The sequence below is a fragment of the Amycolatopsis sp. NPDC050768 genome (assembly GCF_040654155.1).
Lineage (GTDB): Bacteria > Actinomycetota > Actinomycetes > Mycobacteriales > Pseudonocardiaceae > Amycolatopsis.
In genome coordinates this window covers 56,178-171,520 of record NZ_JBFAHL010000012.1, presented here as the reverse complement: position 1 = coordinate 171,520, position 115,343 = coordinate 56,178, and the positions used below count along the sequence as shown (strand labels likewise).

The window sequence follows — 115,343 nt, the reverse complement described above, 5'->3', positions numbered from 1 at the left end:
TGACCTTCGCCAGCAGGTCGCGCGGGTCGTACTCGAACGTCGAGTCCTGCCGGTCGTGGTCGCGGGTCAGCGGGGCGCCGTTCTCGTTGTAGGAGTACGACGTCGTGTTCTTCACGACCGAGGCCAGCTTTTCCTCGACCTTGGTGAGCTGGTTGATCCCGTTGTAGGTCATCGCGTAGGCGTCGATCTTCGCGCCCGGGCTGGTGTCGGTGAGGCTGGCCAGGTTCCCGTTGGCGTCGTAGGCCTCGGCGAAGGTCTTGGCCTCGGTGTCGGCATCCGCGGTGTGGTCGCGGACCAGCTTCACCGAGTCGGCGGACACGGTGCCGTTGGCGGCATCGGACACGCTGACCTTGGCTTTGTTCCCCGCCGTGAGCGGGTAGGAGCCGAGGCTTACCCAGGTACCGCCGCCTGTGGTCTGGTCGACGGTCTTGGATGTCTTCGCGGTTCCGGTGTCCACGGTGTACGCGGCGTTGGTGGCAGCGCCGGCGACGCCTTGGGCGTAGCGGACGAACACCTCGTAGGTGCCATCGGCGGGCACGATCGGTGTCCAGGTGAAGCTGTTCGCGCCGGCCCCGGCGGGTGCGGTGTGGTAGTTGAATCCGGTGTATCCGCTGCCCGCCGTGGACTCCGTCCACGGGCCCACGGCCAGGGTGTTGGAGGTGTCGGTGTTGTCCACCAGCGCCACGTGGGCACCGACCGGCACACCGTCATCGGAGCGGGACTTCTGCTTGCCGTCCGGGAAGTAGTCCCAGGTCATGGTCCGGTTCGACGAGCCGCCGGCGCTGGTCAGCGTGCGACGGGTCTGCTGCCCGAGCGGGTTGTAGTCGTAGGAGGTGACGATGTCCCACGGATCGGTGGAGGTGCGGGCCAATCCGTTGTCGAAGTAGGTGTATCGGGTGATGTTGCGGACGTTCTGCCCCGCCGACGGGGGTGCGGACACCTGGGTGAGGTTGCCGACCGCGTCGTAGGTTTTGATCGTCTTGTCCGGTGTCGTGATGCTCGGGTCGTCCTTGTCGAACGGAGTGAGCTCCTCGATCGGCCGGTTCAGCTTGTCGTATACGGTCGCGGCGGCGAAGTCGTCGGGGTCGTCGGTGGTCTCGACGCCATGAGGGGTGACAGTGCGGGTCTTGTTGCCCACTTCGTCGTATTCGAATCGGGTGGTGTGGGTGACCCCGGCCTTGTACGGCACTCGGGCCTCGATGAGTTTCGCCCGTTCGTCATAGACCAGGGTCGTGACGTTGTTCTCTGCGTCGGTTTGCGCGACGGCGTTGTTGTCGCGGTCGAAGTCGACCTTGGTCACCTTGCCCTCGGCGTCGGTGGTGGTGCGCTGCCGATGGTTGCGGTCGTAGGCGAGTTTGGTCGTGAAGTCCGCCGGATCGGTGGTCGCGTTTTTGCGCGGGTCGATCACGGTCGACAGGTTGCCGACGTTGTCGTAGGCGTAGGCGATCTTGTCTCCGGCGGCGTTGGCCGTCGAGGTGAGCTGGTAGATCTCGTCGTAGGCGTAGTGCGTCACATAGTCGTTGGGGTCGGACGCCGACAGGACTCCCAGCGGCTGGGTCTCGGTCAGCAGATTGCCGACCTTGTCGTAGGTCGCGGCGCTCGTCCGCTCCGGGCCCGTCGGTGTGTCCTTCGGTGCGGTGCTCGACACGAGCTGGTCGGCCTTGTCGTAGACGGCGGTCGCGAGGGCGCCGTTGGCCGCGGTGGCTTTGGTGATGTTGTCGTTGGCGTCGTATTCGGGGGCGGGTGTCACGACGTAGTCGCCGGCGGCCTGGTCCTTCGGCACTCGCAGCTCCAGCGGGCGACCGAAGACGTCGTAGGCCGTTGTCGTGGTCTTGCCGAGCGCGTCGGTGACCGAGGTCGGGTTGCCTCGTACGTCGAGGACCATGGTCGAGGCGTTGTTCAACGCGTCGGTGGTGCGCTTGGGTGAGCCGGTCGGGTCGTAGTCGCTGAAGGTGGTGACGTTGCCGTTGGCGTCGGTGGAGGTGGTCAGCTGCCCGAACTGGTCATAGGCGTTGACCGACTGGTAGTCGTCGGGGACAGCGGTGGTGGCGACGCCCTTGGGGTCGGTGACCGTGGTCAGGTTGCCCCGGGTGTCGTAGCCGAACATCCATTTCCGGCCTTCGGGGCTGGTTTTCGATGTCAGCTCCGCCACCGCACCGTTGAGCGAGGTCTGGTAGCCCAGCACGGTCGCCGGGGTGTTGTTGGCCACCGCTTCGGCGTCGCGGATCTGCAGCGGGTAGCCGGTGTTTGGGTCATAGACCCAGGTGGAGACCGCGTTGTTGGCTTCGGTGACGGAGGTGACGTTGTGGTCGCTGTCCCAACCGAGCTGAGTGGTTTCGTTCTTGGCGTTGGTGGAGCGGGTGGGACGTCCGAAGCTGTCCATGTGGTACGTGGTGGCGTGGTTCTCGGCGTCGGTGACGGTGGTGTCGATCTCACCGCCCTGGGGGCCGTCGGGGTCGACGTAGGAGAAGGTGGTGGCGTTGCCGAGCCGGTCGGTGATGGTGTGGAGCTTCCACTTGTCTTTCGGGTCGACCGGAGCGGTGTAGTAGGCAAGGTTGGTCGGGTTGCCGCGCGGGTCGGTGATCTTGACCAGTTTGACGTTCTTGTTGCCTTGGGTGGCGTCGTAGTCGAAGTGGAATGCCTTGGGCTGCGCCGAGCCGGCGCCGTCGACCAGGTCCACCAGCAGGCCCTTGTCGCTGTAGGCGAAGGTCAGGGTTCGGCCGGAGATGTCGCGGATCGACTTCACCTGGTCGATGATCTTCGGGTTTTGCGTGTCGGCCTTGGTGTAGTAGTCCAAGGTCATCGTCTGCCGCCCGGCCGGGTCGGTGACGTAGGCGAGGAACTTGCGGGGCTGGTTGTTGGACTTGCGCAGGGTGTAGGTATAGGTCTGCTCGTTGCCGTTGCCGTTGCGGTCACGGACCGCGGTGAGCCAGCCCTCGTCGTCGAACCAGAACTCGGTGCGATCGGGCTTGGTCATCTTCCAGCGCCGAGACGGGTCTGTCCCGCCGTCTCGTTGCAGGTACAGGTGCACGCCCTTGGGGTGGTCGTAGGTCCACGCGGCAGGGTCAGCGGAGTTGTGCTTGTTCAGCAGGAACACGTGGCTCGTGCCGTCCCCATCGGGCAGGGTGACGCGGGTCGGGTAGTCCTGTCCCTGGGGGTGCAGCTCGAGCGCTACACCCAGCCGCGCGAGGCCGGCCGCGGCGACCGACCACCCGTAGCCGGTGGTCGTCGTGGTCGTGTCGAGGCTGTTGTAGGTCAGCCGCAGAAACGTCGACACGCCCCGGCCGGGGTTGGAGAAGGCATCGTAGGAGAACACGGCGTTGCCGGCGTACTGATTGACCAGCAGGTTCGAGCCGGCTCCGGTGGCCTTGCCGGAATAGGCGTAGAACTTCTCCAGCCCGATCTGATCCGAGGTGGGGTCCTCCACCGCGACGTTTTGCGGCAACGCCGGCGGCGCGCCTGCCACCGACGACATCCACGTGCCGGTGGTCTTGTCACGCAGGTCCCAGTTGACGATTTGGCCTTCGCGTTTGTTGCCCTCGGTGTTCTGCAGAGTCGTCTTCACGTTGGCCTGCACCGTGACGGTCTGCCCCGGCGCGATATCAGACGGCAGCGCGGTGTCGAGACGGTTCGTCCCGGTGACATCAGTGCCGTCGGGCAGAGTCCACCGGTAGGACAGCACCTGATCGGCGGCCTTCCAGGTGGTCGTGGTGGTGTTCGTGACGGACACCGGTACCGTCTGCTGCTCGTCGGAGACCATCCGCACCTGGGGAGTGTCCGCGGCGTAGTAGGTGAGCTCGGCGGTCGGCGCGGTGTAGGTGACAGTCAGGCTCGGGCGCAGCCGCGGCTCGGCGGCCTCACCGCTGAGCAACAGCACGCGCTGCTTCGCCGCGCCGGCCTCATCGCGCACCTTGACGAGGTAGCCGTTGTTGGAGGCAGGGGTATCCACCCACCCCTGCACGACCGCGGAGTTCTCCCAGATGTGCATCGTCGGGTCGTTGGAGATGCCCACGACGTTGTCCAGCGCGGGCCCAAAGTCCCCACCCGCGGCGGCCCATGCCGTGGCGGTCGACGCCCGCGCCCAGCTCGCTTGCGTTTCGACGAACGGTGTGGTGAGCGCGTGGGCATCGAACGTCGCGCCGCTGCCGCTGGAGTAGAAGCCCCACATGGTGAAGTCCGCGTCCACGATCCGCGCGCGCGCCGGCAGAGCAGTGTCGAGACCATCGAACCGGACGACGGCACGGGTGTTTCCGTACGTGCCGGAGTTGTTGCCCACCATCAGCCACGGCTGCCCGCCCAGGGAGTCCAGGTTGGAGCCGGACTGCGTGGACGAGAGAGTGGTGTCCGCGGCGCTGCCGGTGAACACCTGCTGGATCAGACCAGCCTTCGGCAACCGGGCGAGCTGGGTGGGACCGGGGATGAGCTGACCGTCCCGGGTCTTGGCCACCACCATGTAGTAGTAGGCGTTGCCGAACGGGTCTGCGGAATCCGCCGGCGTCGGAACCGCCGTCGTATCGGCGAAAGACGTCGCCGTGGCAGGCAGGGGTGCGATCAGGGTGTAGCGCGACGGGGTAAAGGTTTGGAACACCGTGCGATGGACCTGGAGCTCGACGATGTCGTCGTTCGGGTCGTTCGGGTTCGGGTCCACGTAGGCGGGCCAGGCCAGCTCAGCGCCCGTTGCAGTGATCTTGGAGGGCGGCTGCAGGTCGACACTCGGTCGTCCATAGGCGAGCACCAGCTTGGGACGGTTGACCGTCTCCCCGTTGTAGGCGAACTCCGCCGCTTGATACACAGCGCCGCCACGCGAGAGCGTCTCGTCGGTGGCCTTGACCATCACGCCATAGTTCGGCTGCGAACCGGACACCCAGGCCTGAGCAATGTTGCGCACGTCCAGCTCATGCCACACATTCGTCACGTTCGCCTTCTTGACGACCGTCGACAACCCGGCCTCGGCGATGGCGCCGTTGATCGAATTCCACGTGACGGTGTCCTCGATCCAGGGAGCAGTCACGCGCCGCGCCTCGACCGTCACGTCCGTCGCACCCGTGTACAGCTCGCTGTCGTAGTACAACTGCAGCTTCGCGCTGGCCAACGAGGTTCCCGCCGGCACGACCGAGGTGTCGAACTTCAGCAACGACCGTGCCCGACCCACGTTGTCCGTGCCGACAGACAAGCGGTAATCGAGGCCGTCCTTGCGATCAGGGGTATCCGACCAGATCTGCGCATCCTGACCGGTCGTCGGCGTCGGCTCGATCCGGATCGTCGGGTCGATCACGACCGGGAACTGACGTTCCTTCGCCGCCAGCCACTGGCTGTCCGCCTTCACCGTGACGACGAAGTTCCCGCCCTGCTGGGTCACCGACTGAGTGACCTTGTCGCTGAACACCTTGCCGTATGGGGACTTCGCATCATTTCTGGCGTCGGTCATGAACGGCTTCGGGATGACGAACACCGGCGGGCCGTCGACGTTCTCGTTCGCGAAGAACCCGATCGAGCCGTCCCCTTGCAGCCGGGCAGTCACCCCGCCCATCTGCAGCGTGAACCGGTACGTCGCCTCCGGCGGCGCCTTGGCGAGAACGATCGACTCCTTCACCGACTCCGGCGTCACCCGATAGGTCACATCGGCGTCGGCGAACACCGCCGGGTAGGTGACGGCCGAGCCCTCAACCTTGGGCGAGAGGGTCTTCACTCCGGTGTCCGCACCCATTGCGACACGCCGGCCCGCATACTCGAACCGGACCAGCTTGTCGCTCCGGTCACCGAAACGCGACACGAAACCGTTACGGTCACTGGCAAACCGATACCCGTCACGCGCAGACTGCCGCACCGAGGTGTCGATGTCATGCCAGCCCTGACTGTCGTGGAACGCCTCCGGTTCGGCTGACACCTCCGCCTCGAACGTTCCGTCCGACATGGCGAAAACCCGAGCGTGCGCCGACCGCCGCTCCGGCACCTCTCTCACCCGATGCGGCGGCTTCTTCGGCGCCTGCGCCACGGCGTGAACCGCCGGCGCCGCCTCGGCCCGGCCAGGCTTCGGCAGCAGGGAACCCAGCCAGTTGACAACCCCGGCGACGCCTGGCCACTGCCCGTTCGTAATCGGTCCAGCCGGCGCCCCGACCAGCACCAACGACGACAACATCAGGATGAGCAGGGCACGCGAGAATAAGCCACGCGATCGCGACGGACGCATCAGAATCCCCTCAGCACACCAGGCTCGTCGCCAACGACGACCAGCAAACCCCGACGACAGTAAGGGAAACTCACACAACCGGCATGCCGCCAAAAGATGGAAAAGCGGCTCAATGCGACACATTCCACAAAGTTAACAAACAGTAAATCGATCCCACTTTAGGATAATTGGAAATTGACGTACATTTTCAAGATGTAAGTAACTGACCAACCAATGTTGCGCGGGCCCCGCCTCAACGCAGGTCTGGTTCGCCGCTGCGCCAGGTGCCGGCGCCACTCCGCGTGCGCGGCCCTCGACGTGCCGGGGCTCATCACCGACCTCGCCCAGCGGTCGCCATGCGCGCCGCTCGGCCTCGCTGGCCAGGTGCAGCTCGGTCACGCGCTCCCCGGTGGAGCCCCGCCAACCGGGTGGTCAGTACGACCATTCCCACCCGAGCATGCCGTTCTGGAAGTAGCCGGAGCTCTGGGTCACCTGGACCTTGCCGGTGTTGTATGGCGTGGCGAACGCGATCTGCCCCGTGTAGGCGTGGCCAGGCACGTAGGTCGACGGCAGCTTTTTCGGCGTCGTCACGCACTTGTCCGTCTCGATCACTCTCGTGCCGACAGTGCCAGTGGTCGATAACGAGAACGGGTTGATCCTGCCGGGCAGGACCGTGAACGGGCTTAAGCGCTGCCCCGCGACCTTGTCGGTGTAGGTCTTCACGGTGATGTCCAGGACGACCGTGTCCCTGTTCGCCGTGCGCTGGCTGTAGGGGTCGCACTTCGGGTCCACGCTGATCTTCGTGATCCAGAAGTCGACCGCTTTGCTGCCGTCCCTGTTGGTGATTCCGACTCGTTCCCCGACTTTCTTCGCCAGGTAGGTGGCCGCCGCCCCAGGCGGGGGTGCGGCCTCCGGCGGTGTGATGGGCACGATCTCGGCATGGGCGTGGGGCGTGGTGGCGGGCGGCGCGTGGGTGGCGGGCGTCGCGTGGGTGCCGCATGCGGTCAGGCCGAACGCGGCGACCGTCGTGGCGGTGAGCAGGAGGAAGCGCTTGGACAAGTCGTAATCCCTTGGTCGAGTGTGCTGGTGGTAGCCGGGACTGCGGGCCAGACGACGGCCCGTAGCCGATCCGCATGGTCCAGGCCGTGACCCCCCGAGAACGTGACATTGGCGCGGACACGGCAACCTTTACAGATCGCTCCTGCGGAAACGCCGATCAGCCGCGTGTGTCTCGCGAACGATCGTTTCTGAGACCCGCCCCGCCGCGAGGGTCGCAGCGGCCAGCAACGCGCTGGCGGTCACCATCGAAGACATGCCGTAGGTCGAGGGAACACCATCGCCCGCATCGTCGCTGGAAGCGTGCTCACCGGCTTGCTCGGCTACGGCAGCGTGAAAATGCACCGGTGCCGGGCCCGTCGAGCCGTTCACCCGCGATGCCGGTGTGACCGCGTCAACTGCGTTTGCCGCGCCCGACGTTGTTCACAATCACCGATCGGGCCTGGACCCGCGGCGTGCTCTCTGTCTCGCGGCGATCCTGCTGACGAGCGGTTCCTGGTCGTCGGCGCCGGCAAGGCGCGGAGGTGGGGTTGGCCCTACCCCGATTCCTCCGGTCTGGCCCAGTGCCCAGCTGCCGGGCTGCTGGGAAAGTCAGCGGGAACTGAGAGGGGCAGGGATGAAGTCAGCTTTCGCCCTCCTGGCCGGATTGGCAGGCTCCGCGGCTCTGTTCTACTTTGGCACCGGGCTCGCCCCGGTTGCCGCGCTGACCTGGCTCGCGCCATTGCCGGTGCTGCTGCTCGCCCCGCGCGTGCGGCAGGCGAGCGCGCTGGGGGTGGCGTTCGGCGCGTACCTGCTCGGCACGAGCAACAGCTGGGGATTTCATTTGCATTCCCATGACGAACCGATGCTCCCGGTCGGCCTGATGATCATCTTAGGCATGTCGCTGACGTTTATGCTCGTCGTCTGTCTTTTCCGCGCGCTGGTGGTGCGTGGCCGTACTCTGCTGGCCGCAGTGGCCGCCCCCGCCGCGTGGACGGGTGTTTTGTACATCGTGTCCGTCACGAACCCGATGGGGCTGGTTGGCACCCGCGCCAACGATCAGGGCGACGTGCCGTTGGTACTGCAGACCGCGGCCATCGGTGGGATGTGGATGGTCGAGTTCCTGGTGATCTTCGTGCCCTGCGCGGTCGCGGGGCTGGCGGCACCCGGTGTGCTGAGAGGAGCCCGCCTGCGCACGGCGACCGTGGCCGTGGTGGTCGTCGTGGCCGCTCTCGGGTTCGGTGCACTGCGCCTGGCGGGCACGGGTGGCGCACCACAACGTGTTGCGGCCATCGCACCCAATCAATACTCCTGGGCGCCGCCGGTCAGCGAAGCGCTCGTAGCCGGTTATGTCCGCGAGGTCGAGAACCTGCCGGCGGGGGTGCGGACCGCGGTGCTGCCGGAAGGTGCGTTGGGCGTGGAAGGGGCTGCCCCCGCCGCGCTCATCGAGCCGATGCGCCAGGCCGCTCAGGCGCGCGACATCGACATCGTGCTCGGGTTCGTCCAGACCGAGGGGCACGCGCATGACAACTTCGCCCTGGTCTTTCCCGCGAATGGCGGGAACCCGGTGCGATACCTCAAGCAGCACGATCGCGTAAACCCGCACGGACATGATCTGATCTTCGCTCCGGGAACCCGAACAGGTATCGAGATCTGTGCCGACCTCGACTTCTCCCAGCCGAGTCGCGACTATGGCACGGCGGGCACCACGCTGCTCGCGGTTCCCGCCTCGGACAACAACGAGAACGGTTGGCAGCACAGCCGCACCGGCCTGCTGCGGGGCGTGGAGAACGGGATGCCCGTGGCATGGACGGGCCAAAATGGCTCGCTGATGATCACCGACGGCTGGGGACGGGTGCTGGCGCAAGCACACACCGGCGGGCCGGCCGCGTTCACCACCATCGTGGCTGACGTCGCAGGCCCGGCGGCGACGGCCTACAGCCGTCTCGGCGATTGGTTCGCCTGGCTCTGCCTCACCATCGCCCTCGGCGGCCTGATCGCCGCCCTGCCCATCACCGCGAAGCTCGGGCGCGCTCGCGATCATCGGCGAGGTGTTCGGTCGGCAGCTTGAGGTTGCGAGGGAGCTGGTCGGAGCGCGGAGCCGAGGTACGGGTCCCCGCAGTACCCGCCGAACCAGCAGTGATCAGTTGTCGGCGGCGGTGGTCTGCTAGGAGGTTGTGGACAGTGCCGACGGACACCGGGTTCTGCCCTGCGGATGCCGGCGACCAGCCAGCTCGCCGCGCTGTACGCGGTGGCGTTCGGCGGGTTCGTCGCGTTCAGCGTCTACTTGCCCACCTATCTGGTCACCTCGTTCGGTCTCGACCGTGGAGACGCAGCTCTGCGCACCGCCGGCTTCGTAGTGCTCGCCGTCGCGATGCGGCCGGTCGGCGGCTGGCTGTCCGACCGCGCGGATCCGGTGAAAATCCTCGTCGCGGCCTTCGTGGTGGTCGGCATCCTGGCGCTCGCCGCCGCGTTCGAACCGCCTCTGATGCCGGTCGGCACGCTGCTCTTCCTCGGCATCGCCGGTGCCCTCGGCACCGGAACCGGCGCGGTGTTCGCGCTCTTGGCGCGATTGGTCGCACCGGGCGAGGTCGATGCTGTGACCGGAGTCGTCGGTGCAGCCGGCGGCCTGGGCGGCTTCTTCCCGCCTCTGGTCATGGGCGTCGTCTTCGGCGCCACCGGCTCCTACCTGCTCGGCTTTGTGTTGCTCGCCGCGACCGCTGCCGCAGCCGCAGCCTTCACTGCGACCGTCGTCCGGCGGCGAGCTCAGTGTCCGGCCGCCGAACACGCCTCGCCGGACACACCGCCACAGACCGGGCACAGAGCATGATGGCGTAGCCGCTTCTTCCAGCTCGCCTTGGTGCTGGGGATTTCCTGGACGCATATCCATGTCGTTGCTCCGCCGGTGAGCGCGACGCGGACCCCGGCCGGCGCGTCACTTGAGCCGGTTGATGCCACATTTCATCGTCTGCCGCTGCTGGTCGATCACAGGGGCGAACGACAGTGGGCGACCGCCCTTCAATCCTTCTTGTGGCGCGGTGGGCATCCTGGTCAGCACGGAGGCGCTTCGAGTGGTTGCAGGACGTCGGTCAGCGCGCGTCGTGATGTCTGTGGCAGCGCGGCGGCGGTGAGCGGCGCCCATCCGAGGCGCAGCAGTACCTGGGGACACAGGCTTCCGGTCACGCGGGCACTGACCTCGCTACGTGTTGCCGCATTGCGCAGCGGCTGGGTGAGGGCGCAGGAGGCGAGCCCGAGCGCGGTCGCGGCGAGCAGCGCAGCGCTGGTGGCTTCGCCGGCGCGTAAGCGCGACCTTCGATCGTCACCAGGAGTGCTCAGGACGAGCAGCACGGCGTTGTCGCGTTCGGTCCGAGCAGACAGCCGCGTTCCTGCGGCGGCACCCGCGACGTCGGAGCTGAGGGCGACGACGGGTCGTGGAGTTGCACGCTCTGAAGGAGGGTCCGCCCAAGCCGTTTCGATCGCCTCGGCCAAGTGGCGCCGGGCCGCCGAGCGGGCCATCGTGAGCTGCGCGCCTTCCTTGGCCACCGTGGCCGCGAGCGTGTCGAGGTACCAGGGTGACAGGGCCGGTCCGGTGTGAGTTCGGCGATCGCTGCGCCGCTGGAGGATGGCTGCGGCCAGGGTGAGCTCGTTCGCAGTCGGATCACTCGGATGCGGAGTGACGACGGCCAGGTGGTCGGGTTGTGCTGGGTCGGGTATCCGGTCGACGTCGGTGGCCCAGCCGAGGGCTGCGAAGGCGACTCGGAGGTGGTGCAGGGCCGCGCCGCAGCTGAGCACCGTGTCGCGTTCGTCGGCGTCTGTGGTGGGGGAGTGTCGGTGCGGGTCGGCGAACAGGTGCAGTGTTCGGTACCCGATGCGCCAGGACCACGGCTGGGTGTTGCGCGCCGACGGTGCGCGGACGGCGGCGGCCACGGCGGTCTTGACCGTGACGGCGTCCGGAATTCGTCGCTCAGGCATGGCCCCCCTCACCCTCGTCTCGTTCCCTCGACTCGAGTGCACCCCGCCCGGACGGAAGAACGAAAGAGTCGAAAGACCATGCCATCGGTCACGACGGGGCTGGCGTCACGTATCGCTGGCTCGGCTGCGGAAGCCCAGGACACCGTGCTGGCTCGGGTCGGTCGTGTGGCCGGCAGGTGCGGGGCGCGGCCCCTGTCTGGGGTCCACGACGCGGCGCCTCACCCCCTGCCTGCACGCGGAGGAGGTGGCCGCCCGCGCGGGCATCTGCACCGACTACTACACCCGCTGGAACGGGCCCGTGCTCCGAAACCGACGTCGTCGGTACTGCGCGGCCTGACCCGCGCGCTGCGCCTGAAACGCGCGCTACTACAGGTCACGGGCTCGTGTTGCTCCCGTCGGGGCAGCTTTGGCGCTGTCGCCTTCGCTGGCTACGAGCAATCGGATTAGGCCCGGGTTCGTTTCCCAGAGCGCAAGGGCGTAACGGCCCTCGTCGGTCGTGCTGCTGATCTACTCGCGGTAGGTGAACGGGTAAAGGGTGCGTTCCGCTGGGGTCGCGCGCACGAGGCTGAGCCCCCTCGTGCCGGAGTAGATTCTCGGTGAATCGGCCGAGCCCGTCGCCAGAGGACGTTGTGCCGGTCTCCGTGTTGACCCGGCACCTCGTGAGTGGTCGTCCCGTGCTTTCCGGGGTCAGTCCGGGAGTTCGGCGGGTACGGCGATCACGTCGACGAGGGCGCCGTTGCGGAGGACGGTGACTTCCATCTGCCGGCCGATGGCGTCGGAGAACAGGCGTTTCTGGAGTGATTGGGCGTTGGGGAGCTGGGTGCCGTCGACGGCGAGGACCAGGTCGGCGGGCTTGAGTCCGCTGCGTGCGGCGGGGCTGTCTTCTACCACCTCGACGATGCGCAGGGCGGTGCGCTGTGCGAATCGTTCGGCTTGGGCCGGTGTCAGGGGTGCCGGGGCGGTGACCAGGCCGAGGTAGGCGCGGCGGACTCTGCCGTCGTGCATCAGTGCGTGGACGATGCGGTGGGTGGTGGCGTTGATGGGGACGGCCAGCCCGAGACCGAAGCCTGCGACGGCGGTGCTGATGCCGATGATCCGGGCGTGGCTGTCGGCCAGTGCGCCGCCGGAGTTGCCGGGGTTGAGCGCGGCGTCGGTTTGGATGACGTTTTCGATCAGCCGTGCGGCGGTGCGGGTGCGGGCCGGGATGCTGCGGCCGAGCGCGCTGACCACTCCGGCGGTGACGGTGCCGGCCAGGCCGAGAGGGTTGCCGACGGCGACGACGAGGGAGCCGACGAGAAGGTTGTCGGCGTCGCCGTATTCCGGTGGGGCGGGGATTTCCCGGTCGGCGCGGATCACGGCGATGTCGGAGAGCGGATCGCTGCCTACGACGTCGAAGCGTGCTTCGGTGCCGTCGGCGAATTCCGCGGTGCCGTGGTTGCCGCCGGAGATGACGTGGGAGTTGGTGATCAGGTGGGATTCGGTGGTCAGCACGACGGCCGACCCGGTGGACTCTCCGCTGCGGGAGCGGACGGTCAATGCCGCGACGCGCGGCGTGAGCTGCGCGGCGACGGAGGTGACGATTGCCGAGTAGGCGTCCAGTGGGTCGGGCTCCGCCTTGTCGTTGTTCATGCTCTACCAACGCGTCTCGCCGCGTGTCCGATTCCGTGGTTCACCGTCAGCGAACTGTGCCTCGCGGTCAGTGGAGGTCCGTGTCTCCTCCCCGCCGCAGCGCCGCGGGCGACACGGGCCACCGGCCTGGGTCGCCGTCCTGAGGGCCGACAGGGCCCAGCGTCGGCGATCAGACGGTGACCGGAGCATCTGCGGGCGGCCCGCGCAGTTGGGTTGTGGCGCCCTTGAACCCCGCGACGTTCTGTGCGAACAGCGTCTGGATCGCCGAGAACGTCGCCTCGACCACGCGATTGTCGGTCGGGTGTCCTTGCGTACGAACAGGCGCACGGTCGCCCCGGGCAGCACGCTGGTGTGGTCGGCGAAGCCGTCGATCGCGTGGGCGGGGCGGGGTGGGTGTTTCCCCAGCCTGGTGTGGCCTGCTGCTGGGCAACAGCGGGAGAGGTCGTCCCTGCGGTCGGCTTTGTGGTCGGCGACGGAGCCGAGGCAGGTGACGCGGTGAAGCCGGCCGTCAGCAGCAGCGCGGCCAGCATCGCGCCGCACGACACCTTGAACGCCTTCACCTGCTGCTGCGGCGGCAAGCCGAACACGATGCAGGCGATCAGGGAGGTCAGTTTCGCGATCGTCGTCCGGCGGGCCTGAAGCCGCCAGCGACCAATCGCCGAAAAGCAAAGTGATGAGTTAAACAGGTAATCCAGAAGTTAACCAGGTAAGCTATGGGCAAATTGTTAGCTCGTCGAAAAAGTTGTGGACGGGCACTGTGCTCGATCGGCGGTCGAGTTCACATGGGCAGCGGACATACCTAACGGGAATCGTCGATTTAACCGTATTGTTTGGTTCGTCGCCTTTGAATGTGACAGGTGCTCGTCTGACCCTGTTCTGATGGCATCCCGTAACCCGCTGGCCATCCCTTTACTCCGCCAGGGCAATCGCGCGTTCGGTGCGACGCCGTCTTGGGGTTGTTTAGTTCCCGGAGTCCCCTCCGAACATTTGTTCTGTGAAAGGATCGATGGTGCAAGTTCAACGACGACGGTCTGCCGCGCGCAAGCGCTGGACGATCGCTGGCTCTGCCGTGGTCATGCTCACGGTCGGCGGCGTCGCGTCCGCCGCGGTGGCCCACGTCCCGGACAACCCGTTCGGCACGAGCATGCTCGGCCAGCACGACGTGGCCGGGCGGATCCTGACGTCGGACAACCACTGGATCTCCCCGTTCGGAGCGCGTGCGGCCACGTTCTCCGCCCAATCGATCGGTAGCGCCATCAGCCCGGACGGCTCGAAGGTGGCGGTGCAGACAGGCGGCACCAACTCCGGCACGCCGTCGATCACCATCCTTGACGCCGCAAGCGGTTCGGTGCTGCAGACGTTCGGGGGCACCGGTGTCGCGGCACCGGTGTACTCGCCCGACGGCTCAGCCCTGTATGCCGCCACGACTGCCAGCGTCCTGAAGTACGCAGTCGGCTCCAACGGCATGATCACCAACCCGACCGCGCCGGCGAAGCTCGCGCTGCCGGGCGGGTCGCTGCCGTACGGGCTGACGCTGTCGGCCGACGGCGCGAAGCTGTACCTCGCGCTGAGCGGCAGCAACAAGCTCGGCGTGGTCGACACCGCCACGAACACGCTCACGGCCCAGGTGGCGGTGGGGAATGCGCCGCAGGCCGTCACGATCGCCGGGAACAAGGCGTTCGTGTCGAACCGCGGTGGCCGTACCGCCGTCGCCGGCGACACGACCAACAAGTCCGACGGCACGAACATCGTGTCCGACCCGGTGACCGGCGCTTCGGCGACAGGTACGGTCTCGGTGGTGGACCTCGCGACCAACACGGTCGTCGACACCGTCAACGTCGGTCTCCAGCCGACGTCGCTGACCCAGCACGACGGCGCCGTGTTCGTGACCAACACCAACAGCGACACCGTTTCGGTCATCGACGCGGCCACGCACAAGGTGACGCAGACCGTCAACGTGGAACCGCTGCCGGGTATTCAGGTCGGTTCGTCGCCGAACTCGATCGCGTTCACCGATGCGAAGCACATGCTGGTGAGCGTCGGCCGCGACAACGCGCTCGCGCAGTTCGAATACGACGGCCCCCGCAGACCGGTGAAGTACGAGGGCCTGATCCCGACCGATTGGTACCCCAACCAGGTGCAGTTCGACGCCAGGCTGGGCAAGGTCATCGTCAGCAACCAGCAGGGCATCGGCACCGACGGCGCTCCGCAGAGCTATGCCTACAAGGGCACGCTGACCTCCTTCGCCATGCCGGACGGCCGGCAGCTCGCCGACACGACCCGGCAGGTGTTCAGCAACAACGCCTGGGACCGCCCGGCGCAGGCGGGGAACCTGCAGTCGGACGCCAACGGTCACGGCCGGCTGACAGCGATCCCGCGGCAGCACGGTGAGACGTCGCCGATCAAGCACGTGTTCATGATCATCAAGGAGAACCGGACCTACGACCAGATCCTCGGCGACCTGGGCAAGGGCAACGGCGACCCGTCGCGGACCAGCTTCGGCGCCGCTGTCACGCCGAACGAGCACAGCATGGCGAACACGTTCACGACGTTCGACAACTTCTACGACAACGGCATGCTGTCGGCGGACGGGCACAACTGGCTGACGCAGGCCGAGCCCAACGACTACCTGGCACAGGACGCGGCCAGCGCCTGGGCCCGGAGCTACCCCTACAACGCCCGGGACGCGCTGGCCTACCAGCGCGACGGGTTCATCTGGGACGCCGCCGCACGCGCCGGCAAGTCGGCGCGCAACTACGGCGAATACGAGGCCATCGCCAGCGGAACCCCCGGCTCGTGGCAGCAGTACTACGCGGACTCGCAGATCCTCGAGGGCAAGGCCACCGGCAGCCTCCCGGTGGCGATGGACGCGTACAAGTCGTACTCCGACGTGCCGTCGAACAACGCCATCAGCAACCCGAACTTCCCTCAGTTCAACCTGGCCATCCCCGACCAGTACAAGGTCGACGTCTGGGAGCAGGACTTCAAGAAGGCCGAACAGACTGGTGATCTGCCGGCTCTGACGACCATGTCGCTGCCCAACGACCACACCGGTGGACCCGCGACCCCGCGGGCCCAGGTCGCCGACAACGACCTGGCCGTCGGCCGGATGATCTCCGACATCTCGCACAGCCGGTTCTGGAAGGATTCGGCCGTGTTCGTGTTCGAGGACGACACCCAGGCCGGCACCGACCACGTCGACGGGCACCGTGCGCCGTTCTTCATCGCCAGCCCGTACGTCAAGCGCGGCGTCGTCAACAGCGAGTACTTCACGCAGGTCAACGCGGTGAAGACGATCGAACAAATCCTCGGGATGCAGCCGCTGAACCAGGAGGACCGCGCCGCGACGCCGATGTTCAGCGCGTTCACCGACACGCCGAACGTCACGCCCTACACCACGGTGGCCAACCAAATCCCGCTCACCGAGGGCGTGAGCAACCTGATCCCGGTGACTCCGGCGTCGGGTTCCCCGTCGGCTCAGGCGAGCGTGGCGCCGGCCGCTCCCGCCGACCAGCAGCAGACGGCGGATGCCTGGGCCCAGTGGCACCAGAACGTGGCGATGCCGAAGCTGACCGGAGAACACGCTCAGGTCGACGGAGTGAACCAGCCGCAGCTGGGCCGGTACGACTGGTACACCTCGACCGGGTGGATCAAGCCGTTCCCCGGCGACAACAAGATCCTGCGGCCTGACGAGGTTCCCGGCCGCTACCTGTTCAACGACGACAACCAGTAAATAGTCTGCCGTAACTGGGTGTCGGCCGGGGCCCGCAGGTGGGCCTCGGCCGACACCTCCGCGCACAACGAGCAGTGTGCGTGACGTCCCATCTCGCGAGGCGGCGCTCGATACGGCCGCCGAGACGATCGAAGCCCGGCCCGCAAGGGAAGGGGATCGAACGCACTGTGTGCGATTCTTCTGATGAGGCGGACGAGCAGGTTCCCTCGTCGCGGTCCCATGAGGGCCGTCCGGCACATCCCCGAGCTGGCGAACCGCCTGGCCGACCGGGCCGATCCGTTGGCGCGGCAGCTGACCGGCGTGTTCCGCGAAGAGATCCCGTTCTATCGGCCGGCATCAGTCAGTGGCATCCACAGCGCCGGCACCGGTTCGGGCGGCCGATGTTGCGGTTCGTACTGGCCACCACGCGGAGCGGTGCGGCCGCGTCTTGTTCAGCCGGGAATGGGCAGGTGCGGGTATCGCTTGAGAACGTGGGGTTCGGCGCGGGGGCCGGGCCAGAGGACGACGTGGTAGGTGTCGTCGCCGTGGATTCGGTCGTCGGAGATGGTGTCGAAGCCTGTGGCGTAGGTGTGGGCGGTGTAGTTGCCGGGTGGGACGGCGGTGCGGGGAGTGGTGGGTCGGTAGTCGAGTTTGGACACGACGATGCGGCCGCTGGTGATGCGGAGGCCGGCTTCGGTGACGTGGTCCCAGCCGTCAAGGTTGTCGTCGGGCGGGGTGGTGCGGACGTCGAGGATGACGGGCAGGGTGCGGCGGCGGGCGGTGCCGACGCCGATGGCGCCGTCGGTGGCGGCGACGAGGTTGTTCATCAGGTCGGTGATGAAGGCGCGGGTGGTGTCGGGGCTGGCGGTGTCGTCTTGGACGAGGAAGCTGCCGTAGTCGGCGAACACGTCGAGCTCGACATAAGCGAGCCACGTCTCGTCGGCGCTCGTGGGTGACTGGTCGGGCATGAGGTGGACCTGGGCTCCGTCGGGTAAGTGTTGGATGGTGCGGGCGAGGGGACCTCCGGCGCGCATGGCAGGTGACGGCGTCCTTGGCGATGAGATGCCAGGCGCCGGCGAAGGCCTGGGCGCCGTGGACGTCGGGGTCGGCCAGCAGCCAGGCGGCCCAGTCGTCGAGGCTGGTTCCGATCTGGGTGCGGTCGGCGGTTTCGGGTTGGGCCGGCCGCCGGCGAGCTCGGCGACCGCGGAGATGGTGGTGCGAACCGGGCCGAGGCTGTCGTGCAGCTGCGCCGCGGCCTCGGCGACGCGCGTGCGGGTCGCCAGCACATCGTCGTCACGTTGCCGCGGTCGTAGTTGCGCGGTCGCACTGCCTGCCGCCACGCGTAGGCCGGGGCATGCTGATTGCCCTGGCCGGGATCGTTCATGCGGGAAGGGCGTCTCCGGGGAATCCGTGGCACGGGAGAACCTCGCAGCGCATCATCCCGGCTCGCACGCAGGGGTCCTTGGCCATGATCTCCGTGGCTTCTTCGGCCGGCACGGTCATGATCGCGACGCCGGCCATGGTGTCGGAGGCGACCGGGCACAGGATCGCGATCACCCCCTCAGCGCGCAGCGACACCATCCGTCGCTGGTGTTCGAGTTCGATCGCGTCCGCGCCGTCCGTGGTCCGCTCCGGACCCCACTGAAGGAGCACCAAGCTGTAGGGCTTCGCGGTCGCGGCCAGAGCCCGGATCTGTTCGTCGGTCACGGTCGTGCTCATGATGTCTCCTTACTTCTCGATGCGCTCGGCCAACGAGACGATGATTCCCTCGGGCCGCGGATGTAGGCCATCCGCCACACGCCCTCGTATTCGCCGATGCCGCCCACCAGGCCGTAGCCGTCGGCTGCGGCCTGGTCGACTGCGGCGTGCAGGTCGTGCACCTCAAAGGCGACGTTGCGCAGGCCCAGCTCGTTGGCCGGCGCGGCAGGCGAACCCGGCAGATGGTCCGGCCGTGTGAAGCTCGAGAGCTCCAAGGTCGTACCTCCGCCGGGCGGTCGCAGCATGACGATCTCGGTGCGGGCGGCGGTCATGCCGATCACCGTGTCCAGGAACTCGCCCTCGACGGCCATCTTCGGGTCGGCCTCCAGCCCGAGGCCGACGAAGAACGCGGTCACGGCGTCGAGGTCGGCGACGGTGATGCCGACATGGTCGAAGCGCCTTACGAAGGTCATGGGAGCCGATCGCGACGTCATGACCACCACCCTAACGAGGATTGAGGACTGGTGCGGGCACCTGCCACGATGTGTCCATTGGGGACGCCCGGTCGCCGTCGTTCATTCGCTCGACTCAGGTGAAACTCGCTTTGCGCGGTGGCGCGGCCACTTTGGTCGCGGGCGTGTGTGCGGAACGCGGCCTCGAAGACGCCGTCGCGACGGGCCGAACCGCCACTTCGGGGAGATCGCGGCGACCAGTTCGCTCGCGCCGACGACACGGAGGGCTCGCACGTGCACCCGCAGCCGGGGCGCCAGCTGCTCGACGGAGTCGGCCGCGGTATCGGCGGGACGCGTGCGCAGGGCTCCACTGTGGAGCAGCAGCTGGCGGAACAGGCCTTCCACCGGAGCCGATCACCCCGCGAAGACCGGCGGCGACTGTGCCTGCGGAGTCCCCACCCAGGGTGACACGGGCAGGGTCGCCACAAGCGACATACAACCGCGGCACTATGTCTGCTTTGTCGCGGTAGGCCGCTGACCTTCAGTAACACCGAGTCTGCCGAACGGACCAACGGCTGTTCCGGTTGGTTCAGACCGTCCACAAGACGTTACAAAGCCCCGGTAACGAACATCAGCCGTCCGTCGATTCAGTGATCGACATCGCCGTTGTCTCTTGAAGGATTGCTCGTGACCGAGGATGTACCGGAACTCGTGGAGACACCCATCGTCGCCGCACCACCGCGTCGCTCCCGCTGGAGTTTTCTGGCGATAGGCGCTGCGATCGGTCTCGTGGTCGGTGCGGCCGGCGTTGGCGTGCCGTGGTTCCTGAGCGCGCACGACTCCGGCGTGGTCAGCGGACTGCCGCTCAAGGCGCCAGACACGCTGGGCGGCGTCGACCGGGCAGATGTCTATCCGGTCAAGGTCAAAGACGACTACGCCCACCGCCAGTTCGCCCAGCGCAACGCCACCAACGACCGGGAGAACGGCAACCGCATTTCCGTCGCTTACGGTGCGCCGGCGCTGGTGCAGACCTACACCGCCGTGGACTTCACACACTCGTTTCAGATCACCGCGGTGCGGGCGCACGCCCCGGGACTCGCGATCCCGTACGAGGACAAGAACAGCGGCCTCGCCGGCCCCATCAACGAACTCCGCCAAGTAGGCGACGTGTCCTGCGTTCTGCACAACAACCTGGCGCCGTCCGAGCAGCTCTCGCCGGACAAGACGTCGGTCGTGGTGTGCCAACGAACGGATGCCGTCCTGACGATCCAGCTCAAGCCCCTCGGCGACGACACGAAGGAATACAACGACCCGGCGGCGTGCGCAGCGATGATCAACGAAGCGTGGGCCAAGCTGCACTGAGGGTGCCACGCATCGGCAATCGCTCGGTTACCACGGTGGTCAACGCCTCGAGCTGCTCCTCATGAACTCCAGCAGTCTTCAACGACTATCCACGCATTCGATATCTGCGGTCGGAGACGTCCGACCCACCGCGCGCCCTGCAGCTGCGATCGATCAGCATTGACCTCAGCCGCCCCTCGGGCAGCGAAAATGTTCCAATGCGCTGCGCAAGCTTGACCCGTCCCCCAGCACACCGCGGCGCCCATCAACACGTCGCTATTCCCGATTCATGATCAATATCGGTGAGAAGTGGTCGCGTTGGCGGTTCGGTGGGCGCCGATGTCAGTATCGGTCATGGCCGGTAATCCGTTGTGCTCGATTTCCTCAAAACCCGGGCTGCGGTCGCAGTGCCGATGGTGGTCGCCGTTGTGGGCCACCGACTGTCGCGGCGACTCGAGTTGTGGGAGGCCAGTGTGATGGCGGACTCAGGAGCTGATCAAGGCGCGTCGGACGGAGCGTGAGGGGTTCGTCGATGGATGCACGCGATGGCCCGGTCAGGGCGGTGGCGGGCTCAGCAGGAGGGCGACGAGGTCGCGTCGGCTGCGGACGCCGGTCTTGTCGAAGACGGCCTTGAGGTGATCTTGCACGGTGTGCGCGGAGATGTGGAGGGTCGCGGAAATCGTGCGGGTCGGGTTGCCGCGCAGTACGAGGGTGGCAACCTCGGCCTCGCGTGCGGTGAGTCCGTGCGCAGAGAGCATGAGCGGCACGGCGGCGCGGGGCTCCACGGGTTCCGCGACGACGGTGATGTGCGTGGCGTCGGGCGGCCCGGCAAGGCGGGAGGCGTGCAGGTTGAGCCAGGGTCCGGCGCGGGTGCGGACCCGGGTGCTGGGTAGCGGGCCCGCGGGGTGCCGCTCGAGGCCGCGAAGGGCCGCCGCGACGCCGTAGACGGCCACGGGCAGCGGCAGCTGGCCGGGCTCGAGCAACGAGAGCAGGTGCTCGGCCTCCGGGGTCATAGCGATCGTGCTGAGGTCGTCGGCGAGTAGCACGACTCCGGGCCGTAATGCGGGGTCGGCGGCCGGGGAGCCCGGCAGCAGCATGGTGTTGCGCAGGGCCTGGGCGATGTGTGGGGAAACGCGGGCGAGGGTGGCCGCTTCTGCCCCGGTGAAGCCAAGTTCATGGTCTTCGCGATGCAGGCACAGGTAGCCCCAGCACTGGCCACCCGCGATCAACGCGGAACGCAACTCATCGCCGAGACCGAGCGGGCGCATGATCTCGCGGTAGCGTTCGCTGGCCGGCCGGTCGCGGCGGGTCGTCGAGTCCAAGCTGGCCACCGGCCGCGCGGCGGTGGCCAGGGTGGCGAACTTGTTCACGTCGTCCCGGCCGAACTCGTTATCCAGGAACAACTGCGTCACCGTGCCGAGCGGCTCGTCCGGCCACGCGCCTGTGAACAGCAGCGTCTCCGGATCCGCCGTCGCCAGGAATGCCGCGTCGTTCGGGATCAGCCGGCGCAGCGCCCGGAGCACCTCGCGCCGCACGCCCTCGCGGTCCATGCCACCGTGACACAGCCGAAGGAGGTCCTGCTCGGCGCGGCCGGATCTCGCCATGTCCACAGTGTCACTCGCGAGCGGCGGAAATGGAAATCCCAGATCGTTGGGATGGTTTGGGTACCGGTTGGGCCAGACGATGAGCGGCATGACTACAGAACACAGCAAGCATCTTGTAGACGCGTTCATCCAGGAACTGTTCACCAAAGGCGACCTCAGCGCCGTCAATCGCTACCTGGACCCGAGTTTCGTCAACCACGACCTGCCGTTCCCGGGCGCCCCGGAGGGACCCGAGGGCATGCGCATGGCAGCCGCCATGTTCCGGCAGGCCCTGCCCGACTGGCACAGCGACCTGGACCGGCTGATCGCGGAGGGCGACATCGTGGTCGAGGCGTTCACCGCGAGCGGCACGCACCGTGGCGAGCTGATGGGTGTGCCCGGCTCCGGCAAAACCTTGACGCTGCGCGGCATCAACGTCTTCCGGATCTCGGGTGACCGGATCGTCGAGCGCTGGGGCCGGCTCGACGACCTCGGGCTTCTCCAGCAGCTCGGGCTGGCTGACGGGTAACAGACGAGGCCGAGCTGGTGAGCGGCGTTCCGAAGGCCAGACAGTTCGACAATGCGGAATGGCGCCGGGACCGCGCGGGCAGTTCGCACCGTCGGCCGAACACGTTCGGCGTGGACGCGGTCGAGGTACCGGACGAGCTGGACGTCGCCGGCGACACGCAGCGGGCGTTCGCGGCGAAGCCCGGCCGGGTGAGTATCCGTTCGGTGTAGCACGCGCTGAGCCGGATCCGTTCCCATTCGGTCACCGAGAGCGGCCCCGGCTTTGTCGGGGCCGCTCGCCGGCACGCCGTGCAGGCCGATGTTGTGGAGGGGCCGGCCTTGCGCAGCGCCGTCACGTCGTGGGCCGGCAGCCCCATCGCCTGGGCGGCTCGGCCGGCTGGCTCGCCGACCGCGCGGGAGTGCCCGCCCCGCCGCCTGCTGCGCAGATCCGTGAAGTCGGCCGGGTGACGTTCAACCTCGATGCGCTAGAGCTGAACCAGGGCAGTTGCGGTGTACCCGGGGAGCAGGCGAAGCTGGTGTCGTGGTTCCCGCAGCGGCTCGACCGAGGCTGTGGCCATCGCCATTTGATCACCATCTGACGACAGAAACTCTGCCCCGCATGCAGGAACAGGGCTTCTGACCTTCGGTTTCAGTCGGCGCGCGGTAATGGGCTGGCACTAGTGACCGCTTCCGTGTCAGGGAAGTGCGGCACATCGCTTGACCTGGCCAAACGGGCGCCATCGCAGGTCATGGGTTCGGGTTCCTCCCGTAGGGGCGGGTTCGGCGCTGTTGCCTCGGGTTGCCGTCGCCGGGGGATCGCCACGTTTTCTGGCGGGCCGGGTGGTGCACGCCATCGACGGGCTGCTCCCGCCGCGGGTAAGCCGCCGGACGTCTTCCAGACCTGCACGGCATCACCATTTCCTGGCCGGACGGAGCTCCGGCGAGCCGCACAGCCCCACTCGAATGGCCCAGCGATGCCCAATCTCCATCCAACGGCCCATTGATAGCCAAGATCGTTGAGATTTGGTCCCGGGAACTCGACCCGCCACCGCACCACCACCGCTCGGGGGGTGGTGCGGATCTCCCGTCTCCGTGATGCTGGCACTCGACGTCGAACCAGGGGAGGTGGCCGTGAAGGTCGTCATCGTCGGAGCGGGGGTCGGGGGGCTGACCGCGGCGTTGCGGCTGCACCACGAGGGCATCGAGTGCGTCGTCCACGAGCAGAGCGAGCGGATCTCCGAGCTGGGTGTCGGGATCAACGCCTTGCCTCACGCGGTCAAGGAGCTCGCCGCGCTGGGGCTGCTCGACGCGCTGGACGAAGTCGGGATCCGCACCCGCGAGCTGTTCTACACCCATCGGCTCGGGCAGGTGATCCTGCGCCGGCCGTGCGGGCTCGACGCGGGCTTCACGCTTCCCCAGTTCTGCCTGCACCGGGGCCGGCTCCAGGGCATGTTGCTACGCGCGGTCCGGGACCGGCTCGGCCCCGACGCGGTGCGGACCGGGCACCGGCTGACCGGGTTCGACCAGGATGCCCACGGCGTCCGCGCGCATTTCGCCGACCGGCGAAGCGGCACGGAGATCACGGTTCCCGGCGACATCCTGGTGGCGGCCGACGGAATCCACTCGGCCGTGCGGTCGCTGCTGTTCCCGGCGGAGGGCCCGCCCCGTTGGAACGGCGTCATGATGTGGCGCGGCGCCACAGACTGGCCGGAGTTCGACGGCGGACGATCGATGATCGTCGCCGGCGGCACCGCGGCGAAGCTGGTGATCTACCCGATCGCCCCGGGCCTGAGCACAGGCACCCGGCTCACCAACTGGGCCGTCTGCATCCGCACCGGGCAGCCCGGTGCCGCCCCGCCGGAGCGGCAGGACTGGGCCAAACCCGGCGACCGGGCCGAGCTCGCCCGCTACCTCGGACGATTCCGGTCGCCGGTGGTCGACCACGTCGCGCTGGTCGAGGCCACCGAGGAGATCTTCGAGTTCCCGATGTGCGACCGCGACCCGCTGCCCGCCTGGTCGCACGGACGCGTGACGCTGCTCGGCGACGCCGCCCACCCGATGTACCCGATGGGCTCCAACGGCGCCGGCCAGGCGATCCTCGACGCCACCAGTCTCGGCCACAACCTGGCGCGCCACGCCGATCCCGCCGAGGCGCTCGCGGCGTACCAGGCCGATCGCCTCGCGGCCACCGGCGAGATCGTGCTCCGCAACCGCCAGGGCGGGCCGGAGAACGTGATCGACGAGGTCGAACGTCGCGCTCCGGGCGGCTTTTCCCGCCTCGAAGACGTGATCGACGCGGCGACGCTCGAGGCGATCGTCACCGGCTACGCGCAGGCTTCGGGTGGCTCGCAGCAGCAGGTGAACAAGTGAGGGTTCAGGCGCCCTCCACCGAACCCGGCGGCAGGAAGTTGACATCGTGCAGCGCCGACACCCGGATGACCTCGGCCGGGTCCTCGAGGTTGTGCAGCTTGTCGAACAGTTCGGCGAGCCGCCCGGCCGGGCTCACCCAGAACAGTCCGCGGGTGATGCCTTCGCTGCGGTTGTAGTACGCGTGGGGCAGGCCCCTGGGCATCCGGACCGTGTCGCCGGGGCCCGCGGTTTCCCACGCGCCGTCGAGGTAGAGGGTGAACACGCCTTCCAGGATGTAGATGTGCTCGTCCTGCGTCGGGTGCACGTGCGGCGGGACGCCGGTTCCGGGCGGGTCGAGGGTCTCGAACGCGAAGCTCGATTCGCTCGCCGCCTTCATGGAGTAGGTGTGCCCGAGCACGTTCCACACCTTGTCGCGCATGCCCTCCTGGGCGAGCGTGATCCCCTTCGGTAGGGGACCGAGCACGATTTCCTCGCCGGTCATGACACCTCCTGGCCGATGGTTCGTCAGCTACGCACTCTGCGCCACCGCGGTCCCGATGTACAACCGCCGGAGGGATCTACCGGTCGTGCTCGGCGTCGGCCAGCCGCTCCTGCACGCGGGCGTGGCGGAACTGGTAGACGCCGCCGGCCTGCCGCAGGACACCGCGGCGGTGGGCGTCGTCGAGGAAGTGCATGAGCCGCCAGGGAAGCCGGCCGGTCGCGGCGAGCCAGAGGTGGTGGACGAAGTAGTTCCCCCAGGCGCGCGTCACCAGCACCGCCAGGCCGATGCCCCCGCCGAAACACACGCCGACCACGAACGGCAGCACCGGGTCCGTCGCCGGAGGGAACACCTGCCCACCGGCGATCGCGCCGGCGAGGCCGTAGCACACAGCGGCGACGCCACGGGCCATGAAGAACCCGAACAACGCTCCCGCCAGCCCGCCGGCGATCGCGAGCGCCAGGTCGAACCGGCCGCCCAGCACCGGCAGGAACCGCGTCTGCGCGGTGAAGGCGAACGCGATCCCGTCGAACAGCCCCCCGGACACCAGGAAGGAGACGGACAGCGCGATCGCACCGGTCCGTTCGTTGCGCAGGATCGTCGCCGGGCTCGACACCCGGCTGGCGTCGACGGGTTTCGCGAGCCAGACGTGCACCGCGAACACCACGCCGAACACGAGCGCCAGGAAGACGACCAGCCCGGGGGCCAGCGACCAGCCCAGCCCGAGCAGGACGCCCACCACCGCGCCGACCGCGAACCGGCCGGCGAACTTGCCCGCGGCGCCGGCGAAACGCAGTTCGGTGCGCAGGGGCTCCGGCGGGCGCCCGAAGCGGTGGGTCAGGTAACCGGCGCCGCCAAACGAGAGGGCGTAGATCGCGGCGAGCGCCGGCCCGTCGGACAACCAGCCGGTGGCGAGGAAGAACAGCGCGATCAGCACACCGACCAGTCCGGCCCGGGTCCCGGCGGGAACCGCCCGGTGGAGCTGCCACCAGGCCAGGTCGCGGCTGCGTGCCCGCTCGAGGTGCCGGGCCAGGAAACCCAGCCAGCGGTTCGCCTGTGCTGCCGTGTACCGCCCGGACGGGCTGGTCTTCGGGTTCCGTCCCGGCGGCTGTGGCACCTGCGCGTAGGCGTGGGGGAGGAACGAGTCGAGCAACTGCGCTTCCAGCGCCGCCGCGTCTTCCGCGGCAAGCAGCTCCGCGGGATCCTCGCCGGGGCGGCCGTAGCCGATCCGCGCGAGGTCGACCATCAACGGTGTCCGCAGCACGCGCCCCAGCGGCCCGTCGGGGTCCCGGCGCAGCCGCTCGGCCACCGGACGCCAGCGGTCGGACCCGGCGCTTTCCCGCGCGGACAGGTAGGTGATCGCCTCCTGGCGGCTGACGGGTTCGAGCCGCACCACGGTGGCCGAGCTCATCACGGTGCCGGACTCGCGCGTCACTTGCTCGTACTCGGCGGAGCGGCAGGTCAAGACCAGTGAGCGGCCCACGGCCATGGTCTGGTCCAGTGCGTCGAGCGCCGCGACGCGCAAGTCGGCCGGCATTTCGTCGAGCCCGTCGAGGACGGGGACCACGTGGCCGCCGAGGACGAGCCGGGTGGGCGCGTCGGGTCCGTACTCGCGGGCGTTGAGCAGGGCCGGGTGGTTGTCGGCGAGCCGCCCCGCCAGCCACCGGTCGAGGTGTTCGCGCCGCGGGTCCCACGAAGCCAGCGACAGCAGGACCGGTACCGGGGCGTCCGGGGCCCGGGTGCGCAACAGCTCCAGCGTCATCACCAGTGCGAGCACCGACTTTCCGGAGCCGGGATCGCCGAGCACGACCAGCTGCCGCACGGGCAGCTCCGAATAGGTCTCCGCGATGTCGTCGAGGTCGCCCCGCAGAGCCGGCTTTCCCGGCCGCGTGCCCGCCGACCACCGCAGGGTGATCGGCTGCGGCCGGTGCAGTGAACGCAGCTCGGCTTCGGCCCGCCACTGCCACGTGACGGCTTCGGCCAGCTCCGTGACCGCATGGCCGAAGTGGTGATCCGGCGGGGATTCCGGCTCGGGCTCGGGGACGGGAGTGACGGCAATCGCGGCGGTGGGCGTGGCGTCGGCCAGGATCTGCTCGTGGAGCCGGCGCAGGTCGGGGTTCGGGTCCACGCCGAGCTCGTCGGCCAGCAGCCGGCGCAGGCCGTGGAACAGCGTCGAAGCTTCGGCGTAGCGGCCTTCCTCCGCGAGCGCGCGCATCAGCAGCAGGTGGGACGATTCGCGCATCGGGTGCTCACCGCAGAACGCGCTCAGCTCGCGGACCACCTCGCCCGTTTCGCCGAGCCGCAGCTGCCATTCCGCGCAGAGCTCGACGGCGTCGGCGCGCTGTTCGTCGAGCAGCGCGGCCCGACCGGCCAGCGTGGTCGTCCGCAGCCCGTCGAGCGCCGGGCCACGCCAGAGGGCGAGCGCGCCGCGGATCTCCTCGACGGCGTCGACGAGCTTCACCTGCCCGGCGAGCCCCCGCGCGGTCGCGACGTGGCGGCGGAACCGGAGTGAGTCGAGGTCGTCGGCGTCGGTCTGCAGGCGGTACCCGGGCCCGTCGGTGACGATCACCCCGCCGGTCTCACCGAGCCGGGCCCGCAGCGCGGAAACACAGTTGCGCACCTGCTTCACCGCCGTTGTCGGTGGCTCGTCCTCCCACAGCGCGTCGATCATGCGCTCCACCGGAACGACCGAGTTGGGACTGAGCAGAAGGGCGGCGAGCGCCCGCTGCTGACGCGGGCTCACCAGGAGGACCCGGTCCCCGTACGCCCGCACTTCCAGCGTCCCGAGAATCCGGAACCTCATGCACATCCCCCCTCGGTCTCAAGGCTAGCGCCCGGCGCCCGATCCGAAACGCGCAGGTTGGAGCCGCAGATATCGAGGCGAGGACGAAACGAGGACGGCGTAGGCGACCCTGGGGTCACGGCGAACGAGGGGGAACGCCGGGGGAGACCCGGTGGCGGGCGCGTCGTTTTGGGGGTCGCGCCCACCACCGGGACCGTCGGACGGTTACCGGCCGAAGGTGTTCTTCGACGGGTGGGTAGACAACGCCGCCTGGTTGAAGGTGACTGCCACGCCGTGGCCCCGCAGCCGCGAGGCGCGCTGGTCGATCTTCCAGCCGTCGACCCGAACGCCGACGGTCCGGTGCTGGGTCTGCTCGTCGGTCAGCCGCACCCGCACGGACCTCGACTCGCGGCCCGCCAGGTTCAGGTAGTTGTCGCTGAAGGTGGCCGGGAGCACGCGTTCGCCGGTCCGGGTGTCGTACACCTGGAGGTGCACCATCAGCGCCACGGCTTCGCCGATGTTCTCGACCTCCACCGTCAGCTCGAGGCCGTCGCGCCCGTGGTCCGCGTCGGCCGTGACGGAGACGGCGGCGGCGGGGGCGTCGTCCAGGCTCGTGAATCCCGCGGGCCGGGCCGGGTTCTCGAGCCAGTAGAAGTTGCGGACCAGTTCCGCGCCGCGCGAATCCTCGAACACGAGCCGGACGAAGGCGATGTCGGAGGGCGTGCCCTTGAGCTGCTCGGCGATGCCGCCGATCACGGTGTGGTCGGACGCCGCCGCCCCGCCGACGCGCAAGGACGTGCTCGCGAACTCCGCGCCGGTCAAGTCGTAGAGAGTCGCGGCGACGGTGCCCTTCACCGCCGTCCGGGTGTGGTTGGCCACCACGACGTCGAGGGTCTGGCTGTCGAGGATCACGTTGACCCTGCGGCACGCGTGCTGCACCGCGTAGAACGACGAGTGCGCCTCGAGGTCGTGGCTGTACATCTGCCAGACGAAGCTGGGCTGCGCCGGGTTGGTCATCCACATGATGACGCCGGTGCGCGGGTACGGCTTGCCCGGCGCGGCACTGGCCATGTTCGCGGCGTGCGCCTCGTAGATCGCCTTGATGCACTCGTAGTTCATCAGCTGGGACTTGCGGGCGAAGTCCGGGAGGTTGCGCAGTTCGCCGTAGCGCTGGGCGGTGAGCTGGAGGTACCCCGCGCCGCCGCCGTTGCCGCCGTTGCCGTTGACGTCGCGATCGGCCCAGAAGTCGTCCGGGTGCTCCCACGACGCTTCGGGGAGCATCTTCTTGATGAACTCCAGCGTCGGGATCGAGTACGAGCCCACCTCATTGTGGAACGGCGGCCAGCGCGTGCCGTCGTTGAGGGAGAAGTGGGTGCTCGGCGTGACCCAGTGGTACGGCCCGCCCGAGCTGTACCCGCCGATGGGGTCCTTGCCGGTGTCGCCGGCCGAGCTGGTCAGCGAGGCGCGCTGGGGGTCCAGCTCGGCGACCAGCGCGTCCAGGCCGTCGATGAGCGGCTGCGGCGGCGGGCCTTCGTTGCCCCCGCACCACAGCAGGATCGACGGGTGGTTGCGGAACCGCACGATGCAGTCGCGGATGTTGTCCAGGTCGCGGGCGAAGTTCTCCGGCGGCGGGCCTTCGGTCGAGCAGAAGAAGTCCTGCCAGACGAGGATGCCGAACTCGTCGCACGCGTCGAAGAAATCTTCCGTGCTGCTCTGGCCGTTCCAGTTGCGGATCAGGTTGAGGTTGGCGTCGCGGTGCAGCCGCACCTGATCGCGCAGGCGTTCGCGCGGGATGCGCTTGAGTGCTTCGTCCAGGCCCCAGTTGCCGCCCATCACCATGATCGGCTGGTTGTTGACGGTGATCGCCAGGCAGTCGGCCGGCGAACCGGACGGTGACTGGATCGGCTTGGTGTACTCGATCCGCCGGACGCCGAAGTCCACCGTCCGCTCGTCGTGGACCTGACCACCGGCCTCGACGGCGATCGTCAGCCGGTAGCGGTGGGGGTCGCCGTACCCGTTGGGCCACCACAGCTTCGGGCGGCTCAACCGCAGCGCCGCGATGTCCTTCGACGTCAGCGTGACCGAGGACGCGCCGGCCGCCGCGGTCACGGTCTTTTCGAAGTCGCGACCGTCGAGGGATCCCTTCACCACCACGGTTTTCGACGTGCCGAAGGCGCTGTCGAGGCCGAGGTCGATCGTGATGTCGGCCGTGCCCAGGTCGGCCGAGAGAGTGGGGTCCACGCGCACGTCGGTCAGCCGGACCGGGCCGGTGGTGGACCAGGTGACCGGCTGCCAGATGCCGAGGTCCCGGTCGGGGATGGTGGGCAGCCAATCCCAGCCCGCCGCGCAGAAGAATGTCGGCCCGTTCTCCAAGGTGATCCCGGTTTTGCCGCCGTTGCGCCCGCCGCGGGTCACGCCGCTGGCGTAGCTCGGCAACGACGGCTGTTCGGAGTGGTCCAGCTTGCCGACGAGCACCGCGAGGTGCGCCGTGCCGTCCGCCTTCGCGACGATGTCCGTGACGTCGAAGACGCCGCGCTTGAACGCGCCCTCGACGGTGCCGACCTCGGCGCCGTCGAGCCAGATGGTGCCGAGGTAGTTGATGCCGTCGAACTGGAGCCAGAACCGCTGGCCCGGCACCAGCCGTGGCACGGGGAACGCGACCCGGTACCAGTAGCCGGTGTCCTTGAACGTGTCCGGGACCGTGTCGGTCACGATGTGGCCGTAGAGCGGATCGGGGTACTCGCCGTTCGCGATCATGCTGGTGAGCGGTGTTCCCGGCACCACGGCCGGCTTCAACCCGGCGACTTGCCGCCCGCTGGCCAGCTGCGCCCCGGTCACCGTCGTACCGTCGGCCGCCGCGAAGCTCCAGCCGCCGGTGATCTCACGCCCGTCGACGCGGAACGGATGGCCGCCCGCGGTCGCGCCGGGGACCGCACCGGCGACGCCGCTCAACCCGAACGCCCCGAGCACACCCCCACCGGCGACGGCGATTCCACCGGACAGGAAACGTCTGCGATTCACCTGGGTCACGTCGCTCCCGATGCGTTGTGTTGACAACGTTGTCAGTCGTGTTGCGAATTCCATCGTCGACAGACGGTGGTCTTCTGTCAACCGACCTTGGGAGGGTTGTGGGCGTTCGACTGGTAGTCTACGCAAACTGCCGCCGTGCAGGTGGGATTCATGCTCTGCTTGCTCGGCGGGGGCCTTTCCTGCCAGGGTAAGCGCGACATTGTTCGGGATTTCGACGCATTATCTCCGCTTGGTTTTCGTGTGGTGATCCGCGCCGATTGAGCGTGGGGGCAGGGTGTTTACGGTTACCCAAGGCCGTGTGGTGTTTCTATGGTTTCCGGTCATGATCTTGAAGATCGTCCGACAGGCCGTTGGCTTTGGCGCCGGCGAAGAGGTGCGCCGCGTGTAGTGGCCCGCGGCGGTGAAACCTCCGTGTCCGGCGCCGTGGACTGCGTGTCGTTCGCCGGATCTCCCTTATCGGACACGGGGAACCCGCCGGCGGGCCGATTTTCATGGGCGGCGCCTTCCCGATTTGCCGCCGGCGGGCGTAAAAAACGGACGTTCTCAGTGGACAGCGAAGGTCACTGCTCGGCCATCCCGGCGATGAGCGAGCCCCGGGCGGCGCGCCGGGCCGGCAGTGCCGCTGCGATCGGGGCCGCGAGCACGGCGGCGGCCAGCAGCACCGCGAGGCGGGCCCAGGGCAGCGTGAAGAGCACGGGCTCGGCGTCGGTCGAGGCCACGCGGGCGATCAGCCACGCCGAGCCGATCCCGAGCAGCAGGCCGCAGGCCGCGCCGAACACGGCGACGAACACCGACTCGGCTGCCAGTGCCGCACGCAGGCCGCCCCTCGTCAGGCCGAGAGCCCGCAGCAGGGCCGATTCGCGCGTGCGTTCGAGGACCGAGAGCGACAGCGTGTTGGCGATTCCGGCGAACGCGATCAGCACGGCGAGCGCGGTCAGCGCCCACAGCAGGTCGAGCGTGCTGCGCAACGGCGCCGACAGCTGGTCTTCCAGGTCCGCGACCGTGTTCAGCTTCGCCAGCGGAGTCGGTTCCAGCGCCCGATCCAGCGCGGTCCCGACCTGGTCGGCGTCGGCGTCCGGAGCGAGTTTCACCAGCACACTGCCGTCGTGTTCGCTGTCCGGCATCGCGATCTTCGGCAGCTCACCCAGGTCGACGAGCGCGAGGCCGAGGTCGGCGCCCGGCGCGTCGACGCTGTCGTAAACGGCCACGACCCGCAGCGACGACCCCGAAGCCGTGCGCACGGTCGCGCCCGCCGCCAGCCCGGTCTCTTCGGACAGCTGCCGGCTCACGGCCAGCTCGCCCGGGCCGAGCCGGTCGAGTGCACCGGAGACGACCACCGGCCGCAGCAGCGTGCCGAGCGAGTCGCCGCGCACGGCGGTCATGCCGTAGCCACCGAGCGAGCCGAGGTCGCCCGTGAACTCGGTGACCGACGTCGTGGCCGCGACCCCCGGCACCGCCGCGAGCGTCGCAGGCAGGGTCGCGGGCAGTCCTTGCCCGTTGACCACCGACGTCACCGTGAACTCCGCTCGCAGCTGCTCCTCCACGCCTTGGCCGCGGCCGGCCTCGACGCCCGCGGTCACCGTGGTCACGAGCGCGACGACGGCCAGCCCGATGGTCAGCGCCGCAGCGGTTGCGGCCGTCCGACGGGGGTTGCGATCGGCGTTGAGTGCCGCGAGCTTCGCCGGCTCACCCAGCACCGGAGAGGTGACGGCGCCCAGCGCTCGCACGGCGGGTCCGGCCAGCAGTGGCCCGACCGCGAGCAGCGCGCCGAGCAACGCGACCATCGCGGCGACGGCCAGCACCGCGCCGTCCTGGGCCTCCGCCGCGAGCGCGGCCACCGCCGCCCCGATTCCGGCCACGAACAGCACGGCCGCGACGATCGCTCGGGGCCGTCCCGCGCGGGCCTGACGCCCTTCGACCGGCTTTCGCAACGCCGCCACGGGCGCCACCCGCGTCGCGGCCCGAGCCGGGGGCACGGCCGCCAGCACCGTGACCAGCACGCCGACGACGAGCGCCAGCACCGCCGTCCGCGCGGTGAGCGGGACGTACACCGGCGCCCCGGGCGAGCCTGTGATCACCTGCAGTGCGGCGGCCACCCCGAGTCCGCCGAACAGGCCCACGACGGACGCCACCACCCCGACCACGGCCGCTTCGGCCAGCACCGCGCCGAAGACCTGCCGCTTCCCGGCGCCCACGCACCTCAGCAGCGCCAGCTCGTTCGCACGCTGCGCGACCAGGATGGTGAACGCGTTGGCGATCACCATCGCGGCTACGACCATCGCCAGCACGGCGAACGCGGTGAAGAACTTCGTGAGCTCCGCCGAATCGGGCGCGGTCGTGCTCAGCAGTTCGGCGCCGGCTTTGCTGCCGGTGGTCACAGAGATCCCGTTGCCACCGACCGCCTGGTCGAGGTCGGCGACGAGTTGAGACGGGGCGACCCCCTGCGCCGCCCGCACCACAATCTCGTCGAACTCCGCGCCGGGTGCCACCTGGCGCAGCCCCTCGGGTGTCAGGACCAGGTCGTCGGCCCCGATCCCGGCGTCCGTCGGCCGGCTGAAGGTGCCGACGAGCGTGTAGGCGTGTTCTTTGCCCCGCTGATCGAACAGCGTTACCTGCTGCCCGAGCGAGAAGTCTTGGGCGGTGGTTTCTTCCATCGCGAGCTCGCCGGGCTGCTGAGGGAACCGGCCACCGGCCAGGTCGAACGGCCGCAACGCGGCGTCGGCGGGCAGCGCGGTGGCGGCCGCGTCGGTCGCGTGCCCGGAGGCGTCGCGGATCGGCGCGCTCACGGTGACGCGGCCCTCCGCCGCTGCGACGCCAGGCGCTGCGCGCACCTTCGCGAGCAGCGCGTCGTCCAGGGCCGCGCCGCGGGTCTGGCTGACGACAGCGTCGACCCCGCGCAGGTGGAAGGACACCGCGTCGCGGAGCCCGGCTCCGACAGCCCCGGACAGGATGAACGAACCGGACACGAACGCCACGCCGAGGGCGATCGCGACGGCTGAGAGCAGCAGGCGCAGGGGCCGGGCCCGGACCCCCGCGGCGATGACGCGCAGCATCACGCCCCCAGGCCGGTCAGGGCGGCCAGCACGGAGTCGGCCGTCGGACGGGGAACGTGGGCGGCGACGCGACCGTCCGCCAGCAGCACGCCGTGGTCGGTGTAGGAGGCAGCGACGGGATCGTGCGTCACCATCACCACCGTCTGGCCCAGCTCGCGCACCGACGCGCGCAGGAAACCGAGCACCTCGGCACCAGAGCGCGAGTCGAGGTTGCCCGTGGGCTCGTCGGCGAACACGACCTGCGGCCGCCCGATCAGCGCCCGCGCGCACGCCACGCGCTGTTGCTGGCCGCCGGACAGTTCCCCAGGGTGGTGGCGCAGGCGTTGCCGCAGGCCGAGCGCGTCGACGACCACACGCAACCACGCCGGGTCGGGCTTGCGGCCGGCCAGGCGCAGGCCGAGCAGGATGTTCTCCTCGGCCGTCATGGTCGGCAGCAGGTTGAACGACTGGAACACGAACCCGACGTGGTCGCGGCGCAGCCGGGTGAGCGCCGAGTCGGAGAGCCCGGTGAGCTCGGTCCGTCCGATCCGGACGCTGCCGGCGTCCACGGTGTCCAGTCCGGCGAGACAATGCATCAGCGTGGATTTGCCGGAGCCCGACGGCCCGAGCACGGAGGTGAACCGCCGCGCCGGGAAGTCGAGGGTCACGTGGTCCAAGGCCCGCACCGCTGTGTCGCCGCGTCCGTGGATCTTGACGACCTGCCGCACTCCCGCTGCGACGGGACTATCCACTGTGTCTGGTTGCATCCGCTCTCTCCCCGGCCTCGTCGCGCCGCACTCGGCGCCTCGGCACGAGCTTGGCGAGGCCGTGCTGAAGCGGTCCTGAAGAACCCTGAAGATCGCTTCAGGTACCCGCGCGGGCTTCTGGGAAGATCGGGTTCATGAGGGTGCTCGTGGTCGAGGACGAGAAGCGGTTGGCCGAGACGCTGCGGTGGGGGCTCGAGGCCGACGGGTACGCCGTGGACCTCGCCCACGATGGCGAGACGGGGCTGGAATGGGGGCAGCTGCACCCGTACCAGGTGATCGTGCTGGACATCATGCTGCCGAAGCTCAACGGCTACCGGGTGTGCGCCGCGCTGCGCGAGCGCGGGGTGACGACGCCGATCCTGATGCTGACGGCCAAGAACGGCGAGTACGACGAGGCTGAGGCCCTCGACACGGGCGCAGACGACTTCCTGAGCAAACCGTTCTCCTACGTGGTGCTGACCGCCCGGCTGCGCGCGCTGGTCCGCCGCGGCCGGGCGGGCGCGGCGGCGACGCTGACGTTCGGCGACCTGGTGCTCGATCCCGCGAAACGCACGTGCCGGCGCGGCGGCACGCCGGTCACGTTGACCACGAAGGAGTTCGCCGTGCTCGAATGCCTGCTGCGCCACGACGGGCACGTGGTGGCCAAGCACGAGATCCTCGGGCAGGTGTGGGACGTCGCGTACGAGGGAGATCCGAACATCGTCGAGGTCTACGTGAGCGCGTTGCGGCGCAAGCTGGACGCGCCGTTCGGGCGGCGCACGATCGCCACCGTGCGCGGCGTGGGGTACCGGCTGGTCGCCGACGGACCCGGCGCGTCGCATGAGTAGGTGGTGGCCCGAGTCCGTGCGGCGGAGCACGGCGCTCGCGGCGGTGCTGCTCAGCGTGCTGGTGTTCGGGCTGGGCTGGTGGGGGATCCGCCAGTTCGTCGCGACGCAGCTGTCGCGCAACGCCGTGCAGGCGACCCGGGCGCAGCTCGAGCGCGTCGCCGACGCGTACCACCTGGGCGTGATCGACTCGGCGGCGCTCAACGGCGACGCGATGTTCGAGGTGGTCGCCGACGACGGCCGGGCCGTGGTCCACAGTGGCAACCTGACCCGGCTGGATCCCGCTTGGCGGCCGCTGCCGCCGGCCCCTCGCGCCGCGCCGCACGGGTGGACGACCACCACGACCGCCGCGCTGCACCCGGGCACCCACCCGCAGTGGCGCGAGTACCGCACCTACACCGTGGTGGGCACGGTCGTCGACGATGTGCCGGCCGCCCTGGTGGAACCGCTCGGCCGTGAAGGATCCACTGTGGACACCGGCTTGTCGCGTGCCGCCTCGAGCACGCACTACCGGTTGACGCTCTACCTGTTCGTGCTCCCGTGGGACACGCTCTCCACACTGACGCTGTTCGACGACACTCTCGAGGTGTTCGTGCCGCTGGCCGTGCTCCTCACGGCGCTCGTCGCTTGGTTCGCCGCCGGGCGCGCGCTGCGGCCCGTGGAGGCGATCCGCGGCGAGCTCGCCGAAGTGAGCGGCAGCCAGCTCGGCCGCCGCGTCCCGGTGCCGCGCTCGCGTGACGAGATCGCACGCCTGGCGCACACGACCAACGCCACGCTCGACCGCCTGCAGCACGCCCACGAGCAACAGGAACGATTTGTCGCCGACGCGAGCCACGAGCTGCGCAGCCCCCTGGCGAACCTGCGGACCGGCCTGGAGGTCGCCCTCGCACACCCGGAGCGCGCCGACTGGCCTGCCGTCGCCGAACGCTCGTTGCTCGACGTCCGGCGCCTGCACCGCATCACGGCCGACCTTTTACAGCTCGCCGTCGACCCCGGTCGCCTCGCGTCGGTGGAGGTCGACCTGGCGGACGTGGTGCGTGAGCAGGTCGCCGAACGTTCGGCCGCGCCCGGCCGCCCGGCAGTGCGATCCTTTGTGGACGGTCCCGCGCGAGTGCTCGGTGAACCCGTGCAACTCGAACGCCTGCTACGCAACCTCCTCGACAACGCCGTCCGCCACGCGACCTCCGCCGTGACCGTCACCGTGGGTCGCGACGGCACCTCTGTGGTGCTGGAGGTGCTCGACGACGGCCCCGGCATTCCGCCGGCCGATCGGGAACGCGTCTTCGACCGCTTCGCCCGCCTCGACGACGCCCGCACCCGCGACGCCGGTGGCTCCGGCTTGGGCCTCACGCTGGCACGGGAAATCGCCCGCCGCCACGGCGGTTCCCTGGTGGTGGCCGACTCGGAAACCGGCGCCCGCCTGGTCGCGCGACTGCCTGCGGCGGGACAGCACGTTGATTGAAACCGACCGTTGCCGCGCCGCCGGTCCGACCAAAAGGGTGGACCGGTGGCAGGCCGACCACGGCAGGAGCATCCAGGTCATTACCGCCCCGACGGATGGCCACAGTATGCCGGATAGATGAGCTGGCGGGCTTCGCCTCGGCCGGTCGGACGTGGGGCTGGCCGTGTGCCTGGCCGATGGGCGACATCGACGCGATTCCCTTCGAGGACCGCAACGCACTCGTGCAGTGTCTGCTCAACCCGGCCTGGCGCGCGCGAATCCCGGACGGGGACAAATACGTGCGGCAAGCCGTGGCGGAGTTCCGAGCGGCCATGGCCGCACACGTGTCCGATTCGTCCTCGAAGTCGGTGGTGAAGCGGCTCAACGCCGAATCTCCGTTGTTCACGTCCCTGGTCAGCCAAGTCCGCGCGAGATCCCGTCTATGAGACGCCGACCCCAGCGGGTCAAGCGGTCTGACTGCTCTCTTCTGCGGATTCGGCTGTGTTGGACTCGTGTGCTTGTCGCAGTACCGAAGCGGCCACCATGACGGCGATCACAGCGTTCTCGGGGGTGTACTGGACCGACCCGACCGCGTGTGCGGTGGCATGCCGGTTGAAGCTGCTGGGAAGGGGTTCTGTCGTTCCGTCGAAGTTGGTCAGCGCCTCGAGCACAGGCCAGTGAGTGACCGCCCACGAAAGCAGCGAGAGCGGGGCGGACTCGATCGTCTGCCGCACCTTGGCGTAGTACCTGCTCTTGACAGGTTTCTCAACCGCAGACCGGAGAAGAGTGTCCAGCAGATTCGCGCTCAGCGCGTGGGCCGCGGCGGCATGGCCGGCATCAAGGGCATCGATGGCTTGGTGAAGGAAGCCGGCGTGCTCAGCGAACGCGCCTACGTGAGTGCACGCCACGGCGGCGCGGCAATCATCCAGGAGGTCCTGTGCGTGGGCCAGGATCACGCGGCTTCGTTGTCCCTCGTCAACGGCGAGTAACTCCGAAAGGATCGCAGCGCGGGGTACCCACGTGATCGGGATACCCGCCTGTGCCAGTTCCAGCAGTGAAGGAATTTGGTCGTCGCGAAGGTCCACCCAGTTGTCTGGCGCGCCATCGCGGAGAACCTCGATGCGCAGCGTTCCGATCGACTCGAAAACCTCGCTGACCCGTTCCGTGAACGGCTTCAGCCATGCATCGAAGTTCGAGAACCGAAATTGCTGGCCGAAGTCGATCGCCGGAATGTTGATCGTCGGACCCCAGTCGACGCCTCGTGCGACCGTACGCAGCTGCTCTTGGATCTGTCGGTTCTGCTCAGCCAGGGCCTCGGCCACCGACTGCGCCGCACGCACAGCGGACGTGTTGAGCTGCAGGTTTTCAGTGATGGCACGCTGGTTTTCGCCGATGGCACGCTGGATCGCAGCGCCGATCTGCGCGGCGTCGGTGGCGGAGAATTGCGGCATCAGTCGTCGCCCTGGGGCGCCTGCGGCGGGATGGTCTGACTCCGGATTCGTGGCGTCGGGCCGGCCGTCTTCCGGGTTGTCTTCATTCGCCACCGGCAATCTCCGATCTCTACGCTCGCAAGCCCTGCTGTCGTTCACGGAAGCGTGTTCTGTGAACAATCACGAGTCGTGGCCGGCGGATGGTTCGTTACCGACCAGCCCGGACTACCCCGGTGTCGCAGGTGACCGGAGCGGAGTCGCGGCGGTCGTTGCAAGGTGCTTACGAGCGGGTTGCTGTCGGAAATCGACGTTCTCGGCCCACCCGCCGGATCGACGTGATCCCACACGGGCGCGGCCGTACGTAATTTTTGGGTAGTACTTCCGAAGCGAACCCCGAGGTCCGCGGGCCACGGTAAAGGGGTAGGAAGCACCAGCGCACGAGGAAGGAAGATCGACGGTGCGCAACACCTTGAGTGAACTTGGCGCGCTGCACCTGACCCGCCCGGGTGCCGGCGCCGCACCGGGCATGTGGGCCGCCTGGCACGAGCGCCGCGCGCTCGTGCTGGACGCCCTGGCCGCCGAAGGCAGCGCGCTGGCATCTGATGCCGCCGCTGTGGCGCACCGCAAGGCAGCCGCACTTTTGAAAGCGGCCGGCTGAACACCGCGCCAGGTTCAGTGAATCGACTGGGCGTCCGGGTCGCGGCCGTAGCCGCGCTGTTTGTGCAGGTCGGCCTGGGATTTGTGCTCGCTCAGCCCGGCACAGAACGCCGTGGGGTGGTAGTAGCGCGTGAACCACACCGACGCGTACACCAGCAGCGCGAATGACATCGAGTGGGCCTCGGCGACGCCCCAGGAGTGGAAGCCGCCGCTCGTGGCTATTTGGTGCACCTACGCGACCGCCTGGGTCACGCGAAGCACCCAGTACGGCCTCACGAGCACCACCTCCGAGAAGACCGCGCTGAACATCATGCTCGACCACGGCCCGGCCGGTGCCCTATGCGCGCCCGCATCGCCGAAGTCCGCGACTCCTTTCACGGCACCTTGCCGCTGCCCCGACTACAGCGGCGGCCGTCGCACCAGTCACGTGTGCGGTGTACGTGCTGGTGTACCTGCAGTGCACTCCTGTGCTCTCCTGGATGGTGCCCTGAGCCGGACGGCGCGGGGCCGCGTTGCCAAGGTCGACCGCACCCGGCGGCGTGAGCGGCCAGGCATTCACCACCGACGGTCCTGCCGCGCGTGAGCCGGCGAGCTCGTCGTGGTGCCCGGCTTCGGCGCTCCCGCCATGATTTCACCTGGGATTGAGCGCGGAAAGCCTGGCCTGATAGGCTTTTCGGCTTCTACTACGGCCACCGTCCGGTGCCGACAGCATCGGCGCGGTACTCGAATCCCGGGGCTGAGGCGGTGATACCCACGATGAGGGTATGCCGAGCGCATCCGGCACGGAGCTGGCGTGACGCAGGAATTCCCTGGAGGAAGCGGAGATCCTGGCGCGTCGCCGGGCTCGCGTCCGCTGTTGTCCTGATGATCGCGGGATGCACCCCGTCTGCACCGACGCCGCCGCCCGGCACGTCGGCGGCGCCGGGGACGACAACCAGTTCCGCACCGGCGCAGTCCGCGCTGAAGCCCATCAACCCGGCCGCGTTCCAGGCGACCGTGGCGGCCGCTGCCAAGGAGCTGCTGGTTCCCGGGGCCGTGGTGCTGCTGCGCACGCCGCAGGGCACCTACACGGCGGGAGTGGGTACCACGCAACTGGGCACCACCACGCCGCCCGATGCGGACACCCACTTCCGCGTCGCCTCCAACACCAAGACCATGACGTCGGCGCTGATCGTGCTCCTCGCGCAAGACGGCAAGCTCCGGTTCAGCGACCCGGTGTCGCGCTACGTCTCCGGTGTGCCCAACGGCGACAACATCACCCTGGCGCAGCTGCTGACGATGCGTAGCGGCCTGTACGACTACACACAAGCGCCCGAGCTGGCCGCGGCCCTGGACGCCGATCCGGCGAAGGTTTACACGCCTCAGGACGTGCTGGCCATCGCCTTCCGGCACCCGCCGGAGTTCCCGCCCGGCACGGCGTACCAGTACAACAACACCAACTACGCGCTGCTGGGCCTGGTGGCCGAGAAGGTCGATGGACGGCCCTTGGTCCAGCAGATGCAGCAGCGCCTGTTCGGCCCGTTCGGCCTGCGGCAGACTTCGCTGCCCGCGGCCACCGACACCTCCATCCCGGACCGCTACTCGCACGGTTACATGTACGGCGGGTCCAGGTACGCGTTCGTCGACCTGACGTACCCGCCCGACCTGCAGGCCGCCGCCCGGGCCGGAACACTCCAGCCCAACGACTACACCCGGCAGAACCCCTCGTACGCCACCGCTGCGGGGGGAGTCATCTCCACCTCGGACGACTTGGCGATGTGGATCCGGGCGCTGGTCTCGGGCAAGGTCTTCAACGCCGACTTCCAGCGGCAATGGCGAGACAGCCTGCAAGCCGAGGACCCGAACGCGCCCGACGGGCAGAAGTACGGGTACGGCATCTCCTACCAGCGCTTCGCGCCGAACGCCGCGATGTGGTACCACGGCGGTGAATGTCCCGGGTTCAATTCGTTCATGGGATACGACCCGACCAACGACGTCACGCTCATCATCTGGGCCAACTTGACCTTGGCCCCGGACGGCCGGACCACGGCGGTCGCCTTGCTGCCCACCGTCCTCAACCAGGTCTACACCGGACTGTCGCTGCCGCCTGCGCCGACCCCGACGTGAACCAGGTGATGAGGTCGGCGCCGGACGGCGGTCCGGCGCCCGCTGGTGAAACACGCGATATTGAGCTCCTCGGCCAGCTGCAGGCTGCAGGAGGAGGGGCGCGTGTAGCGACAGCACTCACGCCGAAACCATCGAGCAGTTAATAGTCGAGCCTCCCCGTAGGCCTCGCGGATGCGGTCGGCGGGTTTGTCGCAGAGGTGGTTGACGCAGCCACCGCCCGCCGACGTGGAATGCATCGCAGCCCACGAGCGTCCGGTCCACTCACGATGGCTTTCGCCCCGCTCGGCGGCAGCGGTTGGTACCTGCGCTAATCCTGACGGACACGCTGACCCGCACCCGTGCGCGGCGTGATCGAGCTGATGGCCGGCGGAGGTCACCCGGCCATGATGACCCGCCTCGTGATTCGCGGCTCGCCGTCAGGCGGCCGAGGCTATTCGGCAGGGAATGTCGGTGTTCTCATCCGTGTGGTAGCTCGCGCACACCCGGTGATAGCCGTCAGCGATCTCCAAAGCGATACCGAGGCGCAGGTCGCCGCGCACCAGCAGGATCGGCGAGAGATCCTTGTGGTCGTGGATTTTGCGCAGATCGGAACTCACGTGCGGGTTGTCGACCGGCAGCAGTGCCAGGCGCGCGGCGCGCAGGATGTCCTTGGCTTTGAAGAAGGCGGCGTTGCGGCTGTCCCGCAGCTCTTCGATGAGGTGGTCGACGAGGTCGGTGCCTGCGATCAGGGTGAGATAGGAGGCGGCGGCCGGGTAGTCGTGGTGTTGGGGTCCGTCGAGCCAGGTCACGGTGGTCATGTGTCAGGCCTTTCGATTGTCGAACGCGTCCAGAGCCGCCCCCGCGGTGTCGAAGTAGCTGTCCACGCCGATCGTTCGGGTCAGTCCGTACCGGTCCAATTGCGCGCGGACCTCGGGCAGGACGCCGGAGAGCACGAGGCGGGTGCCGTGCGTGCCCAGGCGTTTGGCGACCGTGGACAGGACGCCTGCCGAGGTGTAGTCGACGTCGCCGACGGCAGCGCAGTCGAGGCAGAACCAGGTTACGGTGCGGCCGCCGGTGAGCAGGGTGGTCACGTCGGTGCCCAACCGCATGGCGTTGGCGAAATACAGGCTGCTGCCGAAGCGGTAGACGATCATGCCTTCGGTCGTGCGGCGGCCGGGCGTGACAGCCTCGGGTTGCCAGTGGCCTGCCGGTGATTTGACCAGAACGCCGCTGTGCGGGCGGTAGCTGTGCCGGAGGTGATCGACGACGGACACGATGATGGCCAGTACGACGCCCTGCTCGACGCCGGTGAAAACCACGGCTGCCGCGGTCAGCAAAGCCACCACGAATTCCGCCCGTCGAACCTGGAAGATGCGGCGCATCCCGGCGATGTCGATCAGGTCGACGCCGATCAGGAACACCACGGTTGCCAGCGCCGCCAGAGGCAGCGCGCCCAGCGGACCGGTCAGAAAAACGAGCACCACCACGGCGATCACCCCGGCGGCCAGGGGAGCGATCTGGCTACGGCCGCCCGCGCCGTCCACGATCTGCGTCTTGGTGGGGCTGCCGTTGACGACGAAGGTGCCGGTGAACGCCGCGGCCACGTTCGCGGTGCCGAGGCCGACCAGGTCGGCGTCCTCGTCGACGGTTTCCTCGTAGCGGGTGGCGTAGGCGCGTGAGGTCGCGGAACTCTGGGCGAGGATCACCACGAACATCGACACCGCGGTGCCGAGCAACGTGGACATATCGTGCAGGTCGAAGGTGGGCAGCGCGACGTGCGGGATGCCCTGTGGAACCGAGCCCAGCACGGCGACCCCGTGCGCGGACAGGTCGACGAGCTCGCTGACCACGATCGCGCCGATGACGGCGATCAACCCGCCCGGCACCTTCTTCGCCACGAGGCGGGTGCCGACGACCACGACGACCACCGCCGCGGACACCAACGCGGTCGCGGCGTCGGTGTGGCCGAGCGCGCGAACGAGGTTGATCAGCTTGGGCACGGTCTCGTTGCCCCCGGCGGGCACGCCGAGCATGTCGGGCAGCTGGCCCGCCGCGACCTGGATGCCGACGCCGGTGAGAAAACCGACCAGGACCGTGCGGGACAGGAAGTTGGCCAGGAAGCCGAGCCGGATCAGCCGGGCCAGCAGCAGCATCGCGCCGACCAGCAATGCGGCCGTGCCGGCGAGCCGGACGTAGGCAGCCGAGGCGGGAGCGGCCAAACTGGCCAGACCGGCCGCGAGGATCGCCGCGGTCGCCGAGTCCGCGCCGACCACCAGGTGCCGGGACGCGCCGAACACCGCGAACAGCACAACCGGCGCGAGCATCGTGTACAGGCCGGTGACCGGCGGCATTCCGGCGATCTTGGCGTAACCGAGCACCTCGGGGACGGCCAGCGCGGCCAGCGTGACACCGGCCAGCGCGTCGGAACCCAGGGCACGCCGCCGGATCGGCAGGATCCCGGCCAACAGCGGGACCCGTCGTGCGCGGCTCGGCACCGGCGCGTCCTGATGGGTCATCTCCGCGATTGTGGCATGCGGGTTGGCGCGATGAGGAAGATCTTCGCGGCCGCCAGGCGGCCTCCTGTGGCGGTCTTTGCTCCGGAGCGCACTGACTCGACGCACGCGCACCGCCGCCGCCGGATCAAAGCGTTGCTGAGCGCCGATGGTCGGCAACCACACCGACTCTTGTTCAGCGGCGCCGATCGCGGCACTTGCCGCCGCGACTGGTCCGGCGGAGCTGACGACGAGGATGACCTCACCGGTGGCGGCCCCGCGGCTGCGTGGGCCAGCGCCCGGCTGGTGCGCGAGGTGAACTGCGCCCATGACTCCGGCCACTTGCCGTCGGGGTCGGTGCGCCCAGAGACGAGGCTTCAGCGCGGTCTGACGGCCGCCATGGCCGAGGACGACACCACCTGGGACCGGCAGCCGACCTATGGTCACTCCGGTGTTCTGCCATCTGCTCCACGCATGTCAGGATTCGAGTGGATCATGGCCAAAACTAAGTGGCGCGGGTTACGGATTCACCGGCAATCTGGGAAGGGCAACATTTACCGACGGCATCGAGGGAGAGTAAAGAATGACGACAGTCAGCGTTCCTTCTGTGCATCAAGAATGCCTCTGAAGATCAGTGCGAGTTTCCGTTGAGGCAGCCTGTCAATTGCGCGTTCGGCATTATTATTCCGTCCGTCGATAATATTTTCCGCGCTGAATGTCGATGGTGTCCATAAATCGTTTACAGGGGAGATCGAATGGGGTTTTCGCAGGCTACTGAACAAACATCGCGAGGGAGAATGCCGATGGCCTTCTCCCCGAAATCGATCGCGCAGAGGGAGCGCGTATGGTCGACCGCGACGGTACTCGTCCGCCTCGCCTTAGCCGCGGGTTTCTTGTCGGCCGTTGCCGATCGCTTCGGCTGGTGGGGCGCGCCTCACACCGGGACTGTGGCGTGGGGCAACTTCGCGGCATACACCGCCTATACCCAAACCCTCACGCCGTACCTGACCGGAGCGCTCCTTGATGCCGCTGCGTGGGTCGCGACCGTCGCGGAACTGGTGCTGGGCCTGATGTTGCTGGCCGGTCTGCTCCTCCGTTGGACTGCTTGGGCGGCGAGCGCTGTGCTGCTGGTGTTCGGGCTGTCGATGGCACTGTTCCTTGGCTGGGAAGCTCCACTGAGTGCATCCGTCTTCGCTGCCGCGGCTGCCGCTTTGCTGCTGGCCCTCTCGCCTGTCAGTTCCTTTGCATTCAGCTTCGACCGGCTCTTCGATCGGACCCGGAACGATCGCCTCGAGCCGCAGCGCTGAGGCGTGGCTGACGCCGCAGTGAGCCAAGTGCTCATCGCGTACAGGAGCACTATGCCAGCCTGATGCGCCGTGGGGGTCAAGCGGCCGGAAACAAAGCGATCGGAGACTTCCTTCAAGTGGCCGATCGCCTCGACTGCGGCAAGAAGGTGTCGTTTCACCCGACCTGCGTACTCCTCCCGGGCGGGCGGCTTCGTCGAAGTTGCCTCGGGTTGCGGTCGCCGACGAATCGCCAGGTTTCAGGCACTGTCGATCGCGAATATGGTCCACCTGACTGTATAACGGGGTAGTCAGCGAGTGCTGGATTTCGGCGTTTGTCGCCTCACAGGGCGACGCCCTTGATCCCTTACTGCCAGTTGGGTCACCGCCGCCGTGGTCTCGGGCGGGACCTCTACGTCTGCCGTGCGACGATCTGCGGGAAACCCGGATCGGACGAAGGAGCCACAGACCTTGCCCTTGGTGCACGCTCTGTGGTCTCCGGGCCGGGGTCTGCTGCTCTGGGCGGAGCACGACCGAGGCCCGGCCGGCACGTCGAGCCGTTCGGCGCAGATCGCGCTTCCGCATCCGTTCGCGGTCTCCAGCTCGAAGCTGACCGCTCTGCATCCCGGAAAGCCCACGTCGGTGACGTTGCTGCTGCCGTCGCGGGCGAACCGGCCGCTCGCCTCCTCCGAGACGGCGGCGGGCGTCCGGCGGCGTGGCTCGGCGCCGTCGTTGCGGCCGTGGTCGGTGCCGGCGTTGATCGTGGACGCGACCGAGCTGGACGACCTCGACGACTCGGCCTCGTACGGCGCTTCGGTCACCTACCTGCGGGCGGTGGCCCGCCTGGCCGCGGATCTGGTGCGGCGCGGGCGGGTTCTGCCGACGCTGGTCCGCCAGGGCGATACGGCGGAGGCCCGATGGCGCCCGGTGCTCCAGGGCGTGGATTTCGTAGCGTTCGACGCACTGGTCGCGGCCATGCCGCCGGTCGGGCGGGCCGAGCAGATCGCGCCGCTCACCGGGGCCTCGCCCCGCGCGCTCGTCACCGATGCCCTCCACGCCCTGGTCGACGCGGCGGTCCGGGACCGGCTGGCGCGGGCGGATCCGCCCGTCGACCTGCGCGGAGGCCGGGGCGTGGCCGGGGTGTGGCTGTCCGCTTTGCAGGGCGGCGTTGCCCGCGTCGCGCTGCCGCTGGGTGAGCTCGGTGTCCTGGCCGACGCGGTCGCGAGGTGGGACGAGGTCGCCGATACCGACGTCGTCGACGGCCGGGCGTGTTTCCGGCTGGCCGAAGTCGGCACACTGGGTCAGCCGGCCGAGGACGATCCCGCCGACCAGACCGGCGACGGCACCAAGTGGCAGCTGCAGTTCCTCCTGCGTGCGACGGCCGATCCGAGCTTGCTGCTGTCGGCGGAGCAGATCTGGTCGGGCCGGGCGACCGGGCTGGTCAGGGATCCGCAGGGGCTGTTAACCGCCGAACTGGGCCGGGCCGCGCTGGTGGAACCGATGCTGGCGCCGGCCTTGCGCAGGACCCAGCCGTCCGAGTACGACCTGACCGTCGAGGAAGCCGAACAGTTCCTCACCTCGGGCGCGACCCGGCTGATCGAGGCCGGGTTCGAAGTGCAGCTTCCGGCCACCTGGGACGGCAGGCGTCGGCTCGGGCTACGGCTCTCCGTCCGCAGCACGCCCTCCGAGCAAGTCGTCGCCCGCAGCCGGGTGGGCCGCGACGAGCTGGCCGGGTTCCACTGGTCGATCGCGGTGGGCGACGACGAAATCGGCGAGGACGAGCTGGCCAGGCTCGTCGCGGCGAAGACACCGCTGGTGCGGCTGCGGGGCAGGTGGATCAGCGTCGACGCCGACCGGCTCCGCGCCGGTCTCGAGTTCCTGCGCCGCGACCCGCACCGGCACACCCACCGACCCACCGCGGCCGAGCTGCTGGAGCTCGTCCACCTCGCGCAGGAGACGCCACTCCCGGTCACCGAAGTCAGCGCGGACGGCTGGGTCGGGGACGTCCTGGCCGAGCGGGTCCACCAGGCCGTGGCGCCGGTCGAGTTGCCGCCATCGTTCCGTGCCACGCTGCGCCCCTACCAGCAGCGGGGTGTCGCCTGGCTGGCTTTCATGTCGGCGCTGGGGCTCGGTGCGTGCCTGGCCGATGACATGGGCCTCGGCAAAACCGTCCAGACGCTGGCCCTCGAGGTCGTCGAGCGGGCAGACCACGATCACCGGCCGACGCTGGTGCTGTGCCCGATGTCGCTGGTCGGCATGTGGCAGCGGGAGGCGGCGAACTTCGCCCCCGGTCTCCGCGTCCACGCCCACCACGGCAGCGCCCGCGCACACGGGGACGCGCTCGCCGAGCAGGTCGCCGCGGCCGACCTCGTCGTCACGACCTACGCCACCGCCGCCCGCGATGCCGACGAACTCGAGACGTTCGCCTGGCGACGCCTGGTGCTCGACGAAGCGCACGCCATCAAGAACGCCGACACCGCGACGGCCAAGGCGGTGCGCCGGTTCACGGCCGGGCACCGGCTCGCGCTGACCGGCACTCCGGTGGAAAACCGGCTGGCGGACCTGTGGTCGGTGCTGGACCTGCTCAACCCCGGGCTGCTCGGCAGCAGGTTCGAGTTCCGGCGGCGGTTCGCGGTCCCGATCGAGCGGCGGGGCGATACGGCCACGGCCGCCGCTCTGCGCCGGCTCACGCAGCCGTACCTGCTGCGCCGGGTGAAGACGGACCCCGCGATCGTCCCCGAGCTCCCGGAAAAGATCGAAATCAGGCAGGAATACCGGCTCACCCGTGAACAGGGCACGCTGTACTGCGCGATCGTCGACGAAATGATGAAGAAGATCGAGAACAGTCAGGGCATCAAGCGCCGCGGCAACATCCTCGCCGCGATCACGAAACTCAAGCAGGTCTGCAACCACCCCGCGCACCTGCTGCACGACGGCTCCCCGATCGGACACCGCTCCGGCAAGGTCATCCGCCTCGAAGAGATCCTGGCGGAGATCCTGGCGTCGGGCGATCGAGTGCTGTGCTTTACGCAATACACCGAATTCGGCCACATGCTCGTGCCCCATCTGTCGGACCGGCTCGGCGCCGAAGTCGCGTTTTTGCACGGCAGCCTGGCAAAAGGGTCGCGAGACGCGATCGTGGAACGCTTCCAGTCCGACGACGGGCCGCGGATCCTCTTGCTCTCGCTCAAGGCAGGCGGTTCCGGGCTCACGCTGACCGCCGCCAGCCAGGTCCTGCACCTGGACCGCTGGTGGAACCCGGCCGTGGAGAACCAGGCCACCGACCGGGCGTTCCGGATCGGGCAGGGACGCAACGTCCAGGTCCGGAAGTTCGTCTGCCCGGGCACCATCGAGGAACGCATCGACACCCTGATCACCAAGAAACGCGCGCTCGCGGGAATGGTCGTCGGCGAGGGCGAAAGCTGGCTCACCGAACTGTCCACGGACGCGCTGCGCGGGGTGCTCACCCTGGGGGAGGACGCGATCGATGACTGAGCCACTCCCTTGGTGGCCGACCCGGTTCATCCGGGCGTTGACGGCGATCGGCGTCCTTCTGCCCGCGCGCGGCCAAGGGCGCGTCGTGTCCTTGGAGGTCGGTGCCGGGCGCGTCGACGCCACGGTGCAGGACAGCCGGCCGCGCCCGTACCAGGTGAGAATCGGACTGACGGCGTTCGGGAAATCGGACTGGGCGACGATCACCCATGCCCTCGCCGCGAAAGCGTCGGCCACGGTCCAGCTGCTCAGCGGCGAGCTGCCCCGTGACGTCGAACAGATCTTCAAAGCTCTCCGGCTGCCCTTGTTCCCGTCGTCGGCGCGGGAGGTGTCACTGGACTGCACCTGCCCGGACGTCGAAGTGCCGTGCGGCCACCTGAACGCCGTGTTCACTGCGCTCGTGGCGCAGGTCAGCGACGATCCGTTCACCATCCTCGCTCTGCGCGGCCGGGACCGCGAAACCCTGCTCGAGGAGCTGAAGAACCGGCTCATCTCCGCCGAGCCGCTCGATCCTGACGACAGGTCTCCCGCCCTGACCGAAGTCATGGACACCTTCTTCGACTGCGGTCAGGCCCCGGGCCTGGGCGGCGCGGCGCCATTGCACGGGCCGCGAGCGTCGTTCGACGCGCTGCTCGACCAAGCCCCGCCGTTCGCGATCACGGTGGGCGGTGAAGACGTCGCCGAGCTGCTTCGGCCGGTGTATCAGGCACTCGCCGGAGAGCACGGCAGTTAGCTGTACGTGCCTTAGCTGAATCCGCGCGGGTCAAGGTCGTCGCGTGGACGAAGAAGCTGTTGTAGTCGGCAAACACGTCGAGTTCGGCGTACGCGAGCCGGTCTCGTCGGTGCTGGCGGGTGGTTGGTCGGGCATGAGGTGGACCTGGACTCCGCCGGGTAGGGGCGGCCCAGTGCTCGAGGCTGGTGCCGATGGGGGTGGGTCGGCGGTTTCGGGGCGAAGGTGACGATGTCGTGGTTTCCGGTGATGGCGAACTGGCGGCCGAAGAGGTCCTGCGCGATGCAGAACACCCGTCGGCTTGCCCGGCGTAGGTGTCCTTCCAGGTGCTGGTGGTGTTCCACTGCTGCAGTTCGGGCCAAGACCTTCTCTTTGGATACGGTGATGCGTTCGGAATGGGGTGGCAATGCCATCAGTGCTGAAAAAGACCCGGGGGTCGATGTTTCCTGAATGCGCAAAGCTTGTTCAAGGTAATCAGTTTTGGCGCGCTTCTTGTGATTCGCCCATTTGCGCGATCGGCTTGTCGGCGGCGATCCGATCATCGTAGTTCACGACCTGATGTTGACCTGAGACTTGCGACGCGGGCGACCTGAGATTGACGACGTCATCTGGTCCCCAGGTCCGTCGATCACGCTCGGAGAGCGTGATCAGGGGGATCTCGCCGCCTGTCTAGTTAGCCGATTCTGTTCACTCACGGTCCAATCTGAACAGAAGCGGCGGGTATTCTCGGATGAGATCCCATATTTCTGTTCGGTAGTTGACAGAACTGGCCTCGGCTGATGAAACTGTCCGGCGAGCAGGGCCGTGCACGAATCGACGCGCGGTTCCCCGTAGCAGAGCATGCGCCAGCCAGAGGAGCTGTCAATGAAGAGAGCCTGCTTGTCCACGGTGTTGACGGCGTTGACCGTTGCGGTGGCCGCGTCGGCGTGTGCCGCTGAGGTGCAGCCGTCTCGGTCGAGCGAGGGTGGGTGCACGATCGCGTTCTTGTTGCCGGAGAACACGACTCCGCGCTACGAGGCAAAAGATCACCCGCTGTTCCTCGATGCCGTGAAGGCCCAGGATTCCAGCTGCAAGGTGCTGTACTTCAACGCCGCGAACGCCGCGGACAAGCAGCAACAGCAAGCCGAGTCGGCGCTGGCGCAGGGCGCGCAGGTGCTCGTGCTCGACGCGGCGAATGTGAACAGTTCGGCCGCGATCGTGCAGGAGGCAAAGGCCAAGGGTGTGCCGACGGTCGCCTACGACCGCACGGCCGGTGGCCCGCTGGCGTATCGCACGGGGTTCGACAACATCGAGGTCGGCAAGACCCAGGCGAACGCCATGATCAAGGCGATGCAGGCGGCCGGCCACAGTTCCGGCAACATCGTCATGATCAACGGCGCGCCGGACACCACGGGAGCGTTCTTCAAGCAGGGCGCGCACGAGGTCTTCGACAAGTCCGGGTACAAGATCGCCGCCGAGTACGACACCGACGGGTGGTCGCCGACCAACGCCACCACGGAGATGACGCAGGCGATCGCGAAGATCGGCGCCCACGACATCGTCGGCGTCTACGCGGCGAACGACACGCTGGCCGGCGCGGCGGTCACCGCGATGCGGCAGGCGAACATCTCGCCGATCCCACCGGTGACGGGTCTCGACGCGACCGACGAGGGTCTGCAGCGCATCGTGCTCGGTACCCAGTACATGACCACGTACAAGAATCTCAAGGCCGAGACGGATGCTGCGGCCAAGATCGCGATCCTTCTCGCCCACGGCAAGCCGCTGCCGCCCGCGCCCATGGTGAAGAACGTGACCGGCGACGAAGTGCCGACGCAGCTGCTGCCGCCGATCGCCGTCACTGTCGACAACATCAAGTCGACGGTGATCGCCGACGGGTTCGCGACGTCGGCAGAGGTGTGCGGGGGCGGCGCGGCCGACGCGTGTGCTCGGGCCGGTATCACAGGGTGAAGGAAGCAGCTGTGACAACGGAACACGAAAACGGGCAGGGCAGGGTCCTGCTTTCGCTGGCGCACGCCGAGAAGTCCTACGGTGCCGTGCACGCCCTGCAGGATGTCGCGTTCGAGGCGCGGGCGGGGGAGATCGTCGCGCTGGTCGGCGACAACGGGGCCGGCAAGAGCACGCTGATCAAAGCGATCGCCGGGGTGTCGCCCGCGGACTCCGGGCAGATCACCTTCGAAGGCAACCCCGTGACGGTGGCGACACCGCAGGACGCGGCCAAGCTCGGGATCGCGACCGTCTATCAGGATCTGGCTCTGTGCGACAACCTCGACGTCGTCGCCAACCTCTTTCTCGGCCGGGAGCAGATGTTGACGGGTCCGTACCGGACCGCCAGGTTGCTCGACAAGATCGACATGGCGAAGCAGGCGCGAGCCCTGCTGGCCGGCCTCGGCGCCCGGATTCCGAACGTGCTGGCCCGGGTCGAGGACCTCTCGGGCGGGCAGCGGCAAGCCGTCGCCATCGCCCGAGCGATCCTCGGCGAGCCGAAGGTCGTGCTCCTGGACGAACCGACGGCGGCCCTGGGAGTGGCCCAGACCGCGCAGGTACTCCAGCTGCTCAGGCGGTTGAAGGCACGCGGCCTCGGCGTCGTCGTGATCAGCCACAACCTCGCCGACGTGTTCGCCGTCGCCGATCGCATCTGCGTGCTCCGGCTGGGCCGCAACGCGGGGGAGTTCTCCACATCGGAGGCCACCCACGAACAGGTGGTCTCCGCGATCACCGGCCTGACCTCTTCCGCGGATCTCGGCGCCGGCCGGGAGCTGCACGGCATCACCTCCGGAGGTGACCTCGCATGAGTCCGGAAAGGACAGTCGAAGAACTCCCACAAGCCGAGACGACGGCCGCAACGTCAGAGCCGGCACCGCTCGATCAGGCCGCGCCGACGCTGGGGGAACTCATCCGCGCCAGGGTGAAGCAGATCCGCAAGGGTGACGTGGGAAGCCTGTCGGTCTACCTCGGCCTCGTCCTGATCTGGATCGTCTTCCAGCTCGTCAACAACCGGTTCCTCTCCGACGACAACGTGCACAACCTCGCGCGCCAGATCTCCTACGGTGGCGTGATTTCACTGGGCGTGGTCATGGTTCTGCTGATCGGCGAGGTCGACCTGTCCATCGGCTCGGTCTGCGGTCTCGGCGCGGCCATCCTCGCTGTCCTCGTCCAGAACAACGGCTGGAACCCCATCCTGGGGATCGTGGCGACCGTCGCGGCCGGGGGAGTGCTCGGCTCCCTCCAAGGATTCATCCGAACACGGCTCAACGTCCCGTCGTTCATCGTGACACTCGGCGGTCTGCTGCTCTTCCTCGGTCTGCAACTGCGGTTCCTCGGTAAGACCGGCACGATCCTGTTCCCCTTCGGCGGCACCATCTCTCAGCTGGAGGGCCGCAGCCTCGCACCAGTGGCCGGCTACGCGCTCGCCACGGTCGCGGTGGTGTGCTTCCTGGCGCTGGGGCTGATCAGCAGGCGACGGCACGTGCGCGCCGGGGTGAGCGCACCGCCGCTGGGCTTGCTGGTGATCCAGGTGGTCGGTCTCGCCGTCGCGCTGTTCGTCGTGGTGTGGGAGCTCAACCGAGCGGTCGGTGTCCCGTTGGCGCTGATCATCTTCCTGGTGCTCGCGGTCTTCTTCTGGGTTTTGATCACCCAGACCCGATACGGCCAGCGCGTGCGCGCCGTCGGCGGGAACGCTGAAGCGGCACGTCGCGCCGGCATCAACGTCGACCGGATCCGCGTCTCCGTCTTCGCCATCTCCGGCGCCATGGCCGCGGCGGGAGGCGTGCTGTCTGCCTCCTACGTCGGAGCCGCCTCTCAGGACCTCGGGGGAAGCACGTTGTTGCTGTACTCGATCGCCGCGGCGGTCATCGGCGGCACCAGCCTGTTCGGCGGCCGGGGCAGCGCCTGGTCCGCGGTCATCGGCTGGCTGGTGATCGGTTCGATCTACAACGGCATGTACCTGCTCAACCTCGTGTCCGATCTGCAGTACATGGTGATCGGCGCCGTTCTGGTCGCGGCAGTGATCGTCGACTCGATTTCCCGCCGGCGCGCGACCACCTGATCGCGGAACCGGCGAACTCCAGCAGCAAGTCCAGGGAGGACCACGTGAAGATCACCGACATCACCGGCACCGCAGTCCGGGCCGACTACCGGCCTGAGTACATGAAGGACAAGCGGTACTACGTCAAGGACGAGACCCAGGTCAACGTCATCGTGCAGATCCACACGGACGAAGGCGTCGTGGGCATCGGCGAAGCGGCCCACTGCCCCGGGCTCTACGGTGAGACTGCGCCGTCGACGCTGGGTGGCATCAACCTGCTGAAGCCGGGGCTTGTCGGCCTCGATCCGTTGCAGCTGACCAAAGCGAACACGCTCATGGACCGCTACTCGCCGGCGGGCAATGTCGCGGCGAAGGCCGGCATCGACATCGCGCTGCACGACCTGGCCGGCAAGATCCTCGGCATTCCGATGTACCAGCTCCTCGGCGGCCGGATGCACGACGGCGTGCCCACCCACATCACGCCGGCGACCTACGAGGACACCGCCAGCGACATGGGCCGGCTGATGTCGCAGGGCTACCGGTTCTTCAAGCAGAAGATGAGCGGCGACACCGAATACGACCTCGACATCGTCCGGTCCTTGCTGCCGGTGATCGGGGATCTCGCGACGCTGAGCCTGGACGCGAACCAGGCCTGGTCGGTGAACCAGACGCTCCTCATCGCCGAAGTCCTGGAGAGGGAGGTGCCGCTACGCCAGAAGGTCATCCTCGAGCAGCCGGTACTGGCCAACGACTTCAGCGGCCTGGCCAAGATCCGGCGCTCGACCCGGTTCCCCGTGATGGCCGACGATGGCATCCGCACCGTGGCCGACCTCAACCGCGTCATCGAGTCCGAAGCCGCCGACATCGTCAGCCTGAAGATCAGCCGGGTCGGCGGCGTTCAGAAGTGCCAGCAGATGATCCGGGTCGCCGAGGCGCACAACGTCGACTACATCGTCGACGAGATCAACGAGATGAAGGTGGCGAACACGGCCGTCGCCCACCTCGCGGTGGCTTCGCGCAACCCGCTCTACACGGGCGTCGCGTGTCACACGCTGTTCGAACAGGACATCGTGGCCTCGGGCGGCGTGACGATCGTCGACGGTGTGGCGAACGTGAGCGACCTTCCGGGCCTGGGGATCGGATCGGAGTCGGCACTCGGTGTCGACGTGGAATCGACCGCGGTGCGCTATGAATACGCCTGACCGAGCCGGCGGGTGGAACCGCAGGCTGACGATCGCGGTGATCGAGAAGAACCGCGGACCGTACTGGGACATGGTCAACGCCGGCTGGCGCGACGCCGCCGAACGGTGGGGACTCGACGTGGTCTTCGAGGCCCCCGAGTACGAATCGGTCGACGACCAGGTGGAGGCGATGCGACGCCACCTCGCGAAAGGCGTGGACGGGTTGGCTTTCGTCGCGACCCGCGAGTCGGCCTTCGACACCGTGGTCGCCGAGGCGACCGGTGCCGGGGTGCCGGTCGTGACGTTCGACCTCGACGCACCCGGCTGTGGGCGGGCGCTGTACGTCGGCATGCCGACGCCGGTCGAGCTGGGCCGCCAGGCCGGTCGTTTGCTCGCACAGCGGGTGCCGGCCGGCGCGCGTGTTCTTGCGCAGACCGGCTCTACCAACGCTCATGGTGCGGCGGGGAAACTGCGCGGGTTCCGCGAGGCGATGGCCGAAGCCGGCATCGAGGTGGTCGGCGGTGACGACGACGGCGAACACATCGACGTCGCTGCCGCGAACGTCCGCAGGCTGCTGGCGGAGTACCCGGATGTCGCCGGTTGCTACGGCGTCTACGGCTACCACGCCGCCGTCCAGGCCGCGGCCGTCGAAGACGCGGGCCGTGCCGGCGAGGTCGCGATCGTCGGCAACGACATGCTGCCCGAGACCGCTGCCGCGATCCGGCGCGGATCCGTCTTCGCGAGCATCTGGATCCGTGAGTACTACTTCGGCTACTACGCGGCCGCCGCGATCGCGCTCGCCGCTCGTCTCGGGACCGCGGATGCACTGACGCTGCTGGGCTTCGCCCCGGCGGGCCTCGAGGGAAACCAGCGGCGACTTCAGCCGCAGGTGATCACCGTGGACAACCTCGCGGAGTTCGAGCAGTGGGCGCGAGCTCGCGGGGTGTTCGAACGGACGGCCGCCACGGCGAATACGTGACCAACCGATCCGCGTCGCGGATACGCTGAAAGATCGGGGAAGCCAATGGGGGTGGAGAGGTGACCAACGGACCGTCCCGGGCATCCGGCCCGGCACCGAGCCCGTCGCAGAGGGACCACGTCCTCTACGCGCTGAGCCGCTACGGTCCGATGAGCCGAGCCCGGTTGCGCGAGGTCACCGGGCGTTCGCGGACGTCGGTGTGGGCGGTCGTGAGCGATCTCGTCGCCGACGGCACCGTGGTCGAGGACGTGCCCGATCCGGACGCCCGTGGTTCGCACAGCGGCAGGCCGCCCGGACTCCTGCGGCTCGCCAAGACCGCCGATGCGGTGGTCGGCGTCGATTTCGGCCGGACCCACATCCGAGCCGCGCTGGCCGACCTGTCGGGCCGGATCCTCGCCGAGCAGCAAGTGCTCATGCAGGTCGACGACTTCGCCGCGGAGTCGTTGTCCGCGGCCGCCAAGCTGGTCACCGAGCTGACCGCCGAGGCGGGGATCGACCGGGAGGTGGTCCGGCAGGTGGTCGTCGGGCTGCCCGCCCCGGTCAATCGCGCGACGGGGAGCATCACCCTCGGCCGCGTCCTCAACAACTGGGCGGGCGTGGTCCCGGCGACCGAACTCGAAGAACGCATCGGCATGCCGGTCTGGCTCGAGAACAACGCGAACCTCGGCGCCCTCGCCGAAGCGTGGGAAGGCGTCGCGAGCGGAATCGACGACGTCCTCTACGTGAAGGTGTCCAGCGGCATCGGCGCCGGGCTCGTTCTGAACGGGAAGCTCTACAAGGGCGCCGCCGGGATCGCCGGCGAGATCGGCCACGTCCTGGTCGACGAGGACGGTGCCCTGTGCTGGTGCGGCAGTCGTGGTTGCCTCGACACGCTCGCCTCGGGCCGGCGCATCATCGAGCTGCTGCAGCCGACCCGCAGCGAACCCCTGACTCTCGACGGGGTCGTTCAGCTCGTGCGCGACGGGGAACCGCTGGCCTGCCGGATCGTGTCCGACGCCGGGCGGACACTCGGCCGGGCGATCGCCGACCTGTGCGCGAGCCTCAATCCCGGGGCGGTCGTCCTCGGTGGCCTGGTCAGCGCCGCCGGTGACGTGCTCGTCAACGCCGTCGGGGAAAGCGTGCGGCGGTACGCGCAGCCGGCGATCACCGATGGCCTGCAGCTGTTGCGCTCGTCTTTGGGGACGCGCGCCGAGGTCGTCGGGGCGGTCACGTTCGCGCTGGACTCGACCAGGCGGCGGCTTGCCGACGATCGCGGTTTGTCGGGATTCGACTAGATTGTGCGATGTCTGCCGGGCGGTCGATCGCCGGTCATGTGCCGGTGGTATTGAAACGTCATAAGGCGCATCTGCTTCGCCGGCACGGCCTTGCGCGCGTGATCTTGGCACTCGTTGACGGGGCTCGCGGGCCCATAGTAGCGTCACACCGCCAGGATTGGTGAAACCTTTCAATCCGGAGGTCGCGATGACGCGCCAGGATCCGAGCGGGACGCCTCAGTCGGCGGGCTCAGGCGGACGGGGACCTCGCGCGTTGTCGTCGCGGAGTGGCAGAGGGCGGTGATCCGGTGAACGCCACGCTCGAGCGCGAGGAGCTCGACTTACTTGCACTCTTCGCAGAAGGGCTGCCGCTGGACAGCATCGCTCGCCGGCTGGAGCTGTCCGACCGGACCGTTCGCCGGCGGATGCGCTCGATCTGTGATCGCCTCGGTTTCGCCACTCCCATCCAGGCTGTGGTGTGGGCCGCTCGGCGTGGCCTCGTCTGAACGTGGTCGACACTGCGGCTGACCGAATCCGGACAAGCTCTTGTCTCCCAAGGGAAACCCTCGTAACGTTCCCGTGAGGTAAAACGATTCATAGACGAACTCAGGCTGTACCCCGCCGGCCTCCGAGGAGCTGCTGTGCGCCATAGATCCGGCCTCCACAGGTCGCCTCCCCGTCCCACGGGTTGCTGGGACTGGTCGGCGCTGCCTCGTGTGCGGTACGCCGCACCGCGGCCGGGTTTGTAGGGCGCGGCAGCACCATCGCGACACCCCGATACCGCTTTGCTCAGGCAGGCGGCGGGGTGATGTTTTCGTGCGCCCAGCACGCGGTTTTCGACGCGTACTCGTTGGCGTACAAGCGAAACTCGGAACTTTCGCAGGATTGTCGGCGGCGCTCAGTCAGGTCTAGATTCGCATGAATCGTTTCAGCTCGACGAAACGAGGACAGTGATGTCAACGAGCAGGCGAGGGTTTCTGCGTGGCGCTGCCGTGGTCGCGCTCGGCGCGGCGGGCGCCGCGGCGTTGCCAGGCACCGCGGCGGAGGCGGCCGGAGAGCTGGAAGCCGCGACCGGACTGCGCGCCGCTGAGGCAGGCGGAGTGGAGCCGGCGCGTCTCGCCGTCCCCCGGCTCGCTTCGGCACTGGACGGTTCGGACGTGCTCGGCGGGTTCAGAACGCCGCCCGCGGAAGTCCTGCCCCGGGTGTGGTGGCACTGGATGAACCAGAACATCACCCAGGAGGGCATCAAGGCCGACCTGGAGTGGTTCAAACGCGCCGGGATCGGCGGGATGGTGAACTTCGACGGCGCGGGCCGGGTGCCCGTGGTCGTGCCGAATCCGTTGCCGTACATGTCCGACGGCTGGAAGTCGGCCTTCCGCTACGCGATGCAGCAGGCTGACCGGCTCGGCCTCGAGGCCGACGTCGCTTGCTCACCGGGGTGGTCGGAGACCGGCGGACCCTGGGTGACGGCCGAAGACGCGATGAAGAAGTACGTGTGGACCGAGACCTGGGTCTCGGGCGGGCAGGGCCAGGTGAAGCTGCCACAACCGCCCGCGGTTGCCGGCCAGTTCGGGGATTCCGCGGCGGCCTCGTCCACCCCTACTCCGCTGCCTGCCTTCTACCGGGACGCGCGCGTGTTCGCTTACCGCGTCCCGAACGGAACCCAGAACCAATCGGCTCTCGCGCCGAAGGTCTTCGCCAGTGGGCTGCAGGCCGACCCGAAAGCGGCCCCGACGTCGAATGGCGACCAGGGTGTCCCGCTGGACGTCGCCAAGCTGTCGAACGCTTCGGTCGCCGACGCCCAGTACCTCCCCGCGCCGGGCACGGCCGGAACCTGGGTGCGCTTCGAATACGAGCGCCCGGCCACGGTCACCGGGGTCACGATCGCCGCGGGTGCCGCGTTCAGCGGGTGGAACGACGTCGTGGAATACGGGCCGTCGGCGCAGGTCTACAGCAGCCGCGATGGCCGGCAGTGGACGCTGCTGGCGCAGGGCGTCTACAGCGGGGTGCAGCGCACGCTGTTCGTTCCGCAGACCACGGCGAAGTACTTCAAGGTCGTGTTCGGGCAGAGCTCCACCGCACCGTCGTCGGCTCCGATCGCCCTGTCGAGCTTGATCCTGCGCACCGTCGCGACCGTGCACGAGTTCGAGGTGAAGGCCGGGTTCGGACAGACGGCGAACTACTACCACGTCGCCACCCCTTCGCAGGGTGGCGCAGCGGCGGTCCGACGGTCCGACGTCGTCGACCTCACCGGCCGGATGGCCCCGGACGGGACGCTGAACTGGCGGGCGCCGGCCGGTACGTGGGTGGTGGTTCGCCTCGGGTACAGCCTTACCGGTCACCAGAACGGCCCGGCGTCGACCGCGGCCACCGGTCTGGAGGTCGACAAGCTCGACGCCGGCCGCGTCCGCAAGTACCTCAACACCTACCTTGACATGCTCGCCGACGCGGCCGGCAAGGACCTCTTCGGCCGCCGCGGCCTGACCGGCCTGCTCAACGACAGCTACGAAGCGGGCTACCAGAACTGGACCGAGTCGCTGCTGGACGAGTTCCGCAAGCGCCGCGGTTACGACCCCGCTCCGCACCTGCCGGTGCTCACCGGAGTGCCCGTCGACAGCGCCGCCGACGCCGACAAGTTCCTGTGGGACTGGCGGCGCACGCTCAACGAGCTGCTGGCCCAGAACCACTACCAGGTCATCCCGGCCGAGGCGCACAAGCGCGGCATCCAGCGCACCTACGCCGAGGCGCAGGAGGACAAACGCGGCTGGTTCGGCGACGACATGGAGATGCGGCAGTACGCGGACTTCCCGATGGGCGCGTCGGGGGAGGCGTTCGCGCCGGGGGACCAGTCGTTCGAGACCTACCGGGTCGACACCCGTGGTGCCGCGTCGGTCGCGCATATCTACGGCCGGCCGCACGCGGCGGTCGAGGCCTTCACCTTCACCCCGCAGGGCTTCACCCCGAAGGATCTCAAGCCGCTGGCCGACGAAATGCTCGCCCAGGGCGCGACCCGGTTCATGATCCACACCTCCGTGCACCAGCCGCTCGACCGCGGTCCCGGCGTGACGCTGAACGGCATCGGGTCGTTCTTCACCCGGCTGGAGACCTGGGCCGAGGTGGCGAAGCCGTGGACGACGTACCTCTCGCGGTGCAGTTGGCTGCTGTCGCGGGGCACGCACGTCGCCGACGTCGCGTACTTCTACGGACAGGAAGCCCCCGCGACCGGCGTGTGGGGCCGCAGCTTCCGGCAGACCGACCAGCCGATCGGCTACGACTACGACTTCGTCAACGGCACGGTCATCCTGAACGAGATGTCGGTGCGCGACGGCCGGATCGTCACCCGCTCCGGCCAGGCGTACGCGCTGCTGCAGCTCGGCGGCGATGCCCAGCGGATCACGTTGGCGGTGCTGCGTAAGCTCGCCGGGTTCGTGGATGCCGGCGCGGCGATCGCCGGGCCGAAACCGCTCGGGTCGCCGAGCCTGGCGGACGACGACGCGGAGTTCCAGAAGCTGGCCACGCGTTTGTGGGGCGACGGCGAGCAGCGTGACCGCGTCGTCGGCGCTGGTCGGGTTTTCAGCGGCGTGACGGCGGCCGAGGCGCTCGCCGAGCTCGGGGTCACGCCCGACTGGACGTACCGGCTCGACGCCATGGATCCCTTGACCGCCAATGATCCTCTGTGGCTGACGCATCGCCGTACCGACTCGGCGGACATCTACTTCATCGTCAACCGCCGCAACGTGCGCACCACGATTCCGCTGACGCTGCGGTCCGCGGGCAGTGCGGTGGAAACCTGGGATCCGGTGTCGGGCCAGACGGCCGCCGTTACGTTCGACGCCACCAGCGGCGCCACGCAGCTGACCGTCGACCTCGGACCCGCCGACTCGATCTTCCTTGTCGTCTCGCACGGCAAGCCCGGGTCGAAAACCGTGGCGGTGGCCGCGGATCGGCAGATCGGCGCGGTCGCCGGCGCGTGGCAGGTCGACTTCCCCGCCGATCGCGGCGCGCCCGCCAAGGCGAACTTTGCGTTCCTCCGCTCCTTCGCGCAGGAGAGCGACCCGGGGATCAAGTACTTCTCCGGCACTGCCACGTATTCGACGACGTTCGACGCGCCCGCGGACTGGGCCAAGGTGGGTGGTCGCGTGATCCTCGATCTGGGGGAGGTGCACGACATCGCCCAGGTCGCGATCAACGGTGCCGACGCAGGCATCGCGTGGCGGGCCCCGTACCGGCTCGACATCACCGGTGCGCTTCGCGGCGGCCGGAACACCCTGCAGGTCAAGGTTACCAACAGCTGGTTCAACCGGCTGGTCGGCGACCAGCAGCCCGGAGCCACGCCGGTCGCGTACGTGCAGCCGCCACTGAAGAACATCGCCGCCGGCACCGAGCTCAAGCCGGCGGGCCTGCTGGGGCCGGTCCGGATCGTGAACCGTGCGTAGCGCCGCAGCGCGAGAACCCGTCCGCCCACACTTCCGGCTGAAAGGATTTCCGATGAACCGCCGGCACCCTGTCCTCACGCTCCTCGCCGTCGCGCTGCTGGCCGTGTCCGGGTCGGCAACCGCTGCCGCCGCACCGAGCAGCTCGGCGAAGCCGACCTCACTCAAGACCGAGAACTTCGCCGACCCGATCGGGATCGACGCCGGCAAGCCGCTGCTCAGCTGGCTGCCCGGGAAAGGCTCGGCGGGCCAGGCGGCCTACGAGATCCGCGCAACCCTCGAGTCCCCGTCCCAGCACGGGAAACGCGACCTGTGGGACAGCGGGAAAGTCCGTTCCGCGAGCACCTCGAACATCCCGTATGCGGGCCCGGCCCTGCACTCCCGCGACCACGTGAGCTGGCAGGTCCGCACGTGGGACGCCACGGGGCGGGTCTCGACCTGGAGTGATCCGTCGAGCTGGGAGATGGGGCTGCTGTCCGCCTCCGACTGGTCGGCGCGCTGGATCGAGAACCCGTCGTACGACTACACCCAGCCGGACGGCAAGGAAACTCCGCTGCCCGTCTTCGGCAAGTCGTTCGCCGTGCACGGTGCGGTCAAGCAGGCCCGCCTCTACACGACCGGGCTCGGCATGTACGCCGCGACGATCAACGGCCGGCCGGTCGGCGACGCCGTGCTCGAACCGGGCCAGACCACCTACTCCGCCGAGGTCGACTACCGGACCTACGACCTCACCAGCGCACTCCGGTCGGGCACGAACACCATCGGCATGCAAACCGGCAGCGGCACCTACCAGCGCGTGAAGACGCCCGGGCGGTACTTCTTCGGCGGCACCCTCGAGCAGTACACGGTGTACGGCGAACCGAAGGTCATCGCCCAGCTCGAGATCACCTACCAGGATGGGCACCGGGAGATCGTCTCCAGCGACGGCACCTGGCGGACGGCGCTCGGCGCCACCACCTTCTCCTCGTGGTGGAGCGGCGAAGAGTACGACGCCCGCCGATCGAGCCAGTCACCGACCTCGGCCGCCGCGCTGACCAACGCGGGCTGGCAGCAGGCGAGCCCGGTCACGCTCACGCAAGCCACGACGCCGCGCGACACCACCCCGTTGCGCGCCAACCCGCGCCCGCCGGTCACCGTCGCACAGACCGTGCGGCCGACCAGCATCCGCAAGCTCGCCGACGGCTCGTACATCCTCGACTTCGGGGCCAACCGTTCTGGCTGGCCCAGCGTGTCGGTCTCCGGACGAGCGGGTGACACCGTAACGATGATCCCGGCGGAGAACCTCGCCGCCGACGGCACCTTGGACATCGCCAGCACCGGCGCGAAACCGGGCAGCCAGATCGCCTACCGGTACACGCTTTCCGGACACGGCAAAGAAACGTGGCACCCGCAGTTCACCTATAGCGGCTTCCGTTACCTTCAGGTGAGTGGTCTGCTCACGGCGCCGACCAAGGACACCGTGACCGTGGACGTCATCCACGCGGCGAACCCGAGCGCGAGTGACTTCACCTCGTCCAGCGACCTGCTCAACCAGATCCACACGATCACCGAGCGGGCGATCCAGAGCAACATGATGTCGGTCATGACCGACTGCCCGGACCGCGAGAAGGGCCCGTACACCGGCGACAACCTCCAGAATCTCGACGCCCTGCTCACCGACTACGACATGTCGGCCTACGAGCCCCAGCTCGTGCGCAACATGGCCACCGCGCAGCGGCAGCCGGGTGACGTGTCGCCGGGCTTGATCGCCAACATCGCCCCGGAGTTCCACCGCGTCGCTCCCACCACGCAGACGAAGCCCCAGGGCACCATCGAGTTCCTCGACGAAGTCAACTGGGGCGGTGCCGTCATCCGCATCCCGTGGCAGCTCTACCTCACTTACGGCGACACCCGGACGATGGCGACCTTCTACGACAACATGGTGGCCTGGCTCGACTACGAAGCGAAGAACAAGGCCGCGAACAACGGTGACATCCCCGGGCTCGGGGACTGGTCCGCGACGGACAACACCACGCCGATGCAGCTGGCCATCCTCGCCGGTTACTACACAGCGGCGAGCAACATGGCCGGTGTCGCGCAGGTCCTGGGCAAGACCGCCGACCACACCAAGTACACCGCGTTGGCCGCCCAGCTCGCCACGGAGTTCACCACGCGCTTCCGCCACGTCGACGCGACCGGCGTCTACTACGGCAGCGACAGCGAAGCCTCCAACGCCATGGCCCTCGACGCCGGGTTGGTCGCCCCGGCCGACCGCACCGAGGTGCTCGATCGCCTAGTCGCGTCGGTGCGCAAGGCCGGCAACCACATCACGACCGGTTCGGTCGCCCTCGGACCGCTCTTCCGGGCGCTCGAGGCCGGGAACCGTGACGACGTCATCTACGACATGGTCGTCAACCCGACCTCGCCCGGCTACGGGTACTTGATCGCCAGTGGCCACACCACGCTGTCGGAGAGCCTGGACGGTGGCGGCTCGCAGAACCACCACTTCCTCGGCGCCGTCGACGCGTGGTTCATCCGCGGGCTCGCCGGCATTCAGCAAACGGACGGCTCGGTCGGCTACCGCGACCTCACCATCGCGCCCGCGATCGTCGGTGGCCTGACTCACGCAGAGGGCAGCTACCAGACGCCGTACGGCACGGTGAGCAGTGCCTGGACCAACTCCGCGCACGGGTTCCGGCTCCAGGTGACGGTTCCGCCGGGAGCCACCGCCACCGTGCACGTCCCGGCCGCGGCCGGCAAGAACGTCCAGGCCTCCGGACCGGGTGCCCGCCGCATCGCCGAAGCCGTCTACACCGTCGGTGCCGGTCAGTACACCTTCACCGCCACGAGCTGATCGGCTGTGTCCGATGTGGCCGACCGGCCACATCGGACACAGCTCTCCCTGGAAACCCCACCCCGAAGGAGACAATCGATGGACGTCACCCGTCGTTCGATGTTGAAGTGGTCCGGAGCGGGGGTCGCCGCCGCCGGTGTCGTGGCAGTGACCCCCGCCGGCCTGGCGGCGGCCGATCCCGCGGCCACGCCGCCGGCCGGCTCGCTCGCCACGCCACCGCCCGCGTCGCCTCAGGCTCAGGCGGCTGTGAAGAAGGCCCGGCAGCTCGTGGCGAAGATGACCCTCGACGAGAAGATCGCCTATTGCCACGGAATTCCGGCCACGAAGGGATTCACCGGGCACATCCCCGCCAACGACCGGCTCGGCATCCCGGCCCTGCGGCTGGCCGACGGGCCCAGCGGGGTCGGCAACGGATCCACCGGCGTCACGCAGTGGCCCGACTCCAAAGCCTTGGCCGCCACCTGGAACCCCGCCACCGCGACCGACTACGGAAAGGCCTACGGCGCCGAGCAGGCGGCCAAGGGACACAACATCGCGCTGGCGCCGTGCATCAACATCCTCCGCCTCCCGCACTGGGGGCGCTCGTTCGAGACCTACACCGAAGACCCGTTCCTGAACGGGCAGCTCGCGGCCGCCACCATCCGCGGCATCCAGACCAACCACGTCATCTCGACGGTCAAGCACTTCGCCGCCAACAACCAGGAGATCCTGCGCAACTCGATCGACGTCGTCGTCTCCGCTCGCGCGCTGCAGGAGATCTACTACCCGGGGTTCCGGGCCGCCGTGCAGCAGGGCCAGGTCGGCGCCGTCATGACGTCGTACAACAAGGTCAACGGCACCTGGGCCCACGAGAACCGGATCAACGTCCAGGACGCGATGCGCGACGCCTGGGGCTTCGACGGCATGGTCATGTCGGACTGGGGCGGCACGCACAGCACGCTCCAGACCGCCAAAGCCGGCTCCGACACCGAAATGCCCGGTGGGACCTACCTCGGCGACGCGCTCAAGACAGCCGTGCAGAACGGCAGCGTCAGCGAGGCCCAGCTCGACACCATGGTGACCCAGGTCCTCACGGCGATGGTCCGCGTCGGGCTGTTCGACCACCCGTTGCCGGACCCGGCCACTGTCGTCGACACCGTGGTCTCCACTCCGGCGCACCTCACGCTGGCGCGGCGCATCGGCGTCGAAGGCAGCGTGCTGCTGAAGAACAACGGTGTGCTGCCGCTGGCTCGGCCCCGCGGCATCGCGGTCATCGGCAACGCCGCCGACGCCGGCGCGCAGACCCACGGCGGCGGCTCGGGCAGCGTCAACGCCAACGGCACGGTCGTGACGCCGCTGGCCGGGATCCGCGCGCGGGCCGGGTCCATCCCGGTCACCTACGCGCAGGGCACCCTCGGCATCGCCGCGCTGCCGACCATGCCCGTGGCGGCGTTCGGCTCCGGTCTCAAGGCCACCTACTACGCGGCCACCGACCTGACCGGTGACCCGCTGGGAACCGAGACCGTCTCGGCCCTGAACGTCACCGCGACTCCAGCGGCCGTCGCGGCTCAGACGGACGGCTGGTCCGCGCGGTACACCGGCACCTTCAACGCCGCCGAAGCCGGCGGTTACCGCTTCAGCCTCAGCGTCGGCGGGGTGACCATGCTGAGCATCGACGGCAAGAACGTCCTCACCGCTCTGCCCGGCCGCGAGGCCGTCCAGAACGGCCTGGTCACCTTGACCGCGGGCAACCACACCCTCGAGGTCACCTACGTGTCGGCCGCGCCCGCCGGGGGCCGCGCGCCGCGCACGTCGCTGGTGCTCGGCTTCCAGGCCGGCTATGACAAGCTCCACCAGGCGGCGGCCGACGCCGCCCGCGCTGCCGACGTGGCGGTGGTGGTCCTCGCCGACCTGACCAGCGAGGGCATGGACCGCTCGACACTCGCTCTGCCCGCCGACCAGAACGAGCTGGTGGCCGCGGTCGCGAAGGCCAACCCGAACACGGTGGTCGTGCTCAACACCTCCGGCGCGGTCCTGATGCCGTGGCTGGGCAGCGTCAAGGGTGTCATCGCCAACTGGTACGCCGGCCAGGAGCAGGGCAACGCGCTGGCCGCCATGCTGTTCGGCGACGAAGAGCCGGGTGGCCGCCTGCCCGAGACGTTCCCCGCCTCCGATCAGCAGGGGCCCGCCAAGACCACCGTCGAGTTCCCCGGCGACGGTGTCCAGGTGTACTACGACGAAGGCCTGGCGATCGGCTACCGCTGGTACCAGCACTCCGGCGAGAAGCCCCTGTTCCCCTTCGGCTTCGGCCTGTCCTACACCACCTTCCGTCTGGGCAACCTGCGTCTTTCCCGCACAGGGGGCGGACTCCAGGCCCAGGCGACGATCACCAACACCGGCCGGCGGGCCGGTTCGGAGGTCGTCCAGCTCTACGTCGCGGCACCCGACGCGGCACAAGAGCCGGCGCAGCAGCTCAAGGCGTTCGCCAAGGTGACCCTGAAGCCGGGCCAGAGCACGACCCTGACGCTCGACGTCCCGCGCGACGAACTCGCGGTCTGGCTCAGCCCGAGCACGGGGTGGACCGTCGTTCCGGGCAATTACACCGTCGGTGTAGGCACCTCGTCGGCTGACCTCCCGTTGCGCGGTCACATCACGGTGTCCTGACCGTCCGAGCAGACAGAAGCGGCGCCGAGGAACTTCCTCGGCGCCGCTTCTGTTTCGTGGACTACTTGCCGCTGTACACGACGTAATCCTGGTACGGCGTGAGCGTCACCGGCCCGCGAAGCCCATAAGGCTGGCTCGCTGTCGACTTCTTGTTGTACTTCGACACTGCGTTGCGCAGCGTCGTGTGCACCGCGATCTGGACGGTGTTGGTGCCGGGGTGCAGCCAGCGGGTGATGTCCCACTGGCGGCCGTCCGTGATCTGCGTGCCGACCAGCTGGCCGTTGACCGTGATGTCGGCGGTTCCGTCGACGTGGCCGAGGTTCAGCTGCACACCTTCGGCGGCGTTGGCGTGCCAACCGTCGGGCAGGATGGTGTTGGCGGTGTAGGTGCCCACGCCGGACTCGCCGTTCAGCTGGGTGATGTCGCGCCAGTCCTTCATCTTGAACTGCTGGAACTGCGAATCACCGAGCCCGCTGGGAATCGACACCGTCGCGCTGCCCGTCGGCGTCACCGTCTTCACGGTCAGCCCCCACGGGCTCCACTGGTCGATGGTGGAGGGTCGGCTGGACGGGATGCCAGACAGCGGCTTGTCATCGTCCGTGCGCACCACGGCGTTGACGTCGGTCTTGCGGCCGTTGGACAGCTGGAACGTCTGCCCGCCGGATTCGGTCGCCCGGAACACGATCTTCCCGTTGCTCACGAGGAAGTTCCCGTCCTCGGGCTGGCTTCCGGTGACGTGGACGGCCGGCTTGGCGTTCGTGTTGATCGCTACGACCTCGGCTTGACCGCCCTGCAGGGTCACCGGAACGCTGGTGCGTCCGTTGCCGGTGGCGTACTGGGCGATCGGCGAGATCGAGCCGTCCCAAAGGTTCATCTCCGCCGGCACACCCTGGACGCCGAACGACGGGGTGAACGTGACCGGGTGGTCGGACGGGTTGTAGAGGTAGACGTACGCGCCACCCTTGACCTCGCGCCACTGGGAGAGGATCTGGGTGCCGCCCGACGAGACCCGCGGAACGAGGCTGAGCCGCTTCAGCGCGCTGGCGATGTCGTTCTGGGTCGCCACCTTCGTTGCCGACGGCAGCTTCAGCGTCGCGGCGACGTTGTTCTTGATTTCCGCATCGCCCTTGGCGCCGCCGGCGTACGTGGTGTCGTGGTCGGGAAGCGAGCCCACGAACACGACGCGGACGCCCGCCTTCGCGGCCCGCAGCACGGCGGCCGAGGCATCGTGCGTGATCGACCGCTGATCGATCACCAGCGCTCGGTAGCCGCTGGTGCCGCCGAACAGTTCACCGTGGTCCGGCCGGGCATCCTGGGCCAGGCCCTGGGGGTCGAGGTACTCGACGGAGTAGCCCTGTTCTTCGAGCCGCTGGGCGTCGAACGGAGACTGGTGTCCGCGCGGGGAGAGGAAGGAATCGCTGTAGACCGCGACGTCGGTCTTCGCGGTGCCCGTCTCGAGAACGCTGGTGCCGCGCGCGAAGTAGCTGTTCAGCGCCGACCAGCTCGACCACTGCGGGAAGTTCTTGTCGTTCCAGCTATCGGTGACCGACTCGTTGAAGCGCGTCGTACCAGGCCACGCGGCGTCGGGCGCCTGGAGGGCGAAGCCGTGGATGAACGGCTGTGACACACCCGCGGCCCACTCCTTGCCCATCAGGTCGCGGTAGTCGTCGAGGTTCATGCTGTACGCCGGTTTGAAGAACGCACCGAGCTCCACGCTCAGCAGGTCACCGCCTCCCTGGTGCACGCCGGACGCGATCGTCTGCTGGAACGCGAGGGAGTTCCGCCAGGCGGGGTCGTCGGGCGAGATTGGCAGGTTCTCTCCGGCGTCGAGGGACTCCGTCTCCGACCTTCCCCCGAAGCTCTGCAACGAGCGGAAGCTGCGGATCGGTTCGAGGTCCTGCAGATACGCGGCCTGGGCCTTGTACTGCATGCCGTACTGCTTCGCCCAGTCCTGGAACACCTCGAGGTGATCGGCGATGTACAGGTCGGTGAGCGTCTCGTAGTAGTCGTGGCGGACCTTGCTCGCCGAGCCGTCGGTGAGGGAGAAGTCCGGTGTCGGCTCCTTGGGCGGGACGGGGAAGTCCGACTCGCCCTGCACGAACATCAGCGGGAGGTACTTGGCCATGTCGTAGCCGCGGCGCCCGCGGAACTCGCTTTCCATCTTCGGGGTCCAGAAGATGGAGGTGGCGTGCAGTTCGAGCGAGTCTTCGAAAAGGTCGGCGCCGGATTTCTTCAGCTTCGGCGCGTTGTCCTTGCCGATCTGGATCTGATCGAGGTCCTGCGTGGCCTTGCGTGAGGCGTCGGCGTCGAAGGGGTTGGTGTAGTTGCCCTTGTTCTCACGCGACCAGAACGCGAACAGCTCCCAGTCGCCCGCGGCGGGGGCTTTCCACGTGAGGGCACCGTTTTTCACCTGGGCGGTGAGGTCGGTCAGGGACTCGGGATTCAGCACCGTCGACTTCGCCGGCGGCTGGCCGGGTGTGGTGACGTCGGGCCCGGCGGACACGACGCGGGCCGCGGTGACCGCGACCAGCTGTGCGGGCTGGGTTTGCTGGGTGGCGTCGATCGCGGGAGGCACCGGCCCGGAGAAGCTCTGTCCGCCGGTGACGTGAGCTCGGCCGTACTGCAGTTCCTGCGACGCGAACCCACTGCCCACGCCGGTGCCGGGGGTCTGCACCGGCCATGCGGCGCCCATCGTCATCGACACCTTGATGCCGAGCTGCGTTGCTTTGTCCAGCACGTGACCGAGGATCGTGCGCTGCTCGTCGGTGGCCCAAGCGCCGGAGGAGAACGCGATTTCGACTTCGCCGAATCCGGCGTCGGCGATTACTTGCAGCTCGCGCAGGGCTTCGGTGTCGTCGAGCGGCTTCTGCCACCACCAGCGCATCGCCGGCTTGAACCGCGTGTCCGGGTGAGCGAACTGGGCGGTGGAGAGGCCGCCCGCCAGAGGCTGCAGGCCGTCGGTTCCTTGCGTCAGCTCAGTGGCCACCTGTGCGGCACTGCGCAGGTCCGACTGGGCGGTTCCGGTGGGCGCGAGAGCGACCAGCGCGGCAGCGGTCACCGCCGAGACGCAGATGGTCAGCAACGGCGACGTTCTTTTCGGTGGTTTTGCGAACACTTCACACCTCCATTGGTGCAGTGGTTTCGGCGTGGAGCGGGCCGTTGCGGAGATCGCACTCCACAACGGCCCGCTCGGATCGAGAAGGATCGATCAGCGCTGTGTCACCGTGATCTGGTATGTGCCACCAGGAACGGTCAGGACCACGGAGCCGTCGGACGTCTTCGCCCGGGAGCCGAGTTCCTTGGCAGCGCGGCCGTTGACGGTGATCACCGAATTACGGCCGACCGGAACCGTGATGGTCCCGGTGGTGTGCGCGGGAGTCTGCGCGGTGAGCGTGAACCGGCCGGACTTCGGATCGGAGGTCCACTCGGTCTTGATGGTTCCGTAGGCGGTCGGCACGGCGCCGCTCGCCCAGCGGACCGTCCCGGGGCGCGGGGCGATGCTCCAGGACTGGTAGCCGGCACTCACGGCAGTCACACCGAGGAGCTGCTCGGTCAGCTGCACGGACGGCGACGCGGCCCACCCGTGCGCGAGGCTGGCCGTCGCGCGGTTGACGCCACCGGCACTGTTCTTGAACTCCCAGAACGCACCGGTGTAGAGGGGGTTCTTCTTGTCGATCATCGGACCCCACGTGCGCCGCATGAGATCCAGCGCGCCGGCGGTGTCACCGGCGGCGAACCGGCCGGCCGTTTCCATCCCGTTGGCGAACGGCTCGATGGTGTGCCCGGTCGGGTCCTGAAGCCCGGGGCCCATGATCGCGCCGTACGGCGTCCACAGTGTCTTCATGGCCGCGAGGACACCGGCTTCCTTTCCTGCCGGGACGAAGCCGTATTGCAGCGCCAGTGCGTTGGCGTCTTCGACGAGGACGTCGGGCTTGCTGCCGCTCTGGCCGTACGCGCCCAGCGTCGAGTTCCACAGCTTGCCCATGACCGCGGTCTTGATGGCGTCCGCCTTCGCGTCATCGGCGTCTGCGAGGGCGGCGGAGCCGGCAGAGCGTTCGAGCCACGCCATCTCCTTGAGGAGGATGTAGTAGTCGATGCTGTACTTGGTGACTTCGCCGGTCTGGCTTGCCTGCCAGTAGTCGCGGTCGTTGGAGACCACGAGGTTGTCGGCCGTGAGGAACGTGTCGTTGTAGGCGAGTTCCTTGCGCAGCGCGGGAAGCGCCGCGGTGATGTAGGCCTTGTCCCCGGTGTAGCGGAAGTAGTCAATGAACGCGCGAGCCCCGTACCCGGAGTAGTTGTTCGAGTAGAACAGGGGCGAACCCGCGGGCGAGGTGCGCTTCGAGAAGTCCGGTGACCCGGGGAACGCACCGTCCGCGCGCTGGGTGGCCAGCAACGTGTCGAGCGACGATTTCACGTACGGCGCCCCTGCGTTGCCGAGACTGGTCAGCAGGGTGGGGATCTGCACGAGCAGGTCGCCGGTCCAGACGCTGCGGTCGCGCTTGGCGCCGTCGTAGATGCGGGCGTCGGGAAGGCTGTTGAGCCCGGGCGCCTTCATGTTCATCTGCAGCGTGTACGCGCCGGAGTACCACATGCGGTTCAGCTGGTCGTCGCTGGAGAGGAACCAACCCTGGTAATCCGCCGGCGTCGCGCGGAACGCCTGGAAGTTCACGCCGAGGGAGGAGAGGCTGACGCTGCCGGGGGAGGAGACGGTGAGCAGGGCGAACCTGAAGCCGCCGTGGAATCCGCCCGTGAGCCGTCCCGCTCCGGTGGGCTGGAAGGTGTCCGGACCGCCGACGCCGGCGAGGCCGCGGGACTCGTCGGAGCTCGGCGCCCCCGGTGAGGTGGAGACGGCGGTGCCCGTGGCGAGATCCGACGGCAGCGCGGGTTTGACGGTCACGGTCCGGGCCGTGCTGTCGAAGGCCGTGATGGTGCGGGTGACGGGTTTGCCGCCGGCCGTGGTGAAGGTGATCGTGTTGCCGACCTCGAGGTTCGCTGCTGAGGCCAGGGTGACCTGGGTGGCCCCATCGGCCGCAGCCGTGGACACCGTCGTCGCGGCGGGCGTGCGGATGTACTGCCGGGCCTCGGACGTGACCAGGGTCAGGGTGGGGGAGCCGGTGACCTTCGTGAGATCGAGATAGGGCGTCCCGCCGACTTCCTTGCCGAAGTCGAGCAGGATGGACGCCGGCGCGCCGCCTGCCTTGGTGGTGAGCGTCGTCGCCGGGCCGTGCGCCTTCAGCAGGGACTGCGGGTGGGTGACGTCGCCGCGGCCTTCGGCCTGGACCGGGTGCACGTCAGGCGTCGATGGGCCGAGAACGTAGGACTTCCAAGCGGACGTGTTCAGACTCGGTGCGCCGTCGGTGTGGAAGCCGGTCGCAGACGCCTGACCAGGGGTGGTGACGAGCGCGGGGGTGACGGCGGCGAGGACTCCGACGGTGGCCCATCGGCAAAGCAACGACGTTCTCGATCGAGTGAATCGTTTCAATTCGACTGCCTCTTTCTCCCCGTTGAGTGGAGGGATCGGTGGGGACGGTACGAACGAGCCGCGCCCTGGTGCGGGCGGACAGGGGAAATCTTGAGGACCGTCCGGATGAGGAGCAAGGATTTGTCCGGATCCGGACGCAAGCTCGGTCCGGCCGACCTGGTGTGGGGCGAGCCGGCATCACCCGCACCTGCACTAACATGGACTTGAAGGTCGTGAGGGGAGAGGAACAGTCGGCTGAACAGGATCACCATTCGGGACGTCGCGGAGCTGGCGAGGGTGTCCCCGGCCTCGGTCTCGAACTACTTCCACCGGCCGCGGAAGCTCTCCGAGAGCACGCGGCAGCGGATCCGACAGGCGGTCGACACGCTCGGCTTCGTACCCAACGACGCCGCGCGTACCCTGCGGACCGGCGTCAGCCCGGTCATCGGTTACATCGCGTTCGAGCTCGCCGGCGCCACCACCCCGGAGATCGCCGCCGCCATCGAGCGGCGGGTGTCGGCCGAGGGCATGTACATGCTGATGGCCAACGACACCGGGTCCGAGCAGCGCGAACGCAGCTACCTGCAGCTGTTCGCCAAGCAGCAGGTGAGTGGCGTGATCATCGCCCCCGTGGGCAACGTGGAGGCCGAACTGTCCCGCATGCGCGCCATCGGCATCGCGAGCGTGCTCAGCGCACGCAGGGCAGAATCCCCGGCTCAGGCGTCGGTTTCGATCGACCACGTCGCCGGCGGCCGGCTGGCTGCCGCGCACCTGATCGAGCAGGGACGCAAGCGCATCGGCTTCGTCTCCTCGTCACTCGAGCTCAAGCAGGTGGCCGACCGGCTCAACGGCGCGCTGTCCGCCGTCCATGCGGCGCCCGGCGTCACGCTCGAGGTGATTCCGGTGCCGGAGCGCTCGGTCGAAGCCGGGATCGCCTGTGCGGAGGCGCTCGTGAGACGCCCGGCCACGGAACGCCCCGACGCGTTGTTCTGCGCCAATGACCTGCTGGCCATCGGCGTCGTGCAGGCCTTCGTCGGGGCGAACGTCGTCCGTGTGCCGGCCGACATCGCCGTGGTCGGGTACGACGACATCGAATTCGCTCGGTCCACGATCGTGCCGCTGACCACGATCAGCACTCCGCAAGCGGAGCTGGGGACCGCCGTGGCGGACTTGCTCTTCTCTGAGATCGACGCGTTGAACTCGGCCGGCAACGCGCCCGGCGGGCTACCCCGGCCGCAGATCGAGTTCTCCCCTGAGCTGGTCGTGCGGGCGTCCACCGTCCCGCAGTGATGTCCGCCTTCGGGCAGTCCAGCCATCGCGTTATTGAATCGTTTTACCTCATCGTGCTCTCCTGCCTTGACGGTACCCAGAGGTCATGTGGTGTGATGCCTCCCGCGCCGAGGTAAAACGTATTACCAACAGCGTGCTGCTTCGACGAAGAAGGAGATCTCATGGCCGAGAACAGCGCCGCAGGAACCGCCGTGCTGCAAAGCAGACACTGGATGCTCGCGGTCGCCGCGGGAATGGCGTCGCTCCTGGACTCCGGGGCGATCATCTCGGTGGGTTTGGGCCTGGCGCTGTGGAAGAAGGCGTTCGATCTCGACGTGTGGACGGTCGGGGTGCTCGGGTCCGCGTTGACGCTGTTCATCGCCGTCGGCTCGCTGACCGGTGGGCGCCTGGCCGACCTCGTGGGCCGCGGCCGGATGTTCTCGCTGACGATCCTGCTGTACGCGGCCGCGGCGGTGACCGTGGCGCTGGCGCCCAGCGCGCCTGTGCTCGTGACAGGCGTGATCGTGCTGGGCATGGCCGCTGGTGCCGACCTGCCGACCTCGCTCGCCGTGCTCTCCGAGCGGGCTCCCGAAGGAACGCAGGGCCGTCTCGTCGCCTTCACCCACGTGATGTGGACGATCGGCGTCGTGATCGCGACGCTGCTGGGCTTCGCCGTGTCCGGCCTGGGTGTGCCCGGCATCAGCCTGATCTTCGGCATCCTCGCCGTGCTGGCAGTGGCCACGTTCGTGTTCCGCTCGTTCTACCCGCCCTTCCGCCGGCTCGAGCAGGAGGCGCAGGTCCGGTACACCACCGCTGGCGTGGACCCCGACAAGGCCTTGCCGCTCGGAGCCTTGCTGCGCAACCGGACTTCGCTCCTGCTGATCGCGCTGACCGCGCTCTTCTACCTGTTCTTCACGTTGGTGGCCAACACCTTCGGGTCGTTCAAGACCTACTTCCTCGTCACCGTCGGCGGTACGACCCAGACCGTCGCGACGGGACTGTCGTTCGGCACCACCCTGGTCGGCCTCGTTGGCACGATCGTGTTCACCCGCATCGCGGACACGAAGTGGCGCAGCCGGTTCTTCGCCACGGGCGTGGTGGTCTTCATCGCCTGCCAGCTCCTGATCGCCGTCACCGGCGGCGTCGTGCTGCCGGCGATGATCGCTGCGTTGGTGCTGTACAACGTCTCGTTTCCCTTTGTGGGGGAGGCGCTCTACAAGATCTGGACCCAGGAGTCGTTCCCGGTCAACGCCCGCGCGACGGTGCAGGGCTTCACGATCGCGATCGCCCGATTCATCGCTGCGGCGTTCGCGCTCGTCACGCCCGCGCTGATCGCGTGGAGCCCGGCCGGCCTGTACTACCTGCTCGCTGTCTTCGCGCTGGTGTCCGGCCTCGTCGGAACGCTCATCATCCGCCGCCTGCGCACCGGGTCCGGCCCAGCGCCGGCTTCGCCGTCCAAGACCAATGCCCTCACCGCCAAGGAGGCTCTTTGATGACGAGTGACGCTCCCGTCACTGTCAACGCTCCCCGCATCGGCTCGTCCGCCGAACCGTTCGTGGCGACCGCGTCCCCGCGGCTGTCGTGGACGGTGATGGCTGGCGCGGGCAACTGGGTCCAGGCGAGCGCGGAGGTCGAGCTCGCTCTCGGCGGCGCCCGCACCACGGCGACGATCGAGGGCGACGAATCGGTCTTCGTCGCGTGGCCGTTCACGCCGTTGCACCCGCGCGAGACCGCCGGTGTCCGAGTGCGGGTGCGGGGAACCGACGGGTCGGTGTCGCCGTGGAGCGCACCGACCGAGGTGACAGCGGGGTTTCTCGGCTCCTCCGAGTGGCGTGGCCAGTTCGTCGGGTCCGGTTCGGACGAACCACACCTGCTGCGAACGAGGTTCGAGGTGCGTGGCCCGGTCCGGCGGGCCTTCCTCTACGCGACAGCCTTCGGCGCCTACGACGTCCGCCTCAACGGCACCGTCGTGGACGAGGCGGTGTTGAAGCCGGGGTGGACGAGCTACCAATGGCGGCTGCTGTTCGACGTCACCGACGTGACCGCCCACCTGCGGCAGGGGAGCAACACCGTCGGAATCGAACTGGCCGGTGGCTGGTACACCGAGGCGTTCGGGTTCCGCGATCGTGCCCGGCGGTTCTACGAAGGCAGCCCCGCGGCGGCGGCTCAGCTGGTGATCGAGTACGAAGACGGCACTACCGACACGGTGATCACCGACGAGGACTGGCGGTGGTCGTTCGGCCCCGTTGTTTCGGCGGGCATCTATCAGGGCGAAACCTACGATGCGCGGCTATGCGAGCCGGGTTGGGCGAGTTCCGCAGCGGAAGGCGACGACGCCTGGAGCCCGGTGGCTCTCGTCGCGGTCCCGCACGTGCGGCCGGAACCCCGGACGAGCCCGCCGGTGCGCGTGATCGAACGACGCGACGTGGTGCAGGTCATCACCACCCCGGCTGGGAACACCGTTCTGGACTTCGGCCAGAACCTCGTCGGATGGGTGCGGCTCACCGTTTCCGGACCTCGCGGGCACACCATCACCCTGCGCCACGCGGAAGTGCTCGAGCACGGTGAACTCGGTACGCGGCCGCTCCGCAACGCCGCCGCCACCGACCGCTACACCCTCCGGGGCGACGGCGAGGAGACGTGGGAGCCAAAGTGGACGTTCCACGGGTTCCGGTACGTCGAGATCCACGACTGGCCGGGCGAGTTCTCGCCGTCCGCGATCTCAGCCGCAGTCGTTCACACGGACATGCGGCGCACCGGCGGCTTCTCGACCTCGCACCGCCTGCTGAACCGGCTCCACGAGAATGTCGTGTGGGGGATGCGCGGCAACTTCCTCTCGATCCCGACCGACTGCCCCCAGCGCGACGAGCGGCTCGGGTGGACCGGAGACATCCAGGTCTTCGCACCGACAGCGTCGTTCCTCTTCGACTGCAACGCGTTCCTGCAGTCCTGGCTGGAGGACGTGTGCCTGGAGCAGAAGGCGGCCGACGGCGTGGTCCCGATGGTGGTTCCCGCGGTGATCCCCCAGGTGCCGGGTCAGCTGGAGCCGGTTGCCGCGTGGGGTGACGCGATCACCGTGGTGCCGACCGTCCTCAGTGAACGTTTCGGCGACCACGGTGCGCTGTCTGATTCCTTCGACGCCATGAAGTCCTGGGTGGACACGGTCACCGCGCGCACCGGAGGAAGTCCCTTGTGGGAGAGCGGAGTCCAGTTCGGCGACTGGCTCGACCCGGACGCCCCACCGGACCAGCCTGGCCGCGCCAAGACGGACCCCGGACTGGTCGCCACGGCCTACTACTTCCGGTCCGCCGATCTCACCTCGAAGGCCGCCGCGGTGCTGGGCCGGGTCGAGGACGCAGGCCGCTACGGCGAACTGGCCTCGCGCATCGGCGAGGCGTTCCGCGCCACCTACACCACGGCCGTGGGGCGCATGATGTCCGACGCGCCGACCGCCTACGCCGTCGCGATCGTGTTTGGTCTCGTCGAGGGCGAGCAGAAAGCCGCGATGGGAGAGCGGCTGCGCCACCTCGTGCGGGCGTACGGCTACCACGTCGCGACCGGGTTCGTGGGCACCCCGATCATCTGCGACGCGCTGACCGCGACCGGCCACGTGGACACCGCGGCGCGCCTGCTCGCTCAGACGGAGAGCCCGTCCTGGCTCTACCCCGTCACGATGGGCGCCACCACCATCTGGGAGCGATGGGACTCGATGCTGGAGGACGGCTCGATCAACCCGGGCCAGATGACGTCCTTCAACCACTACGCGCTCGGCGCCGTCGCGGATTGGCTGCACCGCGTTGTCGCCGGCTTGGCACCGCTGGCGCCCGGATACCGGCGCATCCGCATTGCGCCAACGCTGCTCGATTTCCTGGACGACGCGTCGGCCTGGCACGAGACGCCATACGGGCGCGCGTCTTCGGCCTGGCGACGGGACGGCGAGCTGGTGCGGTTCGACATCGAGGTGCCCGCCAACGCCCGCGCGGTCGTCCGGCTGCCCTCCGGCGCCGAACACGAGGTCGGCAGCGGCACCTACACCTGGACCGAGCGGCACCCCCGGCCCAGGCGGACCCGCACCGAGCTCGGCCTCGACAGCGATCTGGCCACCATCGTCGACGACGTCGAGGCGTACCAGGCGGTGCTGGGGGCGATCAGCGCGATCGATCCCGCCCGAGCCGCCGCGTTCCGGCGCGCCACGAGGTGGACACCGGGGCGTTCGCTGCGCGATCCGCTCAGCCACACCCCGCTCGACGTGGTGGACGCCATCGAGAAGGCGCTTGCGGCGCTCCCGGTCGGCGAGCTGACGTGACATCGGGGTTCGGTGGCTGGTCCGTGTGCTGGATCAGCAGGCGTGTCCTTCGGAGTGTCGGCCAAATCAGAACCGACACAGGCTTGCCGATGGCTGGCAGGGCAGCACCATTCGTTCGACCCTGGAGAACCCCCGCTACACCGGGTACGCGATCTTCGGGCGCTGGACCAAGCATGAAACGTTGCTCAAGCTCGACGATGTCGGTGCCGGGCACGTCGTGCGGTTCAAGCGCGCGGATCCCGAACGCGTTGTCCGGTCACGACGACCTGCGCATCCTGAGATCGTTTCCGTGGAGACCTTTACGCAGGCGCAGTTGATACCGCCGGTCGCGTGCGGCCGGCGGTATGGGCGGCATTGCGAAACTCGAAGGGAACCGCAGCGCCACCAGGCACAGGTACCTGCTGAAAGGCACGGTGGATGGTGCGGCGCCCGGCCTGCAGGTCACGCGCGGCGACGCCGGCGGTGAGCAGGGCGAGGATCTCCGCGATCGCGCCGCCGTTGGTGCGGCACAGGATCGCGTCCGGGTCCTCGACAGTGTCCAGCGAGCTCACGAGCGGGCTGACGATGCCCGCGGCGCTGCCAATGGCGGCGAGCTCAGCGAGCGCCCCGCCCGGTGCCGGGCCGGGGCGCTCGGCCTCAGGGCGCGAACGCCTCGCTCGCGGCGTGGAGTTCGCGGCGGTACGCGGTGAGGCTACGGGTGCGGTTCACCGTCAGTGCACCGATCAGGCGACCCCGGCGAAGGTAGGTCACCTTCAGATGTCTGCCGGGCAGGTCGTGTTCGTGCACCAGCACCTCGTCGGCGAGGGTGGGGAGGCCAACGGACCGGATTCGCGCGCCGTGGAGGTCGGACCAGAACGAGGGTACCGCGGTGTGCGGCGCCGAGGTCGTGGGATCCAGCAGCGTGCGTGCGGCGGTGATGGCGTGCTCGGTGGCCGTCGTCCAGTGGCCGAGTGCGATGGCCTCGCCGCCGGCCAAGGGCTGGGGTACGCGGGCGACATCACCCGCCGCGACGACGCCGGGTACGACCGCGCCGGCCGGGTCCAGGGCACGGAGCCGGCTGTCGCAGCGGACGCCGTGGCCGAGGTCGAGGCCTGAGCCGGCAAGCCAGCCGGTGGCCGGCGTGCCGCCGAGAGCCAGCAGCACTGTATCCGCGGCGTGCTCCGTGCCGTCGGACAGCGCGACGCCACGCACCCGGTCGCCGTCGGCTCGGAAGGCGGTGACCGTGGTGGCGGTGCGGAGGTCCACACCGCTTTCCCGGTGCAGGCCGGCGATCCACGCACCCGGCGCGGCTCCGATGGCGCGTTCCAGCGGCTGGCGAGAAGCTTCCACGAGGGTGACGTGGGCGCTTCGGGCACGGGCCGCCGCGGCGAGCTCACCGCCGAGGAATCCCGCGCCGACTACGACGACCCGCCGTCCCGGGCGTAGTTCGGCTCGCACCCGCAGCGCGTCTTCGCGCGTGCGCAACGTGTGGATGCCTTGCACGGGACGGGGTTCCGGCCAGCCGCGCGCTCCGGAGCCGGTCGCGAGCACGACGCCGTCGTAGGGGAGGCCGGTGCCGTCGTCGAGGAGAACCACGCGTTCGTGCGGTTCGAGCCGGACCGCGGAGCGGCCGAGTTTCCACTGTGCGCCGAGGGGCTCGGGGACGGGCAGTGCCGGGTCCGGTGCCGTTTCGTCCGTGAGGACCTGTTTGGACAGTGGCGGCCGGTCGTAGGGCGGGTGCGGCTCGTCGCCGACGATCGTGAGGCTTCCGGTGAAGCCGTGGTCCCGCAGCGCCGCGGCCGTGCGCAGCCCGGCGAGCGACGCGCCGACGATCACCACCCGCGCGAGTGGTGCCGTCATCCGGCGATGGTGATCGCGCGGACGGGGCAGCTCGCTGCGGCCGCCGTGACCTTGTCGCGCAGTTCGTCGGAGGGTTCGGCGTCGTAGTGGAGGTAGTCCTCGTCGTCGAACGAGAAGACCTCGGGCGCAGCGAACACACATTGGCCGTGGCTCTCGCAGACGTTCATGTCCACGGTGATCCGCATGGAAGACTCCTGTTGTCGTTGGGCCCGGTCAGCGCACGGGCGGGTTGAAGCGGGAGTACGCGGGCGTGCTCCACCGCAGCGGGCTCGAACCGAGGACCTCGCGCACCGACTCCACGGCGAACTCGACCACCCGCTGGGCACCGGGGGTGGCGCTCGCCACCGCGGGATCCCAGACGGTGCGCGCGGTTCCCGTGAGGTGCAGCGCCGAACCGGTCTCCCAGCCGGGGAAGAGCAGCCCCGCTGCCGGGTGGACGAGCAGATTGCCGAGCGTGAGGAACATCGCGTTGCCGACGTAGTCGGGCCAGCGCAGCAGCCGAGGGGACACGACTTCGACGAACCCCGGGTTTCCTCCTCGGTGCGATGCGTCCGCATCACCGGAGTCCGAAGTGGACGCAATGAAGAAGGTGTCCGCTTCACGAACGGTCTGCTGCTGCGCCGGGCTTAGGGAAGCGCTTTCGCAGACTTCGCGCAGGACCATGGAGTCGGTATCCGGGTCGAGGAATCGGTAGGTCCGCTTCTGCAGGTACTTGGGGCAGTTGGCGATGACCTGGTCGAGGTCGACCCGCAGGCCACTACCCGCCGCGACGGCGCGGCCATTGATCCGCATTCGTCGACGCGTGGCGGGCTCGAGCGCGATCATCCCGAGCCGCGCCGGTCGCCCGGAGGCGGCGGCCAGGATGTCGGTGAGCGGGTCACCGGGCTCGGGCAGCGCGTTGATGGTAAGCATGTGAGGGGTCGGCGCCTGCAGGAACCCCGGTGGGCCGGTGAGCTGGCTCGCCCAGACCCGGCCCGCCGCGTCCTGGCCGCCGACGAAGATCGCCGGTTGTTCCGTGAGGAACGCCGCGGCCACCTCGGGTACGGCGCTCCCGATGCCGCCGAGGGAGAACCGCGCCTGCTCACTGAGCTCGGCTCGGTCCTGCACCGCGATCTCCCCGGTGTGGTAGGTGGCCACGGCAGTCCTTTCTCTCTAACTGGGGGCGGCTCAGAAGAAGCCGCAGGTCGGGGCGCCTGCGACCGGGGCGGCTGCGGGGTCGGCGCCGGAGGGCGCGTAGATCTCGAGGCGGGTGCCATCGGGGTCGGCGAAGAAGATGCCGCCGGAGGTGCCGTTCTCGCCGTGAGGGACCACGCCGTCGTAGGTGAACTCCGCGCCGAGGCCGCGCAGGATCTCGGCCTTGTTGTTGACGTCTTCGATCGAGTCGACCTGGAACGACAGGTGGTGCAGCCCGGGGGTCTCCGGGCTGAAGGTGCCCTCGCTCTGCTGCCACAGAGTGACGAGGAGCTGGTTGTCGTGGCCGAGGAAGGCCCAGCGGCGGTCGCTCTCCTTGCCCTCCGCCATCACCTGGAAGTCGAACACCTTGCCATAGAAGGCGAGGGAGCGCTCGAGGTCGGTCACGTTCAGTCCGATGTGGCCGGTCGCCAGCTTCGTGGCACTGCTCAAAGTCATCACTTTCCTCGGGGTAGTCATCGGAGCGAGACGAGCCTCGCTACCGGTGAAAGTGACATTAAAGGTTACAAGTCCTGGGTGTCAACCACTGATATCTGAATGAAGGGTTAGACTGCGTGTTGTAGCCCGCACGACCCGACCCTTGAAGGACCCTTGTGGTGACGCCAAACCCAAGCGCCGACCCCCGCCCGCTCGTCGGCGAGCCGATGTCGATCGACCTGCACAACACCCGCTGGCTCGACGACGCGGGGAACTATGACCTCCTGGACGGGGTCGACGGCATGGCGTCGTGGTTCACCGCACCGCTGGTGCGCCAGGCGCTGGGCAAGGTCGAAGTGCAGGTCGATGCCGCTACGCTCGACCGCTTGCTGCAGGCAAGGTCGGCCCTTGACGGACTGCTCGCGGCCCTGCCGAACCTCGATGCGGACGCGGTTGCCGGGGTGAACGCTGTGCTGGAGCACGGCCGGCTCGTGCGATCGCTCTCACCGGACGGCCCGGTGAGCACGCTCCGGCTGGACGATCCATCGTGGGGCCCGGCGTGGGTCGCCGTCGACGACTACCTCCGGCTGCTGGGGGATCGGCCTGAGCGCATCCGGCACTGCGCCAACCCGGAGTGCGTGCTGTATTTCTACGATGTGTCGAAGAACGGCACCCGTCGCTGGTGCTCGATGTCCGGCTGCGGCAACCGGGCGAAGTCCATGCGGCACTACCGCCGGGTGACCGGAAAGTGAGGCGTGACTAGCCGCGATCGCCGAGGTCGGGCAGGTGCCCGCCGCGTGCGATGCCGAGTAGAACTGCGCGCAATTCGGCCGAAGCCGCGGCGCCGAAGGGGCATTGGGTGGGGTGCCAGAGTTTCTGTGTCAGCTTGAAGGTGGACCTGAGGGGACGTTATTACAACCCGAAGTCAGAGCCCTGAAGAAGCTTCAAGAACGGCTGCCGCCCCTCGCCGAAGCCGCGCCACCGGCGCCGTCGACGAAGTCGGATCGCCCCGGTCGGGCGCGGCAGCTCGATGCCGGCAAGATCCAGGAGTTGATCGCCGGCTGGAGTCGTTCCACCGCTTCCTTGGTGGGAAGGCCCGGTTCGGATTGGGCGCTCAGCTTGGCGACCGCCTGCAGTTCGATCAGAGAGCGGACGCACCGCCGAGTGGCGGTTTCTGGCCGGCAGTCGATTCGCCCGCGTGCTCGCGAGCCCGGCCCGCGACGCGGTGCTGCTGAGCACCGGCACCCGCGCCGGCGACTTGGCCGCGTGCCAGGCTCCGGCTGTGTCCGGCTGCTGCTGCGTGATCACAACCGGCTTCAGTGGTGCGGTAACCGGGTCGCCCGCTACCAGTCGCGGTTGCGCAGCGGCGAGCCGTCCTGAGCGCCAGGCGGCCAGGACAGCTCAGGCATCTCAGGCTTGCGCGCGCCGCAGTTCGCGTTCCGGGTTGGCGACGCAGGCGAAGAGCACTCCGGCCAGCGCCACGAAACCGCCGAAAAGCAGGAACGCCGTGGTGTAGCCGCCCTGCGGCGTGTCGGTGGCGTCGAGGATCACGCCGGTCACGAGTGGGCTGACGATCCCCGCGGCGCTGCCGATGGCGGCGAGCACGGCGAGCGCACCGGCTCGGCGCCGAGCGGGAGCGATTTCGGCCACGGTGGGCAGTGTGACGGTGTTGACGACCACGGACATCCCGTACCCGAACACCAGCAGGAGAATGGCAGGCAGCGCCGACGTCGTCCACGGCAGCAAAGTCAGCAGCAGCCCCGCGACAGCCACCACGATGCCGCCACTGATGCCGCGCACCTTGCGGGAACTGGTGCCCCGCCTGAGGAACCGGTCGGACACGGTACCGGCCACGAGTAGCGCGATGATCGCCATTCCACTCGGGACGGTGTACAGGAATCCCGATGCCGCGGCGGAAAAGCCGAGGCCGTGCTCGAAGTACGACGGCAGCCAGGTGTAGATCACAGAAGCGAGCGCGTTCTGGGCGAAGTACACGATGGCGGCCACCACGAACGTCGGGCTCAGCAACAGCCGCTTCCACGAGAGACCCGGACCGGCCACTGTGGTCTCGGCGGCCGGTTCGTCGGTCGTGTAGGGCCCGACCCGGCCGGCGAAAAACCAGACGACGACCCAAACCAACGCCAGGATTCCGACGGCCAGGAAGCCGCTGCGCCAGCCCAGGCTCACCACCACCACGGTCAGGATCGGTAGCAGCGCGACCTTCGCCAGCGCCGCGCCGCTGGTGATCAGCGACGCGGGGAGCCCCCGGCGATCGTTGGGGAACCACGAATATGCGACCGTGTGCGACAGCGGCACCACCGGGCCCTCGGCTGCGCCGACCACGAGCCGGCTGAGCACCAGCAGGAACCCGGCCACGGCAAGGAAAGCGGGAACCTGGCCGACCGCCCACAGGACACCGCAGATCAGGAGCACCACTCGCGGCGAGAGCCGGTTCGACAGCAGGCCGATCACCAGGCAGGCCGCGACGAGCAGCACGTACGACGCGCTGCTGATCGTGCCGAACTCCGTGGCGGTGAGCCCGAACTCCTTCTGCACGGGCGTGGCGACCAGGCCGACGAGCGCTTTGTCCAGAAAGGTCACCACGGTCGCGCCGACCACGGCGGCCGTGGTCGTCCAGGCGCGCAGCCGGCTGGGGGCCGCGGGGTCCGGCGTGGTCAGTGGCGGGTGGTCGGTCTCGCCGGTGGCGGGACTGTTCAGCGACATGGGTCGCGGCCTCCTCGTTGAGGGAACGAACGGATCAGAGCGAGTGAGCGGCGGACTGCCGCGCGGCGAGATCGGTGAGAAGTTCCGCGTTGAAGCGCGCGGTTTCGGTGGGCGGGCGCAGTGTGCTGAAGTCCTCGAGGCTGACCCAGCCGTCGTAGCCGACGTCCTGCAGCGCCGTGAGCAAACCGGCGACGTCGACCACACCGTCGTCCAGCGTCGACCACCGCGACTGCCAGGGACCGCCTTCGACCGGCCGGGTGTAGGCGACGTTCTTGAGGTGGACGTGCGCGAGGTGCGGACCGAGCAGGTCGAAGGCAAGGCGGTGGTCCTCGTAGCCCTCGATCGCGAGGTTGCCCGCGTCGTAGATCACGCCGAGCCACCGGGGATCGAACTCGCCGACCAGGCGGTGGCCCAGCGACGCACTGGGCGCGATCGATCGCTGGTGCAGCTCGAGCAACGCGCGCACGCCGTGGTCGCGGCCCAGCCGCTCCAGTACTGCGAAGAAGCCGAGTGCTTCGGACAGCAGTTCGCGGTAAGGGCGGCCGTCGCGCCAAGGCGCGCGCACGCGGATCCAGGGCACGTCCGCGTCGGCCGCCAGCTCGAACGCGAGGTTCGCCCCCTCGTGGTCGCCGGTGTCGAGGTAGGTGTCCAGGCCGAGCACGCTCAACCCGGCCGAGTGGCTGAGCTCCACGGCGCGGGCCACGTCGTGGAGCGTGGGCGCGACCGTGCACCGGTTGTAGCCGAAAAACGACGGCGCACCGGCGGCAGCTCTGTCCGGCGCGATCCGCCACTCGATCCCGGTGTAGCCGAGGTCGCGCACCGCGCCGACCGCCTGCTCCGGGGTTAGATCCGGGAGGCAGACCGAGCAGATGCCCATCTTCATCCAGGTACTCCAACGGGTTATCCCCATCGACCGAATCCGGTCTGGGGGCAGGGAAATGTGATGTGCAAGCCAGTACAGTCGCGCAGCCCGGCGGATGTCCAAGACTCTGTCGACATGGCTGGTTATGCTTCTCGGGCATTGATCGGAGGCGTCCGTGGAACTACGACATTTGCGCTACTTCCTGGCCGTGGCCGAGGCCGGGTCGTTCAACCGGGCAGCCGCGCAGCTGCTCGTCGCGCAGCCCTCGCTGAGCCGCCAGATCAGGGCGCTGGAACACGAGCTGGGCGAGGAACTATTCGCGCGCACGCCGCAGGGGGTCACGGTGACCGCCGCCGGGCAGGCGCTGGTGGGGCACGCCCGGCACCTGCTGGCCTTGCAGGCGGCCACGCGCGAGATCGTTTCGCAACACGAAACCCCGCACGAGCGGGTCGCCCTGGGCATCCCGCCCGGTCTGTCTGCGACGTGGCTGCTGCAGGTGGTCCGGGAGGTCGGCCGTGCGGTGCCGAGGTGTTCTCTCGACCTGGTGGAGGCGAGCAGCGCCCGCCAGCTCCTGTTACTGCGCGAGGGCCGGCTCGACGCCGCGATCGTCCACCAGACGCCGGCCGAAGGCGTGGTCGGCCGGATGGTGTGGCAGGAGTCGTTCGGGATCGCCGTGCGGCCCGGGCATCCGCTCGAGGCCGCGGCGGAGCACCGGCTCGCCGATCTCGACGGCCGGCGGGTCCTGATCCACTCCCGCGAACAGGTACCCGGCCAGCAGGAAAGCCTGCTGGCCGCGACGCTCGCGGCCGGAGTGCATCCGGTGTGGCTGTTCGGCGAGTTCGTCGAGCACGCACGCGCGTCCGCCGAGGCGGCGCGCGCCGAGGTCGCCGTGGTCAGCTCCTACACCGCGGGCCAGCAGCTGCCCGACTGGCCGTGGGCTCCGCTGCGCGATCTCCCGATGGCGCTGACCACGTGGGTGATCCGCCGCACCGACAGCAGGCTGATCGTCGGTGAGGTCATCGAGGTGATCGCGGACCGGGAAGTCGGCTGACCACGCCTTTCCGCCCGGCGGAAGCCGTTCGTGACGTCTCCGGCAGGCGAGTCCTAACGTCGGCAGTGAACCGAGACTGGAGCAGGCGGACATGGTCGAAACCCGATATGCGGACCTGGACGAGGTCCGGCTGAGCTACCGGACGATGGGCGAGGGCCCCGAGCTGGTCGTGCTGCTGCACGGCTGGCCGCAGACCGGCCTGTGCTGGCGGCATGTCCTGCCGGCGCTGGCCGAGCGTTACACGGTCGTCGTCCCGGACCTGCGCGGCTACGGTTCTTCGGGGCTCGCGGCGACCGGGTACGACAAGCGAGCGACAGCTGCGGACCTGCATCAGCTGATCGTCCACTTGGGACACGGCTCGGCGCTGGTGGCCGGGCACGATCGCGGCGCGCGGGTCGCGCACCGCTGGGCGCTCGACCACCCGGGCGACGTGCGGCGGCTGGCATTGCTCGACATCCTGCCGACCCGCGAGGTGATGACCACCTACGACCGGCGCTCGGCGACCGCCATGTGGCACTGGTTCTTCCACCTGCAGCCCGAGCTCCCCGAACTGCTGCTCGCCGGCAACGTCGAGCCGTACTTGAACTTCTTCTTCCGCCGTCCCCGGGCGTCCGGCGCGATCGACGACGAGACCTTCGAGGAGTACGTTTCGGCTTTCAGCGAGCCCGGGCACCTGCGGGCGTCGCTCGAGGACTACCGCGCCGGGTTCGGTGTGGACCTCGACCTCGACGAGCGCGACCACACCGACGGGAACGTCCTCGGGCAGCCGCTGCTGCTGCTCTGGGGCGGCGACGGAGGACTGCGGGACAAGGACGTGCTCGGCGTCTGGCGGCAGTACGCCACGGACGTGCGCGGCACCGCGGTGGCCGAGTGCGGCCACTACGTGCCCGAGGAGCAGCCGGCGGTGGTGGCCGCTGAACTGCTGGCCTTCTTCGGCGAACGGGACTAGGGCGTGCCTGATAACGCGTTTGGCCAGGTGATCACAGCATGGAGGTCTGCCGCGGTGCGGTAGACGACGGCCATCTTGTCGTAGCGGGCGGCCAGGCCGCGGCACTGCTTGACCAGCTTGAAGCGGCGGCCCACGACGTTGCGGCATCGGCAGTCAACCGGGCCGATCCCGGTGGGCGACTGCCGCGCGAACCCCGGCGTGTGCCTCATCCGACAACAACTGAAACCGCGACACATCAGCATCCCAGCGACAATCCGCAGCCTTTGTCAGACGCGCCTCAGGCGGCGCGGTCCGCGACCACGGCCATCGCGTCGAGGCACTCCCGCACACCCGGCCGGTCGAGGTCGACCCAGACGGCCCACGTGCGGACGAGGGCGTTGACCTCGTCGGCGGGATCGAGCGGGATCCAGCGCCAGCCGGGGAAATGACGGCGCGCCGAGGTTTCGCCGACAAGTACGGCATCAGCGCCGGCCGTCTCCGCGATCAGGGAGCTGTGCTCCGAGAACCGGCGGAACAGCCAGGTGATCTTCACGTCCTCGGCCTCCACCGACGCACGCAGGCGCACCTCTTCACCGGGATTGTCCTGAGCGGAGTGGGCGAGCACCCGCATGCCTTCGAGATCGCGCAACGTCATCGTCCGCCTGCCCTCGAACCGCGAGCTGTCGCGGACTGCGCACCCGAACCGTTGGAGCACGACCAGGGACGAGTGCAGCTCCGGTGGGTCCACGTGCAAGAGCCCGATGTCGACGAGGCCGCCGAGCACGAGCTGGCGCTGCTCGTCGGTGGTCGCCTCGTGCAGTGACAGCTTGACCGACGGCGCCGCCTCGGCGAGCGCGCCGCGGAACATCTCGAACCAGCGGTGGGGGAGACCGGGCGGGATGCCGAGCCGGACCAGGCGCTCGGCCCGCTCGGCGGCTTCCAGGACTTCGGGGATCCGGTCCACCTGCACGAAGATCGCGCCGACGTGGGCGCGCAATCCCTCGCCGGCCGGGGTGAGCGCGGCGCCGCGCGCGCTGCGCTGGAACAGCCGGTACCCGAGGTTCCGTTCGAGCTGCGCGATCTGCCGGCTCAGCGTCGGCTGGGTCATGTGCAGGGCCGTGGCGGCCTTCGCGATGGACCCGAGCTCGGCGACCGTGCGGAAGTACTCGAGGTGCCTCAGTTCGACCATACGGGCAATTGTATGCCCCTGGGGCATATCTAAGCTGCTCAGTAAGCACTTTTTGGATGACCGCTGATCGGGACACGATGGACTCGTGAGCAGCAGCGAATCCCGGGTGGCCGGGGAGAAGTTCGACGTCGTGGTAGTGGGCGGAGGCGCGGCCGGAGTGGCCGCGGCGGTCAGTGCCGCGCAGACGGGTGCCCGCGTGTGCCTCGTCGAGCGCCACGGGTACCTCGGTGGCGCAGCGGTGGCGAGTTCCGTTCTGACCTACTGCGGCTTCTTCGACCGCTCGCACGGGCAAGTCGTCGCCGGCGTGGGCCAGCGGTTCCTGGACCGGCTCGACGAGCTGGACCTCTACCTCACGCACACCTCCGCCGAATCGGGCAACAAGGTCGTGCTCCTCGACCTCGAAACGACCAAGCGGGTCTTCGACTCCCTGGTCGTCGAGGCCGGGGTGACCGTGTTCCTGCACGCCACCGTCTTCTCCGCGAGCACGGTCGGCGACCGCGTCACGACGATCGCCGTCGCGCACCCCGGCGGGCGACTGCGCATCGAAGGTGACGCGTTCGTCGACTGCAGTGGCGACGGGGTGCTGCTGGAAGCAGCCGGTGCGGACGCCACGGTGCTGCCCGCCGAGGAGCGCCAGGCCAGCACCCTGGTGATGCGGGTCGGCGGAGTCCGCGAGGACGGCGATCTCACCCACGCCGGCATGAGCTCGGCGGTGTCGGCCTACCGGCGCGCGACCGGCGTCACGCTGCCGCGCGACCACGGCGTGACGGTGCGGCTGCCGGTCTCCCGGGAGATCATGGTGCTGGTCGCCGACCAGCACCGCGACGTGCTCGACGTGGCCGAAACGACGTCAGCCGAGATCGAGGGCCGGCAGCTGGCGATGCACTACTTCCGTGCGCTGCGTACCGGCATGCGCGGTTGGGAGTCCAGCTTCCTCGCGGCCACCGGGCCGGAGCTGGGGATCCGTGAGACCCGCCGCCTGGCCGGGCTCACCGCGATCACCGCGGACGACGTGACGACCGGGCGGAAGCGCCCGCACGAGGTCGTCGCCCGGGGCGGCTGGCCGATGGAGGACCATGCCGTGCCCGGTGTCGTTTCGCACCACGGGATCAAGGACGACGGCTGGTACGACATTCCCTACGGCAGCATCACTTCGGCTTCTCTGCGCAACCTCTGGGCCGGTGGCCGGCTCGTCAGTTCCGACGGCCGCGCCTACGGCTCGGTGCGAGTGATGGGCACCGCGTTCGCCACCGGGCACGCGGGTGGTGTCGCCGCCGCGTTGTTCGCGCGTTCGGGAGTGGTGCACCGCGCCGAGGTGCAGGAGGTCCTCCGGCAGCAGGGAGCGTTGCTGTGAGCGGGAACGCGCGCGATCCGGGCCGCTCCACCATCGACCGGCTCTTCACCTTGCTCGGGGTGCTCGGCGACGGCGAACTCACCCTCGCCGAGATCGCCCAGCGCTCCGGCCTGCCCCTCACCACGGCTCACCGGATCCTCGCCGCCGCCGAGGCCTGGGGCGGGGTCGAGCGCGATCCGTCGGGCACCTACCGGATCGGCCTGCGCCTGTGGGAGCTGAGCAACCGCTCCGCGGCGCCGGCTCCACTGCGCGAAATAGCGCTCCCGGTCTTGCAGGACCTATACGAGGCCACCCGCGCGAGCGTCCACCTCGTGGTCCTCGATCGCGACAGCGCCCTCGTCGTCGAGCGCGTGGCCGGGCTCCGCTCGGTGGCTACGCGCGCCGAAGTCGGCGAACGCCTGCCGCTGCACGCCACCGCGGTCGGCAAGGTGCTGCTCGCGCACAGCTCACCCGCGTTGCTCGCCGAGCTCGGCAGCCGCGGCCTCCGGCGCCACACCCCGCATACGGTGGTCATGCCTGGCCGGCTCGCCGCTTCAGTGCGAGCCGCCCGCGACGTGGGGGTCGCGACTGCTCACGAGGAGTTCGCTCTCGGCGCGGCGTCGATCGCCGCCGCGGTGACGGGCTGCGACGGTTCCCTGCGAGCCGCGGTCGGTGTCGTGACGTACTCACACGTGACGCTCACCCGCTACGAGGCCGCGCTGCGGTCGGCCACGGACCGGATCTCCCGGCGGCTCGCCGCGCGCGAGGACCTCCCGGTCCTGCTGCGCCAGCCGGGCTGACGGCTCACGCCTGAGAAACCCGAAGAAGAGGAGAACCCCTGTGTCGTCAGGAAAGGACGGTGCGCGATGAGCCCCGAACGGGTCGCCGTGGTCACCGGTGGAGCCGGTGCGCTCGGCAGCACCATCGCCCGGTACCTGGCCCGCGACGGCGCGACCGTCGTGCTCGCGGACCGCGACGGTGACCACGCCGCCGCAGTCGCCCGCGAGATCGCCGAGGAGACCGGCTCAGCCGCGGTCGGCTGGGCTTCCGACGTTTCCTCAGACGAAGGCAACCACGCACTCGTCGACCGGGTGCGCGACACCTACGGCCGGCTCGATCAGCTCGTGAACAACGCCGCTTTGAACCAGAAGAGCAGCTTCGGTGAACTCGGCGAGCATGAGTGGCAGAGCGTGCTGTCGGTGAACCTCTGGGGTCCCGCGTCGCTGTGTCAGGCCGCGGCGCCGCTGTGGCGCGCGAGCGGCGGCGGCCAGGTCGTGAACATCGCGTCGCGAACGTGGCTCAGCGGTGGCCCGCTCGCGTACGTGTCGTCCAAGGCCGGCCTGGTCGGGCTCACCCGCGCGCTGGCCGTCGAGCTGGGACCGCTGGGCGTGACGGTCAACGCGGTCGCGCCGAGCACCGTGGCCACGTCGTTCGTCACCGATGGGCGCACGGGCGACGAGCTCGCCCGGCATCTGGAGCGGCACCGGCGGATGACCCTGCTGTCCCGGATGGCCACGCCCGCCGACGTCGCCGAAGCTGTCGCGTTCCTGGCTTCGCCCCGCGCCGCGTTCATCACCGGCGAAGTGCTGCACGTCGCCGGTGGTGCTCAGCTGGCGCCCGCCCCCTAGGGAGACCGATGACCTACCTCGAAACACCCGAAGTGGTGCTGTACTTCGAAGATCACCTCGCGAAGGGCGAGGCACCCGGCGACCCGCTCGTGCTGCTGCACGGCTGGGCGTGCGACTCGTCGGACTGGGCCGCGCTCATCGGGCGCTTCACCCCGCGGCACCGGGTCGTGACGGTCGATCTGCGTGGTTACGGCCGATCGAGCACCGGTGTGGACGGCTATTCGCCGGCGGTGCTGGCCCGAGACGTCGTCCGGGTGCTCGACGCGCTCGCGCTCGGACCGGCGGTCGTCGCGGGTCATTCGGCCGGTGCCGAGGTCGCCGCGACGATCGCGGTGACTTACCCGGAGCACGTGCGGGCGCTGGTGACCGTCGACCCGGCCTACGGTTTCGGGGCGGAGGCCGAGGACCGGCTCCGCGACGTCTCCCGCAGCCTGAGTGGTGCCGATCCCGTCCAGGTGGCCGTGGATTACTTCAAGGCGTTCGACGACAACCCGTCGACGCCCCGTGAGCTTGCCCGGCTGCACCGCGCGTCCGCGCAAAGGGCGCGTCCGGACGTGCTCCGGGAAATGTTCGACGAGTTCGCCTTCGGCGCGGACTCGTTCCACTTCCTCCCCGGCACCGGCGAGTTCCTGCGCCGGCGCCAGGCGCCGTTGCTCGCCATCTACCGCAACGAAACCCGTGGCGTGGTGGGGGAACAGTTCGCCGAGCGGGCCGATGACCAGGTCCTCACTTACTCGGGCGCCGGGCACTGGCTGCACCAGGAACAACCGGAGCGGTTCACCGCGGACGTCGAGCGATGGCTCGACGGCCTGGACCCCGACCACACCCCGACCACCGGAGCGCAGTCATGACGACGTCACCGCAGACTCTCGGCCTGTCCGCCGACGAGGTCCTCACCACCACCCGTTCGGTGCGTAAGCGCCTCGACCTCGATCGGCCGGTGCCGCGGGAGGTGATCGAGGAATGCGTGCGCGTGGCCGCGCAGGCACCGTCCGGGCGCAACCGGCAGCAGTGGGACTTCGTGTTCGTCGAGGAGCCGGACCGCAAACGGGCCGTCGCCGAGATATGGCTGCGCGGGCTGATGGCCGGGGACGGCTCCGGTTCGGCAGGCCCGCTGCCCACCCGGATGAGCTTCGCCTCGGCCGAGTGGCGGCGGATCGCCGAAAGCCTCGGGCACCTCGCCGAGCACCTGCACGAGGTGCCGGTGCTGCTGATCCCGTGCCTGCGAGTGGACGACCGGTCCTCGCTGGACACGATCCGCGGCCAGGCCGGCAATTGGGGCTCGGTGCTCCCGGCGTTTTGGAGCTTCATGCTCGCGGCCCGGGAACGCGGCCTCGGCACTGCGTGGACTACGGCGCACCTGACGTACGAGCGGGAGATGGCCGAACTGCTCGGCATTCCGTACGACACCGTCGTGCAGGCCGCGCTCACGCCGGTCGCCTACACGATCGGCACGAGCTTCAAACCGGGCTCCCGTGCCGACAGCCGCGACTTCCTGCACTGGGACCAGTGGTGAGCCTGCTCAGTCCGGCAACTTCGCGATCCAGTCCAGCACCAGCGTGGTGAACTCGTCGGCGCGTTCCTGGTGCAGCCAGTGCCCGGCACCCGGCCAGGCCACCGCTTGGCTGGCCGGGTGCGCGCACAGCGAGCGTTCCCAGTCGGCCAGTTCCGCGGAGCCGTGCACGGCCAGCACCGGGCAGCTGCGGGCGGCCAGGAACTCATCCGAGGCGGGTCGCACGCCGAACTGGCCGTCGCCGAAGTAGATGCGATGGAAAGCTTCCGCCAGGACCCGGGGCTCCATGCCCATGATCCGCCGGCCGTGCCAGGACCGCAGCCACGGCTGGGCGGACGGCTCCAGCGCGGCGAACGCGGTCGCGGCGATCTCGTTGCCCTCGTAGGTGCCCAGTTGTTCCGACAGGTTCGCGAGCGCCGCGGCCGTCGCTTGGCTGGTCCCATACGCGGGATCGACCGCGACGACCGCGCGGACCAGATCGGGGCGGGCGACGGCCAGCGCGGAGACCACATTGCCGCCGAGCGAGTGTCCCACGGCGACAACCGGTCCTGTGCCGAGCTGGTCGAGCAGGCCGGCAAGGTCCGCGGCGAACTCCTGCGGGGTGTAGCCCCACGCGGGCGCCGATGAGCGACCGTGCCCGCGCAGGTCCGGTGCGAGCACGCGGTGGCCGGCCGTGAACGCGTCGAACTGGAACAGCCAGTCGTGCGAATCGCAGGCCAGGCCATGGACCAGCAGCACCGGATCGCCGGTGCCCTGATCGGTGTAGAACAGCTCGGCCGGGCCGGTTTTCGTAGAGGGCATGGGAACTCCAACCACCTTCGCACGGAAATCGCGGACGCCGCACCGCCCGCCGCCCAACAGCATTGCTCCCGCACTGCGGGATCGGCAGCCGCACGTTCCACCGGGCGGAAGCCGCCCGGCGACCAATCGCCCTCAGCCGACGGTATACGGGCGTCGCCGCGACACAGGAAGAGGACCACGTGACGAAGCCCGACGACAACCGCCTGCTGATCCGCGAACTCGTGGAGAACTGGGCGCTCTGGCGCGACGCGGGCGACAGAGAACGCTTCGCGACCGTGTGGCACCCGGGGTGGGGGTGGATGAGCGCGACCTGGTTCAAGGGTCCGCCGTGAGTTCATCGAGGCCAGCCGCACGGGCTTCGAAAACGGCGTGAGCATCCTGATCTTCCTCGGCGGGCACACCAGCGACGGCGTGGGCAGCCGTGCGATCGCCCAGACGAAGATGACCATCTCCCAGCGCGCCGCCGTCGACGGTGTGCTCGTTGACGGCGTGTGCACCGGGCACTTCTACGACTCCTCGCAGTGCACCGGCAGCCGGGAAATCGCGCGCCGCCAGCCTCGTCGGCGAGGGAGGGGAGGCCGATGGACCGGATTCGCGCGCCGTTTGTCGATGTAGTCGGGCCAGCGCAGCAGCCGCGGGGAGACCCACTCCGGCGAACCCCGGGTTGTCTCCGCGGTGCGACGCGTCCGCATCACAGGAGTCCGAAGTGGACGCTGCGATGTAAACCGGGCATTTCCTACGTCAGCTGGATGTACCTGCTCGAGCCGCTACTGTCGACGCTGCCCGGCGTCACGACCCGCGAGCTCCACGCGCGATCACCGCAGGGTTCCGGGCTGCCCGAGGCTGGTGATCCACGGCGCGGTGGCGAGCTGCCCGTAGGTGGCCAGGGTCTTTTCGGCTGCGGCGAAGGCCGCCTTCGCCGCAGCTGCGGGCGGCAGCGCGTCGAGGTCGTCCGAGAACACTTCGACTGAAAGGGGTGCGGTGACCCCGTGCCGGCGCAAGGCGTCGAGCAGCTCGCCGGTGCTTCCGGCGCCGCGGCCGGGGAGGAGCCGGTGGTGCCGCGCTTCGGTGGTCAGGTCGGGGAGCGGCTCGGGCAGGACGTCGCAGAGCTGGATCGACGTGATCCGGTCGGCTGGGACCGCGGCCAGATCGGCCGCTTGGGCGTCGGAGCGGAACCAGTGCCAGAAGTCGATGATGACGCCGCCACCGGACCGGTCGGCGGCGGCCACGACGTCCCAGACTTGCGCGAGCGTGCGGGAACTGCTGTAGGGGAGGAACTCGAACCCCACGAGCACGCCGTGATCCGCGGCGCGATCGCACAGCCGGCCGAAGGACTCGACGAGCTCGGCCCGGGTGTGCTCGGTGAACATCGGGACGTTGAGCTGGCGGAAGCCGAGGGTGTCGGCCAGGTGGAACATCGCCGCTTCCTCGGGCGCCGGCTCGCCGGCCGCCCAGTCCCAGGTGTGCTCCAGCTCGAGGATGCGCAGGCTGTGCTCGTCGAGCAGGTCGCGCACAGCTTCGTCGGCCAGCCCGCTGCTGCGGTAGTCGTCGAGCCGCAGGCCGATCGCGGTGAAGCCGGCCCCGGCCGCGGCGCGGATGCGGGTGGCGAGATCGGCGTGGCGGAGGGTGTTCGCGCTGCAGGCCAAGTCTGGCACGAGCTCTCCCAGATTGATGTCCATCGTGGACGGTGCGTCAGTAGGTGGCGCGGCCGCCGGAGAGGTCGAACGTGAATCCGTTGGTAAAGGTGCAGTCCGGGCCCACGACGAAGGCGACCATGGCCGCGATCTCGGCCACCGTGAGGAATCGGCCGAGGGGGATCTTCGCCTTGCTGGCCGCGATGTGCTCGGGGGTGAGCTGGCGGAAGAACTCCGTCTCGGTGATCGCCGGGGCGATGCAGTTCACGAGTACCCCGTTGTCGCCCAGCTCCCGGGCGAGGGACTTGGTGAACCCGATGACGCCCGCTTTGGCCGCGGCGTAGGCGCTGATGCCCGGGTTGCCTTCCTTGCCGACGATCGACGACACGGTGAGGATCCGGCCGCGGCGACGCGCCTTCATCCCGGGCAGCACTGCCCGGGTGCAGAGGAACACCCCGGTGAGGTCGACTTCCAGCACCTGTCGCCAGGCCTCCGGCGGGTAGTCCTCCACCGGGGTGACAGGTCCGTTGATGCCGGCGTTGTTGACGAGGATGTCCACCTCGCCCACGGCTGCCACGGTGGCGGCGTGCGCCCGGGCCACCGAGTCCGCGTCGGTCACATCGACCTGGAACGCCGTGCCCGCCTCGGAAGCAACGAGTCCGCTGAGGTCACGGTCCCAGATCGCCACCGTGGCTCCCTCGGCGGCCAGCCGTTGCACGATACCCGCCCCGATTCCGCGGGCGCCCCCGGTCACCACGGCGGTGCGACCGGCCAAGGTTCGATCCATGACTGTGCTCTCCTGTCCTCGCCGAGACGGTTTCCGGCCATCGTCGGCGTGTGGCGGGCGGTGGCGGAAGGAGTGCCTTCCGCTGGGTGGTGTCTCCGGTGCGGCCGCCGGCGGCCGCACCGGAGCCGGGTCTACGCAGCGGTTTCCAGCCCGGTGATGAGCGCGATGAGCCGCTCCGTCGAGGCCTCACTCCGGTCGAGCACGCCGGCCAGCCGCCCGCGCCGGAGCACTGCGATGCGGTCGGCGATCTCGAGCACGTGGGGCAGCTGGTGGCTGACCAGGATCGTCGCGATCCCCTTGGCCCGGACCTTGTCGATCAGCGCGAGCACCTCCCGCTGCTGCTCCACACCCAGCGCGGCGGTCGGCTCGTCGAGCAGCAGGGCCCGCTTGCACCAGGTGACCGCGCGGGCGATCGCGATCGCCTGGCGCTGCCCGCCCGACAGCTTTCGGCATTCGCTGCGCAGGTCCGGGATCCGGATGTGGATGTCGTCGAGGGCTGCTCTCGCCTCGTTCATCATCCGGCGCCGGTCCAGCCACCGGACCCACCGTCCGGGACCCTGCCGGGGGCTCAGTTCGCGTCCGAGGAACAGGTTGTCGGCCACGTCGAGGTCCAGGGCCAGCGCGAGGTCCTGGTACACGGTCGCGATCCCCGCGGCCGTCGCGTCGGCAGGTCGTCTCAGGTGCCGGACCTCCCCGTCGATCATGAGGTGGCCAGAGGTCGGGGTGATGTTGCCGGAGAGGATGCCGAGCAGGGTGCTCTTGCCCGCACCGTTGTCTCCGACGAGGGCGAGCACTTCGCCCGGGTAGAGCTCCAGACTGATTCCGGCGAGGGCCGTCAGGCCGCCGTAGATCTTGGTGAGGTTCTGCGCGACGAGGATCGGTTCGTGCGTTCCGGTCATGTCGATGCTCCCGCGGGGGTCAGTTGATCGCCGGTCCATAAAGGAGCTCCTTGACGTCGGGGTGGTCGATGGTCTCGAGATCGGCTCCGACCGCGTCGAGTGTCACCTCGGGTTTGACCGCGGCCTTGTCGCCCCGCAGGTACGCGGAGGCGAACCGGATGGCGGTTTCCCCGGCGGCCTTGGCGTTCTGGACCACGAGGTACTGCAGTGACTTGTCGCGCAGGTACTTCACTTCGGTGGGGGTTCCGTCGTACGCGACGATGGGGACCGACCCGGTTCGGCCTGCGGCGGTCAGCGCGGCGGCGGCGCCTTCCGCGTTGACCTCGGTGACCCCGTAGATCCCCTTCAGGTCGGGGTAGGCGACGAGCAGGGAACGGGCGGCGGCCTGGGAACCGGAGGGGTTCCCGCCGGCGTTGTTCACGGGGGCGATCCGAACGTTGGGCGCGGCTTCGCGCAGGCCCGCCTCGAAGCCCTCGACGCGCTGGTCGAGGCTCGTGTTGCCGGCCATGATGTTGATGATCGCGACGGTGCCGGTTCCGCCGGTGTACTGGGCCATCTGCCGGCCCGCGAGCCGACCGCCCTGCAATCCGTTGCCGTGGATCTGGCTGACCAGGCCGCTGGGGTCGGCGAGCGTGCCGTCGACCGTGAGGACCGGGATCCCCGCGGAGAGGAATCGCTGGATCGGCGGGCGCATCGCGACCGGGTCCACCGGGGCGACGACCAGGAGGTCGGGCCGCTGGGTGAGGACCGCGTTGAGCACCCTCGTCTGATCTGTGGCAGAGAAGTTGGGAGATCCCTGGTGGACCAGGGTGATGCCGTCGCGGGCCGCGCCCGGCTCCATCGAGCGCTTGATGGTGTCGAAGTAGGGGTTCTGAGTGACGCCGGGGACGTAGACGACGGTGAACTTTTTCGTCGCCGAGTCACTGGTCGAAGTGCCGCCGCTGCACGCGGCGAGCGCGGCGGCGGTGACGGCGGAGAGAGTGAGCGCGAACGTTCTGCGCCAACGGGGCATGGGGGTCTCCTTGGTCCGGAAGGGGTGGGGTCACGCGGAGCGGGCGGCGCGGACCCGCTGCTGGTCGGCGAGCACGGCGCCGACGAGGATGGTGCCGACCGCGATGAGCTGCCACGCGGAGTTCGCCTTGGCGATCACGAGCCCGGTCTCCAGCACGGCGATGATGGCGGCGCCGATCGCGGTGCCGGCGATGGAACCGCGTCCACCGGACAGGCTCGCCCCGCCGATCACGACGGCGGCGATCGCGGACAGTTCGTCGCTCTGCCCCGCGGTGATGGTCGCCACCCCGAGCTGTGCCATCGCGAGGTAGCCGGCCAGGCCCGCGACGAGTCCCGACAGCACGTAGGTGCGCACGAGCTGGGCCCGTACGTCGATGCCCGTCCGGACGGCTGCCTGGGCGTTGCTCCCGATGGCGTGTGCCCGGCGTCCGTACCGGGTCTTCGCCAGGAACACCCAGGCGACGACGGTCACGGCCACCGCTACCGCCACCGGGACGGCGAGCCACCCGTCGGCCAGGAGCAGGTTGCCGATCTCCGAGAGCCGAGGAGGGAGGTCGGAGATGTCCTGACCCCCGTTGAGCAGCAGGGTCGCGCCCTCGGCCACACCCAGCGCCCCGAGCGTCACGATGAACGGGGTGACTTTGAAGCGGGTGATCACCAGTCCGTTGACCAGGCCGAAGAGCGCTCCGACGGCCAGGGAAACCACGAGCCCGGTGACCATGACCAGCCCGGCTCCGGAGCCGGTGCCGAGCAGGCTGCGCATCACGACGGCGGAGACCATGCCGGAGAACCCGAGCACGGCGCCGATCGAGAGGTCGATTCCGCCGGAGACGATCACGAACGTCTCCCCGACGGCGAGGAGGAGGATTTCGGTGCCGCTGACGGAGATCGCCTGCCAGCCCTGCTTGGTCAGGAAGTTGTCCGTCGTGGCGGCGAAGCCGACGATGATGAGCACGAGCACGCCGAGCGTCCACAGGCTGGCGTTGCGTTCGAGGAAGTCCGGCAGGGGCCGGGGTCTCCGAGAGATGAGCTCCGGGATCGCGGTTGCCGGTTGCGGAGGATCGCGGTGGACCGGTGCCGCTGTCCGCTTCGGGGACGGGACGTTCATGCAAGCTCCTTGTCGGCGTTGACTCCAGGGGCGGTGTGGTGAGGGTCGCCGGTGGATCAGGCAGGGCCGAGCGGGCGCTTCCACCCGGTGGAATTCGCGCGACGGCAGGAAAGTGACGCCGCCGGTACGGTCCGGCGACCAGTCGCTCTCGAAAGGAACACCCGGTGTCCGGTTCGGACTCACAGCGGAAGTCGTTGCCCACCATCGTCCTCGTGCCTGGGATGTGGCACGCCGCTTCGGCCTGGGAGGCCGTGGTGAAGCTCTTGGAGGCCGACGGATTTCCGTGCGTGCCGGTGACGCTGCCCGGGCCAGGGCGGGCCGGGGGAGACGCCACCTTCCACGGGCACCGCGACCACCTCGAGCGGGTGCTCGCCGGAGTGGCGGGTGGCGTGGTTCTCGTCGGGCATTCCTACGGCGGTGCCGTGATCGGCGAGATCCGAGCGGTACCCGCGGTGCGCTCGATGATCTTCGTGGCGGCGTTCTGCCTTGAAGTGGGGGAATCGGTCGCCGCCGTGAACGACGCACAACCGGGTTCCGACGCGGGTGCCTCGGCCATCGTCCGGTCGGGGGACTACCTGTCCATGGCGCCCGAAACCGCGAAAGACGCGTTCTACCACGACTGCCCGCCCGCCGTAACGGAGCAGGCGGTCGCGAGCCTGACGCCGGAGTTCCACGACACTCGCACCACCCGGGCGACCCGAGCCGCTTGGCGGGAAGTGCCGTCGCACTACGTGGTGTGCACTCAGGATCGCGCGATCGTGCCGGACGTGCAGCGCGCCTTGGCAGCACGGCTCGACTCGGTCCGGGAGATCGATTCCGGCCACTGCCCGATGCTGTCGCAACCGGACCGGCTCGCCGGGATCATCGCGGATGTGGCGGTGCGGACGACCCGCCAGTGAAGCCAGGACTGGAGAAGTATCCGTCACCAAGCCGGGTTCCCGGCACGGAGGAGATCTCATGACGCGATTGCACGTCGAGGAGTACGGCGACGGCGAGCGCACGGCCGTGCTGATCCACGGCCTCTCGTCGAGTTCGGCCACCTGGCAGCGGCTCGTTCCCGAGCTGACCCGCGCGGGCTATCGGGTCCTCGCGCCGGATCTCGCGGGCCACGGGCGTAGTGCTCGCACCCGCTACAGCCGGGAGCGGTGGGCCGAAGACCTGCTCGAAACCTTGCCGGCCGAGCCCGAACTGGCGATCGGGCATTCACTGGGCGGTGTGCTGCTCGCCATGATCGCCGAGCGGCTCCGACCTGCCCGCGCGATCTACGCCGATCCGGCCTGGTACCCGTGGCAGGGCGTCGGCTACGGCGAGGCGCAGCCCGCGATCCGAACCGCCAAGGGGTGGTCGCACGCCGACGCGCGAGCCGCACATCCACAGTGGAGTGACGAGCTGGTGGCGGCCAGGGTGGCGGAACTCGGCACCTGGGACCCGGAGACGACTCACATGGACTACCTCGAGACCGCCTACGTCCCGGTGTTCCCGGTCGTGCCGTCGCTGATCGTGCGGGCCGGCACGAGCGACCTGATCGCTCCGGCTCTCGCCGACCACTTCCAAGACGTCGGGTTCACCCTCCGGACGGTGCCGGGCACCGGTCACTTCCTTCACCTGGACGACCACAAGGGATTCGTCGCGGCGCTCGACGGCTGGGTGTGACGCGTTCGACCATGCCCGCCGGGCATAGTCGCGGTGCTTCAGAGGCATTTTCGCGGCGCTCGCGGCGGGGGCAAGATCGAGGGCGTGGCTCCGTCGGTGCTCGGCTCCGGGGTCACGTCCCTTTGCGACAGTCAGGACGACGATGGAATTGCACGTTCGCCGCTGGACGGGAGGTGCCAGGACCGCACTGCTCGTCCACGGGCTCTTCAGCGACGGTGCTTCGTGGCACCGGCTGGGCCCCAGTCTGGCCGAGCGCGGGTACACGGTGCTGGCGCCGGACCTGCGTGGTCACGGCCGGAGTCCGCGCGGCCGGTACTCGCCGACCGACTGGGCGCTCGACCTGATCGACACGGTCGGCGACACCCGGATCGATCTCGCAGTCGGGCACTCGCTGGGCGGTCTCGCGCTCGCGGTGGCGGCGCACGCCATCCGGCCGGGCAGTGCGGTGTACCTCGATCCGGCGTGGCGGATGTCGGCCGAGCAGGACAAACGGTCCCGGGTCGAGTGGAGTTCCTGGCTGGAGTGGACCGAACCGGCTCAGCTCCGCGCGCGCCTGGGTGAAAGCTGGCCCGAGGACGACCTGGCCCTGCGCTGGGACTCTATGTGGCGGACCGACCCCGCGGCCATCCCCGGGCTCGCCGCCGGTGCCGGCTACGACCACTCCCCGGAACCGGCGCCGTGGCCGGCGCTTGTCCTGGGTGCCGACGGCAGTGAGTACATCACCGAAGCGCATGCGCAGGAACTGCGGGCTCGCGGCGTGACGGTCGAGACGGTCGCCGGTTCGGGGCATTCCTGGTTCCGTGAGAACTTCGCGGGGTTTCTCCGTCGCCTGGATCGCTGGCTCGCACCAGCGGGCGCTCGCCGGCCGCGAGAAGGAGATTCATGAAGCCGTGACGTGATCACGTTGCGGCTTTGTTCCCACCCTTAAGATGACCGGTCATATTCTGGTGTCGGGTCACCGTGCTCGGCGACGACGACACCCTCGTTCAGAAGATCCGCCTGATCATCGAGGTCCGGTCGTGGGCCGAGGCGCTGGGGGAGTACCACCACATCAGGCCGGGCCAGGTTCCATGGCCCACCAGCAAAACAAGGAGAAATTCATGACGAACCGTCCCTTCCGCTTCGGCGTCAGCCTCCTGGCCACCGGCTCACGCTCGACGTGGCAGGCCAGGGCCCGGCAGGCCGAAGATCTCGGCTACGACACCTTGCAGGTCCCCGACCACCTCGGTATGCCGGCGCCGTTCCCCGCGCTGGTTTCCGTGGCCGAGGCGACCTCACTGACCGTGGGCACGTACGTGCTGAATGCCGGATTTTATCGTCCGGCTCTGCTCGCCCGTGACGTCGCCGACACGGCTCTCCTCACGGACGGCCGGCTGGAGGTGGGCCTCGGTACCGGCGCTATCGCGGCGGAGTTCGAGGCCGCCGGGGTGCCGTTCCCCAGCGGGGGAGCGCGGGTCGAGGGCCTGGCCCGCACTGTCGCCGAAATGAAGCAGGCCCTCGCGGCCGTCGGTGTCCCGGTCCCGCCCTTGCTGCTGGCCGGCGACGGCGACCGCATGCTGCGGCTCGCGGCGCGGGAAGCCGACATTGTGGGCCTGTCGCTCCTGTCCGCGACCCGGCCCGGTGCGGACCCGGCGAAGGTGCTGGACGACCGCGTCTCGTTCGTCCGGATGGCAGCGGGTGATCGACTCTCCGCCTTGCAGCTCAATCTTTTCGTCTCAACCGTGTCGGTTTCCGGGGAGGTCGACCTGTCCTTCGCCCGCGCGGCGGCCCCCGACCTTCCTGAGGAACACCTGCTGTCCCTGCCGGGCGTGCTGGTCGGCTCCGCCCGCACGATCGCAGACCGGCTGCTGGACTACCGCGAGACCCATGGCATCACCTACCTCAGCGTGCTCGAGCCGGCCATGCAGGAGTTCGGAAAGGTCATCGAACTCCTCCGCTGAGGCCGGCTGTCCACAGTGGCCGGAAAGATCGTCGAAGGGAGCCACCCTCCGTGATCTGGTCCCTGGTCGAACTGCGCTGCGAGCCCGGATAGGTCGAAGCCGCCGCGCGGCCAGCACATCGTCCAGGGCGTCTGAGCCGATGAACATCCGGAAGGGACGATTGTGAAGGCGTTCGTGTTCGAGGGCATCGGGGAACGGGCCGAAATGCTCCGGGGACCTTCCGGATCCACGGCCGTGGCGCGGTGAGGTGATCATGTGGATCCTCGCCGCTCCGGTGCACACCTCGGACCTGCATCTCGTGCGCGGCCGGTACGGGCGCCGCCCCGCGTAAGGGGATGCAGCGACGACACCGAAACCCCCGCCCTCGACGGAGAAGGACTTGGCCGGTCCCGAGGCGGACTGAGCACCAAGATTCACCTCGCCGTCGACGGGCGCGGTCTGCCGATCCGGTTCCTGCTCACCCCAGGCCAAGCTGGAGGCAACACGCAGCTGCTGCCGCTGCTGGACGGCATCAGCGTCGCCCGCCCCGGACCAGGCCGGCCCCGCTGCCGGCCGGAGACGGTGATCGCGGACAAGGCGTATTCGCATCCCTCGACCCGGCAGGCGATGCGAGACCGGTAGATCGCCTTCGTCAGCCCGCAGCGCGATGACCAGATCGCCCGCCGTGTCGCCAAAGACTCCCGCGGCGAGCGACCACCGACCTTCGACGCCGAGGTCTACAAGCAGCGCAACGTGGTCGAACGCTGCTTCAACCGACTCACACAATTCCGCGACCTGGCCACCCGCTACGCCAAACGCGCCGCCTACCACCAGGCCGAACTCAATATCGCCGCCATCGTGCTCTGGCTCCGATAACTTACAGCACACCGCCTAGGTACCTGGGCCAGAAGTCCGAACCTGGAGAGGGTGGCGTGATTCTCCAGATGAAGGGATTCGTCCTGTACAACTCACTTAGTCGGTCGTCGCGCCAGCTCTCGTAGGCGAAGTCCTCGTCAACCGGGAAGCGATCCTCGGGGGTGTCGAGGTCGAGGTAGTGCTCCCTCCCAACGTCGACGAGATCAAGCTCGTCACCTTCGAGCTCCAGGCTGCGGACGGAGCAGCTGAACGAGTCCGCGTAGGACATGGGAACCCGTTTCCCGGTCGCGGCGTCGGTAGCGACACCCCAGTCGCTCTCGGTCGCCCCGTGTAACCCTCCACTGCCCTCGCAGGCGCGGCAGCCGACGGCCATGTCGTCGTCGGAGTAGATAAGTGTAGTCGCGCCAAACGCGGCGACCATGCCGCCCCGTTCCGACGACGGCAGTTGACCGATGACATCTCAATCCTCTTTGGTCATGACCTCGTCCTTACTTCCACCCGAATTCCATAGTTCTCGAACAGCTCAGACGCGAGCTCGGGACCACAGTACTTCGGAAAATGATTCCAGTACCACGCCGTGCCATCGTCAATACTACTTCTGTCAATACGGGGATTTTGGTCAAAATCCAGGCATTGCGCGAATAGTGCATCGATTCGAGCAACGTCGCCGGCGATATCGATCACTTCCCGAAACGCGATCATTTGTCGATGTTTGAGCAATCCAGACAGAACACTTCGAACCCCGAGTCGCCCATAGTACTCGTCCAGCGATCCACCAAATGAGGCCTCGCATTCGCTGGCAAATCCATCCCACTTATCCACCAGGGTTCGAGGCGTGTCTCGCACCTTCGATGCCGGCGAAAGTCCGAATTCTTGTAGACGAAGCGTGAAACTCTCATCGAAATCCATTTTGCTCTCACTTTCAAGCCGCGAATCTCGGGCTCGAAGCTGGCATCCCGGCCGCGCGACACACCGGTCTGCACCCGAGACGACGTCGGTGGGCACCGGTCTTGGATCGGTGTCGTTGGGGCGAGTTACTGGTCCCGCGGCCGGTGGGGTCGTGCTTGTCATTGCCGACATGGGCGGTGATCTCGCCGTCCAACACGGACTCCAGCTGCCGTTCGGTCAGCTGCTGCAGCACGCCGCCCTCACCGGTCAGCGTCAGCCAGCCGGCTTTCGCGCGGCTCATCAGCTGTTACACCGGACGTTTTACAGTCTCCTACCTGGGCGGCCGGCTGCGCTCGGGCTGGTCCGGCCCGAGAGTCGCCGTCGCTTCGAGGCTCTCTTGAATGAGAAGCACACGAAGCGAGCCCTTGTTGAGTTGCCGCCATCGGTGTTTGACGTGGCCGCCGTAGAAGAGGCTCTCGCCGGCACCCAGCTTGAAGGTGCCGTGGCCCTCGACCTCCATCTCGCACCGCCCCGAGGCGACGTAGATCATCTCGCGGGCGGCGTGTGTGTAGTACTCCTCGAACTCACTGGGCCCTGAGCGGTACTCGACCGGCAGGAAGGGCCAGGCTCCGCGGACGAGGAAGCGAGCCATGCCGGTGCTGTGCTCGACCTCCAAGGCCGAGCGTCGCTGGACTCCGCCGAAGTCTTCCGCGCTGCCCAACGCGACCAGCGCGTGTGCCGTAGTGCCGAGCACGTCCGCGATCAGCGTCAGCGTGCGCATGCTCGGGCGCGACAGGCCCCGCTCGATCTTGCTCAGAAACGGATGCGAGAGCCCGGTGGCTCCCTCGACATCCTTCAGGGTCAGCCCGAGCGACTGCCGACGCTCCCGGATCCCGGCGCCCAGGGCGCCGAGCATCCGGTCACTGCGTCCCTGATCCATCTGCTCCTGCTCTCCTCCATGCGAACCCGTCGTCCTGATCATATCGGCGGACGTTCACCGGCTCGCCGTCGCCCATGCAACCAATGTTCCCCACGGGAACAGTTCACCAACGCGAAACACGAGCATACGAAGCCGGTAATAACTGCTGGCCACTGTTCCTCGCAGGAACATTCCGCCCTCGGGCCAGGATCCCCGCGACAGCGTGCGCTGCGCGCAACTCCGCCGGCCCCCTAGCTCAACCGGACAGGAGCTTCCAGACATGAGGCTGCTTGACGTTCCCGTCATCGACATGCACCCGTTCCTCACCGGCGATGCCGAGGCGCGCGCAAAGGTCGCGAGGGAGGTCGACCGCGCGTGCCGCGACATCGGCTTCCTCGTGATCAACGGACACGGCGTCGACCCTGCGCTCATCGAGCGCACCAGGGAGATCTCACGCCAGTTCTTCGACCTCCCCGCGGAGCGGAAGCTGAGCGTGGCCAAGCCGCAGCCCGGCGTCCTGCGCGGCTACCTGGGCGTGGCGGGTGAGTCCATCGGCCGCTCTCGTGACCTCAACGCCAAAGCCGGCGATTTGAACGAAAGCATGCAGATCGGGCCGATCGACGTCCCGCCAGACGACTACGCGTTCGCGCCGGCGGCGGGCCAGCACTTCGCCCGCAACCTCTGGCCTGACGAGCCGGTGGAGTTCCAGAAGATCTGGACCGAGTACTACGAGGCGATGTCGGAGCTGGCGGATGAGCTGATGCGGGCCTTCGCGCTGGCCCTGGGCGAGGAAGAGTCGTACTTCGAGGACAAGCTCGACCGCCACATCAGCAGGCTCCGCGTCCGCAACTACCCCGCGACCGACAACCCGGCAGAGCCCGGCCAGATCCGGGCCGGCGCCCACACCGACTGGGGCAGCCTGACGATCCTGGCCACCGAGGACGCCCCCGGCGGACTCCAGGTCCGCAACGCCGAAGGGGAGTGGCGCGATGTCCCCATTCTCCCGGGCTGCTTCATCGTCAACATCGGCGACCTCATGGCCCGTTGGACCAACGACGAGTGGGTGTCCACCCTCCACCGCGTCGTCAACCCCCCGGCTGAGCAGGCGTCGACGAGCCGGCGGCAGTCGCTGATCTTCTTCCACAACCCCAACTACGACGCAGTGATCGAGTGCATCCCCAGCTGCCTGCCCGAGGGCGCGACGCCCAAGTACCCGACCACCACGTCCGGCGAGCACCTCTTGGAGATGTTCGTTCGCTCCCAGAACGACTACTGAGCACCAGACATCCGAGCCACGTATCCGGCCAGCCAGCCAGAAAGTGAGTGAGCACGATGACGCTTCTTGACGTTCCCCTGATCGATCTCAGCGGATTCCGCGATGGAGACGAGGCCACCCGCCGGCGCATCGCCGACGAGGTCGGGCGGGCCTGCCGGGACATCGGTTTCCTGGTCATCAAGGGGCACGGCGTGGCCCCGGAGAAGATCAAGACCGCCTACGAGACGAGCCTGGAGTTCTTCGCACAGGACGTGTCCGCCAAGGCCGCGGCCGGCCGGCCCGACCCCTCGCACATCCGCGGCTACATCGGGCTCGGTGTGGAGTCGCTGGCGCAGCTCGACAACATGGCCGCTCCGCCGGACATCAAGGAGCTCTTCGACGTCGGGCCGTCCGATGTGCCTGCCGACGCTTACCACGAGGCCGGTGGTGCGGCGTTCGCTCCGAACGTGTGGCCGGAGACGCCGAGCGCGATGAAGCCGGTCCTGACCGACATGTTCGACACCATGACGGGTACCGCTCAGCTGCTCAGCCAGGTCTTTGCGATGGCGCTAGACCTCGAGCCCGACTACTTCCTCCCGAAGATCGACAAGCACACCAGCATCATGCGCGTGAACTACTACCCCTCTCAGGAGGAGCAGCCACTGCCGGGACAGATGCGGGTGGGCCAGCACACCGACTACACCGCGTTCACGGTCCTGTGGCAGGAAGCGGTCGACTCCGGAGGCCTGCAGGTGCTCAACAAGGCCGGTGAGTGGGTCGATGTTCCGGTCATCCCGGACTCCTTGGTGGTCAACATCGGCGACTCCCTCGCGCGGTGGACCAACGACAGCTGGGTCTCCACCATGCACCGCGTCGTCAACCCCGAGCGCACCGTCGTTCCCACCAACAGGCGCATCTCGATCGTCATGTTCTTCCAGCCCAACTACGACGCGGTCATCGAGTGCATCCCCACCTGCCAGGGCCCGGACCGGCCGGCGAAGTACGCCCCGATCAAGAACGGCGAGTACCTCGCCGCCAAGTTCGCTCAGCAGCAGATCGACGAGGAGGAGATCGCGTGACCACCACCACGAGCGCCGGCGTCCTGAACTGGGTCAACGTCTTCGCCAAGAATCTTGAGGACCTGCCCAGGTTCTACGCCGAGCTGTTCGGCCTGAGTGAGGTCGAGCAGATGCGCAACAACGTCTTCCGCGGCTTCTCCACCGGCGCGAGCGGCCTGGGGTTCCTCTCCCCGGAGGTTTACGACCTGCTTCACCTGGAACCCCTGCGCGAGACCCAAGGCGCCGGCTTCCTGCTCAACTTCGAGACCGGCTCTCACGACGAGGTCCACCTGCTGATCGACTCCGCCGTCGCCGCGGGCGCCACCCTGGTCAAGGAGCCCTACGAGACCTCCTACGGCTGGTACCAGGCCGTGCTGACCGATCCGGAGGGCAACGTGTTCCGGATCAACCACATCTTCGGGAGCGTGACGTGACCGGTCGCATGACCGGTGCGGTCGCCATCGTCACCGGGACCGCACACCCCAACGGTATCGGCGCGGCCACGGCCCGCCGGCTCGCCGAGGAGGGTGCCAAGGTGCTGATGACCGACCTGCTCGGTGAGGTCGGGAAGCGGACCGCGGCCGAACTCACCGGCCGCGGCCTCGAAGTCAGCTTCGTGATCCACGACGTCACCTCCGAGGCCGCGTGGCAGGAGACTCTGCAGACATGCCGGTCGACCTACGGCGAGCCGACCGTGCTCTTCAACAACGCGGGCGTCTTCAACGGCACGCCGATCACGGAGGAGGACATGCCGGGCTGGAGCCGCACCATCGCCGCGAACCTGACCAGTGTGTTCCTCGGAATGCGCACCGTCATCCCGGCGATGATCGCCAACGGCGGTGGCTCGATCGTCAACACCTCCTCGATCTGGGGGCTCGTCGGCGCCGAAGGTGGCGCGGCCTATCACGCCAGCAAGGGCGGCGTCACGGTACTGACCAAGCATGCCGCGATGGCACACGTCCGCGACGACATCCGCGTGAACTCGGTCCACCCCGGAGGAATCGACACCGTAATCATGGAGCAGTCCGGAAAGGACAACGCCGACCAGGTGGCCGCCCGTACGCCGATGGGTCGACTGGGCAAGCCCGAAGAGATCGCGGAGGCGGTCCTCTTCCTGTCCTCCCCGGGAGCTTCCTACGTCACGGGCACCGCGTTCGCCGTCGATGGCGGATACACCGCCCTGTGAACCACCGATAGCGCTCGCGCCGGCCGCCGCCCTTGGCACCGATGAGCGGCGCGAGCCCCGCACACAAAGCCTCGGCCCGACGAGGGCCGGCGCGCACCTCTGAGCGCCATCACACCGTCGAGACGCGACTCCTCAGCGAGCGAAAGGTCCATCAGCCATGCCCATAATCACTGGATCGAAAAGCCGGCCGACGACTCGACCTCGTTGCCGCCCGATCGCTGCGGCGATCATCGGATCGCTCTCCGCCTTCAGCCTCGTGGCCTGCGGGGCGTCGAGCTCCGCAGGGTCTTCGGACTCCGGTGCGAACGGTGGCTCCTCGAGTGGTGCGGTGGCCTTCTTCACCGACGGCCTCGGCAACTCCTACCTCCAGTCGGCGACGAACGCCGCCAAGGCGCTGGCCGCGAAGGACGGCGTCAAGATGGACGTCTTCAGCGCCGACTTCGACTCCGGCAAGCAACTGACTCAGATCCAGGACGCCGTCTCCAGCGGCAAGTACAAGGCCTTGGTTGTCGAGGCCATCGACGGGCAGTCGGTGTGCAGAGCGCTGACCGACGCCGCCCAGCACCTGATCGTCTCCATCTACAACACACCGATCTGCGGCCACGTGCAGGATCTGTACTCGCCCGGCACCATCGGATTCTTCGGACGCCTGGAATCCGAGACAGGTCGGCTCTTCGCCGGTTATCTGCACAAGGCGCTCCCCAACGGCGGCAAGGTCGCCTATCTTCCGGGGCCGGCCAGCAGCTCGATCGTCCAGCTGACCACCCAGAGCTTCCTCGACGAGCTCAAGAAGTATCCGAACCTCGACCTGGTCGCCACCGTCCCAGGCAACTGGGACGGAGCCACCGGCCTCGCGGCCACCCAGGACATCATGCAGGCCCACCCCGACATCAACGGGATCGTCTTCGGCGACGACAACACCGCCACACCCTCGATGAAGTGGCTCATCGACACCGGAAAGCTGGGCGACATCAAGGTCGTCTCGCTCGCCGGAGCCGCCAACGTGGTCGACATGGTCAAGGCCGGGCAGGTCTACGCCGACATCGCCGGCCTACCCGTGGAAGAAGCCACCCGCGCACTCCAAGCCGCCATCCAGACCATGCGAGGTCAGAAGATCGACGTTCCCGGCTTCGATCTCACGACGAAGGTCTACAACGTCCTCAAGGACCCGATGTTCCACGGTGGAGACCCGGTCATCACCAAGGCCAACGCCGCCGGCTTCAAGTCGACCTGGAGCGTGGGATGAGCATCGCCCGTCCCGATCTGGGCGCCGTCCCGGGCGTGAAGCACGCCCGGGACGGGAGCGAACGCGCGCCGGAGTGCAGGGTGCTCGCGGCGGTGGACCTGCACAAGGCCTACCCGGGCATCAAGGCTGTCGACGGCGTGACGCTCACGCTTCGCGCCGGGACGGTGCACGGTCTCGTCGGGGCCAACGGTGCGGGGAAGTCGACGCTGCTCAAGATGCTCACCGGCGTGGTCAAACCCGATGCCGGCTCGCTCGTCCTCGACGAACACCAGGTGCACCTGCACGGTCCTCACCACGCCAGGAAGCTCGGCATCGCCGCTGTGCACCAAGAGCCCAGCCTCGTCCCCGGTCTGGACCCGGTGGCCAACGTCTTCCTGGGCCGGCAGATGCACGTCCTGGGCATCCGCAGACGGCGCATGATGGTGTCCGCCTTCAATCAGGTGTGCACCGACCTGGGGCTGGACGTGCCCACCACCGGCGCCAGCTTGGGCTTGCCGGTCGCCGTGCAGCAGCAGATCGAGATCATCCGTGCGCTCCAGCAAGAGTCCCGCGTCCTGGTCCTGGATGAGCCCACCGCCGCGCTGGGCGCCGAGGAGCGCCTCAAGCTCCACGCCATCATCAGACTGCTTCGCTCCCGGGGAACCGCGGTCCTGCTCATCAGCCACCACCTCGAGGAGGTGCTCGAGCTCGGCGACGAGATCACCGTCCTGCGGGCCGGCGCAGTCGTGGCCCACGGTAGGGCATCGACCTTCACCACGGACTCCTTGACCACAGCCATGGTGGGCCGCGCCGTCAACGCTGTGACTCGCAACCGCTCACACCCACCGGACAGCACCAAACCCGCTCCGGCATTGGAGGTGCGTGACATCGTGACACCAGGCCGGCTGCGCATCGACCACCTCTGCATCCGCCCCGGCGAGATCGTGGGCCTGGTCGGGCTGGTGGGCTCTGGACGTACTCGTCTGCTGCGAACCATCGCAGGACTGGAGCCTGTCCTCGGCGGGGAGATGCGCGTGGACGGGCGCGCCACGGCCTGGCCCAGCACGCCACGCCAGGCACTCACCCAAGGGATAGCTCTCGCACCCGAAGACAGGCGCACGCAGGGCTTGATCCTGCGTCAACTGTCCTGGACCAACATAACCGTCAGCACCATCACGCGGCCCGCGCGGTGCGGCCTCGTCAGACGTAAGCGCGCCTACGCCGCAGCCGCCGACTGTGGTGCCGCAGTCAGCCTCCCTGCCCACCGTCTCAAAGCGGCGGCCGGCACCCTCTCCGGCGGGAACCAGCAGAAGGTCGTCCTGGCGAAGCTTCTCCACGCCCGCCCGCGCGTCCTCATGGTCGATGAGCCCATGCGCGGCATCGACGTCGGCGCCAAAGACGAGATCTTCCGCGTCGTCGAAGCCGCCGCCGCCGAGGGCACCGCGGTCCTGATCGCCTCGGAGGAGACCGAAGACCTCCTCGGCTTCTGCGACCGCGTCCTGGTCATGCGACACGGCCGGATCGTCGCGACCTCCTCCGGTGCCGAAGGCCGCGAGCAAGCGTACGCAGCCATGCTGCTCGAACCCACTCCCATCGCCGTAGAGGAGGGAGCCTCATGAACTCCCTGAACACCATCCGCTTCGCCGGCCGCCGCTACGGCATCGTCCTCGCCCTCATCGTGATGGTCGTGATCGCCAGCCGGCAAAGCAGCTTCCTGACCGCCGGCAACCTGGTCAACATCAGCGACCAGTGGACCCCCATCGCCGTCATGGCGCTCGGCATGACCTTCTGCCTCATCAGCGGCGGCTTCGACCTTTCCGTCGGAGCCACCTACGCGCTCGCAGCGACCGTCAGCTCCGCGCTCGCCCTCCACCACCCCCCGCTCCTCGCCATCGTCATCACCCTCGCGATCGCCGGGGTCATCGGTCTGGCCAACGGCCTCATGGTCACCAAGCTCGCCATCAACCCCCTGATCGCCACCCTCGGCAGCTCACAGATCGTCGGTGGCGCTGCCCTGCTGTACTCCGGCGGAGCGACCTACTCCGTCCACGACGGCCTCCTCGCCGACCTCGGCTCCGGCCGCATCGGCGGCTCGTTCCCGGTCAGCGCCATCGTCCTGGCCGGTTTCACCCTGGTGGCAACGATCGTTCTCGCCTTCAGCACCTACGGCCAAGACCTCTACGCCACCGGAGGCAACAACACAGCCAGCTACATCTCCGGGATCCGGACCGATCGCACCCGCACGCTGACCTACGTCATCACCGGCCTGACCGCAGGAGTAGCCGGCGTTCTCTACGTCGGCCGGGTCGGCTCGGGACAGGCCAACATCGGCACCGGCATCGAGTTGCAGGTCATCGCCGCCGCGCTCATCGGCGGCGTCTCGCTCATCGGCGGACAGGGCCGAGTCTGGCAAGCCCTTACCGGCGTGGCGATCCTGGCCGTGCTCCAGAACTTCTTCAACCAGGCAAGCATCAACGCCTACTGGCAATCCATCGTCCAGGGCTGCGTCATCGTCGCTGCGGTCGGCTTCGACGCCTTCAGCCGCGGCGAGTCCCTCACCGGTCTCCGGCACCGATTCGCCCGAATCCGCTACAACCACCGCGCGGGGTCGCTCCCCGAACCCGCCGAGACACCCTGAGGGCCCGCGGAAACATGAGCTGTCACGACGACCACGACACGATCGACAACACCGTCTATGACCTGGTCATCAAGTCCGCCCGCGTCGTAACCGGCGAGACCCCGATCGACATCGGGATCTCCCGGGGAGTCGTGTGTCGCCTGGCACCCGATCTCGCAGGCCGGGCAGCACTCGACGCCGGCGGCAACTTGGTGACACCCGGATTCGTCGACACCCACCTGCACCTCGACAAGTCCCGGTTGATGCCACGCTACCGCCACTTCGACGGCACGCTCGCCTCTGCCATCACCGAGACCGCGGAGCTGAAGAAGGGCTTCACCGAAGACGACGTCTACCAACGAGCAGAGCAGACACTCCGCGACTGCGTCACCCACGGCACCACCCGCATCCGCACCCAGGTCGAGGTCGACGACGTCGTCTCCTTGAAATCCTTCCACGCCATCAACGCACTCGCCGATGACTGGCGCGACTATGTCGACGTCGAGGTCTGCGTTTTCGCTCAAGAAGGTCTCACCCAGTCCGAGGAGACCAAGGCGCTCCTCGACGCTGCTTTGGCACAAGGTGCTCCAGTCCTCGGCGGTGCGCCGTACGCCGACGTGGACCCGCTCGGCCAGCTCGACTGGATTTTCGAGCGGGCACAGCACTTCGAGGTCCCCATCGACCTCCATCTCGACCTCGCCGAGACCACCGGCGGCATGCTCATCGAGGAGGTCTGCCGGCGCACCATCCAGCACGGGATGCAGGGCAGGGTGACGGTGGGGCACGTCACGCAGCTCAGTTTTGTGACGCCGGAACGCTTCGCCGAACTCACGGCGCTGGCCGTTGACGCCGACCTCGCCTTCACCGTGCTGCCGGCCACCGATCTGTTCCTCATGGGCAGGGCAACCAGCCACTCCAAGCCCCGCGGGGTGCTCGATATGAAATCCCTCATAGGCAACGGCTTGCGCTGTTCCGTGGCAACCAACAACGTCCTGAACGCCTTCACTCCCTATGGGGATGGGTCACTGATCCGGATGGCCAACCTCTACGCCAACATCACCCATCTGTCGGGGGAGGGCCTCGAGCAGGCTTTCTCACTGGTGACCGATGGCGCGGCCCGGGTGGTCGACCCCGGCAGCGCGGCAAGCCTGGTCGAAGGAGCGCCGGCAGATCTGATCTGTCTGCCGACCGACAGCGGGGCCAATGCGGTCGCCACCATCTCCGAGCCCTTGTGGGGCCTCAAGCACGGACGGCTCACCTTCACCCGGCTCCGGCCCGTACTCCAGACCCCACCCAACTTCGACACCGTCAAGCGAGGCACCGTTGATACACAGCACCCCCCGTTCTCCTCAGGACGGTCTGATGCGGGCGTTCTGGAGTTATGAACGTGCGCTCATGGACAACGATCTGGCCGGCTTGGATCGGCTCTTCGCTCCCGGCGACGCAACGCTTCGAGGCGATGCGGCCGGATTGCTGGTCGGTCACCACCAGATCAGCTCGTTCCGAGCCGGACGTGGCGGTGCAGCACGCCGCTACATCGTCGACGTCCACGTACGGCCGATCGACGAAAACCATGCGATGGTCGTGGCCGTCACGCAGTTCAAAGCCGGGGGACAGGGCCAGCAGACTCAGTTGTGGCAACGCATCGACGGGGAGTGGCAGGTGACCGTCGCCCACGTCCATCAACCGGCGCCGGCCGTTGACTCGAGGATCTGGCGCATCGTCGGCGATCCGTTGGTCGTTCGCGCGGACGGAAGCGAGAACGGGCCGCTTGCCGGCGAGTCGGTGGCGATCAAGGACATCTTCGACGTCCGCGGGTTTCCGGTCGGGGCGGGCAACCCCGCCAGACTCGCGCAGGCCTCGCCGGCGCAGGTGAACGCTCCGGCCGTGCAGCGGCTCCTCGACGCCGGTGCCTCCCTTAAGGGGATCGCCCAGACCGACGAGTTCGCCTACTCCATCGCCGGAGACAACCACCACTACGGCACCCCGCCGAACCCCCGAGCGCCGCATCGACGCTCGGGAGGCTCGACGAGCGGGCCCGCGAGTGCGGTGAGCCTTGGGCAGGCAACCGTGGGTCTCGGGTCGGACACAGCCGGCTCCGTCCGCGTGCCGGCCTCCTACCAAGGCCTTTACGGCCTTCGCACGACGCACGGCGCCGTGTCGGTCGAGGGCATGATGCCGCTGGCGCCCACCTTCGACACCGTCGGGTGGCTGGCTCGCGACGCCGAGACTCTGGCGCGCGTCGGCAGCGTGCTGTTGCCACCACGCCAGATGAGCAGTCAGACGCAGGATCAGGCGAGCGGAGACACGACCTACGTCGTTGCCGCCGCGCTCATCGATCAGGCGGAGTCCAACGTTGCTGCTGCGGTCCTCGGCGCCATGCCGAGCCGCACTCGGATCGACGATGAATGGCGGCCACCACTCGATGTCTGGAGCGATGCTTTCCGCACCCTGCAGGCGTTCCAGGCATGGCAGTCACACGGCGACTGGATCCAAGGGCGAGAAGAGCATCTCGGCGCCGACGTGCGCGACCGATTCGCCTACGCCCGTACTGTCACTTCCGAGGGAGCCTCGCGTGCGGCCGAGGTGGTCTCCTCGGCTCGGACCGAGATCCGAGAGAATCTCGCCGACCGGGTCCTGATCCTGCCGACGACCCCCACCGTGGCCCCGCTCGGGCACGCCGAGATCCAGCCTGTGCGTCAAGCAACTCTCCGGCTCACCTGCCTTGCCTCGATAGCGGGCGCACCCGCGTTGAGCATCCCTCTGAGAACCAGAGAGGGACTGCCGTGCGGGCTTTGTCTGGTCGCTTCTCCCGGCCGCGACCACGATCTCTTGCGCCTCGCACAGTCGGCAGACTTCTCCACCGCCGTCGTCGGTGCGACGAAGGGCCAATCGCCGGCGGGCTCGGCGCGATGACCGGGCAGTTGATGCCGGCGCTGCAGCCCGGCATGGGGCCGATCCGGGCGGCGGCATACCTGCCGAGCACGCTCGACCACGTCCTGTGGGGCCGTCTGCCGTGCGCCACCGACAGCCCTGTGCTCACGGTCGACAGCGGCTCCAGCGTCACCTTCGACACGATCAGCCACGAGGGCATCCTCGAGGACCAGGGGCGTGACCCGAAAGCGTTCTTCGGCGAGTACGACGTCGCCGAGGTGCTCGAAGACGCGATCGCGCTCGCGGCCGGCGGCCCCGCAGGGGAGCCCGACCACACGTTCGGTGTCGACGGGCCGCACGTGGTGTCCCGGCCGGTCGCGGTCAGCGGCGCGCTGCCCGGGGACCTGCTGGCGATCACGGTCGAGGAGACCCTGCCCCGCGTGCCCTACGGCGTGGTCAGCAACCGCCACGCGAAGGGTGCGCTCCCCGACACCTACCCGCTCGACGACCAGCAGGTGCACAGCGTCTTCACCCCCGTCGTCGACGGGAAGGGCGTCATCGGGCCGGCCCGCTTCGACCTCGCCC

At 68.7% G+C, this 115,343-nt stretch carries 93 protein-coding genes and 2 pseudogenes (2 of these 95 cut by a window edge); 58 read left to right on the top strand and 37 right to left on the bottom strand.

Features of this window, described 5'->3' with window-relative positions; genetic code table 11:
- Positions 1-5,689, bottom strand: the 5' portion of a protein-coding gene (locus tag AB0H62_RS31640; RefSeq protein WP_360590103.1) for a DNRLRE domain-containing protein. It extends 1,922 nt beyond the left edge of the window; the window shows 5,689 of its 7,611 coding nt (coding positions 1-5,689); its start codon is at positions 5,687-5,689; the stop codon falls past the left edge of the window.
- A gap of 912 nt (positions 5,690-6,601) precedes the next feature.
- Positions 6,602-7,228, bottom strand: coding sequence for a hypothetical protein (locus tag AB0H62_RS31635; protein ID WP_360590101.1), 627 nt, complete (start codon positions 7,226-7,228; stop codon positions 6,602-6,604).
- Between the two features lie 613 nt (positions 7,229-7,841).
- Between AB0H62_RS31635 and AB0H62_RS31630 the strand changes: the two genes are divergently transcribed.
- A complete protein-coding gene (locus AB0H62_RS31630; RefSeq protein WP_360590099.1) occupies positions 7,842-9,275 on the top strand; it encodes a nitrilase-related carbon-nitrogen hydrolase in 1,434 nt (477 codons plus the stop codon).
- Between the two features lie 144 nt (positions 9,276-9,419).
- Positions 9,420-10,034, top strand: a complete 615-nt coding sequence (locus AB0H62_RS31625; protein ID WP_360590097.1) for an MFS transporter — start codon at positions 9,420-9,422, stop codon at positions 10,032-10,034.
- Between the two features lie 221 nt (positions 10,035-10,255).
- Here AB0H62_RS31625 and AB0H62_RS31620 read toward each other — a convergent pair whose 3' ends face one another.
- Together AB0H62_RS31620 and AB0H62_RS31615 are read right to left on the bottom strand one after the other, a co-directional pair.
- A complete protein-coding gene (locus tag AB0H62_RS31620; protein ID WP_360590095.1) occupies positions 10,256-11,176 on the bottom strand; it encodes an NAD(P)H nitroreductase in 921 nt (306 codons plus the stop codon).
- A 687-nt stretch (positions 11,177-11,863) separates the two neighbouring features.
- Positions 11,864-12,805, bottom strand: a complete 942-nt coding sequence (locus tag AB0H62_RS31615) for a trypsin-like peptidase domain-containing protein (protein ID WP_220239803.1) — start codon at positions 12,803-12,805, stop codon at positions 11,864-11,866.
- A gap of 351 nt (positions 12,806-13,156) precedes the next feature.
- Between AB0H62_RS31615 and AB0H62_RS31610 the strand changes: the two genes are divergently transcribed.
- Both AB0H62_RS31610 and AB0H62_RS31605 read left to right on the top strand, forming a co-directional pair.
- Entirely contained in the window at positions 13,157-13,444 is a 288-nt protein-coding gene (locus AB0H62_RS31610) for a hypothetical protein (protein WP_360590092.1), read from the top strand.
- A gap of 367 nt (positions 13,445-13,811) precedes the next feature.
- Positions 13,812-16,538, top strand: a complete 2,727-nt coding sequence (locus AB0H62_RS31605) for a bifunctional YncE family protein/alkaline phosphatase family protein (RefSeq protein WP_360590090.1) — start codon at positions 13,812-13,814, stop codon at positions 16,536-16,538.
- Positions 16,539-16,969: 431 nt separating this feature from the next.
- Here AB0H62_RS31605 and AB0H62_RS31600 read toward each other — a convergent pair whose 3' ends face one another.
- From AB0H62_RS31600 to AB0H62_RS31590, 3 genes are all read right to left on the bottom strand, one after another.
- Positions 16,970-17,485, bottom strand: coding sequence for a hypothetical protein (locus tag AB0H62_RS31600; protein ID WP_360590088.1), 516 nt, complete (start codon positions 17,483-17,485; stop codon positions 16,970-16,972).
- A gap of 412 nt (positions 17,486-17,897) precedes the next feature.
- The gene (locus tag AB0H62_RS31595) at positions 17,898-18,236 is read right to left on the bottom strand and encodes a hypothetical protein (RefSeq protein ID WP_360590086.1); all 339 of its coding nucleotides are present in this window, start codon (positions 18,234-18,236) and stop codon (positions 17,898-17,900) included.
- On the bottom strand, positions 18,233-18,709 hold the full coding sequence (locus AB0H62_RS31590) for a VOC family protein (protein ID WP_360590306.1): 477 nt from the start codon (positions 18,707-18,709) through the stop codon (positions 18,233-18,235). Before AB0H62_RS31590 ends, AB0H62_RS31595 begins: the two co-directional genes overlap by 4 nt.
- Before the next feature lie 639 nt (positions 18,710-19,348).
- Here AB0H62_RS31590 and AB0H62_RS31585 point away from each other — a divergent pair.
- A complete protein-coding gene (locus AB0H62_RS31585) occupies positions 19,349-20,029 on the top strand; it encodes a hypothetical protein (RefSeq protein WP_360590084.1) in 681 nt (226 codons plus the stop codon).
- A gap of 533 nt (positions 20,030-20,562) precedes the next feature.
- Here AB0H62_RS31585 and AB0H62_RS31580 read toward each other — a convergent pair.
- The gene (locus AB0H62_RS31580; protein WP_360590082.1) at positions 20,563-21,612 is read right to left on the bottom strand and encodes a LuxR C-terminal-related transcriptional regulator; all 1,050 of its coding nucleotides are present in this window, start codon (positions 21,610-21,612) and stop codon (positions 20,563-20,565) included.
- An 88-nt stretch (positions 21,613-21,700) separates the two neighbouring features.
- Between AB0H62_RS31580 and AB0H62_RS31575 the strand changes: the two genes are divergently transcribed.
- The 4 genes from AB0H62_RS31575 to AB0H62_RS31560 all read left to right on the top strand — a co-directional run bounded on the left by AB0H62_RS31575 (position 21,701) and on the right by AB0H62_RS31560 (position 24,468).
- The gene (locus tag AB0H62_RS31575) at positions 21,701-22,120 is read left to right on the top strand and encodes an ester cyclase (protein WP_360590080.1); all 420 of its coding nucleotides are present in this window, start codon (positions 21,701-21,703) and stop codon (positions 22,118-22,120) included.
- A 17-nt stretch (positions 22,121-22,137) separates the two neighbouring features.
- Positions 22,138-22,329 (top strand): hypothetical protein, encoded by a 192-nt coding sequence (locus tag AB0H62_RS31570; RefSeq protein ID WP_360590078.1) that lies wholly within the window; start codon positions 22,138-22,140, stop codon positions 22,327-22,329.
- Positions 22,330-22,457: 128 nt separating this feature from the next.
- Positions 22,458-22,697: a hypothetical protein gene (locus AB0H62_RS31565; RefSeq protein ID WP_220239811.1), complete on the top strand. Its 240-nt coding sequence runs from the start codon at positions 22,458-22,460 to the stop codon at positions 22,695-22,697.
- A gap of 496 nt (positions 22,698-23,193) precedes the next feature.
- Positions 23,194-24,468, top strand: a complete 1,275-nt coding sequence (locus AB0H62_RS31560) for a flavin-dependent oxidoreductase (protein ID WP_360590076.1) — start codon at positions 23,194-23,196, stop codon at positions 24,466-24,468.
- A gap of 4 nt (positions 24,469-24,472) precedes the next feature.
- Here the strand turns inward: AB0H62_RS31560 and AB0H62_RS31555 are convergent, their stop codons facing one another.
- From AB0H62_RS31555 to AB0H62_RS31535, 5 genes are all read right to left on the bottom strand, one after another.
- The gene (locus AB0H62_RS31555) at positions 24,473-24,949 is read right to left on the bottom strand and encodes a cupin domain-containing protein (RefSeq protein ID WP_360590074.1); all 477 of its coding nucleotides are present in this window, start codon (positions 24,947-24,949) and stop codon (positions 24,473-24,475) included.
- A gap of 76 nt (positions 24,950-25,025) precedes the next feature.
- Entirely contained in the window at positions 25,026-27,749 is a 2,724-nt protein-coding gene (locus tag AB0H62_RS31550) for a BTAD domain-containing putative transcriptional regulator (RefSeq protein WP_360590072.1), read from the bottom strand.
- Between the two features lie 204 nt (positions 27,750-27,953).
- Positions 27,954-30,749 (bottom strand): glycoside hydrolase family 2 TIM barrel-domain containing protein, encoded by a 2,796-nt coding sequence (locus AB0H62_RS31545; protein WP_360590070.1) that lies wholly within the window; start codon positions 30,747-30,749, stop codon positions 27,954-27,956.
- Between the two features lie 569 nt (positions 30,750-31,318).
- Positions 31,319-33,811: an FtsX-like permease family protein gene (locus AB0H62_RS31540; protein ID WP_360590068.1), complete on the bottom strand. Its 2,493-nt coding sequence runs from the start codon at positions 33,809-33,811 to the stop codon at positions 31,319-31,321.
- Positions 33,811-34,557 carry an ABC transporter ATP-binding protein gene (locus tag AB0H62_RS31535; protein ID WP_360590067.1) on the bottom strand — a complete coding sequence of 249 codons (747 nt, stop codon included), beginning with the start codon at positions 34,555-34,557 and terminating at the stop codon, positions 33,811-33,813. Before AB0H62_RS31535 ends, AB0H62_RS31540 begins: the two co-directional genes overlap by 1 nt.
- A 134-nt stretch (positions 34,558-34,691) precedes the next feature.
- Here AB0H62_RS31535 and AB0H62_RS31530 point away from each other — a divergent pair, with 134 nt between their 5' ends.
- The 3 genes from AB0H62_RS31530 (at position 34,692) to AB0H62_RS31520 (ending at position 37,268) form a co-directional block, all read left to right on the top strand.
- Positions 34,692-35,384 carry a response regulator transcription factor gene (locus AB0H62_RS31530; protein ID WP_220239817.1) on the top strand — a complete coding sequence of 231 codons (693 nt, stop codon included), beginning with the start codon at positions 34,692-34,694 and terminating at the stop codon, positions 35,382-35,384.
- Positions 35,377-36,843: an ATP-binding protein gene (locus AB0H62_RS31525; protein ID WP_220239818.1), complete on the top strand. Its 1,467-nt coding sequence runs from the start codon at positions 35,377-35,379 to the stop codon at positions 36,841-36,843. The genes AB0H62_RS31530 and AB0H62_RS31525 overlap by 8 nt, the downstream gene beginning before the upstream one ends.
- A 176-nt stretch (positions 36,844-37,019) precedes the next feature.
- Complete coding sequence (locus AB0H62_RS31520) at positions 37,020-37,268, top strand: hypothetical protein (RefSeq protein ID WP_266118412.1); 249 nt, start codon at positions 37,020-37,022, stop codon at positions 37,266-37,268.
- A gap of 18 nt (positions 37,269-37,286) precedes the next feature.
- Here the strand turns inward: AB0H62_RS31520 and AB0H62_RS31515 are convergent, their stop codons facing one another.
- The gene (locus AB0H62_RS31515) at positions 37,287-38,366 is read right to left on the bottom strand and encodes a hypothetical protein (RefSeq protein WP_360590064.1); all 1,080 of its coding nucleotides are present in this window, start codon (positions 38,364-38,366) and stop codon (positions 37,287-37,289) included.
- Between the two features lie 343 nt (positions 38,367-38,709).
- Between AB0H62_RS31515 and AB0H62_RS31510 the strand changes: the two genes are divergently transcribed.
- Positions 38,710-38,910, top strand: a complete 201-nt coding sequence (locus AB0H62_RS31510) for a hypothetical protein (RefSeq protein ID WP_220239821.1) — start codon at positions 38,710-38,712, stop codon at positions 38,908-38,910.
- A 14-nt stretch (positions 38,911-38,924) separates the two neighbouring features.
- On the opposite strand, the gene AB0H62_RS31505 is transcribed toward AB0H62_RS31510, so the two are convergent.
- Positions 38,925-39,140 carry a hypothetical protein gene (locus AB0H62_RS31505; RefSeq protein ID WP_220239822.1) on the bottom strand — a complete coding sequence of 72 codons (216 nt, stop codon included), beginning with the start codon at positions 39,138-39,140 and terminating at the stop codon, positions 38,925-38,927.
- On the opposite strand from AB0H62_RS31505, the pseudogene AB0H62_RS31500 reads away from it, so the two are divergent.
- Positions 39,100-39,225: pseudogene (locus AB0H62_RS31500) on the top strand (HNH endonuclease); the annotation flags it as partial. The gene AB0H62_RS31505 and the pseudogene AB0H62_RS31500 sit on opposite strands and share 41 nt — an antisense overlap.
- 548 nt (positions 39,226-39,773) lie before the next feature.
- On the top strand, positions 39,774-41,015 hold the full coding sequence (locus AB0H62_RS31495) for a serine hydrolase domain-containing protein (RefSeq protein ID WP_360590062.1): 1,242 nt from the start codon (positions 39,774-39,776) through the stop codon (positions 41,013-41,015).
- Between the two features lie 416 nt (positions 41,016-41,431).
- Here the strand turns inward: AB0H62_RS31495 and AB0H62_RS31490 are convergent, their stop codons facing one another.
- Positions 41,432-41,812 carry a hypothetical protein gene (locus AB0H62_RS31490; protein WP_220239824.1) on the bottom strand — a complete coding sequence of 127 codons (381 nt, stop codon included), beginning with the start codon at positions 41,810-41,812 and terminating at the stop codon, positions 41,432-41,434.
- Between the two features lie 3 nt (positions 41,813-41,815).
- A complete protein-coding gene (locus tag AB0H62_RS31485) occupies positions 41,816-43,510 on the bottom strand; it encodes a SulP family inorganic anion transporter (protein ID WP_360590060.1) in 1,695 nt (564 codons plus the stop codon).
- Between the two features lie 779 nt (positions 43,511-44,289).
- Between AB0H62_RS31485 and AB0H62_RS31480 the strand changes: the two genes are divergently transcribed.
- The 13 genes from AB0H62_RS31480 (at position 44,290) to AB0H62_RS31420 (ending at position 66,337) form a co-directional block, all read left to right on the top strand.
- Positions 44,290-44,793, top strand: a complete 504-nt coding sequence (locus AB0H62_RS31480; RefSeq protein ID WP_220239826.1) for a hypothetical protein — start codon at positions 44,290-44,292, stop codon at positions 44,791-44,793.
- Between the two features lie 447 nt (positions 44,794-45,240).
- On the top strand, positions 45,241-48,264 hold the full coding sequence (locus AB0H62_RS31475) for a DEAD/DEAH box helicase (protein WP_360590058.1): 3,024 nt from the start codon (positions 45,241-45,243) through the stop codon (positions 48,262-48,264).
- Entirely contained in the window at positions 48,257-48,994 is a 738-nt protein-coding gene (locus AB0H62_RS31470; RefSeq protein ID WP_360590056.1) for a hypothetical protein, read from the top strand. Before AB0H62_RS31475 ends, AB0H62_RS31470 begins: the two co-directional genes overlap by 8 nt.
- An 861-nt stretch (positions 48,995-49,855) precedes the next feature.
- Positions 49,856-50,938 (top strand): substrate-binding domain-containing protein, encoded by a 1,083-nt coding sequence (locus tag AB0H62_RS31465; RefSeq protein WP_360590054.1) that lies wholly within the window; start codon positions 49,856-49,858, stop codon positions 50,936-50,938.
- Positions 50,939-50,949: 11 nt separating this feature from the next.
- Positions 50,950-51,783, top strand: a complete 834-nt coding sequence (locus AB0H62_RS31460) for an ATP-binding cassette domain-containing protein (RefSeq protein WP_255637889.1) — start codon at positions 50,950-50,952, stop codon at positions 51,781-51,783.
- Positions 51,780-53,036 (top strand): hypothetical protein, encoded by a 1,257-nt coding sequence (locus tag AB0H62_RS31455; RefSeq protein ID WP_360590052.1) that lies wholly within the window; start codon positions 51,780-51,782, stop codon positions 53,034-53,036. The genes AB0H62_RS31460 and AB0H62_RS31455 overlap by 4 nt, the downstream gene beginning before the upstream one ends.
- Positions 53,037-53,080: 44 nt before the next feature.
- Positions 53,081-54,217 carry an enolase C-terminal domain-like protein gene (locus tag AB0H62_RS31450; protein ID WP_220239831.1) on the top strand — a complete coding sequence of 379 codons (1,137 nt, stop codon included), beginning with the start codon at positions 53,081-53,083 and terminating at the stop codon, positions 54,215-54,217.
- Entirely contained in the window at positions 54,204-55,175 is a 972-nt protein-coding gene (locus tag AB0H62_RS31445; RefSeq protein WP_360590050.1) for a substrate-binding domain-containing protein, read from the top strand. Before AB0H62_RS31450 ends, AB0H62_RS31445 begins: the two co-directional genes overlap by 14 nt.
- Before the next feature lie 59 nt (positions 55,176-55,234).
- Complete coding sequence (locus AB0H62_RS31440; RefSeq protein WP_360590048.1) at positions 55,235-56,449, top strand: ROK family protein; 1,215 nt, start codon at positions 55,235-55,237, stop codon at positions 56,447-56,449.
- A 287-nt stretch (positions 56,450-56,736) separates the two neighbouring features.
- Entirely contained in the window at positions 56,737-56,934 is a 198-nt protein-coding gene (locus tag AB0H62_RS31435; protein WP_220239834.1) for a LuxR C-terminal-related transcriptional regulator, read from the top strand.
- A 447-nt stretch (positions 56,935-57,381) separates the two neighbouring features.
- A complete protein-coding gene (locus AB0H62_RS31430) occupies positions 57,382-60,864 on the top strand; it encodes a glycosyl hydrolase (RefSeq protein ID WP_360590046.1) in 3,483 nt (1,160 codons plus the stop codon).
- A gap of 52 nt (positions 60,865-60,916) precedes the next feature.
- Positions 60,917-63,694, top strand: coding sequence for a family 78 glycoside hydrolase catalytic domain (locus AB0H62_RS31425; RefSeq protein ID WP_360590045.1), 2,778 nt, complete (start codon positions 60,917-60,919; stop codon positions 63,692-63,694).
- A 78-nt stretch (positions 63,695-63,772) separates the two neighbouring features.
- On the top strand, positions 63,773-66,337 hold the full coding sequence (locus AB0H62_RS31420; RefSeq protein ID WP_360590043.1) for a glycoside hydrolase family 3 C-terminal domain-containing protein: 2,565 nt from the start codon (positions 63,773-63,775) through the stop codon (positions 66,335-66,337).
- A 61-nt stretch (positions 66,338-66,398) separates the two neighbouring features.
- On the opposite strand, the gene AB0H62_RS31415 is transcribed toward AB0H62_RS31420, so the two are convergent.
- Together AB0H62_RS31415 and AB0H62_RS31410 are read right to left on the bottom strand one after the other, a co-directional pair.
- Entirely contained in the window at positions 66,399-69,452 is a 3,054-nt protein-coding gene (locus tag AB0H62_RS31415; RefSeq protein WP_360590041.1) for a glycosyl hydrolase, read from the bottom strand.
- 93 nt (positions 69,453-69,545) lie between these two features.
- The gene (locus AB0H62_RS31410; RefSeq protein WP_360590039.1) at positions 69,546-71,627 is read right to left on the bottom strand and encodes an alpha-L-rhamnosidase C-terminal domain-containing protein; all 2,082 of its coding nucleotides are present in this window, start codon (positions 71,625-71,627) and stop codon (positions 69,546-69,548) included.
- 426 nt (positions 71,628-72,053) lie between these two features.
- Between AB0H62_RS31410 and AB0H62_RS31405 the strand changes: the two genes are divergently transcribed.
- From AB0H62_RS31405 to AB0H62_RS31390, 4 genes and pseudogenes are all read left to right on the top strand, one after another.
- Entirely contained in the window at positions 72,054-73,088 is a 1,035-nt protein-coding gene (locus AB0H62_RS31405) for a LacI family DNA-binding transcriptional regulator (RefSeq protein ID WP_360590304.1), read from the top strand.
- Between the two features lie 161 nt (positions 73,089-73,249).
- Positions 73,250-74,560, top strand: a complete 1,311-nt coding sequence (locus AB0H62_RS31400; RefSeq protein ID WP_360590037.1) for an MFS transporter — start codon at positions 73,250-73,252, stop codon at positions 74,558-74,560.
- A complete protein-coding gene (locus AB0H62_RS31395; RefSeq protein WP_360590035.1) occupies positions 74,560-77,373 on the top strand; it encodes a family 78 glycoside hydrolase catalytic domain in 2,814 nt (937 codons plus the stop codon). The genes AB0H62_RS31400 and AB0H62_RS31395 overlap by 1 nt, the downstream gene beginning before the upstream one ends.
- A 25-nt stretch (positions 77,374-77,398) precedes the next feature.
- A pseudogene (locus tag AB0H62_RS31390) lies at positions 77,399-77,626 on the top strand (recombinase family protein); the annotation flags it as partial.
- Positions 77,627-77,672: 46 nt separating this feature from the next.
- Here AB0H62_RS31390 and AB0H62_RS31385 read toward each other — a convergent pair.
- The 5 genes from AB0H62_RS31385 to AB0H62_RS31365 form a co-directional block, all read right to left on the bottom strand.
- Positions 77,673-77,924: a hypothetical protein gene (locus AB0H62_RS31385; protein WP_255638880.1), complete on the bottom strand. Its 252-nt coding sequence runs from the start codon at positions 77,922-77,924 to the stop codon at positions 77,673-77,675.
- Between the two features lie 85 nt (positions 77,925-78,009).
- Positions 78,010-79,212 carry an FAD-dependent oxidoreductase gene (locus AB0H62_RS31380; protein ID WP_360590033.1) on the bottom strand — a complete coding sequence of 401 codons (1,203 nt, stop codon included), beginning with the start codon at positions 79,210-79,212 and terminating at the stop codon, positions 78,010-78,012.
- Positions 79,209-79,397, bottom strand: coding sequence for a ferredoxin (locus AB0H62_RS31375; protein ID WP_220239843.1), 189 nt, complete (start codon positions 79,395-79,397; stop codon positions 79,209-79,211). The genes AB0H62_RS31380 and AB0H62_RS31375 overlap by 4 nt, the downstream gene beginning before the upstream one ends.
- Positions 79,398-79,425: 28 nt before the next feature.
- The gene (locus tag AB0H62_RS31370) at positions 79,426-80,349 is read right to left on the bottom strand and encodes a pyridoxamine 5'-phosphate oxidase family protein (RefSeq protein WP_360590031.1); all 924 of its coding nucleotides are present in this window, start codon (positions 80,347-80,349) and stop codon (positions 79,426-79,428) included.
- Positions 80,350-80,379: 30 nt separating this feature from the next.
- Complete coding sequence (locus AB0H62_RS31365) at positions 80,380-80,841, bottom strand: VOC family protein (RefSeq protein ID WP_360590029.1); 462 nt, start codon at positions 80,839-80,841, stop codon at positions 80,380-80,382.
- Between the two features lie 158 nt (positions 80,842-80,999).
- On the opposite strand from AB0H62_RS31365, the gene AB0H62_RS31360 reads away from it, so the two are divergent.
- Positions 81,000-81,572, top strand: coding sequence for a CGNR zinc finger domain-containing protein (locus tag AB0H62_RS31360; protein WP_255637892.1), 573 nt, complete (start codon positions 81,000-81,002; stop codon positions 81,570-81,572).
- A 658-nt stretch (positions 81,573-82,230) separates the two neighbouring features.
- Here AB0H62_RS31360 and AB0H62_RS31355 read toward each other — a convergent pair.
- Positions 82,231-83,544, bottom strand: coding sequence for an MFS transporter (locus tag AB0H62_RS31355; RefSeq protein ID WP_220239846.1), 1,314 nt, complete (start codon positions 83,542-83,544; stop codon positions 82,231-82,233).
- Between the two features lie 34 nt (positions 83,545-83,578).
- A complete protein-coding gene (locus AB0H62_RS31350; RefSeq protein WP_220239847.1) occupies positions 83,579-84,427 on the bottom strand; it encodes a sugar phosphate isomerase/epimerase in 849 nt (282 codons plus the stop codon).
- A gap of 154 nt (positions 84,428-84,581) precedes the next feature.
- Between AB0H62_RS31350 and AB0H62_RS31345 the strand changes: the two genes are divergently transcribed.
- Both AB0H62_RS31345 and AB0H62_RS31340 read left to right on the top strand, forming a co-directional pair.
- Positions 84,582-85,457: a LysR family transcriptional regulator gene (locus tag AB0H62_RS31345; protein WP_360590026.1), complete on the top strand. Its 876-nt coding sequence runs from the start codon at positions 84,582-84,584 to the stop codon at positions 85,455-85,457.
- Between the two features lie 91 nt (positions 85,458-85,548).
- Positions 85,549-86,406, top strand: a complete 858-nt coding sequence (locus AB0H62_RS31340) for an alpha/beta hydrolase (RefSeq protein WP_220239849.1) — start codon at positions 85,549-85,551, stop codon at positions 86,404-86,406.
- On the opposite strand, the gene AB0H62_RS31335 is transcribed toward AB0H62_RS31340, so the two are convergent.
- Positions 86,403-86,615, bottom strand: a complete 213-nt coding sequence (locus AB0H62_RS31335) for a hypothetical protein (protein WP_266118413.1) — start codon at positions 86,613-86,615, stop codon at positions 86,403-86,405. The two genes, AB0H62_RS31340 and AB0H62_RS31335, sit on opposite strands and share 4 nt — an antisense overlap.
- Positions 86,616-86,683: 68 nt before the next feature.
- Positions 86,684-87,574, bottom strand: coding sequence for a LysR family transcriptional regulator (locus tag AB0H62_RS31330; RefSeq protein ID WP_220239850.1), 891 nt, complete (start codon positions 87,572-87,574; stop codon positions 86,684-86,686).
- Between the two features lie 85 nt (positions 87,575-87,659).
- Between AB0H62_RS31330 and AB0H62_RS31325 the strand changes: the two genes are divergently transcribed.
- The 5 genes from AB0H62_RS31325 (at position 87,660) to AB0H62_RS31305 (ending at position 92,051) form a co-directional block, all read left to right on the top strand.
- Entirely contained in the window at positions 87,660-88,928 is a 1,269-nt protein-coding gene (locus AB0H62_RS31325; protein ID WP_255637893.1) for an FAD-dependent oxidoreductase, read from the top strand.
- Positions 88,925-89,707, top strand: a complete 783-nt coding sequence (locus AB0H62_RS31320) for an IclR family transcriptional regulator (protein WP_220239851.1) — start codon at positions 88,925-88,927, stop codon at positions 89,705-89,707. The genes AB0H62_RS31325 and AB0H62_RS31320 overlap by 4 nt, the downstream gene beginning before the upstream one ends.
- A gap of 66 nt (positions 89,708-89,773) precedes the next feature.
- A complete protein-coding gene (locus tag AB0H62_RS31315; protein WP_220239852.1) occupies positions 89,774-90,535 on the top strand; it encodes an SDR family oxidoreductase in 762 nt (253 codons plus the stop codon).
- Between the two features lie 8 nt (positions 90,536-90,543).
- Positions 90,544-91,386: an alpha/beta hydrolase gene (locus tag AB0H62_RS31310; RefSeq protein ID WP_220239853.1), complete on the top strand. Its 843-nt coding sequence runs from the start codon at positions 90,544-90,546 to the stop codon at positions 91,384-91,386.
- Positions 91,383-92,051: a nitroreductase family protein gene (locus AB0H62_RS31305; protein WP_360590022.1), complete on the top strand. Its 669-nt coding sequence runs from the start codon at positions 91,383-91,385 to the stop codon at positions 92,049-92,051. Before AB0H62_RS31310 ends, AB0H62_RS31305 begins: the two co-directional genes overlap by 4 nt.
- Positions 92,052-92,057: 6 nt before the next feature.
- On the opposite strand, the gene AB0H62_RS31300 is transcribed toward AB0H62_RS31305, so the two are convergent.
- Entirely contained in the window at positions 92,058-92,849 is a 792-nt protein-coding gene (locus AB0H62_RS31300; RefSeq protein WP_360590020.1) for an alpha/beta hydrolase, read from the bottom strand.
- 179 nt (positions 92,850-93,028) lie between these two features.
- On the opposite strand from AB0H62_RS31300, the gene AB0H62_RS31295 reads away from it, so the two are divergent.
- Both AB0H62_RS31295 and AB0H62_RS31290 read left to right on the top strand, forming a co-directional pair.
- Positions 93,029-93,181 (top strand): hypothetical protein, encoded by a 153-nt coding sequence (locus AB0H62_RS31295; RefSeq protein WP_220239855.1) that lies wholly within the window; start codon positions 93,029-93,031, stop codon positions 93,179-93,181.
- Between the two features lie 37 nt (positions 93,182-93,218).
- On the top strand, positions 93,219-93,464 hold the full coding sequence (locus AB0H62_RS31290; protein ID WP_360590018.1) for a hypothetical protein: 246 nt from the start codon (positions 93,219-93,221) through the stop codon (positions 93,462-93,464).
- A 200-nt stretch (positions 93,465-93,664) separates the two neighbouring features.
- Here the strand turns inward: AB0H62_RS31290 and AB0H62_RS31285 are convergent, their stop codons facing one another.
- The 5 genes from AB0H62_RS31285 to AB0H62_RS31265 all read right to left on the bottom strand — a co-directional run bounded on the left by AB0H62_RS31285 (position 93,665) and on the right by AB0H62_RS31265 (position 98,288).
- On the bottom strand, positions 93,665-94,504 hold the full coding sequence (locus AB0H62_RS31285; RefSeq protein WP_360590016.1) for a sugar phosphate isomerase/epimerase: 840 nt from the start codon (positions 94,502-94,504) through the stop codon (positions 93,665-93,667).
- A gap of 37 nt (positions 94,505-94,541) precedes the next feature.
- Positions 94,542-95,270: an SDR family NAD(P)-dependent oxidoreductase gene (locus AB0H62_RS31280; protein WP_360590014.1), complete on the bottom strand. Its 729-nt coding sequence runs from the start codon at positions 95,268-95,270 to the stop codon at positions 94,542-94,544.
- 131 nt (positions 95,271-95,401) lie between these two features.
- On the bottom strand, positions 95,402-96,169 hold the full coding sequence (locus AB0H62_RS31275; protein WP_360590012.1) for an ATP-binding cassette domain-containing protein: 768 nt from the start codon (positions 96,167-96,169) through the stop codon (positions 95,402-95,404).
- A 19-nt stretch (positions 96,170-96,188) separates the two neighbouring features.
- On the bottom strand, positions 96,189-97,181 hold the full coding sequence (locus AB0H62_RS31270; RefSeq protein ID WP_360590010.1) for a substrate-binding domain-containing protein: 993 nt from the start codon (positions 97,179-97,181) through the stop codon (positions 96,189-96,191).
- 30 nt (positions 97,182-97,211) lie between these two features.
- Positions 97,212-98,288: an ABC transporter permease gene (locus AB0H62_RS31265; RefSeq protein WP_360590008.1), complete on the bottom strand. Its 1,077-nt coding sequence runs from the start codon at positions 98,286-98,288 to the stop codon at positions 97,212-97,214.
- Between the two features lie 164 nt (positions 98,289-98,452).
- Here AB0H62_RS31265 and AB0H62_RS31260 point away from each other — a divergent pair, with 164 nt between their 5' ends.
- The 6 genes from AB0H62_RS31260 (at position 98,453) to AB0H62_RS31235 (ending at position 102,736) form a co-directional block, all read left to right on the top strand.
- Positions 98,453-99,187 (top strand): alpha/beta hydrolase, encoded by a 735-nt coding sequence (locus AB0H62_RS31260; protein ID WP_360590006.1) that lies wholly within the window; start codon positions 98,453-98,455, stop codon positions 99,185-99,187.
- Between the two features lie 58 nt (positions 99,188-99,245).
- On the top strand, positions 99,246-99,941 hold the full coding sequence (locus AB0H62_RS31255) for an alpha/beta hydrolase (RefSeq protein ID WP_360590004.1): 696 nt from the start codon (positions 99,246-99,248) through the stop codon (positions 99,939-99,941).
- Positions 99,942-100,083: 142 nt separating this feature from the next.
- On the top strand, positions 100,084-100,827 hold the full coding sequence (locus AB0H62_RS31250; RefSeq protein ID WP_360590002.1) for an alpha/beta fold hydrolase: 744 nt from the start codon (positions 100,084-100,086) through the stop codon (positions 100,825-100,827).
- 214 nt (positions 100,828-101,041) lie between these two features.
- Positions 101,042-101,881 carry a TIGR03621 family F420-dependent LLM class oxidoreductase gene (locus AB0H62_RS31245; RefSeq protein ID WP_360590000.1) on the top strand — a complete coding sequence of 280 codons (840 nt, stop codon included), beginning with the start codon at positions 101,042-101,044 and terminating at the stop codon, positions 101,879-101,881.
- A gap of 255 nt (positions 101,882-102,136) precedes the next feature.
- Positions 102,137-102,502: a transposase gene (locus AB0H62_RS31240; RefSeq protein ID WP_360589998.1), complete on the top strand. Its 366-nt coding sequence runs from the start codon at positions 102,137-102,139 to the stop codon at positions 102,500-102,502.
- Positions 102,503-102,736 carry a transposase gene (locus tag AB0H62_RS31235; RefSeq protein WP_360590302.1) on the top strand — a complete coding sequence of 78 codons (234 nt, stop codon included), beginning with the start codon at positions 102,503-102,505 and terminating at the stop codon, positions 102,734-102,736.
- A 1-nt stretch (position 102,737) separates the two neighbouring features.
- On the opposite strand, the gene AB0H62_RS31230 is transcribed toward AB0H62_RS31235, so the two are convergent.
- From AB0H62_RS31230 to AB0H62_RS31220, 3 genes are all read right to left on the bottom strand, one after another.
- Positions 102,738-103,157 carry a hypothetical protein gene (locus tag AB0H62_RS31230; RefSeq protein WP_220239867.1) on the bottom strand — a complete coding sequence of 140 codons (420 nt, stop codon included), beginning with the start codon at positions 103,155-103,157 and terminating at the stop codon, positions 102,738-102,740.
- Between the two features lie 53 nt (positions 103,158-103,210).
- Positions 103,211-103,645, bottom strand: a complete 435-nt coding sequence (locus AB0H62_RS31225) for a hypothetical protein (RefSeq protein ID WP_220239868.1) — start codon at positions 103,643-103,645, stop codon at positions 103,211-103,213.
- A gap of 310 nt (positions 103,646-103,955) precedes the next feature.
- Positions 103,956-104,564 (bottom strand): XRE family transcriptional regulator, encoded by a 609-nt coding sequence (locus AB0H62_RS31220; RefSeq protein ID WP_360589996.1) that lies wholly within the window; start codon positions 104,562-104,564, stop codon positions 103,956-103,958.
- Between the two features lie 259 nt (positions 104,565-104,823).
- Here AB0H62_RS31220 and AB0H62_RS31215 point away from each other — a divergent pair, with 259 nt between their 5' ends.
- From AB0H62_RS31215 to AB0H62_RS31170, 10 genes are all read left to right on the top strand, one after another.
- Positions 104,824-105,819: a 2-oxoglutarate and iron-dependent oxygenase domain-containing protein gene (locus AB0H62_RS31215; protein WP_360589994.1), complete on the top strand. Its 996-nt coding sequence runs from the start codon at positions 104,824-104,826 to the stop codon at positions 105,817-105,819.
- 56 nt (positions 105,820-105,875) lie between these two features.
- Positions 105,876-106,877, top strand: coding sequence for a 2-oxoglutarate and iron-dependent oxygenase domain-containing protein (locus AB0H62_RS31210; protein ID WP_360589992.1), 1,002 nt, complete (start codon positions 105,876-105,878; stop codon positions 106,875-106,877).
- Entirely contained in the window at positions 106,874-107,290 is a 417-nt protein-coding gene (locus AB0H62_RS31205) for a VOC family protein (RefSeq protein ID WP_220239873.1), read from the top strand. The genes AB0H62_RS31210 and AB0H62_RS31205 overlap by 4 nt, the downstream gene beginning before the upstream one ends.
- Entirely contained in the window at positions 107,287-108,042 is a 756-nt protein-coding gene (locus AB0H62_RS31200) for an SDR family oxidoreductase (RefSeq protein WP_360589991.1), read from the top strand. The genes AB0H62_RS31205 and AB0H62_RS31200 overlap by 4 nt, the downstream gene beginning before the upstream one ends.
- Positions 108,043-108,370: 328 nt before the next feature.
- Positions 108,371-109,288 (top strand): sugar ABC transporter substrate-binding protein, encoded by a 918-nt coding sequence (locus AB0H62_RS31195; RefSeq protein ID WP_220239875.1) that lies wholly within the window; start codon positions 108,371-108,373, stop codon positions 109,286-109,288.
- Positions 109,285-110,886, top strand: coding sequence for a sugar ABC transporter ATP-binding protein (locus tag AB0H62_RS31190; protein WP_360589988.1), 1,602 nt, complete (start codon positions 109,285-109,287; stop codon positions 110,884-110,886). Before AB0H62_RS31195 ends, AB0H62_RS31190 begins: the two co-directional genes overlap by 4 nt.
- A complete protein-coding gene (locus AB0H62_RS31185; RefSeq protein WP_360589986.1) occupies positions 110,883-111,905 on the top strand; it encodes an ABC transporter permease in 1,023 nt (340 codons plus the stop codon). Before AB0H62_RS31190 ends, AB0H62_RS31185 begins: the two co-directional genes overlap by 4 nt.
- A gap of 14 nt (positions 111,906-111,919) precedes the next feature.
- Positions 111,920-113,269, top strand: coding sequence for an amidohydrolase family protein (locus AB0H62_RS31180; RefSeq protein ID WP_360589984.1), 1,350 nt, complete (start codon positions 111,920-111,922; stop codon positions 113,267-113,269).
- A 10-nt stretch (positions 113,270-113,279) separates the two neighbouring features.
- On the top strand, positions 113,280-114,800 hold the full coding sequence (locus tag AB0H62_RS31175) for an amidase (protein ID WP_360589982.1): 1,521 nt from the start codon (positions 113,280-113,282) through the stop codon (positions 114,798-114,800).
- A protein-coding gene (locus AB0H62_RS31170; protein WP_360589980.1) for an acetamidase/formamidase family protein crosses the window boundary here: on the top strand, positions 114,797-115,343 show its 5' portion. Its footprint extends 524 nt past the window's final position; 547 of the gene's 1,071 nt are visible here — the first part of the coding sequence; the start codon lies at positions 114,797-114,799; its stop codon lies beyond the right edge, outside the window. Before AB0H62_RS31175 ends, AB0H62_RS31170 begins: the two co-directional genes overlap by 4 nt.

Excerpts from the sequence above, each read along its gene's own strand:
- AB0H62_RS31630 (WP_360590099.1), top strand. The coding sequence starts at position 7,842 with ATGAAGTCAGCTTTCGCCCTCCTGGCCGGATTGGCAGGCTCCGCGGCT.
- AB0H62_RS31625 (WP_360590097.1), top strand. The coding sequence starts at position 9,420 with ATGCCGGCGACCAGCCAGCTCGCCGCGCTGTACGCGGTGGCGTTCGGC.
- AB0H62_RS31620 (WP_360590095.1), bottom strand. The coding sequence starts at position 11,176 with ATGCCTGAGCGACGAATTCCGGACGCCGTCACGGTCAAGACCGCCGTG.
- AB0H62_RS31615 (WP_220239803.1), bottom strand. The coding sequence starts at position 12,805 with ATGAACAACGACAAGGCGGAGCCCGACCCACTGGACGCCTACTCGGCA.
- AB0H62_RS31605 (WP_360590090.1), top strand. The coding sequence starts at position 13,812 with ATGGTGCAAGTTCAACGACGACGGTCTGCCGCGCGCAAGCGCTGGACG.
- AB0H62_RS31600 (WP_360590088.1), bottom strand. The coding sequence starts at position 17,485 with ATGCCCGACCAGTCACCCACGAGCGCCGACGAGACGTGGCTCGCTTAT.
- AB0H62_RS31595 (WP_360590086.1), bottom strand. The coding sequence starts at position 18,236 with ATGAGCACGACCGTGACCGACGAACAGATCCGGGCTCTGGCCGCGACC.
- AB0H62_RS31590 (WP_360590306.1), bottom strand. The coding sequence starts at position 18,709 with ATGACGTCGCGATCGGCTCCCATGACCTTCGTAAGGCGCTTCGACCAT.
- AB0H62_RS31580 (WP_360590082.1), bottom strand. The coding sequence starts at position 21,612 with ATGGCGAGATCCGGCCGCGCCGAGCAGGACCTCCTTCGGCTGTGTCAC.
- AB0H62_RS31575 (WP_360590080.1), top strand. The coding sequence starts at position 21,701 with ATGACTACAGAACACAGCAAGCATCTTGTAGACGCGTTCATCCAGGAA.
- AB0H62_RS31560 (WP_360590076.1), top strand. The coding sequence starts at position 23,194 with ATGCTGGCACTCGACGTCGAACCAGGGGAGGTGGCCGTGAAGGTCGTC.
- AB0H62_RS31555 (WP_360590074.1), bottom strand. The coding sequence starts at position 24,949 with ATGACCGGCGAGGAAATCGTGCTCGGTCCCCTACCGAAGGGGATCACG.
- AB0H62_RS31550 (WP_360590072.1), bottom strand. The coding sequence starts at position 27,749 with ATGAGGTTCCGGATTCTCGGGACGCTGGAAGTGCGGGCGTACGGGGAC.
- AB0H62_RS31540 (WP_360590068.1), bottom strand. The coding sequence starts at position 33,811 with ATGCTGCGCGTCATCGCCGCGGGGGTCCGGGCCCGGCCCCTGCGCCTG.
- AB0H62_RS31535 (WP_360590067.1), bottom strand. The coding sequence starts at position 34,557 with ATGCAACCAGACACAGTGGATAGTCCCGTCGCAGCGGGAGTGCGGCAG.
- AB0H62_RS31530 (WP_220239817.1), top strand. The coding sequence starts at position 34,692 with ATGAGGGTGCTCGTGGTCGAGGACGAGAAGCGGTTGGCCGAGACGCTG.
- AB0H62_RS31525 (WP_220239818.1), top strand. The coding sequence starts at position 35,377 with ATGAGTAGGTGGTGGCCCGAGTCCGTGCGGCGGAGCACGGCGCTCGCG.
- AB0H62_RS31520 (WP_266118412.1), top strand. The coding sequence starts at position 37,020 with ATGGGCGACATCGACGCGATTCCCTTCGAGGACCGCAACGCACTCGTG.
- AB0H62_RS31495 (WP_360590062.1), top strand. The coding sequence starts at position 39,774 with ATGATCGCGGGATGCACCCCGTCTGCACCGACGCCGCCGCCCGGCACG.
- AB0H62_RS31490 (WP_220239824.1), bottom strand. The coding sequence starts at position 41,812 with ATGACCACCGTGACCTGGCTCGACGGACCCCAACACCACGACTACCCG.
- AB0H62_RS31485 (WP_360590060.1), bottom strand. The coding sequence starts at position 43,510 with ATGACCCATCAGGACGCGCCGGTGCCGAGCCGCGCACGACGGGTCCCG.
- AB0H62_RS31480 (WP_220239826.1), top strand. The coding sequence starts at position 44,290 with ATGGCCTTCTCCCCGAAATCGATCGCGCAGAGGGAGCGCGTATGGTCG.
- AB0H62_RS31470 (WP_360590056.1), top strand. The coding sequence starts at position 48,257 with ATGACTGAGCCACTCCCTTGGTGGCCGACCCGGTTCATCCGGGCGTTG.
- AB0H62_RS31465 (WP_360590054.1), top strand. The coding sequence starts at position 49,856 with ATGAAGAGAGCCTGCTTGTCCACGGTGTTGACGGCGTTGACCGTTGCG.
- AB0H62_RS31455 (WP_360590052.1), top strand. The coding sequence starts at position 51,780 with ATGAGTCCGGAAAGGACAGTCGAAGAACTCCCACAAGCCGAGACGACG.
- AB0H62_RS31445 (WP_360590050.1), top strand. The coding sequence starts at position 54,204 with ATGAATACGCCTGACCGAGCCGGCGGGTGGAACCGCAGGCTGACGATC.
- AB0H62_RS31430 (WP_360590046.1), top strand. The coding sequence starts at position 57,382 with ATGTCAACGAGCAGGCGAGGGTTTCTGCGTGGCGCTGCCGTGGTCGCG.
- AB0H62_RS31425 (WP_360590045.1), top strand. The coding sequence starts at position 60,917 with ATGAACCGCCGGCACCCTGTCCTCACGCTCCTCGCCGTCGCGCTGCTG.
- AB0H62_RS31420 (WP_360590043.1), top strand. The coding sequence starts at position 63,773 with ATGGACGTCACCCGTCGTTCGATGTTGAAGTGGTCCGGAGCGGGGGTC.
- AB0H62_RS31400 (WP_360590037.1), top strand. The coding sequence starts at position 73,250 with ATGGCCGAGAACAGCGCCGCAGGAACCGCCGTGCTGCAAAGCAGACAC.
- AB0H62_RS31395 (WP_360590035.1), top strand. The coding sequence starts at position 74,560 with ATGACGAGTGACGCTCCCGTCACTGTCAACGCTCCCCGCATCGGCTCG.
- AB0H62_RS31380 (WP_360590033.1), bottom strand. The coding sequence starts at position 79,212 with ATGACGGCACCACTCGCGCGGGTGGTGATCGTCGGCGCGTCGCTCGCC.
- AB0H62_RS31375 (WP_220239843.1), bottom strand. The coding sequence starts at position 79,397 with ATGCGGATCACCGTGGACATGAACGTCTGCGAGAGCCACGGCCAATGT.
- AB0H62_RS31365 (WP_360590029.1), bottom strand. The coding sequence starts at position 80,841 with ATGACTTTGAGCAGTGCCACGAAGCTGGCGACCGGCCACATCGGACTG.
- AB0H62_RS31355 (WP_220239846.1), bottom strand. The coding sequence starts at position 83,544 with ATGTCGCTGAACAGTCCCGCCACCGGCGAGACCGACCACCCGCCACTG.
- AB0H62_RS31350 (WP_220239847.1), bottom strand. The coding sequence starts at position 84,427 with ATGAAGATGGGCATCTGCTCGGTCTGCCTCCCGGATCTAACCCCGGAG.
- AB0H62_RS31340 (WP_220239849.1), top strand. The coding sequence starts at position 85,549 with ATGGTCGAAACCCGATATGCGGACCTGGACGAGGTCCGGCTGAGCTAC.
- AB0H62_RS31335 (WP_266118413.1), bottom strand. The coding sequence starts at position 86,615 with ATGAGGCACACGCCGGGGTTCGCGCGGCAGTCGCCCACCGGGATCGGC.
- AB0H62_RS31330 (WP_220239850.1), bottom strand. The coding sequence starts at position 87,574 with ATGGTCGAACTGAGGCACCTCGAGTACTTCCGCACGGTCGCCGAGCTC.
- AB0H62_RS31315 (WP_220239852.1), top strand. The coding sequence starts at position 89,774 with ATGAGCCCCGAACGGGTCGCCGTGGTCACCGGTGGAGCCGGTGCGCTC.
- AB0H62_RS31310 (WP_220239853.1), top strand. The coding sequence starts at position 90,544 with ATGACCTACCTCGAAACACCCGAAGTGGTGCTGTACTTCGAAGATCAC.
- AB0H62_RS31305 (WP_360590022.1), top strand. The coding sequence starts at position 91,383 with ATGACGACGTCACCGCAGACTCTCGGCCTGTCCGCCGACGAGGTCCTC.
- AB0H62_RS31300 (WP_360590020.1), bottom strand. The coding sequence starts at position 92,849 with ATGCCCTCTACGAAAACCGGCCCGGCCGAGCTGTTCTACACCGATCAG.
- AB0H62_RS31280 (WP_360590014.1), bottom strand. The coding sequence starts at position 95,270 with ATGGATCGAACCTTGGCCGGTCGCACCGCCGTGGTGACCGGGGGCGCC.
- AB0H62_RS31275 (WP_360590012.1), bottom strand. The coding sequence starts at position 96,169 with ATGACCGGAACGCACGAACCGATCCTCGTCGCGCAGAACCTCACCAAG.
- AB0H62_RS31270 (WP_360590010.1), bottom strand. The coding sequence starts at position 97,181 with ATGCCCCGTTGGCGCAGAACGTTCGCGCTCACTCTCTCCGCCGTCACC.
- AB0H62_RS31265 (WP_360590008.1), bottom strand. The coding sequence starts at position 98,288 with ATGAACGTCCCGTCCCCGAAGCGGACAGCGGCACCGGTCCACCGCGAT.
- AB0H62_RS31255 (WP_360590004.1), top strand. The coding sequence starts at position 99,246 with ATGACGCGATTGCACGTCGAGGAGTACGGCGACGGCGAGCGCACGGCC.
- AB0H62_RS31250 (WP_360590002.1), top strand. The coding sequence starts at position 100,084 with ATGGAATTGCACGTTCGCCGCTGGACGGGAGGTGCCAGGACCGCACTG.
- AB0H62_RS31245 (WP_360590000.1), top strand. The coding sequence starts at position 101,042 with ATGACGAACCGTCCCTTCCGCTTCGGCGTCAGCCTCCTGGCCACCGGC.
- AB0H62_RS31230 (WP_220239867.1), bottom strand. The coding sequence starts at position 103,157 with ATGGTCGCCGCGTTTGGCGCGACTACACTTATCTACTCCGACGACGAC.
- AB0H62_RS31225 (WP_220239868.1), bottom strand. The coding sequence starts at position 103,645 with ATGGATTTCGATGAGAGTTTCACGCTTCGTCTACAAGAATTCGGACTT.
- AB0H62_RS31220 (WP_360589996.1), bottom strand. The coding sequence starts at position 104,564 with ATGGATCAGGGACGCAGTGACCGGATGCTCGGCGCCCTGGGCGCCGGG.
- AB0H62_RS31215 (WP_360589994.1), top strand. The coding sequence starts at position 104,824 with ATGAGGCTGCTTGACGTTCCCGTCATCGACATGCACCCGTTCCTCACC.
- AB0H62_RS31210 (WP_360589992.1), top strand. The coding sequence starts at position 105,876 with ATGACGCTTCTTGACGTTCCCCTGATCGATCTCAGCGGATTCCGCGAT.
- AB0H62_RS31190 (WP_360589988.1), top strand. The coding sequence starts at position 109,285 with ATGAGCATCGCCCGTCCCGATCTGGGCGCCGTCCCGGGCGTGAAGCAC.
- AB0H62_RS31185 (WP_360589986.1), top strand. The coding sequence starts at position 110,883 with ATGAACTCCCTGAACACCATCCGCTTCGCCGGCCGCCGCTACGGCATC.
- AB0H62_RS31180 (WP_360589984.1), top strand. The coding sequence starts at position 111,920 with ATGAGCTGTCACGACGACCACGACACGATCGACAACACCGTCTATGAC.
- AB0H62_RS31175 (WP_360589982.1), top strand. The coding sequence starts at position 113,280 with ATGGACAACGATCTGGCCGGCTTGGATCGGCTCTTCGCTCCCGGCGAC.